Raw genomic sequence first — 114,976 nt, forward strand, 5'->3', positions numbered from 1 at the left:
ACCCGCACCTCGGCGCCGCTTCAGATGCCGTGCTGGCCGCGATTGCCGAGCGCCGCTTTGAGGTGCCGTCGCGCACGTACCCCGTTGATCTACATGCCGAACGCCGCATCAATGACCACATGGTCAGCGAATCCGGCACGCGCGTAGAGACCGAGCAGCTCGCCGGCACGATGCGGCCTTGCAGCAGTTGCGCGGATGAACTTGACGCCAAGCCCGAAGTGCATCGCGGGCCGGCGTGGCTGACGCGGGCCGGCCGCATGGGGTTTGATCGCGACGAAAACATTGATCGCCAGGTGCAGGCCGGCATTGGCACGTCCATCACACGTTCACGCAAGAACCGGCTGACGTTTGAACACGATACGGATAGTGATTCGGATGCTTAGGGGCTGGGGGCAAAACGCGCGCCCCTAGATCTGCTGCAACCAAGACTCAACGATGGCGCGCCCGCGCAGTGTTGCCAACCAGCGTGGCAGAGTTCTGTCTTCATCATTCAGAAGCCCGCCAGACCGCCGGCAGTGCAGGCCGTCGTACCCCTGTCGTTGCCGAGCCGGCCAGCGTTCAATCCTATGGATCGATGAAGAAACTTGAGCTTAGAGATGGTTGAACAGTCAGCGTTCTTGCGGCAAACGGTTGCCTGGTCGCACAGGGTTTCTGTACAGCAGCCGATAGTGAATTTCTGAGCAAGTCAGAGTTAAGCACAACGCTATTGCGCTTCCCGTGCCGTCTTCTACGCTGTGGGTACACATCACGGGGGGCAGTTTGAAACGATGTCAGGGCGGTGTCGAAATCGTGTCGCACCGGAACCTCTGCGCGGCGGAATGGCAGTCGAGATGACACCGCGCCAGGACCTGACGGCCCTCCTTGAAATGACAAGACTGCGACGCTGCGCAGGCGGAGCGTTGTTGGCGTCGCATCAATAAATGCTGGTCGCGCCGCGCGGCCAGCCAGCGCACCGGGTGTTGCACGCACTTGACCAATTAGGCGTCAGAGCAACGGACTGAAACCCGTTGCCGACGATCCTGCGTAGGTCGCTTTTGCTGGGCGGTGCAAGGGAGTGGAGCCATGGCTATCAGCTGTGATCGGATTAACGCCCACGCGAAGCGGTCTCTTCCTCAATTCCAGTTCGCCGATGCGGGAGTCCTCCTGCCCGTGCAAGTCGAGTCCTGGATCCATCACTGACGAATCCCACGAGGAGTCAAAACATGGCTACACCGATAGGACCGCTCTTTGCCGCGGGCAACCAGGTCATCACGAAGTCGGGGCATACGATCAGCTATTGGCCCGATGCTCACAACGAAATGCTCCAGCGTGCAGGACAAGCGCCGATCTACTACTGGCTTCCCGAGCAGGTCACGCTGGCGAAAAAGGACAACGGCGACTACAAGTTCGGGATGGTGCATTTCGTTGGTATCCGCTCGCACGGCACCACCGTCGGCGAATCGAGCGACGACAACGAAGTGGCCGGTGGTCTCCTGACGTTCTCGACCGTGGCCGCACCGCCAGCGGAGGTGCTCAACGAGGCGCATCAGCAATTGACCGAGTTCGTGCGCAACAACAGCAACCCGCTCTGGGCTTATACGAGCCGGCTCACGCCGCAGTTCATCTTCGTGCCCATCGTCGACAACAACTGCGTGCTCTCGAACACGCTGCCGGGCGCGGACGGCGGCGTGCCAGCCGCGACACCAGGCAAGAGTGGCGTCGCCGGCGCCGCGCCAGTGATCGCGCAGCTACGCTCGGCGCCGCCCTCGCGCGCGATGCCCCGCAGCGTGCCCGCAAGCTACCGTGGTTCCAACATCGACCCGATGTACGTGCGGCTCGATGGGCAAGGCAAAGGCACAATCGACCCCAACGCCGACAAGCCATTCAGCGCGCTGCTCGGCAGCATTCCGGCGGCCATCGCCTACAACGGCTTCCACATGGGCACGGCCCCGATGTTCGTGACCGAGAACATGCAGGTGCGTGTCGTCAGCCCGATGATGACGATCGACATCGTCGGCGACTGGGACCGCATCCAACAGCATTTTTCCGCCGCTGCGCATGCCGGCGGTCTCATCTGGAGCGCCGACGTCAAGGTGCAGTTCGACAGCTTGCGGGAAAGCGGCGACATTGAAGTGCATACGTTCATTGACCAATCGCTGCCTGGTGCACAGCAGTTGCAGGAGTACATGGACAAGCGCAGTGACTTGATCTTCAACAAGTTCATGGACGCCGCCAAGCAAGTGATCTTCGACCCCGCGCCGTTCAACGAACAGCCCGCGGAAGCGAGCAGTGGGCTGCTCGGTGGCGTCTTCGGCGGATTCGGCGGTGCGTTGAAGATCCGGCAGCAGAAAACGCATCTGCATCTCGAGTATCACGAGACGAAGGAAATGGCGTACCTGCAGCCGTATCAGGTCAACGGCACGCTCGATGGCATTGCCGACGCGATCAAGGCCGACCCGTCGAAGGAGAAGGTCTACTTCACGAACGTCGACCTGACCGACTGGGACCGCAAGGTGTCGCGGATCGTGAAGCCTGTCGTGAACTGGCCCGACCCGGCGCAGAAGTGGATCGGCGAGCCTGTCGCATTCATCTCCGTCCAGACGGGATACCCGAATGCGCGCGGCACGCTCGAGTGGGATGGGCACGTCTTCGGCCCGGCAGACGGCCCGAACGCGCAATGGAACACGGCCGTCGCGATGAAGCAGACGACCGACGTCGCGAATCCGCCCGCCGGCTGGACGCCCGACAAGCTCTTTCTCAAGCGGCAGATCCACTTCTCCGAGCCACCCAGCGAGCTCGAAAACCCGTTCGTGCGGGTGCAGGTCGAAAAAAGCATCGTCGATCTCGACCCGACCGATGTCGGCACGCCCGACAACAACATCACCGTCGAAGTGCGCGTCGAGGAAGCCGGAACGCTGGCGGTGGGGCCGATTTGCCTTGGCACGACGCTGACCGACAACACGCAGTATGTCGAGGTCACGCTGCGCGCGCTCGGCAAACGCGACGATGGCAAGGATCGCGATCCCGTGAAGTTCACGTTTAAGTACGACGACCAGGATCAGCCCCGGTATTGGCTCGTCTACACCGGGCAGAAGGGCTTTGTGCCGAAATTCGAGTATTCAGTGCGCGTGATCGTGAAAGGCTCCCTCTTCAGCCACGGCCAGCAGTGGTCGATGCAGACGCCGATCTCGACCGGTGGCAGCGGCGGCCTGATGATCACGGTGCCCACACCGGATGATCCGAACGTGGTGACCAAGGACGTACCGCTGACGGCCTTCGCACCGACGCAAGCGCAACCGGGCGGCATGCCAGGGAGTACGCCGGCCAAGCCGCCGTCGACGCCGCTGCACGCGGTACCGCCGCCCACCTCGGTTCGGGCGGGGGCGCAGGGGCAGGGTGGTCAGTCGCGTGGATATGGTGACGTCTCAGGGTGGAGCAGTGCGCCGCCACAGACGGGTACCGCATCGCGCGCGGCCAGCGAGAGCGTCGACGACCATGTGACGTTCGACTCGTTCCTGCCAGCAAAGAGCGCCTGAGAGCGGACCCATGTTGGTTCACCGCGCGCCGCCGGCGACACCGGGCTCGAGTCTGGGCTGGAGCCGCCTGATCGGCCCATCGGGCGAGCGGCTCCTCGTGCATCCTACCGACGGGGAGCCCTGCCGCTGCATCCGCGAGAGCCTTGGCCTGGCCCGCGACGGGGCAGGCCGGCCGCGTGTGGCGCTGACGCTGGTGCTGGCTCGCGCGCCAACGCCGGCGGACGAGTCGATTGCACCGCTTGTCGTGGGCGGGTCGTTGGCGCTGGTCTGTACGCTCTGCGCCGGTGCCGATGCGCTCGCATTCGCAGAACAACGGCTGCGCGAGCCGTGCGCTGCCTTGTTCATTCGCACGGGTGAAGCGTTCCTGCGCAACAGACAGCATGTCTACCGCGCCTTCGCGCTGCTGGGTCGCGCCGATCGCGTTTCGCTTGGCACATACCTGGGCGCGCACGAGGCGTTGGACGTGCTGCACGCATTGGACGGCGCACCGTCGTCGCTGCGTGTTGGCGCGAGAGTCGAAGTACCCCACCCGGTACCGATCACCGAGATCACGCTCGACCGGCTGCTCGGCGGCGTGCTCGACGGGCTCGACCGACGGGATTACGTGTCGCTTGTCATCACGCAAGCCGACGGGACGACGCGGCCGGCGCCGTGGCTTGCCGGCAATCTGAAGACCGGCGACGGCCCGGCGTCACGCGACGCAAGGGCGGGCATGGCGATGGTCGCGATGGCGCATCAGTTCGTGGCGATCCCGCAAGTCATGGCGCCGGCCGCTGTCCACACGCCGGCTGCTGCCCTGATCCCGGGCGGTGCGTTGGCGCACGGCACACGCATTGACGACCACACGCAGTTTTGGCTTCTGGCCGATGCCCGTTTCCCCGTCACCCCGACATCCGACGACGGTGACGCCCCTAGCCAGCACCTGCCTCTGGTTGACCAGCCCGCCGGCGTCTATTGGAAGGACGCGCTCGACGCCAACCTCTACTGGTATGCGCCGACGTTCGCGCTGGTCATGCCCACGCCGCGCGACGACCCGGCCACCGCACCGTTCGCGTTTGTGTACGCGGCGACGGGCGCGACGATTGGGCCAGGAGGATTGAAGCCGGGCATCTCGGCGACGCTGCGCGTCACCCTCGCTGCGCAAGTGCCGGCCGCCACGACGGCGTCGGTCGCGTCGCTGCCGAATCTATCGCAGCAGCCGGTGCCGCTGGGCGGCCTCAGCGCGGCACTCGAACTCACCTACCGGCAGAGCGGTGCAGAGGCGCAATCGGTGCAGCGCTTTCCGGGCACCGTGGCGCAGAACGGCAATACGCTCGTCGTTTCGATCGCGCTGCTTGATGATTGGGCGCGGCTTGCCTACAGCGCGCTCGCGTATCCCGCCGGCGGTGGCGGCACCGCTGCACGGCTCGTCATCGACTACACGTTTGCGGCCTATCAGAACGTGTCCGTCGGCTTGGACGTGGAGATCGTCGGCGGCGGCAAGCTCGTCGAAACAGCGGTCGTGCCCAGCCGCATGCAGCTGCCCCGCGTCATCGACAGGCCGTACGTCGTGGCACAGGAGCTGACCGTCGTCGGGCCCACCGCGTCCGTGCAGTACCACGTCGAGGCGCCGAACCGCGACGCGCAGGAGCGCAGCGTGGCTGCGGCGTCCATCGCGGCGGCCAGCTTGCATCCCGTTGCTGCGGTGTCGCCTGCGACGAGCCATGTGCATCTCGCACCGGGCATCGTCCATTTCTTGCCGCCGGCACCGATCATGGCGCCGCAGGTTCCCGTCCGAAGACGCTTGATGACACGTTCGATCGTGCGCGAGAACGTGGTCGATCTGGCCTTTCCCTGCGCGCAGTACGGTGCGCAATACGCGCAGCAGGGCGCGAACGGCCAGCTCACCTCTGTCGGCTGCCAGGACGCGTTTCGGCTCGGCGAGACGTCGACCAAGGCATTCGCGGAGATCGACGCATTGCGTGATCCCGCCTACCGTGTCTATCGCTCGCTGCAGCAGCCTGGGCGCTTTCTCGTGATGCCCACCACATATCGTGTCGGCAGGTACTCCGCGCTCGATGCAGACAAGGCGTACCGGCCCATGCTGATGGTGTATGGCGTGCTCGACCCCGACCCGACCAAGGACCGCTACTTCATTGCGGCGACCCTCGTTGCCGACGTGTCTGCCTACCAGATGGCGCTGCTGCGCCGCGCCCTGCGCGATCAGGTGCCGGCCACTGTCGTGCCGAGCATCGTGTTGCCAACCGATCCGTTCGTCGGCGCGTCGATCACCCACGCGTGGGCGGTGCCCGACGGCGTCGCGACGCCCGAGTGGCTGGCTGCCGTGGATGCCTTCACCGTCACGATGTCGATGTCGATGACGGACGCCGCCATCCTGACGACCGCGATCGAGCGCAATGGCGTGGATGGAAGCGTCACCTTCACGCTGCCGGATGGCACGGTGCTCACCGCTGCCGCGAGCCTGTCCGGCGATGTCGTTGGGCCGGCGGACACCGGGCCGGTCGTCGCGCAGGCAGTTCAAGGCCAATGGCAGCTGACCAACCGCACGCAGCAGCCCGTCAACGTGCTGGATGCGGCGGCGATCGACGCGAACGGCAACGTTGTTGTCTCGGCCGTCAACAGCGTGCTTGCGCCCGGTGCATCGATGCCCGTCCAGGCTTCCGCGGGCACGGCCACGGTGGTTGCCGAAGCCCGGCTCGCATCGGCGATGACCATCGACGAAGTCGACATCTTCATCGAGAACGTCACGGTGACGGCGACGTTCATCAATCAGGTGAACTTCGCCAACCACCAACTCAGGACGCTGACCGTGCGCTCGAAGCTAAAGGCGGGCGATCAAGTGGAGGAGACCGCGTTGGCGGAAGCCGCTGTAGCGACGGTCACGTTCACGCTGCCGATCACGAACTATCTCGCGCAGCAGGCGCTGCAGTTCATGCTCGTGAAGACAACGGCGAATGGGACGACAGAAACCGCCTGGTACGACTGGAATCTGAGCCAAGGCGCGGTAATCGGCATCACAGCTGACCGCTTGTGATGTGTTGACAACGAAAGGAGCAATCCGTCATGGGACAAGGACTCTCACTGCACATCGGCCTGAATAGCGTCGATGCGTCGAAGTACAACGGCTGGGCAGGCACCCTCGCTGGCTGCGTCAACGATGCCAACGCAATGCAGGCGATTGCCGTGGCGCAAGGTTTCACGCCAACGCAGCTGATCACGGAAGCGGCCACTGCCGATGCAATCCTGACCGCGATCGGCCAGGCTGCGCGGACATTGAAATCGGGCGACACGTTCCTGATCAGTTACTCCGGACACGGCGGCCGCGTGCCAGACCCGACCGGTGATTCGCCCGACGGCATGGACGACACCTGGGTGGCCTACGACCGCATGGTGCTTGGGCACGAGCTCTATAACCTGTGGAGTCAGTTCGCCAGCGGCGTGCGCGTCGAAGTCTATTCGGACAGTTGCCATAGCGGCACGGTGATCCGCGATCTGATCGTGACGAACAACCTGCCGTTCCTGAGCGCGCCAACGTCGATGCCGCTGCGCGGCGTGGCTCGGCACGCCAACGATCCGGCGGCCCAGGCGTTCAATATCGTGTATGGCGCGGCGATCACGGAGGGGCGTGCCACGCGCAATGCCCCCGAGAACTTCGCGCCGCTGCTCGGGCGCGCGATTCCATCCGAGCTTGCGCTGCACGTCTACAACAGCAACCTGGAGGCATACCAGGCGCGGCAATGGGCGACGGCGCGCGCAGAGCCGACAGCCTCTGTCATTCTGATCTCTGGGTGTCAGGATAATCAGGTGTCGCAGGATGGGCAGAAAAACGGCCTGTTCACCGAGAAACTCTTGAACGTCTGGAACAGCGGGTCGTTCGCGGGGAACCTGCCGCAGTTCCACAAGGCGATCGTTGCGCTGATGCCCGCAACGCAGACGCCGAACTACTTCACGGTCGGGCCCGATGATCCTGTGTTTACCGCCGCGCGGCCGCTGACGATCGTGAGCACGGCAGGTACCGCCACTGGCACCACCACGAGCAACAGCACAGGAACTAGCGGCGGCGCTGGCGATACGTCGCAACAGCAAGGCACGCAGCAGGTCGCGCCGACGATCGCCGGGCCGAGTTCAGTCCAGCGTGGCGGGCAGCCGCCAACGTTTCAGATAACGACAGGATCGAATCGCTACTACGCGGTGGAGCTGGCGGCCGACCCCGCGCTGTTCGGCAATAGCAGTGCGCGTCAATCGTCGAACTTCTATGCCTCGTGGAACGACTCGAACGCGCAAGCGCGCATGACCGATCCGACGTACACGCTGTCTGCCGATGCATGGGCTGCGTTGTCGTCGAACGACAAGCTCTACTATCGCGCGCTAACAACATCGAGTGGCGATGCGCAAGCGTGGGACAACTACATGGTGTCTGTGACCGACGGCGACGCGGCTGCGGCGGCGCCCTCGTTCTCGGTCCTCGCGAGCGATACCTCGACGGCACCTGCGGAACCTAGCACCCAGGACGAGGCTGTCGCGGTCTAGGTTGGGCGTACCGTGCGGGCACCGGTGCTTGCTAAGACTCGGTGCCCGCAACGCTCCTATCCTTGCTGTATCTGATGGGGAATTGGTGACCCGAAGACGTCGAATTCAGGACAGCGTCTAACGTTTTTTTCCCCGCGAAGGTGGGACCCAGTGGCATTGACTGCGTTGGGTTTCCGCCTTCACGGGAAAGACAGCGGGTTAGGTCCGCCTTGTCATGAAATAGGACAAGGCTCGGTATGTCTGCACATCGCGCTATTCGACCGTCACACCATGGATCACCGTCTCGATCTTGCCGTACTGGTTCTCTGCCGACAGGCCCATATCGAGGTGATAGTCCGTGAGCCATACATCATGGAGCTGCGTCACTACGCCTTCCGACGAAGTTTGCTTGCAATGCAGGTCGATGGCGGAACCGGTCAGCTTGTCGAAGACCGTTGATGCGGGTCGCTCACGCCCGACAGTGCACTCGCGCTCCTTCTCCCCTCTTGCATCTGGCTGGGGCATGGGGATGCGCAGCGTTGCGCCTTCCCTGAACGGCCCGTTGGCCTCGACCAGGGCGGCAGCGTCCTGAAGATTGGTTTGAGACGCGGTGATTGCCGGATCGACGAGATGTGAGCGCAGCCTCGCGGTGCCGTAGGCCAGGGAGAATATCGTCCAGTCGGCTTCCTTGTTTGGCGTTACAGGGGCGAAGATCGAAGCGACGACCCCGTTGTTGCGCCGATTGATGATCGTGCCAGTGAGGCGCTGCGAACTCGCTGGCTCCGCCTTGTTGACCCATTCCACATCGAAGACGGCACGTTTGAAAGGAAGTGGATGACTGCCGTCAGGCGGCAAGGCGCGGCGAATCGATTCAGGCAACACGCGCTCGTCAAATGCCTCGTTCAAATAGGTTTCCGGCTGGCGCAATACTTGGAGCGGGGCGGATGGTTGATATTCCAGAATGTGAAGCAGAGCAAGCGAGGCGCGACTTTGCATCGGTTCGGCCGCTGCGCTGACCTGATCGACCAGCAAACCAATGCGTTCGCACCGGTCCGGCTCCGGTTTGGCTTGGTCGCTCAGGCGCTCCTTCAGCCCGGAAAGCAGAAATTTGTGGGTTTCGAATCGCTCTGCAATCGAGCCGCCGTCGCTCGTGTCGTCGTCGGACGCTTCGTGCCGGATCGCGATTTCAGTCATGTCGATCGCACTCTGAAGCGCTTGTGGCGACAGCTGCGGCAGGTACTGAGCGGCGTCTACTTGCTCCTTCTGCGAGTCGAGGAACGCCTTGCAGTCACCGGGCGTGGCTGTCACCGACGCCTTCATCAGCTGCAGGAAGCGCAACCGCTCTTCGGGAGAGAGCTTGGCTCCCCATCGGGACGGCCCGTTTTCTCCTGAGTCAAGCACGCGTTTGCTTAGTTTCGGGTCGTCAGCCAGCTTCTGGGCGAACCGCAATATGACTTGTCCTTGTGCTGAATTCGGATCGAGTCCCTTCGACACAAGCGCTTTGCGGGCAGCCGCTTCATTTTGGGAGGCGCAATCGCACTTCTTGCGCTTCTTTGATGGCTTGGTTGGCGCCGCGTTTGGTGCGGATGGTGTGGCATCCGCGGCGTAAGACACTGCGGAGACTGCGCACAGCAGTGCGAGGAGGGATTTCTTATAGAGCCTCATGTGGGTTCAGAACGTTTTGTTATGAGGTGTAGCTCTTGATACGCGCGAATGCTTTGGTGTCAGGTTGATTCTTGTACGGTGGCGACCGCCCCACTATGACGGGCAACCAACGCACGCCGACGCAGCAAAAACACAATCGCCCCAACCGGGATGCTGGAACTGAGGATGATCGGTGCATACGGCCCGGCGCGATAGAAGCCGGATGCCAGGAAGGCGATGCTGAGCGGCCGGATGGTGAACGAGCCGTCCGTCCAGTTGAAGAAAAACTGCACGAAGCCAAGCGCCACAAACAGCAGCCACAGCCACTTGCGTTTGGCAATCGGTGTTCGGAAGCAGACCACCAGCGCATAAATGACGAACAATGCAATCGCAATCGCCAGTCCAAGCACGGCGTAATGCGTGAAGCTCTTGCCCGCAAACCGGAAGGCATTGGTTTCGCCCAGCGATTGCTTTTCGGGATACGCGTGCAGGCCAATGATGCGGAGCTGACCATCCTTACGCTGCAACATGACATTGGCAAGCAGCCATGCGTTGGGGTACGCGTATTCGTAGGTGAGGTTGTAGGTGGTAGCGCCGTTGAAGGTGCGCGTTTCCGCGCCGACGATGTTGACCGCTGCGGGCTGCGCGGCAGGGAACGCGTCGGCCATCTTCCCAAGCGCATCGCGCGTGGCGGGTGTCTGGAGGCTCGGATCCAACTGGCTGTCCACCGCGCTGAAATTCTTGGCGATCACATCAGACAGCACGCGCTGCGCGATGGCGGCTTCTTCTTTGGGGGTGAACTTATCCAGCATTGCTTTCTGGTCACAGCCAGCGAGCAGCGCCAGAAGCCCAAGCGCGACAAAGAGTTTTTGATAGAGACGCATATTGGGTTTGCACCAGTTAGTAGGTGTGCCAGGTTTCGGCACCATCGAATGTGTAGGAATGACCTTCTGACGAAGGCGCCGCCCCCTCCAGGCACGGCCAGCAAAAGCGAAAGTTGCTCATGTAGAAAGGCAGCACAAAATACCGCCTTTCCACCACGTCGAATACGGCTGTCTTGCGCTCAAACCGAGTGGCCATCCAGCTCATTGCCAGAAAGCGCGAGTCCGCCGTGCAAGCAAACTGGCAGCCCCAAGCGTGGCCGGGCGCGCGAACGCCGTCGATCCAGATGGCGTGATAGGAATCTCCATGGGGCGGCTCTCCTTCGTAAGGCAGCCGTATTTGGTGGAGGCCGTCGGGCGTGGTCAATTCGATATCGCCCATTCCGGCAAACGTGGATTCGCCGTGCGGTGGTAAAGCGCATGTCTGCATAGCGCGCTACGCCTCCATCCGCCCCGTACGCAACCAAACCGCCCAATCCGCACGCCCGTGCGCTTCAGCAACCGCCGCCGCCTCATCCCACGCGTACTCCACCGCACGAAACTCCACGGCCCACGTGTTCACCTGCTTGGTCACAATCGCATAGCGCGCATGCGGGCTGTGCATTTCAATCTGATGCGGAATCGGATGTTCATCGCGATACGCCTGCAGGCCGACGCTGCCTGGGTTGACGATCAGGCGACCGTCCGCCAGCGTCATCGCCCGCGGCACATGGGTATGGCCGCAGAGCACGAGCTTGGCGTCGGCGTGGGTGGCGCGTGACAGCACTTCGTCATGCGTGGCTGCGCGGCAGCCGTATTCGGTAATCGTCTCCAAAAAATACGTCAGGTCGCTCTCGGCAGAGCCATGGACGAGCAGCACATCGTCTTCGATGGTCTGCTGCTCCGGCAGGCTGGCAAACCACGCTAGCTGATCCGCCCGTAACTGCCCAAACGCGTATTGATCGGACGGCCCCATGCGCGCGGGCTCGCCCTCCAGGACTTGCCGGTCATGGTTGCCACGGATGGTCGGCAAGTTCAGCGCCGTCAATACGTCGACGGTTTCGCGCGGCTGCAGCGGCCCCGACGCAATATCGCCGAGGTTCACGATCAAATCGACGGCTTGGGTTTGTAGGTCTTCCAGTACCGCATTCAGCGCGGCCAGGTTGCCGTGAATATCGGAGAGGGCGGCGATTCGCATAGGTAATGGTTTTAAGGGGGCAATCACGGGCTGATCGTATATCGGCGGCGATTTTTCTTCATCGAAAACGTGTAGCGCCAAATTGAGCATCGCCCGATACAGCCATACGCGCGGCCTTTACCGCTCGCTCGGTTTTGCCGATGCCCACGCATACCACTACCGCGTAGCGTCCACATAATGGCTGGCCGGCACGGCATTTTCGCTGAACGTGCCCATTTTTCGGCGCTACCGACGATTGCCGCCGCCATTCCGAAGAGACTGCTTCGCCCATCGCTCGTCTTTTCCAAGAAAGCGCCACCTCGATCGAGCCGCGACCTGGGTCCAGCGGACTGGGGTCGAACGGACGACTTTCCACACCTCAGACGGAACGAAACGATCAATGACATCCATCTCTTCCCGTACTCCCCCGGCGGCGGCACACGTTGACACGACTGAAGACGCAAGAAGCCCAGCGTCGTCGCCCACCTCAACCTCGCACTCGCCAACGCATGAGAGGAAGCGGTCCGCATCGCCCGAACTCGATTTGCAACCGCGAAAAAAGCGTCCGGCGAGCCCATCGACCGCCGAAGCCAGCCATGCGGCCGCGGCGTCAGCCGACGAGGCCATGTTCGAAGACACCAGTGGCCCCGTCGGGCCCGGAATCCCCACCCTTCGACTGTCGATTCCCAAGCGAGAAACGTCGCCAGTGCTGGCATACGATCGCACCCCCAAGGCCGACGCGAGCGCGCTGTCGTTCTTCCGCTGCACGAACGACCTCGGGGGCCTGCCGGCTTCCATCAACACAACGGGAATGCACACCCTGCGCCTGTCAGGAAGCGAAGGCATCTCGTCAAAAGGCCAAGTCCAGCGGATTATGGCGGCGATGGGCACCCCAACCCTCTACTTCGTCGACCTGCGCGAGGAATCGCATGCCATTGCCAGCGGGCATCCCATCACGTTGCGCGGCCGTCGAGACTGGGCCAACGTCGGGCTATCCCATGAAGAAGTACTGCGCAGCGAGGCGGACCTGATTACGAAGCTGCAGCAGCAGGATGAGATCTCGGTGGTCAGGTCGCTTGATCTCAGAAAAGGGGTGGCGGAGCCGCATCGCATCGTGCTGAAGCGGCCGGAGGTGGTCAGTGAACGCGAGTTGGTGGAAGGCGCCGGAGCCAACTATCGTCGACTGACCGTTACCGACCATAGCCGCCCCCGCCGGGAAGAGGTCGATCGCTTCCTCAAGGTTGTCCGCGAGATGCCCGAAGGCGCGGGAATCCACGTTCACTGTCTTGGCGGCCGTGGACGCACGACAACGTTCATGACGCTGTACGACATGCTTCATAACGCAACGCGGTTGCCCGCCCAAGACATCATCAAGCGCCAGGCCGTGTTCAGTTATGACTATCAGATGTCAACGATCAACGCCGACAAGCCCTACAAAATGGCTCTGCAGGAAGACCGGCTTGAATTCCTGAATGCATTCCATGAATACGCTCGGGCAAATCCGGGCGGGAAAGGGCTGTTGTGGTCCGAATGGCGGCAGCGGAGCCAGGAGGCAAGCAGCACTGCGCCGGTTGGCGGTAGCCAGCACGGTACCGAGCACTAAGGAAACGTACCCGGCATCTGCAGGATGCCGAGTCGCCGGCCGTGCTCCAACGCGGCTGGCCGTGATGCTTCATATTAAATTCTGATTTTCATAATCAGAAGAACGCTTGACTGGCGTTTGTTTTCCACCCCATTCAAATCAAAAACCCTGTCGATACCCCACTAATTGGGGCGGGCGGAATGGGGCCCCATCACCTATGCTGTTTCCCACAAATGGCGGGCGAGCCGGTTAAATTTTGATTATCGAAAAAATCGCCTAAGCCAAAATATCTAAAAAGATAAAGGTGGGGCAGTAAATGGGGCGTAGGAGAAAGAAACAACCCTCCACGGGCGATCTGCTGTTGGCGCTGCCGTGGTGGATGCTGGCGATTGGCGCACTGGCCAGCTATGTGGTGTTGCACAACATCCTCCCGGCGGCACTCGGGGCCAATCCGTTGCTCACCGGCATCGCCATGCTGATGCGCGGGCTGGCGTGGATGCCCGCGCTGCTGCTCGCCTTCTTTGCCGTGCTGTCGTACTTGCGTGAGCGCAGCCAACAGGCCGATGCCCGGCTCGGCCCCACGCGTACCGAACCAGCCGCGCGGGCCCGCCTGCCCAAGGCGCCGCCCCGGCCCGCCCGCAACGCCGCAGGCAGCAACACGCCCAACCCCGCACGCGAACCCACCCCACCCGCGCCAGCCACCGCGCCGGCCCAAGCCGCCGCGCCCCAGCGCTGGACGCTGGAGGCCATCCAATCGCTGGAGTGGAAGCGGTTCGAGCTGCTGTGCGTGCAGTACTACGAGCAGATGGGGTTCACGGTGAAGACGGTGCCGCACGGCCCGGACGGCGGCATTGACGCCACGCTGTACAAGGCCGGCCTGGACGCGCCCGTGGCGGTGGTCCAGTGCAAGGCTTGGTCCAAGCCCGTGAAGGTGGAACAGGTGCGGGCGCTGGGCGGCTCCATGCTGGCGCACAAGGTCAGGCGGGGCGTGTTTTGGTCTTTGTCGGGTTATGTCGGCAACCCGGTGCAGGAGTTTTCCGAGCTTGCCGGTATCCAGCTATTGGACGGACCGGCGGTGCTTGAGCGCATCCGCGCGCTCGGCGAAGACAAGCAGGCCGCGCTGCTGGCGAGGGTGTTTGAGGGGGATTACCGAACGCCCTCGTGCCCGGCTTGTGGGGTGAAGTTGGTGGCGCGGAATGGGAGGAGTGGGGCGTTTTGGGGGTGTAGTAATTATTGGAAGGGGTGTCGGTATACGTTGCAGATGGGGCGTTCCGCTTAGTTAGTGTTGTCCTTGGGCTGGGCTAGAAGTTCTGCGCCGGCTTTTCTTTGCGAGCACCTTTTCGTTCTCTGCCAGAGGTGGTAGCGCGAGGTTCTCGTGTCAAGCACTTCTGTGAAACCAGTGAGAATCAATATATAGGGGGCGAGCGTATGAAGGATGAAGACTGCAAATCAGAGAATCTTGAAGAAGGCAGCGGAGCGATTGACCCGCCAACTCAAAGCCACCCACAGAATAATCTATCCGATTCCGGTGACGAATCCTCTAACTCTGATGTGGAAGTTAAGGATTTGCATCCTCTTGAGAAGCTTAGCGCTGATTTTATTACTCGTGTAGATGAGATGCGTAGAGCCGCCACAATTGCAATTGTGGCAGTCGGAAATCACATAAAGGACAAAGTTTCCGCCTGTAAAGATGTCTTCAAGAAATACGCAGATCCAAATAATTCGGCGGATAAGAAAAGTTACGATGTAATAATTCCGGAAGACGTGCGGGAGCGTGTGGCGGTAATAGATGCTATTAAGCAATTCGAGCGTATCCGTAGTGCCGGAATGCTGAGAATCGTGGAGAGGAGTCTTTTTATTGGGTTGTTCAGCGAGTTTGATGCATTTATGGGGCATCTTCTAACAATTCTCTATACAAAGCAGCCGGCGTTGCTAAAGAGCATTAAGCGGGAGGTTTCGCTGTCAGACTTAATTCAATTCAATTCTCTTGATGCGGTAAAGCAAGATATGTTGGACAAGGAGATAGACTCATTTAGAAGGGATAGTTACATCGAGCAATTCGCGGCCCTCGAAAGTAAGTTCTCTTTCAAGACGTTGCGAAAGTTCCCGGAATGGAGCGAGTTTGTCGAGATAAGTCAGCGTCGAAATTTGATGACCCACAATGGTGGGGTTGTCACGGAGCAGTATCTTACGGTTTGCAAGAGGGAGGGGTGCAAAATCGAAGAAAACGCCGCCCCGGGGGTTCAGTTAGATATTGGTGCGGAATACTATTTCCGTGCTTGTCACGTACTTTCGCTTGTGGCTGTGATGCTTGTCTTTACTTTGTGGCGAAAAGTTCTGCCAGGTGATGAAATGGAGGCAAACAATGCAATTCAGTCCCAAGTCTATGAAACTCTGAGGAGGAGGGATTGGAAGTTGGCTGTCAGAGTTGGGGAATTCTCTTTGGCGGACGAAATGCGTAAAGGCGCCGAAGATATCGATGTTCGTATTCGGCACATCAACTTGGCGATTGCATACAAAAAGGCTGGCAGGGAGGAAGACATGGTCCGTTGTCTCAACTCCTGCGATTGGACCGCCTCTGTGCGAGATTTTAAGCTTGCTGTTGAAGTCCTCAATGGAAACTATAAGCTGGCTTCCGATATTATGCGAAAAATAGGGAAATCAGGGGAGCTGGTGCAGCAAGGTTCATATCATAATTGGCCATTGTTTTTTGATTTTATTGGTTGTGATGAATTTGGTGAGGCTTATCGGGAGATTTACGGGCATGATTTCAATGCTAAGCGTGAGGATGAGCCGGTTGCTGTGACTATAGACGCAGGGGGAGAGAATGGATCTTCTCTGACTATTGTCGAGAAGCAGGATGATTTGGAGGTCGAGCCGAAGAATGTGTCAGTGAAGAGAATAAAAAAAACAACGCGGAAAAAAAAGACTCAAGCGTAGCTTCGAGAAAAGGGTGGAGTTTGAGGGAAAAATTTTAATATCGAGCTATTTAGAGGAACTACCAAGAGCATCGTCTAGAAGCTGCTGGGTTGGCTTACTGTGCTGATACCCGCTAAACTCCCCTCGCTGCGAAAACAACCGCAGCCGAGACTGCAATCTCGCACGTCACTACCCGGAAGAGACTCAAGTTTCTACCGCCGTCGTCGTTCGCCTATATGGGCGGGCCCGACAGGGAGGGCTTCGGCCCTGCCGTCTTGGTAGTACGTCGGTATTGCAGACCTTGTCGTGTGCCCGCCCACCCTCACCGGTGGGTGGCTCCCCACTCAATCAGCAGAGGGCAAGACAATGGATCAACCGACCCAAGCCGTACCCACGGCACGCCGGCATTACCCCGCAACGCCACCTCCCACTCGCATCGCTTGGCTGACACCGCGCCCACCGGGCGGAGGCGCGCGATGAACCTGCACACCAATCACTGTTATCTGCAAGGCGCGCTCGGCGGCCGCGATTTTCTGTGCCGCACGCAGGTGGCTCTGAAGCTGCATCGACAGTTCGAACCCAGGGCGCTGCGGGCTGAATACCAGCGCCACCTCCAAGACAAGCCCGCCGAATATCAGGCCGGGTTTCTGGATGCGATTGGCGCGTACATGCTCATCACGCTGGAGGGCGTGCTGGTGGATGTGGACCGGTGGGAAGTCCTGCGCGTGCTGGCGTGCGCAGACCAACAGAAATAAAAGAATCGCAGTAAATGCGACCCCGAGACGGGCGGGGTGGCAATCGGGCAGGCGCTGTCAATGCGCGATCGATGCCCTTCTATCCGGCCGATCTGGCCGATTCAACAGCACGCAACTCAGGCCTTAGAACGTTTGAATGGCTTCGCATGCGCGGTTCGCTCACAGTGGCGACCGCCGTTTCGGTGCGCCGATCGGCAAGCCCATTGAATGGAGGCGGAATTGGCGTTGCGTGCAGTAGCTGTATTGGGAGACCGAACCACAACCGGCGGTTCAATCATCACGGCGGGCGCCGGATCGTTCATGACCGTAGATGGAAAGCCTGCGGCGCTATGGGGCGACGTGGCAACGTGCCCGGCATGCAAGTCAACCGGGAAAATCGTTGGGGAAACGCATCCGATCCAGACGGTCAACGGCGTGCCGGTCGCCCGGCATAACGACATCGTGCTGTGTCAGTGCCCAAAGAAGCCGCGCGTCCTTGCGCTGGCCGCGCATCAGACGGTAGCGGACGATGTGACCGGAACCGGTTACGTGGGAAGTGCGGCCGGGCTTCATACACAGCACGCCGACATGTTCGATCAGCACGCCCAATTGCTGAATCAAGCGACGGGCAAGCCGCTGGCCGGAGTACGCTACCGCCTGAGTTGGTCAGGCGGCGAGACCGAAGGCATTACCAATGCTTCGGGGCACACCGTGCGTATTCGCGCCGACCAGGCGGAAACGGCCTCCATCCGTATCCTCAACGACCACGAAGAATGAGTTACGCGTTGCCACTAACCCCCGTCGACGATCGGGAACCCGTCAAAATCATGCTTCTGCGCCCGCGAGGGACGCTGTACTGGGGCGGTGCCGGGCTCGATGGCCCATATATCAAGCCCCAAATGCAGGCGTTCCGCGATGCCGGGATCAAGCAATGTTTTGTCGGCCTGACGAATTCGGCCACCAAGACTTACAGCGGCGACCGGGGCACCATCATGGATGCCATCCGTTCTGGGCTGCTCATTCGGTACCGGGATGACGACGAGTGGACGATTTCCAGTGGCATGGCGGACGAGGCGGAGCAATTTAACCTGATGGGCTACAGCTATGGTTCCCTGCTGGCGGCACAGACGGCCTGGTCGTATGCCAACCGCACGAATGTCGTGATCGACCATCTCGTCTTGATCGGCTCCCCTATCGACGGCGAGTTTTTGCGAGACCTCAAGAGCCACAGGAACATCCGGAGGGTCGTGGTCATTAATCTCACTCAACACGGCGACCCTCTTTATGCGGGGATGACCGAGGCCGATCTCGTGGCAGCCCTTCCTCGGCTCGGTATGCAGTTCAAGGGCGGTAAGGGCGAGGGACACTTCTACTACGCGCAAGTCGTACAAGACAGTCCCGTCCGCTGGAAGGCGCTGGCACAGCAGATTGTTGCGGAGGGCGTCCGATGAGTCGCTCGCGTGTGCTTTTGGCGGTGGAGGTGCTGTCGGGTGTGCTGGCCATTGTTGGCCTTGTGTACCTAGTGCACGCCCTGTTTGCCGACGTCGACCTCGCTGCCGTCAGGACTGGGCCGCTGGTGTTCTACGCGGGCCTGGCATTGTTCGCGGCGGCTACGCTGATAGTCATCCAGATACCGCTGGTGGTATTTGCGCTACTCCGCCGGCCGGGCATCCGCTTGCGGGCGGTCGTAGCCTTCCTCCTCGGCATCGCCATTTTTTGGGGGTGTTTCACCCTCGGCGAGAACCGGATAGATCGACAACTCCCTCCACGAGAGAGCTCCGCACAGATCAGCGGTCAACCTTTCGGGCGGTGTTAAGCGCGCCGTCGCTCCAAGGCGGCAGGGGACGGATCGCAATGACGAGAAGCCCACTGAATGAGGGCGGAGTTGGCATTGCGTGCAGTAGCTGTATTGGGAGACCGAACAACAACCGGCGGTTTAATCATCACGGCGGGCCCAGAACAGCGCGGCGGATGTCGAAACACCCACCACGCCGTGCGCCTCTAACAGAGCGGGCGAGCCTTACACGACTTGCGTCTGCCCTTCCTCCGCGCTCTTCTCCAGGCTGTCATCGTAGACAGGACGCCACTGCTGCGCGCTCGAGCCGTTGAACGCGTAGGTCCAGATGATGTTCCCGTCGGTCACCGCGCTTGCCTTGTCGTCGAGCACGAGGCTGGGTTGCGAAATACTGCGGATGTAGCTGTTGTCGTCATACATCCATTGCTGCGTTTTCGTGACGTTGTTGGGGTCATAAACGCTCAAGAAAAAGTTCTGCTGGGGCACCAGCTTCGCGGTGTCCAGCACCAGAACGCCGCCCCCCGCAGTCAGGAGGAAGGTATTGTCTTCCTGCTGAATCCACTCGTAGTAATCCTTGTGCGGCTCCTTGCTTGTATCAAGCAGAACCACTTGCGCACCGGATATTGGTCGCTTGACGCCAAAAGCAAAGTTCGTCTTACCCAGGTAGAACCTTGTCGGCTTCAGCTCCATGTCATCTTTAGTCGTCCACTGCTGAGCGATGGAGCCATTATCGGCGTGGACAATAATGGGGTTGCCATCCTTGGTCACGCGTTTCAGATTATCGATAACGAATTTCGGATTGCCTACGTTGCGGTAGCGTCCGGAACCATCGTCGCTCCACTGCTGCGTGGGTGAAATGCTTAAGGGGTTGTATAGGCTCAGATGGAACTGCTGAAGGTCGGCGAGCTTCGCAACATCGAGAATAAGCGTCGGGTCCGATCGCAGTGCAATCGTGCTGTCATCCCGGAGGATCCACTGGTAATACTCCTCCTTCGCGGCTGTGGTATCGCGCAAAACGACAGGGGCATTTACGATCCTGTCATTGACGCCGATCGCAAACTGCTGATTGGCGGTGTAATAAATCGTGCATGGCGTGGCTGGCATTGTCTCACCCCTCTCAAGGTCTAAGTTAATCTCGGCACTGCCTTCGTTTAGCGAGGCATCGAGAATGAATTGCAGGTCCAACGTTGGCTGCAGGGGGAGATTATGCTTACGCGGATGCCGCGGCAAATTCCGATTTTTGAAATCTGATTATGGTTAATTCTGATGTCAAATGAAATGCGCAAAACTTAATAGTTAAAAAACTATAAACGTTAAAATATTAAAAACAAATGTAAAATAAATCCCGCGTCAGGCCTTTTCATGGTTATGAATGATCACAAAAGGGGCGTGACCGGAGACGACAGACGCCACCGGCCCGGAGGCAGGAAGCCGGTTCCCCCACAAACCGCGTGGAGTATCTGAAACGCCGGCGTGTCCATCTGGCCGATTCAACCGCACGCAACTCAGCCCTTAGAACGTTTGAATGGCTTCGCATTCGCCGTTCGCTCACAGTGGCGACCGCCGTTTCGGTGCGCCGATCGGCTAACAGGAAAGGGCATTTCTACGATGCCCTCGTGGTGAAAGACAGTCCGCAGCGTGGGGCGGCGCTCGCCAGGCAGGCGGCAGGGGAAGGATTGCAATGACAAGAACGCGCGTTGTTCGCTGGGTCGATGTTCTGACCGGAATCTTGGTTGCGATGAGCGCAGCCTTTACCGTCTATGTATTGCAGTTCGCCCCCATCGATCTGGCGGCGGTACGTACCGGGCCGCCGGTGGCGATTGGTGGCTGGGTCATGATCCTCGGCGCGCTGATTGTGCTGGTGGAGTTGCCTCTGGTTGTGTTCGTGCTAGTGCTGCGCCCGGGCAAGCGAGTCCGCGTCGTCGCATCGATGGCGATTGGCGTGGTGGTGTTTGTGGCCAGCATCGTCGTGACCGGGATGTACACCGCGAGTAAGCTGCCACCCCCGGCACTCGCCTCCACCAAGATCGGTTTATGACGCCTGAACTGAAGCAAAAGATGTTGGCCACCTGCCACGAGAAGATACGTTCCAAGGGGGCGGGTGTCGGCCTATCCTTCTACGCGTTCTTCGCCAACCGTAACGACGACCCCGAGCTTCTCATGGAGGCCGCCACCTGGTGGATTCAGACCCATCGCTTGGACCACTTTGAGAAGGCGACGAAGATTCTGGGGTTGGTGGAAGCGATGCGTGAAGGCAGCCATGCCGAGGCAGCGCGGGACCGGCCACTGTAGTCAACGATGTTCACTTCGCCGGACGGGGCGGTGAACATCCGCTGAAATCTTCCGGCGAAGTTCCGTGTCCTGGAGTGTTGCGCCGTGCCCGCCGGCAACGGCTTGCATCGAGCCAGAGCTACCGTCGTAGGGGTATCGACACCCAGCTAACCTCCGCCCACGACCCCTGATCAAGAATGAATGCGACCGCCAGGGTCAACGGCCCAACCGCCGAGCCCAAAGCCCGAACTGCCGCAGTCAGAGATTCAATGCGCCGAGCGCAAAGCGTCGTGCTCTAGTCTCAAAGGGTGGAACGCCGAGCCCAAACTGCCGAGCACCGAGCTCCGAGGCCCAACCGCCGGGCTCCGAGGCCCAGCACACCGGAGCTCAGAAGCCCAAACGCGGAGTTCCGAACTCGAAGCGCCGAGCTCAGAACTCGGAGCGCCGAGCTCAGAACTCGGAACGCCGAGCTCGGAACTCGGAACGCCGAGCTCAGAACTCGGGACACCGAGCTCGGAACTCGAAACGCCGAGCTCAGAACTCGGAACGTCGAGCTCGGAACTCGGAACGCCGAGCTCAGAACTCGGAACGTCGAGCTCAGAACGCCGAGCGCCGAGTTCTGCACCCCAAATCACCGCCAGTGCAGTGGCGCGTCACCAGCGACACCGGACGCTAACCAGCCCCGACCATCCCGCGCCGGACCCAGACAGATGCTGCCGGCCGGCTTCCATCGTCACGGCCAGGCGTTTGGCGGGGCCGAAGCCCACCGAGCCGCCGAGCGCGACTTGGTAGCCGCTGCGGCGGGCCGGGCCGGCATCGGCGGTGATGCTGCCGCCGTCTTTGCTTGCCGTGATGGACAGATCGCTGCCGAAGGTTTCCAGGCGTGCGACGCGGCCATAGACCTCGTGCGAGACGACTGCGTTGCTGCCCGTGTGCTTGAGCGTGACACCGGCATTCACCATGCCGAAAGTTTTGCGGTTCAGGTCGGTCGTTACGCCGGCAGACGTGACGCGCTGGTCGCCGAACATGACCCCCGCCACGGCGGCGGTGGACGGTTCCAGGCTCACGCCACGGCCGAGGTCGAACGGCCAGCCGGCGGCGAGCGTGGTGCCGAGCGTTTTGACGTTGAATTTGCCGCTGGTGTTGGTGCCTTCCAGGTCGGTGGCGTTGTAGGTGTTGCGCAGCGTCGCGCCGTTGACGCCGGCGCTGACGTACGGGCCGCTGTTGGCCTGCAGCGTGGCGTTGACGCCGATCGACGTCATGTCGATCGTGCCCGAGCCGCGCGTGTAGCCGACGTTGGCATTGGCCTGCGTGATGCTGGCGCCCACGCGCACGGTGCTCTTGTCACCTTGATAGACGCGGCGGTTTGCCCCGAGGGTTGTCGACGTCACCGTCTCGCTGGTCTGGCGTCCATAGCTGGTGTCGAGCCTGTCGCGGCTGGCCATGGGGGTGATCCAGATGCTGCCATCGGCGTCGGCCCCCTGCGGGGGCGTGCTGACGCCGATGGCGCTGGTCCCGCCGCCGGTGCCGTTGATGCCCGCCGGGGCAGATGTGCGCAGCAGCAGATTACGCATGGCGGCTACCGATTCGGAGGCGGTCAACACCGCTTCGGCCGGGCGAATGCCGGAAGATGTTCCCAAGCCGGTAGAAAGCGTGGGCACCGTGGGGGCCGTCGCGCCCGGGCTACCGCCGGTGCCCGTTGATGCGCCATCGCTGCCGGCAATCTGGATGCCGGTCAGCAGTACCTTGTTGCCGTCGCTCGATACCGCCACCTGCGGCGTGTAGGTGAACGACACCAACGCGTTCTCATACGTACTCGTCCACGCGCCGGGCGTGCCGCTCACGGCGGCGAGCTTGGCGGCGCCGCCGGCGGCCGAGCTGGCATCCACAATGGTGATGGGCGTGACGGCGCTGAAGGTCTTGCCGGTTTTGACGGTGTTGGCGTTCACCCAGGAGGTGTCTTGCAGCACCGGGTCGTAGGCGACCTTGATGTTCTGCGTGCCCGCTGCGGAGAAGTTGCTGATGCCCGAGCCGAACACCACCTTGTCTGCGGCGCCGTTGCGCACATCGCTCAGCAGCGTGAAGGTGGCGCCGTCCTTGAGGTTGACGCTGGCGCCGCCGGCCGCGCTGCTGTCGATGGTGACGGTGCGCAGGTTGTAGGCGGGGATGCTGCTCGGCGCGAACGTGCCCCAACTGCGCGACAGGTCGATGCCGCCACCGGAGGCCAGCGTCAAGCCACCGGCTCCGAAGTCGTTGCTGGTGTTGCCGGTGCCGGTGGGGACCCACGTGGCGCCGTTGGCGAAGCTGAGCGTCGTGGCGCCGGCCACATAGTTGGTGGTGTCGGTGGTTAGGCCGGTATTGGCGTACGGGACGATGTTGCCCTTGAAGTACGAGTCTGCCGTGTTCAAGACAACGTTCGTGCTGCCCGTGTTGCCGCTGGCCGCATAGTTGGCGGTGGTGATATCGCCGTCCAACGTCACCTTGCCGGCACCTGCGGCGTTGATGTTGAGCGTGGCGTTCACGCCGTTGGCGGCGGCGTTGGCAATGGCAAAGGCGGCGCCCGTGCCGGTGGTGGACGCCTTGACCTGCGCGCCGCCCGCCATGGTGATGGCGCCCCCGCTCTGGTTGATGCCGAACACGTTGCACGTGGTGCAGGTGGATGCCACGTTCAGGGCCACCGTGTCACTGGTGGACGAGAAATTCATCACGCCGGTGTTGTCGATGCCAAAGGCCGTGGTGACGGCGTTCACCGTGGCATTGACGCCCTTGCGGAACGTCATGCTGGAGCCGGTGCCGTAGTGGGCCTGGATGGCGGTCGGCAGCCCGAAGGGGGTGTACCCCCCGGTGTTGACGACGTGGATGTCAACGTTGCCGCCCACCGTCAGCCGGGCCGTGCGGTGCGTGTTGGCCACGCCCATTGCCGAGCGCGGGCCCGTTGCCGTGACGGACATGTCCCCGCTGACGTTGAGCACGCCCTGGTTGCGGATGCCGAACACGGTCGATCCGTTCGAGGTGGCGGACAGGTCGAGGTTGCCGTTGATGGTGAGCCGCGTGTTGACGTTGTCGTTGTAGATGCCGTGGACGTTGTCGCTCGGGTGCTCGCCCAGGGAATCGATCTTGACGTTGCCGTTGAACGTGACGTTGCCGGCGCCACCGCCGGAGTTGTAGATGCCGTCGTTATCCGTGCCGTGGCCCCGCACGGTGATTGTGGTATCGCCGTTGAAGGTGACGTTGCCCCGGTTGATCCACAGTCCGCGCGAATAGCCCGGCGTGCTGGTCGAGATGGTGGTGTTGCCGTTGAACGTGGCGGTGCTGTTGGTGATGTAGACGCCTTCGATCTCGCTATTGCGGTTGTCCGTGGTGGCGTTGACGTTGGTGTTGCCGTTGATGGTCAGGTGGCTGCCACTCTCCACGTCGATGCCGTGGACGAGGCCCCAGTCCGTCACCCCGGTGCGGGTGGCGGAGACCCCAAGCGTGCCGGTACCGTTGCTGCCCACCTGCAACACCACAGGCGTGGTTACGCCAACCAGGTTCACCGCCTGGAGGTTGGCGAGCTGGTTGGTTGATGCCGAAACGGTGTCGCCACTCTGCAGCGCATACACCAAGCTGCCGGCGGCATTGGTGGACGTGGAATAGGCAGCATCGGCGGTGCTGCTTCCGGTGATGGGCGTTGTGTAGTCCGTCGCCAGGGCATAGCGCGCCGGGGCGGCCGTGGCGATGGCCGCGCACACCGACACGGAAATCGCCGAACGCCGCAACCCAGGGCGCTTGGCAGATAGCCGGCGCACATCTGCGGGGCGCATGACGAGCGGGCGGTTGCGCTGCTGTGTGCTGACCGGCCGGTACTGGAGCAACTGGCCGCCAAAGTGGGTGCGCAGTTTCTCGGGGTTCCGGTCAAAGAACATCATCTGGCCGTGGCGCTGTTCGTACGGGCCCGTCGGCACGCAGCCGGGGCGGACCATCAGCCGAAACCGGTCCGCCGGCATCGGCAGCGACGCGTAGACTTCGCGCCCCTGCTTTGACACACCCACCACCTTCAGAAGCCCCCGGCCGGCGCGACGCAACAGCCAGCGCACGGGTGCATCGGCTGCGGGAGCATTCACGCGATAGGGGCGAAGCCGGATGGCCGACGGCGCCTGATCGAGCGCCGCCATCAACGCCAGGCAATCACTCAGCGCGTACCGCAGCAAGATCCAACCGGCAGTCGCCTGCTTGGCATGCGCGTCGCGAGCGCGCAGTCCGATCACCAGATGCTGGATGGGCTCACCTGCCGCTTGCCGCGAGGGTTGGGGTGACCCGGTGGAATCGGCTCGGTCGACTCGCGCAGTGCGGGTGGCTTTCGTTGCCCCCATTGCCCTCATCGCGCTGGGCCGTTGGCTGTCGCCATGCAAAGCGGGTCCTTGGCTGCCGGTGCCTGCAGCGCCTTTCGATTTCATGCCGGGTGCGGTGAGAGAGGAAGAACCCCCCGAATGTACGGGGAGCGCCGCACGTAATCCTGAAAATTCCTCAACTACCGCTTATGGGGGGTATCGGTCGGGTGCGGGGATGTATCTATCGCCCCGGCAATGCACGACACAAGGGGGTGCCGCTCCACTGGGTCGCCTTCATTCCTCATCGTCCGAACACAACAGTCTCTCAATCGCCGCGCCTCGCAACGCCTTGACCGTATCGACATTTTTTTCTGGATCGCCGTCCGTCACTGCCCGCGGATCGCTGATATGGATGTCGCCCTGGGGCTCAACCAGAAACTGAAGGTCGTCGATCACCGTGGCGCTCTTACGCAACGTGGCGATGGTCGCATTGCACTGTTCAACGGTCCTTTGGGTGAGATATTGCCCTTCCGGTACGTTGCTGGGAGCCCGGACGATATCCATCGAACTCTTGGCCTGGGGCAGGTAGGCTTGTTCGATGCCGACGCGGTCTGCGATACGAACGAGTCGATACGTCTGGACCGTGCGAAAGCCTCGTGCGCGCAATTTCAATAACGCGTCCATCTCCCGTTGGGCGTGAGTACTGGGCGTATCGAACCGGCCAATGGCATCGGCATGAATCAGCGCTACGCAATGGCCGGGTTCGTCGGCCAGTCTGTACACGTCTTTTTGGCTCCCGCGTCCCACGAGCGGCCCGAGGGCTTGCGCGGGCAAATCCGGAATACCAGGCGCACGACGTGGAACGGACGCGGATATCGATAAGGCAAGCATGGGCGCGGCATCTGCCGCACGGTCTGGTTCGAGCCCGTCGTCGCCCGATGATCGTCGGCGGGCGTAGGGTTGGAGGCCCGCGATTGGTCCTGATCGCGGGGCCATGGGGCGCGCAATTGAAGCGCTAGAGCCATGGTTCCCGCCGTTTTCCCCTTCGGATGGGATAACGGTCGCATGCTCGCTGCGGAAGGTTCCGTCAATTCTTCGCATCGCTCTGAAACACTTGCACCAGACTGCCCGCGCTCGCGAATCCGCTCAAATAGAAGTTTCGCCCCATGTGTGATGGCGTGCGGCGACTCGCAGCTTTACCGGTCCGCCAACATGGCATGGGCCGCTTCGACGATGCGCTGCGCCTCTGCCGTACGCTGCTGTGCCGGCACGCCGAGTTGTTCGGCGATACGCGCCGCCAGCTGAAAGCCCTGCGCCGGGTTCTCAAGCGCGGCGAGTTTGCCTTTCACGCGTTGCGAGAAGTCGCGGTCGATCACATGCTGCTCGCTCCAGTGGCCCATGCCGCTGGGTAGTACAGAGTCGATGAACGCGGCAAAGCGGGCGGTTGGCGTGGCTTCGCTTTGCACGCGCCGGGCAACTTCGGCAGGGCCTGCGGACCGGGCCTCCAGCACCACGTCGTTGGCCGTAATGCGGGCGTCTCGGCCGGTGTCTGCGTTGTAGTGCAACAGGCTCTGCAGCCCGCCGCGTCGCTTGGCAAAGTGCGCATCGGCGGCGAACACCGCGGGGCCTTTCGCCCACGCGTCCATCACGACCGTCCGCTCTGGCTGCTCGGCTTCAGGGGCGCTGGGAATGCGGCCCTCTGCAAAGGCGTGTCCGGCGGCGGGTGCATTCACGTAGTGCACTTCTTCGTTAGGAGCCAGCCGACGGCTGTGATAGACGCTGGTCGTGCTCGTGTGTTCTCCGCAATTGCCCGCGCCAAATACCGACGCTGCCGCAGCGGAATACGGCGCCCGCTGCTCGAACGCGTTCCAGGGCACTTTCGCTTTTTGTTCACGCTCCTGCCGGAAGGTCCGCGCGGCCTTCATCCGCCACGTACTTTCGTTGTGGGTGGCGCGCACGTCGACGTCGACGTTGCCACGGCCGTGCCTGAGCAGTTGACGGGTTTCATTGACGCTGGCGTTCGCCAATCGCAGGCGAGCGATTTCCGGTGCAGCCACGGGGCGCCCGTCCACGGCGCGCATCAGCAGGTAGGCGGCCAACGGCAGTTCCGCCTCGGCAATCTTGGCCGGCGCGGCGGAAACCCGCGCAGGCCCGCTGGCGCCGCTGGTGCTGCTGCTGTGTGAGGCGGGCAGATGCTCGAGCGCGGCCGAACGCGTACGCGCCGTCGGTCGGGTTGCGGTTTCTTGCGCTGTCTGCGGTGTGGGGGATGACGACGATGGCAACGCAGGAATGTTGCGCGATACGCCGCTTGTCACGTTCTTGTGCATGCCGGACCTCCAATCGGAGGTTGGAAGGGTACCGAGCGATGGACGGTCGATTGTCCGGTTCGGGCGAAGGGAGGGGGCTGGGGGCGAAGCCGGGTGTCCAAGGCTCCGGCAGGACGGTCCAGACGGATTTCGTGTCCTGAACGACGTCAGGGTTGCGCTTGCGCGGTGCCGATCGGGTCACTTGTGCCCTCTTTTGGAGCAGGCGATTGACGGCTGCCCCTACGGCATCGCTAGTTATAGCGATGGATGAACACAGTGTGAACGTTATCCTTTGGCAAAAGAAAAAGCGGGGTGGACGCATGGATCGACCCTGCATCGTCGGGGGTTTGCCATGAAGTTCGCCGTACTCACCACCAATCCAGCCAGTTTTACCTACGTAGCGACTTGCCTGTCCGCCCAGGACATCACCTGCGTGCGATTCGACGAGGCATTGGCCCTGATGCGCACCGGGCAGACCGAGGTCTTTGATTTGCTGATGATCGATGCGCAGCAGTTCAGCACCGCCGGCCGACTGTTGCTCTCCGGGCGCGAGCGCAACGCCAATCTGTGCTGGCCCACCTTGGTGTTTGGCCACTTTGCCGACCGCCAGGAGATGCTCAGCGCCTTCGACGCTGGCATTGACGACATCATCTCGGGCCACTTCACCGCCGAGGAGCTGTGCGCGCGTGTTCGCCGCATCCTGCGCGGGGTCGGCCGGTCGGCGCAGGTTGCCTGCCAGACGCAGGTGGTGGTCGGGCCGTACCGCCTATGCCGGCTGACCCGCACGGTGACCTTGCATGACGCGCCGATCCGCTTGACCGCACGCGAATTTGCCACGGCCTGGCTGTTGTTCTCCTCGTCTGGGGCGTTTCTGTCGCGCCAGCAGATCGCTTCTGCGGTATGGGGAATGGAGGCCTGCATTGCAGAGCGCTCCATCGAGCAGCACGTCTACAAGCTGCGCAAGAAGCTGGGCTTCGGACCGGGGACCGGTGTGGAGCTCAAGACGGTCTACTCGCGCGGCTATCAGTTGGCCGTTCAGCCCACGGCACAACAGTCGCCCAGCGTTGACCCGAAGCTGATGATGGCGGCCTGACGCGTGCACGCCGTCTTGAGGGCGCCCGGTTGTGCCGGTTACTTCAGCAAATCAATGGCGTCGAAGGCGTAGCCCGGGCTGAGAAAACCGTCTCCGGCATTCCCGCTGGTGACGTTGATCGTGAGCACGTTCTCGCCAGCCACGAAGGCCGAGGCCGGAATGTCGAACGCAAAGGTGGCGTTGTTGCCGCGGTAGGAGCCCGCCGTCAGGCTGCGGGTGGTCGGCTCAACGGCAGGCTGCGGTGTGGGCGCACTCCACTGGTTGACCGTGATGCTCGGCCGAGCGTGGGCGAAGGCCGTGGTGATACCGATGCGCAGCCGGTGGTCTGCAACATCGCGCTGGCTCAGGTGGAAGCGCACCACCAGCGCGCCGTTGACGGCTTTCCACTGGTACGCGGGGAAATCGTGCGCGGGGTTCGAGCGCCCGACGAGGTAGTCCGGCACGGTCCACGGCTGCATACGCACATCCGATGGATGCATCACCGTGACCTTGTCGCCGTTGCGGAACTCGCGCGGGCTGCCGTCCCAGGTGCCGATGCGCCATAGCGCGGCATCGTGTTGTGGGTCGTGATCGATGCCGCCGCACGCGCAAGGGGTCGTGTGGGCGGCTTGAATGTCCACGTTAAAGCGTTTGACCTGCAACTCGTTACGGTAGAGCGTCGCCTGATACTGGCCGGGCAGTACGCCTTGCAGGTGGAAATGGTGGGAGTGGCCCTCCTTCGCAAAGACATCCCCCCAGTACTGCGCATGCGCGTTGCTGAGCGCCAAGGTGTACGGGGCATCTTCAGCGAGGCCAGTGAAATGGCCTTCGAAGGCGCCACGCTCGCTCTCCGGCACGTAGCCGGGCAGGTCCATGTGCTTGAACCAGTGGGTGTCGACTTCACGCGGCGGTTCGCCATCCGTAAAGGCGAGCACGTAGCTGTTGAGCACGCCCATGCGGTAGGGCTCGGTCTGGTTCTCGCCGTAGTTGACGATATAGGTGAGTTCCTGGTCTTCCGTGCCCTGGTCGAGCAGGCTGCGGTAGAACGGGCCGCCCGAGCCGCCCTCGTTGTTATCGCGGACCATCCACATGCCCACGTGCGGGCCGGTTGCGCCAAAGTACTGCCAGTCCTTCAGGCGCATGTTGGAGTAATGCTTGGAGCGGGTTTCGCCGTTGGCCAACCCAAACACATCATGCGCTTCCACACCGCGCACGGCGGTGGTGATGTCCGCGCATTGCGGCCCATCGGGCAGGCGTGCGTGCGGCACCCGCACGACAAAGCGCACGAGGTTGGGCTTGGGCTCCGCCGTGAAATACGTCGCCATGTAGATGTTGGGCTGCCCACGCCGCGCCATGTAGACGTGGGTCAACGCCCCGGCGGTAACGGTGATCTTGACGGCGTCGTTGCCCACGCGTGCCGCGTCCACATTGACGCGATCCTGCCCGTCATACAGGCCGGAGAAGCCGGAGTTCACCTGGCTGCCTTTGCGCGGGTCCTGATACTGCACGCCATGCCAGAGCAGGGAGACGATGTCGCCCTTGCCGCGGTCCCCGCCGTTAGCACCGCGCGTTCGGACCTGGAAGACCAATCCGGCACCGGTATCGACCGTGTAGGCATTGCCATCCGTGCGGATGCCGAATTGGCCCTCCTGCCCGGGTTGCCAGCCAGACCGGGCATCATGGTCCGCCTCGACGGGCGCGTCATTGCCGATGTGGCAGGGAATCGCGCGGTTGTGCAGCGGTTCAGCAGCAGCGAGCTGCACGCAGACCGGTTGCAGCGCAAGGATGAGCGTGCCGAGCACTCTCAGGCTCAGGCGCTTGGTCCAGTGGGTATCGAGCACGGATCGTGTTGGGGGCATGGGCAGTTCGACAGGACAACGGCGTCAGGTTGGAGCAGACCTTGGATTGCTGCGGCGCTCTAAACGAAGTGACAACCGTGCAGGCGAAGCTGCGGCGCCATCACCCAATATTCCACTGCGGCGCAATCGCCAGCAGTTGCCCACGAAGCTGTTCAACCTCGTTGGCGAAGCCCACGGCAAGTGCACTTTCCACCGTGGCCGCACCGGGCGTTTGGGCAGTGTCAGCGCCGTCAACCGCTCGCGCTTGCGACAGGCGTGCCAGCGTGCCGAACCGCAATGCGCGCGACATGCCGATCAGCGTGTCGCGGATGTGCCTGTCGGCCGCGTCAGGCGGCACATCGGCACGGGGCTCGCCCAGCGGCCCGCGCGCGGCGTTGAGCAGCTCCAGTGTGCTGATGCAGATGCGCAGGCTGCGCTGGATGTGCTCCAGCCGCTCCAGCGGCACGTCAATCTCTTTGGATACCGATGGCATGAGCGAGCGCAGTTGCACCAGCAGCGTATTGAGCTTGCCGAGGTGTTTGCTGCGCTCACCGGCCACCTTACTCCCCTGGTCGCCCTGGCCGAGGCTGGCATATGCCCGGGCGCATTCACGCAGCGCGTCGGCCAGCCGATACCGCCACGAATACGTGGCATACAGCGGCAGCGCAAACGAGAACAGCAGCGCAATCGCAATCCCCACCAGCACGTTGAGCGTGCGCCATGCGCCGTCGAGCAGATCGTTGTCACCATGGCCGACCACGATGACAAGCGTGATGGCGGCCAGCAGGGCGATATACCCGCCCTTGCCGATGGCGTGATATGCGCAGATGCCGCATGCCGCGGCGACCAGCGCATAGGTGAGCGGCAGGTGGCCGAGCCAGGTCTGCTGCACGATGATCAACAGGCCGGCGGAGGCGCCGATCAGCGTGCCCCAGGCCCGCTCGGCGGCGCGCTTGCGGATGTTGCCGTGGTGCTGCAGGCCGGCAATGACGATGAGCAGCGAGATGGTGGCCCATTCCCCATGTGGCCAGCCAAAGCCGGCGGTGATGGCGATGGACAGCAGCACACCCAGGCCGACGCGCGTGGCGTGGATGTACCGCGCATGGCGATAACGCCGATGCGGGTCGCGCATGAGCCGGAGTACGGAAAGCAGCGGGGCAGGTAGTTTCACAGTGCGGGGCGCACGAATGGAAATCGACATAAGCAAGATCGTTGCAGATTCTGGGGCGCGCCGCACACAGCGTGGGCGCCGCCTTGGTGCCGATGCTTCATCACAGTGCAGGGATGCGACAAAACTTCGGGTTTCCCCTAGGTATTGCACGAAGCTTGCCATAGGCTGTGAGGCCTTTTTGCGCGCAAGCGCTTCAGTCGTGCAATGGTGCTGCCGTATATCAGACGTAGCCCGATAGCGGCATCTTCCGTGGATGCCCAGGATGTTGCCGACCCTAGATCGACCTTTATGACGACGCACGCGCTATCGCCATGGCCCCGGCTGTTGACCGCTGCAGAGCGGTTCGACCGCGCGCCATACTTCATTGCTATCCGGCGCGGGCTGGCGCTGGCCCTGCCGCTCATCATGGTGGGGGCGCTGTCGCTGCTGCTGCGCTATCCGCCCACGGCCGGCATCCGGCACATGCTGGTGGAGACGTTTGGTGCCCGGCTGGATGTCTTTTGCGACAGCGTGCAGGCCGGCACGTTTGGCATTGGCGCGCTGGTCGCGCTGTACGGCTTTGCGGATGTGTTGGCGCAACTGCATAACCAGCGCGTGGGGCATCGCGTGGTCAACCCCACGGTGGCGGCGGTGGTGGTGGTGTCGTGCTTCTTTACGCTCGTCGCGCCGGACGCGGATGCGCCGCTGATGGCGTCGCTCTCGCTCGGGCAAGGGCTGTTTGGCGCGTTGCTGGTGGCGTCGCTAGGGGGCAGCCTGTTTCTGAAGCTGTGCGATATCCGCCGTCTGCGCATTCCTGCCAGCCACGTCGGCAATGACCTGCTGGTGGGCGATGTGCTGACGGTCATGCCGGCCGGCATGCTGACGATCCTGACGTTTGCCGTGCTCAAGGTCGCCATGATCTGGGCGGGCTGGCCGCAGCTCATGGCGGCATTCAACACGCTGCTGGCGGCGCCGGTTTCAGAAGTCTCCAACAGCCTGCTGTTTGGTCTCGTGTATGAAACCGCCGCGCAACTGTTTTGGCTATTGGGCATCCATGGGCCGAACGCGTTGTACACGGTCCATCAACACATCCTGGCCCCGGCCTCGCAGGCCAATGTGGCGGCGGTGGCCATTGGCGGACAGCCGCAGTTCATCTTCACCTACCACTTCTTCGCGATGTTCGCGCGCATGGGCGGGTCGGGCGGCACGCTCAGCCTGATCCTGGCGTTGCTGATGTCCAGGAGCACGCAGCGCGGGCGCAAGATGGCGCTGGTAGTGATGCTGCCGGCGGTGTTCAACGTCAACGAGCCGTTGCTGTTCGGGCTGCCGCTGGTGCTCAACCCGGTGTATGCCATTCCGTTCGTGCTCGCGCCGGTGGTGCAGATTCTCATCGCCTATGTCGCCATCGCGGCCGACCTGATGCCCAAGACCGGCTACAGCGTGGCGTGGACCACGCCCGTGCTGTTCAGCGGCTACGCGGTTACGGGTTCGGTGGCGGGTGCGGTGGTGCAACTCATCGGCCTGGCGGCAGGGGCGGCCATTTACCTGCCGTTCGTGCGCATGGCGGATGTGCTCTCTGCGCGGCGCAGCCAGGACGTGCTGGCCTCGTTGCAGCAGATTGCCGAATCGCCCGAGGTCAGCCTGCAAGGCCGGCGCTGTCTGGACTTGCCCGGCGACGAGGGCCGCATGGCCGTGGCCCTGGCCAGCGACCTGGAAGACGCCATCAAGAAAGATGGCCAGATCTTTCTGGAATTCCAGCCGCAGGTGGATTGCACAACGGGCCGGGTGTTTGGCGCGGAAGCGCTGCTGCGCTGGCAGCACCCGGTGCTGGGGCGCGTGGCGCCGCCGATTGTGATCGCGCTGGCCGACGACATTGGCCAGATCGACCAACTGGGTTTACGCATTCTGTCGCTGGCGTGCCATCAGCGCGCCGCCTGGCGCGATGTGTTGCCGGACGATTTCGTGGTCGCCGTGAATCTGTCGCCGCGGCAGCTGCTGAACCGCGCATTCCACCAGAACGTGATCGACATTCTGCAGCGTGAGGGGCTGTCGCCAACGTTGCTCGAACTGGAGATCACCGAATCCACCATGCTGCTGCCGGACGTCAACGCCATCGACAACCTGAAGCGGCTACGCGAAGCCGGCGTGAAAGTGGCGCTGGACGATTTCGGGATGGGCCACACCTCGCTGCACTACCTGCGCGAGCTGCCGTTGGATACCGTCAAGATCGATCGCTCCCTGGCGGATGTGAGCGCGGGCAGCGTCAACGAACACATCGTGCGCAGCATCGCCAGCCTGAGCCGGACGCTGAACCTGTCGACGGTGGTGGAGGGTGTGGAAACCGAACAGCAGCTCGCGCGCTTGTCAGCGCTGGGCTGTGATCGGTTTCAGGGTTATTTCTTCAGCCAGCCGCTGGCGGCGAACGTTTGCCAGCAGTTTGTGCTCGATGCCAACCTGCGGCCATTGGCGCATGCGGTTTGACGGCGCGGGTACTGGGTCCTGGCTTACCGATACTTGCCGACAAAGTGTTCGCATTGCCGCACGCGTCCAACCTTGCCCGCCCATCGATATAGCGCATCGACCAGGCCCTTGCTGGCCGTGACCGGCTGACCGTTGATCTGCCCGAGCACTTCCGGTTGATTTTGGTAGGGCTTGTCAAACAGCAGCTTCATCTCGCTGCCGCCACCCAACGCGAGGTAGACCGCCTCCCGAGGCTCGAACTGCAGCGTGAATGAGTTGGCGCGCACGGTGGTGGCTTCCACGGCTTCGACAAAGTTGGCGATGAGCGCGGCATCTTCCGTCGTGTACTCGCAGCCCGCGTCTTTCAGGCGCGCTTCGTCCACGGCCCTCAGCGGCTGCAGGGCAGGGTCCATCAGGTACAGCGAGATCGCACGCGCCTTGTGCATCTGCGCGCTGAGGCCCTCTGCGGCCCAATAGCTTTGTTCGACTTTTACGATGGGCGCTGCCTTTGTGACGGGCTCGGGGGTGGGTGTTTCCGCTTGCGGGGCGTCCGGCATGGGGGCGTCTGCCTGGGGTGTACCTTCCCCAGGTGCGCCTGCTTGCAGGACTTGAGCCTGGAGCGCTTCGGTTGGCGGCGCGTCTGTCAGCGGCGCTTCCATCGAGGTTTGTCCGAAGGCGGCTTGGCTCATGCTGCACGCGCAAGCCAAGACCAGAGAGATCATCTTGTTCGACAACGCCTACCCCTTTGGAACGTATGTTGTTGTGTTGTGAATGCTAAACCGCTGATATGGCGAAACGGGTTCGCCTATTGCGACGAACGCGGCGCGGGTGGTGCAGGCCATCGTCGCATTGCCCCCGGGGCTTCGCTCACCTGCTGCAACGGTGTCTTCGTCAACACGTAGTAGCGATAGCGCCCGCCGCGCTCTGCAATGTCGAAGCGATAGCTGCCTTCCGGAACCGCCATCGTTGCAAACGAAGCAGGTAGGGTGCCGGAGTTCACGGGGTCTGGGTTGGTCTGTCGCACCAGAGAGAAGAAGTTGACCTCGCCCGTCAACGCATCGCACTGCATGGCGGTGTAGCGGTGATTCTCGGCATACCAGCCTCGGCAGTCGGAACCGGCCAGCGTGATTGCGCCGGTGGCCGGGCCCATCAACTGCAGGCTGAGCTGGTCTGAGCCGTCTTGCCTGCTGACGATGGCTTGCGTATAGCCGCGGCCATCGTCGTTGCGGCTATCTGTGATGGTGTAGCTGCCGACCAACTCGTTGGCGGCCCGCTGCAGCGCCAGCTTTTGCTGTGCGGGCGTACGCGGGTCTTGATAGCTCACGCAACCTGTGAGAAGCGCGAGAACGCAGAGCGTTGCAATGGTGCGAGCGGGCATGAGTGGGCGGCTTCCGTGGCAAGCGGATTTTACGCCGAGCTTGGAACCGAAAACGCGGCGCTCTGGCGTCTACAACGCCAAGCGCAGACCCTGGACCGCCCGCAACTGCGCTGGCCGATGTCGACTATCGGGTTCACGTGCTTCTGGTTGTGGGTGCGTAAAAAAACCCGCCTCTGACGGCGGGTTCTGCTGGCTTGGCGGCCATCCATGCATCCTGGGTCACGGCGACTGGCTTTCGAAAGGGTTCGAAACGGTTCTATCGCCCCGCAGCACGTCTCTGATCCATTCCGGTTCCGTGGGGTGCACGAAGCCCATGGGCGGATAGCCGACCATCTTGCCCCCATCACACGTCATGCCACTGGTGGAAGGTCGCAGCTTGCCCGTGGTAGACGCCATCACCGTCGATCAGATTCCACACGGTGCCGCCCTCGATCCAGAACCGCCGTCCGGAGCGCGAGATGCGCACGCCGCGATAGCCGGTGGCGAACCCGCGCGTGCGTACGGCTTCAAGCAACTGCGCACGTTCTTCGCGGTTCGGTTGCTCCGCTGAAAAACGCGACCGCAGCGCCGTGATGCCGCTCCAGTCGTATTCAAAGCAGCGCTGCGCGGCCCGGTTCGCATAGATGAAGCGCGGGTCGGCATCGGTGTTGTGTGCCAGCACGCAGAAGGGGGCGTCTTCGTAGAGCCAGCGGGCTACATCGGCGGGCGCGACGGCGTTGTTGATCAGCGGCGTGCCAACAAGCCGCTGGTGGCTGTCGGCAAGGAGGTGGAAGAACTGCGGGTCCAGGCTCAGGGATACCGTCATTGTGTTGTGTCGGGTGTCGTCCAAAGGCGGGGGGATTCTATCAAGGGGCAATAAAAAACCCGCCTCGGGAGGCGGGTTCTGGCTGGCTTGCGGCCGTGCGTTGCGTGACTCAGCCAACCAAATTGCCATTGCTGCCGATCATCGTCACGTCCACGTAATCCAGCCCGGCATGGTTGTTGCGGTCATAGTGGACCCGCACGCCGCCAAAGTCGCGGGTACCGAAGCCTTCCAGCGCTTGGATGAAGGCGTCGCGCGTGAGGTTGCTGCCGCAGGCGCGCAGGCCATCCACGATGACGCGTGCGGTGAGAAAGCCTTCCACCGCTTCGTAGGTCTGGTTGCTGCGCTCGCCAAACTTGTCGTTGGCCTCGCGAAACGCGCGCACCAGCGGTTGGGTCCGCGCGTTGGGCCCGGGCATGACCTGCGTAACCGCCACGCCGTGGGCCAGTGCGCCGGCTTTCTCAAACACGGTCTTGGGTGTGGTGACGGACAGAATCCACGGTTGCGGCAGCGGCAGCGGGCCGTGCTTGGCCTGATAGCGCATCAGCGTGTCGGCCACGGAAGTGGGCGACGTGAACAGCAGCGTGGTCTGCGGGTTGGCGGCGGCAATCTTGTCGACCACCATGTCGATGTCGTCGCCCTTGGCGTTGTGCGGGATCAGCGCGACGATCTGCGCGCCGAACTTGCTGGCGGCGGCCTTGGCGGCGTCGGCATTGCCCGAGCCGAAGGGGTTGTCCTGATAGACCACGGCCACGCGCTTGAGCCCGATGGTGGTGGCGTGCTGCACCATCTTCGTGACTTCGTCGGCGTAGCTGGCGCGCGTGTGGAACAGCGGTGTGCCGGGTTTGCGCGCGGCGGTGGCGCCAGTCATGGCGCCCACCATCGGCAGGCGGTATTGCTCCAGCAGCGGCAGCGCGGCGATGGTGTTGCCGGTGCCGCCCATGCACACCAGCCCGAACACGCCTTCCTGCACCAGCGTCTTGACGTTGGCCACGGCCTTGTCGGGCAGGTAGTTGTCTTCCAGCCGTTTGACGACCAGTTTGCGGCCGCCCACGCCGCCCTGGGCGTTGACTTGCTCAAAGCAGGCCAGCAGGCCGTTGGTGTAGTTCTTGTACAGCCCGCCCCACACGCTATCGAACCCGACCGTCTGCCCAAAGACGATCTTGTCTGCAAACACGCCGGCTTCTGCCGCGCGCGCCATGGGTGCCAGCATCATCGCGCCACCCAGTGCCACTGAACTCCGTACGAATTGCCTCCGGTCCATACCTGTCTCCGCCCCTTGTTTTATTGGTGGTGTGGCAAGAGTGTCGAAAAGGTGGGCCCGGACCGAAATGGCGGATAACCCTGAGGCGAGAATTTTTGAGATACCGGGATGCGCCGGTTGCCGGCTGGGGCGTCGTGCCCCTTGTGCCCCTTGTGCGCTAGCGGACCGCGACGGGTGAGCACCCGCACGGCAACGAAAACGCTGCCCCGCCGTGCCCGGCCAGCTCAAAGTACACGCTCCCAGGCGGCAGCAGATCGATGATCCGGAACGCGCCGCCCGCGTTGAAGACGATGGCGTGAGACACCAGTGACACCACCACAGACCCATCGGCATGGCGCACGTTGTCTGGCTCGGACAATGCGGGCACCGTCCAGCCGCTCAACCCGGCGCGCGCCATGGCGGCGAGGATCTCGGCATGCGCATCGTCGGCACAGGCAGGCGGCGGATCGATCTTGCTCAGCTCTTTGCGCAAGCGGTGCAGGCGCTGTCGCGTTTCCAGTGTCCGCACGGCTTTGACGCGGGTGGGGGCGGCGGGTGGGCGTGCGGCGGCGGGTTTGGGCAACTGCGTCAGGCCGGGACTGGCCACCCGCGGCACGCAGGTGGGTGATGGTTCAGCCCTTGCCGGCAGCCCTGCGTTCCGCCCGGCAGGCGCGCTGTCATGCCGTGGCGGGATACTGGTTGCGCTGCTGATTGTCGACATTGGGAATGGACTGCCCCGCGTAGCGGCTAGAGATGGACGGTCATGCACGTGATGTTGCGCATGACCGCCGGACCCGGCGTGGCCGCTCGTAGCGACTTGCCGAGAGGGCGACATCTTAGGCAAGCGCCGCCGCCGGGTCATCCGTCAGCCGGGCGATACGGCCTGGCGTATTCGCAATCGCGGACAATTTTTCGGGGGCGAAACGCAGCTCGAACCGGGATCGGATTGAATCCTCACTTTTCCTCACTGATATGCCAATGGGTGTGCGCCGATAGCACTTGAAACGAGAGGGCGGTCTGGCGCCGAACGCGTCGCTAGACCAGATGCCGCACAAAGAACGCAGACACCCGCTCGTCCCGAAGCATGGTGGCCTCGGCGGACAGGTTGTGGCCCTCTCGGGGAAAGACGAGTTCTTCCGCGACCCGGCCCCCGGTGGCATACCGGTCGGCAAGCCGCCGGCTCATGGCTGACGACCACATCGTGTCGTTCAGCCCCCCGCTGATCAGAAGCGGGCCGGGATAGCGCTGGATTTCAATGGGTTGGGAGGGGAGTAGGGCTTCGGAGCTGCCCTTCCACGTCCAGGCGCGGCGTGCCGGGTCCCATGCTTGCCAGCCGGGGTCACCGGGGTCCCGCCACTCTCTGCCGTCGAACGCACCACAGATGACATCAGGCGCCGCGTGCACCGCAACCGCATCGGGCGCGTGCTCGGTGCTGTCGGTTGCCGTTAGCACGGCGACCAGCAATGCATGTTCGGCGCCACGCGAAGCCCCATAGATACCGACTTTGCCTGTTGAGCGTGCGCGCGCTCGCAGTGCATTCAGCGCAGCGACCGTACGTTCCAGCGCAACGTTCTCGATCTGGCCGGCGTTCCAGAAATTTCCGCCGACGCTATACCCAAGCGGCAGCGCGGCGATGCCTCGGCTCGCCAAGGTTGCTGCCTGCAGATGGGCGAATCCGGACCAGGCCCCCTCTGAGCCGTGCAGTACAAGCACGTGGGGTACCGGGGCGGATCCGGCTGGCGAGTAAAGGCGTCCGAACTCAGGGATGTCTTCGACCATGAACGGCGGTGTTGCCGCGGTTGCGTTAGTGCCTTCGCGCGATTCCAAGTCAGCCTCCATCGTTTGCAGAGCTAGGAATTGTGCGGGAGTTTGGTGGCGCTTTGCTGACGTCACGCAGGCCCCGTCGAGCGACGCAGTTCGAGACACACCTGGCGCGAAAAACGCTAGCGCTCTCGCCCGGCCACGTTGTTTGCCGCCAGGCGCTTGAGCTCGGCCCGCGCCGCCGCCAGCCGAGAGTGCAGGACGGTGTTCTCGATCAGCAGCAACAACAGCACGAAGCTCGCGCCCATCAGCCCGAACACGCGGCCCACGTAGAAGCCCAGGTCATACCGCCCACCGTTGAACACGGCGCTGAGGGCCACGTCGCAGATCCACACGCACAGCACAACCATCAGCCAGATATCGAGGGTGAGATGCGGTTTGCAGCGCCAGAGCACAGCCAGAGCGGCCACGCAGAGCAGCCACGTGCTGCCGGCGATCGCCTGTTGGGCTGGCGCGTAATGATTGCCCACCATGAAGGCGGGGAGCAGATGTTCTCCGGCGGTGGCCAGCGCCACGCAGGCTGCCGATGCGCCCAGCACGGCAGCAATCATGGCCGCCATGGCCTTGCGGGTCAGCATGCGGGGTCCAAAGCGGTCGGGCTCGCGTTCTTCGCGCACCTTGAGCAGCGCATACGCCATCACAAACAACGGAAAGCCTGCATGCCAGAACATGTAGATCCATGCCGTGCTTTGCGGGCCGGCACCCAGCAGGCCGCCGGGCGCAAACAGGCCCGGAAACGACAGCATATGCCCGACGGCCGTGGCGGCGGTGAACAGGTAGCCACTGGCCAGCGCCAGCATGGCGCGCGACCGCGTGATGGCGAACTGGCCAAACAGCAACACGGCGGTAATCAGGTCATTGAGGATCAGCATCGATTCGTACACGGGTACGAACGATGGAAGTTGCGCCAACGGCACTCTGGCGTATGGCAGCGCCGCAACGAAGACCGCCACGCAGAGCAGCACCACCGCCTGTGCCATCCGGTAGGTCCGGCGCCCCGGCGACAGGCTCAGCAGCAAGCCCCGTTGCAAGTCCAACGTTTCTGACATCACGATGGCCCCCGATGCGGTGACGGTGTCACGCGCGTTTTTTCTATTGCGCCGCAGCGCGTTGCCGCTGGGCTGATAAACGGGTGATAGTCATCCGGCAGTCCAATGTCAACGCGACAAGCGGGGGGAGCGGCGGCGCCCGGTATCTTCTAAGCGAATGGTTTCACCCTTTCCGGGCGGCAGCAGTGTCTTGTAGATTGGCGCCATGCTGATCTACCCCCTTAGATGACGGAGCCCTGCATGAAGACTGTCACCCTGCCCGATGGCGAGCGCGTCCCTGCACTTGGCATGGGCACCTGGAACATGGGCGACCAACCCGCCGCCCGTGCCGAAGAAATCGCCACGCTGCGCCTGGGGCTCGACCTGGGCCTGCGCCTGATCGATACCGCCGAGATGTATGGCGAGGGTCTGTCGGAATCGCTCATCGGCGAGGCCATTGCCGGGCGGCGCGACGAGGTGTTTCTCGTCAGCAAGGTCTACCCGCACCATGCCAGCCGCGAAGGCGTGGCCGCGGCGTGCGAGCGCAGCCTGCGCCGGCTGGGCACGGACCGTATCGACCTGTATCTCCTGCACTGGCGCGGCAGCGTGCCGCTGGAAGAGACCCTGCAAGGGCTGCAGGCCCTGCAACGCAGCGGCAAGATCCGCCACTACGGCGTGAGCAACCTGGACCTGTCGGACATGGAAGAGCTCTGGCGCACGCCCGGCGGCGACCAAGTCGCGACTAACCAGTTGCTCTACAACCTGAGCCGACGCGGCATTGAATGGGATCTGCTGCCCTGGTTGCGTGAGCGTCGGGTGCCGGTGATGGCCTATTCGCCCATCGAGCAGGCGCGGCTGGTGCGCCACCCCAAACTCGCGCGCTTTGCGCAAGATGCCGGCATGACGCCCGCCCAAGTGGCATTGGCCTGGCTGCTGGCACGTGACGACATCATCGCGATCCCCAAGACCAGCCACCGCGAGCGCCTACGCGAGAACGTGGGTGCGTTGGCGCACGCGCTGTCGGCGGAGCAACTTGCCGAACTGGATGGCCTCTTTGCGCCGCCCAAGGGGCCGCGGGCCTTGGAGATGCTTTAACGCTGGTGGCTCGGGGTTAAGCGCCGCTTAGCGCGATTTCGCTTGATAGCGCGTGTAGTCCACGTACCCCGTCAGGTAGACACGCGCTTTCTCACGCGTGTCCTTGGTGACGCGGTCTGCGGCTTGGCGGGCGCCGGACTTGCCATGCGATGACGTCATCTGTGCGCCAAGGTAATCGCGGAAGGCGTCGTGCATGGTGCTCAACTGGCCCTCGCACGCATCCAGCGCGGTGGTGACGACGGTCTTGGTCGGGTCGCTACCGGCCAATGCGGCATCGGCCCGGCGCTGCACGCAGTTCATGTACTGGGCACGCTGGGCCATCCAGGGGCTGTCGGTGGCGGTCGTGCTGGTGGTATCTGCAGGGGCGGCTTGCGAAGACGAAGCCGACGGTGACGGCGCGTGCGAAGCACAGGCACCAAGCAAAGTCAGCAGAACGAGCGACGGAGCGTAGCGGAGGGTGAGGGCGGCTTTCATGGCTGGGACTGTACTGCAGCATGCCGCCGCGCGCGCCAGGCCAAGTCGACCACACCTCACTCCATTAACAATTGGATACGACTTTGTGTCACACCCGCCTGGCGCCGCGTCCTGCCGCCGTCCTGCCGATCAGTGTGCCGCTTGCGAGTGGCCGCCACCCGGCGTGGAGATGTTGCCGATGGCTTGGCCAGTCTTGTCGATGTCTCCGCAGGCGGCAATGTCGCTAATGGAGACGATGCCGACCAGCCGCTTGTTGCGGTCCACCACCGGCAGGCGCCGCACCTGGATGTCGCCCATGTTGTAGGTGACGTTATCCAGTTCATCGTCTTCAAAGCAGTACATGATGTTTTGGGACATTACGTCGCCGATGCGGGTGTCGGGGCCGCGCCCCTCTGCTACGGCGCGCACGGCGATGTCGCGGTCGGTCACCATGCCGACCAGACGGTTGTGCTGGCCAACGGGCAGGGCGCCGATATCGCATTCGACCATCATGCGCGCGGCTTCCTGGATGGTCTGGTCCGGGCTCACCAGCTTCACGTCTTGCGTCATGGCTTCTCGTACTTTCATTGCAAACCTCCTCAGGTGCGCTCTGCGTGGGTCAACGTTGCCCAAGTGCCGGCGCGTCGGCACCTCGGAACACTGACGAGGCAGCATGGGCCGTACCCATCGGGTGCGGCTGGATGTGGCTCAGAATGCGGCGCGACAGCGCATGTTGGCAGGCCAGGTATCGGGCTGGCACCGCACAAGGCACGGCAATTGCGTCTACGCACGCGCTTTGACCCGCGTCCATGGCGACGGCCCCCTGCAATTTGGCTGCGATGTGTCATCTCGGGGCCGCTTTCGGCGGCTGCACCGCACGTGTGAACGGCGCGGCCACGAAAGACGCCGCCATGCGCAGCGATGCACCAAGCGGTACGGCTTACGCGTGGCGTTGTACAAATCGCCAGACCCGGGCAGGCCAAGGTAAAAAAAGACCATAACAACACAGGCAGGAGACAAGATGCTCAGCCCCCATGAAATTGCCACCTTGCTCTTGGTGCGTGGCGGGTCCCGCCCGCTCGATCTGGACGACGTGGACGTCCAGGCGTTGCTCTCTCATCAGTTGATTGCCCTGGAGCCCACGGACGCCGGCCCCGGTCAGCCACGCGTCACCCTGCACGGCCAGGCCTTGCTGCAGGCACTTGGCGTGGTGCGCCCAGCCGCCGTGTGACGCCGTTACCCGCAAAACACACCATTCCAAGCAGACGACTCGCCCGCCGACATTGCTGACGTCCCGACCATGGGCACATCGGCGCACGCCGTTCGACATGCCGCCAGGCGCGACATAGGCTGGCTGCGCGACGCCCTGCCATGTCGGGTGCGTGGCGAATCCGCAGAAGGATGCGAAGGCACACGTCAATGGAAATCATCATCGAAGTCCCGAACGGGACACTGGAAGTCCGCACCGCGCAGCGCGCCGATCGACGGTGGGACTGTGAATATCGGCTGGTGACCAACCACAGCGCTTCGGCGTGGGAAAGCGCGTCGATGTCGGAAGGGTTTGTGTCTTGCGATACGGCGCTCAGCGCGGGCCTGCTGCTCGGTCAGCAGTACGCGCAAAACCACAAGCGCGGATAACGCCGGCGGCGCGCGACGATTACTGATTCTCCTCGGGCGGGCGTTCACGGCCGGCGGGGCTGCCGCCAGTGGAGCGGTCTTTGATGACGTTGCCGTGCTGGTCTCGGTGTGAGCTGGAACCGGAGCGCGGGACGTAGTCGCCGCTTGTGCCGGTGCTGCTGCCGCTGCTGGTGCCGGTACGGCTGCGGTTGCGCGTGGCATCGCGGCCGGTGGGGCTGTCCGTGCGGCTGGTGGTGCCGGTGGCCGTGGTGCTGCCGCTGGTGCTGCTGGTGCCGGTGGCGCCAGCCGTGTTGTCGGTGCTGTTGGCTTGCGCGCCCGTCGCCTGTGCGAACGCGGCGTTGCCGCCAAGGCCAAACACGGCAGCCATGGATGCTGCAACGTAAGCGATGCGCGGGCGCGCGCGCCGGGTGGGGTGCGGGCGGGTTGGGGTCGACATGGTGGCTCCTCTGTTGGTATCGCGTGGGGAATCCTTGTCAACGCAACTCGCGCGCCTGCTTGAGTGTGGCGACGATGTCGGCGTAGGCGCGCGCTCGCGCTTCGGCGTCAGGTGCGCGCAGCGCGTATGACGGGTGCCACGTCGCTAGCAACGTGCGCCCGGCATGCTGTGTCGCACGTCCAAAATAGTCTTGCAGGCGGACGTGGGAATCTTCCAGCAGCGCTTTCAGCGCCGTGGCGCCCAGTGCCACGACCACGCGGGGCGCTACGTCGTGCAATTCGCGTTCAAGCCAGTACAGGCAGGCCTCCACTTCGCGCTGGCCGGGCGTTTTATGCAGACGCCGCTTGCCGCGCAATTCCCACTTGAAGTGCTTGACGGCGTTGGTGATGAAGACCGCATCACGCGGAATGCCGGCCTCTGCCAGCGCGCGATCGAGCAGTTGCCCCGCAGGCCCGACGAACGGCTTGCCCGCCAGGTCTTCGCCATCGCCGGGCTGTTCGCCCACGAGCATGATGTGCGCGCGCTTGCGCCCCTCGCCCGGCACAGCCTGGGTGGCGTGGCGCCAAAGGTCACACCTGCGGCAGGCGTCGAGCGAGGCGGGCTGCTGGTCCGGGTCGGTCTGTTCCGACCCCGATGCTGGCGACGGAGTGGGCGCGGAGCGAGGAGGGCGTTTGTTCAACGGTGTGCGGCGTACAGCGTGATATGGGTTGCCGACCCTGCAGCAACTAGAGTGCCGCACGTAGGCCACCTGCGTGCAGCCGGAATGTCCGTTGCGCCAGCGCAGGCGGGGCAGCACTTCGCAACCGGAATCGGGTGTGATGGCGCGCCGTTAGCGTTGCGCCAACCGCTCCAGCAGGCGGTGCGCATCAAACGGCGCCTGGACTTTCTTGTCGTTGTCGAAATAGCAGTAGACGTCTCGGGGAATGTGCTGGCGGGTGGGGGCCCCGGCACGCTGTGCATCGGCGGGTTCACTGCCGCTGGCCCACTGGCGGATGCGCGCGGCCCAATGGTCGAGTGCATCGTCCGAATACGCGCCGCTGTAGAGCGCATCCGCGCCATGCAAGCGCAGGTAGACGAAATCGCTCGTGACGTCTTCCAGATACGGCCAATCGGCCACGGCGTGCGAGACGACCAGCGCCACGCCGTGTTGCCTGAGCAAGGCCGGAAACTCCGCTGTGCGAAAGCTTTCGTGCCGCACCTCCACCGCATGCCGCAGCGGCTGCGTGCCGCGCGTGGCAAACCACGGGGCCTTGACGCGCGCATCGTGCTGCCGGGCCAGCGCACGCGCGGCGCTGGTATCGCGCGGCAACAGCGCGAGAAAGCGATCGAACTGCGCCGCGTTGAAGCGGTAGTTGGGCGGAAACTGCCACAGAAACGGCCCCAGCTTGTGCCGCAGCGCCAGCACCCCTGAAGCGATGAAGTTGGCCAGCGCCGGCACCACCGTCTCGTCGCGAAAGCGCAGCATGTGCGTCAGGTAACGCGGGCCTTTGACGGCGAATACGAAGTCGTCCGGTACGGTGTCGTGCCAAGCGCGCCAGTTGTCGATCGACTGCAGCGAATAGTGCGAGCCGTTGATCTCGATGGTGCAGAACTGGTGCGCGGCGTATTCCAGCTCCCGGCGCTGCGCCAAGCCTTTTGGATAGAACACGCCGCGCCATCCTGCATAGCGCCAGCCCGAGATTCCGATGCGCACCGTCATGCTCCGTTCACCCTTCCAACGCGATCCCGATGCAGCAACAGCAACCCATGTGCCGGTTCCACCCGGCGCGGGCATTGCGTTGTCGTGGGCACCACTCAATCGTGGCTGGGGGCAATATCCGCTGGATCTTCGTGGCGCTGCTGTGCGTACTCGGGCTGTTGTATGGCGTGCTCATGTAGCGCGCGGCGTGGCCGACATGTCCGCGCGTGCAGCGTCTACGGCCTGCGCCAATGTACGCAGAGCGTGTACCAGTGCGGCGTGCTCTGACGTGGGCGCGGCGTAGCGCACGATGTGCAGATTCAGCGCGTCTTGCAGCACGTCGGCGGCCAGGTCGGAAAACGTGTCCGCCGCTGTGACGAAGTAGTGCCGCTCGGCGCCGGGGTGCTCGGCGCCATAGGTTTCGAGCAGCGCGCGCATGTCGGAGTCGTCAATGCCGCAACCGACGAAGAGAAAGGTGTGCGTGCGCAGCAGCGCTTCCACCAGGTCATAGAACGTGCGATAGCGGGCGCGTGCTCGTACGTAATCACAGCGCGAGAAGATCAACGACGCCGGATCGCTCATCGACCCGTGCGTCTTGATGAGCAGATTGCGCTCTTCGCGCACGTGCGCGGCCACGGAGCGGTCGCTGTAGTGGCAGACCCTCAACGCGCCGCCATCGGTTTCCCGCGCACGGATTTCATACAGCGTGTCGAAATTGGGCGTGAGGGTGATGCGGAAATTCAACGCGAGCAGGGCGTCGTGAATCGGCGCCGGACTGGAAGTCGGGGTTGACCAACTCGCGACGCAAGAGCGCCGTCAGCTGGTGCTGCCCGAGCGCGCGGCGCACGATTTCCGCTGCGGTCAGCACGTCGCCCCGGGCGATGAACTGCCGCACCTCGCTCGCCAACTGCGGGGTATCGACATCGATGGCGTCGGCGGCGCTCTCCAGCAGTTCCGCCCACGTTGACGGGTGGCGCGTGCCGTCTGCGGAGCGCGCATTGGCGGAGATGCCCGAGCCGAAGAACAGCACCGCGCGGCGCCGGGCGATGTCTTCGGCCAGCCGCGTGGGCCAGTGAATCAGAGGCGGCGCCCCGCTGGCTGGCATCGTCAGGGTTGGTGCCTGTCGCGCGAGAGCAGCTGGCGCGCTTGCTCCATGCCGTCGCGCACGGCCTCGCCGCGCGTGCGCCAGCCGCGCCACGGTTGCGCAAGCTCACGGATCTCAAACTGCCGCGTGCCAGTGTCGACCGTTACGCGCGGCAACCACACGCCATGCTCGTCCTGAAAGGCCGTCACGGTGATCGTGCAGCCCCGCGTGCTCGAACTGCGGGTCGGCTTCGTCTTGCCCGCCAGTCAACGGCGTGGCACGTGATGCGGGAATCTGCATGATGTGCCTTACGGATGCGGCAACAGCAGACGCGGCAGCTTGGCGTGGGCAGGCGCCAGCGCAAGTTGCAGCGCGTTGGCGTTAGCCGAGTCGTCAGTCAGGTCGCGTGCGAATGAATAGGCGGTGATCACGGCCAGCGTGACCGCCACGATGGTCAGCCATTCGTGCGTGTCCATGCGTGTCTCCTGGTGTGGCCCCCCCTGGGGCATGCCACCCGCCTGTGACGCAAAGTCTGGGCCTGAAGCGGGGGCATGCCGGTGTGGAGCCGGCTACAGCAGCGAGTCGTCGTCCTTTGTTTCGCGCGCCGTCTTTTCGCCCAGTTCGGCGCCTGTACGCGGATCGCTTGCCGGGTCCGAGGCGAGGCGCTTTTTCAGCGCGTCGAGCGTGGCCAGTTCAACGTCGCTCAGCTTGACCGATGCGTTGCCGTCTCCGCCGTCGGCCGGCAGCGGCGGGTCTGCCACCAGGTGGAGGCCCGTGCCGCTGTTCCACGGCGCATGTACCACGGGGGCGCCACGCGACAGCTTGAAATACGCATCGCAGAACTCCGGCACCGGCGGCAGCTTGCCCGGTGGGAAGTTGCCCGAGATGGCGTACAGCGCCTTCTCGAACGACTTCTGGTGCGAGACCTCGCGCGTCATCAGAAAACCTAGCGCGTCGCGCACACCGGGGTCGTCCGTCACGTTCATCAGCCGCTCGTAGATGATCTTGGCGCGCGCTTCCGCCGCAATGTTGGAGCGCAGGTCCGCTGTCGGCTCGCCAATCGAATCGATGTAGGCGGCCGTCCACGGTACGCCGCCGGAATTGGTGAGCGCCGGCCCGCCGCCATAGAGCACTTGCGTGACGTGGCTGTCGTTGCCGGCGCCGTTGAGCTTGCGATACAGCTCGGCCTGTTCGCCCACCGCTTCGGCCAGTTCGCCCTTGGCGCCCCGGTTGAGCATGGCGACGATGGTGCCGATCACCTCCAGGTGGCTCAGCTCTTCGGTGGCGATGTCGTAGAGCATGTCCTTGCGACCTGCATCTTCCTCGGCCACTGCCTGCGTGAAGTAGCGCATGGCCGCCGCCAACTCGCCCTGTGGGCCACCGAACTGTTCGAGCAGCAGGTTGGCCAGGCCGGGGTCGGTCTGGTCGACGCGGACGGTGTACTGCAATCGCTTGTTGTGCATGAACATGGGGTTCTCCTGGGAGCGTAGTCAGGTGCCGGGTGGCGCAGCCTTGACCGCAATGGCCGTTCCATCGCGTGCCGCATGTGTGCCGCATGTATGGGATAGGGCGCGGACCCATCGCGGGAACGGCGGTTGCGTTGCCCGCTGCGCCACGCATGTTTCGGAGCGCCCATGGATGACAGCCTTGCCTTGCCGCCGGATGCGCCCACGCATACGCCTGCAGCCTCTGCCCGCGTGGCCGCACAGGTGCGCGACGTGCTGGAGGGCCGCCGGCGCGGCTGGCGTGCGCTCGCGCCGCTCATGGGGCCGGCCATCGTGGTGTCGGTGGCGTACACCGACCCCGGCAATATCGCCACCGGCATCCAGGCGGGTGCACGCCATGGGCTGCAATTGCTGTGGGTGGTGGTGGCCGCCAATGGGGTGGCGATGCTGTTTCAGGCGCTTTCTGCGCGCCTGGGCATCGTGACGGGGCGCAACCTGGCGCAGCTGTGTCGCGCCCATCTGCCCGCGCCGGCCGCGTTGACCATGTGGCTCATCAGCGAGTTGGCCGCCATGGCCACGGACCTGGCGGAGTTCGTGGGGGCGGCCGTCGGCATTGCGCTCTTGACTGGCATCCCGCTGCCGCACGCCATGGTGGCTGCAGGGGTGCTGACCTACCTGTTGCTGATGTTGCAGGCGCGCGGCTTCCGCTGCATTGAGCTGATGATCGGCGCGCTGGTCGGCGTGATCGGTATCTCTTACCTCCTTCAGATGTGGATCTTGCCGGTCGCATGGGGGCCGGTGCTGCGGCATGCGCTGGTGCCGTCTGCCCTACCGCCCGATGCGCTGGTGCTGGCGGCCGGCATCGTGGGCGCGACCGTGATGCCGCACGCGCTGTTTTTGCACTCTGGGTTGACCGACACCCGTGTCCGCCCGCGCGACGCGCGCGCGACAGCGCAACTGCTGCGCTTTTCCAACTGGGAGGTCGTGGCCGCGCTGGCCGTGGCGGGCGGCATCAACCTGGCAGTGGTGGTAGTGGCGGCCAGCGCCCTTTACCCCGCGCATGCTGGTGTGGCGGGCATCGAATCGGCCTACGTCACGCTGGTGCCCCTGTTTGGTGGCGCGGCGGCGGCGGTGTTTCTGGTGGGGTTGATTGCATCCGGCCTGTCCAGCTCGGTGGTCGGCACGATGGCCGGCCAGGTTGTGCTGCAGGGCTTCCTGCGTGCGCGTTTGCCGGTGTGGGCGCGGCGGCTGGTGACCATGGTGCCCGCGTTTGTCGTCATTGGCGCGGGTGTCGACGTGACCCGCGCCCTGGTGATCAGCCAGGTGGTGCTGAGCATGGTGGTGCCGTTTCCCATGGCCGCACTCATCTGGCTGACCTGCCGCGCCGATGTGATGGGGCCGCATGCGGTGGGGCGCGGCGTCGCGCTACTGGCCGCGCTCGGCACGGTGCTGGTGGCGGCACTGAACGCCGTGCTGCTGGTAGATCTGTTGTGATGGCCTGTGTGGACACCCTTCCACCGGGGCGGTTCTGACGGCGCCATCCGGAAGTTCCGGCTGCTAACATGCAGGCCCCAAGCCGGATACGGAACGCCCCCCAGGCTCATGACAAAAACAACGCACCACCGCCCCCATCTGCTGCTGGCCAGCCTCACGCTGGCCGGCGGGCTACGGCATCCGTCCGCCATGGGGCATCTCATTCGCACAGCGTGCATCAGTTGCCGGCTGGCGGAACGCATGGGCCTGGACGACGCCATGCAGCGGCAGGTCTATCTCACCGCGCCTGTGCACGATGTCGGCAAGCTTGGTGTGCCGGACGCCGTGCTGCTCAAGCCTGGCGCCTTGACTGACGAAGAGCACCAGATCATGCGGCGCCATTCCAGCATCGGCGCGGACATCCTCTCGGGCAGCACAGACGCGCTGCTGCAATGCGCCGCTGACGTGGCCCGCCACCACCATGAGCATTTCGACGGCACGGGCTATCCGGATGCCCTGGCGGGGGAACACATTCCCCTGGCAGCACGCATCGTGGCCGTGGCCGATGCGTTTGACGCGATGACGGAGCCGCGCGTGTACCGGCAAGGCATGACGGAAGAACACGCCTTGGCCGCGCTGGCTGAGCGCAGCGGCAGCTATTTCGACCCGCAGGTGGTGGACGCGTTTTTGCGCGATATGCCGGGCGTGCGGCGCATGCACGCGGTGGCGGGTGAGTTGCTCGCGCAGCACGGCGAGGTGGCGGCGGTCAGCCAGTTCTACGGTAACGAACAGCCGTCATGGACATTCTTTGACCACGTGCGTGGCGTCGCCTGACGCACGCTCCCTACATTTTTTGCGGCTAGGTCAGCGGCGGTGGCGGCGCACCGCGATAGAGCGCGAAGTCGTGCGCCTTGTCCTGTGCATCGACGTGGATCGGGTCCGCGTCATCGTAGAAAAACGCCCACGGTGCCGTGCACTGTAGATCGAACCCTGTATCCGCCAACTTACCCGCCGCCGGCTCGGCAATCTGCGCAACGACTTGGGTGCGTAACCACTGGCTGAGCCGCTGGCGGATGTCTTCGCGCTTCGGGTGGTTCAGGCGGCAGTAGGCGCGCGCCTCGCGTGCGGCCACGTGAAGCGTCAGCGTGCAGCGCATGGGGTTGCCATGCGCGCCGGCAGCAGTCCATTCCGCCAGCACGTTGTAGCCACCGCAAGCGCTGCGTGTGGCGCGCACCAGCGCGGACCGCGGCAAGGCGGCGCTGGCCGTCTGTTCCAGTTCCCACAGCGTGGCATCAACCACTTCGTCGGGCTGCCGTTCCAGCATGGTGCTCCCCCCCCATTCTTTCTCGCGCGCTGATGTGGGTGAGCCTACGCCTGCCGCCGGAGGCGAGGCTGATATCGATCAAGAGTCGGTTTCGCTGGCGCATCATGTCTGGAATATGAAACGTTCTAGAGGCGTTGCTCTCTCGCTGGCTTGAGGTGCATCAAGTTGGGCGGCGCGCGGGTGGCATCTAATCCTTCTGACGCCACGCAATCGCAATCGTTTAACACCGCCCCCCGACCATGCGCGCTGCCCCCGTGCTGTCTTCCTCCGCTGCCGAACAGATCGACCCGCCGTTTCATGCCGCGCTGGCGCGCGCCTCGGGTTCGCTGTCGTTTGTGTCGATGCAACTGGCGTGGCTGGATTGGGCACTGCATCTGGCGGTGTCGCCCGGCAAGCGGCTAGACCTGTTTCGCCTGGCGCTGACGCAAGCCGAGCAGCTCACCCGCTATGCACGCGGCTGCATGGCTGCCGGCCCGCAACAGCCATGCTTGTGCGTGTTGCCGCCCGCGCACGACCGGCGCTTTACCGCAGATGAATGGCGCCTATGGCCATTCAATGTGCTGCATCAATCCTTTCTGCTGACCGAGCAATGGTGGGACGCCGCCACGCATGGCGTGTGGGGCGTCGCCAAACACCACGAAGACGTGGTGGCCTTTGCCGCACGCCAGTGGCTCGACATGCTGTCACCAGGCAACCAGTTGGCGACCAACCCGGTGGTGCTGCGCCAGACCTTTGAGCAGCGCGGCGGCAACCTCGCGCGCGGCGCGCTCAACGCGCTGGACGATGTGGAGCGCGCGATGAGCGGCGCCGCGGCTGCCGGCACCGAAGGCTACGTGGTGGGCGAGAACGTGGCCGTCACGCCCGGCAAGGTGGTGCTGCGCAACCGGCTGATCGAGTTGATCCAGTACGCGCCCGCCACACCCAAGGTGCAGGCCGAGCCAATCCTGATCGTGCCGGCGTGGATCATGAAGTACTACATCCTCGACCTGTCTGCGCAGAACTCGCTGATCCGCTATCTGGTGGAGCAGGGCCACACCGTGTTCTGCATCTCGTGGAAGAACCCCGACGAGGCCGACCGCGACCTCGACATGGACGACTACCTCCAGCTTGGTGTGTTCGACGCGCTTGCCGCAGTGAATGCCATCGTGCCCGGCCGGTGCGTGCATGCCACTGGCTACTGCCTGGGCGGTACGCTGCTGGCGATCGCGGCGGCGGCCATGGCGCGCGATGGCGATAGCCGGCTCGCGTCGATGACGCTCTTCGCGGCGCAGACCGACTTTTGTGAGCCTGGTGAACTCGGCCTCTTCATCGACGAAGCACAGGTCAGCCTGCTGGAAGCGCAGATGGCGCAGACCGGCTACCTGCGCGCCAGCCAGATGGCGGGTGCGTTCCAGATGCTGCGGTCATATGACTTGCTGTGGTCGCGCATCGTGGGCGAATACCTGCTGGGCGATCGCGCACCCATGAATGACCTGATGGCCTGGAATGCCGATGCCACACGCATGCCTGCGCGCATGCACGGCCAGTATTTGCGGCACTTGTTCTTGAACGATGACCTGAGCGAAGGTCGGTACCCCGTGGGTGGCAAGCCGGTGCTGTTGAGCGATATCGACTTGCCGACATTCGTGGTTGGCACGCTGACGGACCACGTGGCGCCGTGGCGTTCCGTCTACAAGCTGCATCACCTGACCGATGCGGAGCTGACCTTTGTGCTGACCAGCGGCGGGCATAACGCGGGCATCGTCAGCCCGCCGGCAAATTCGCATCGGCGCTTTCAGATGCAGACGCGGGCGGCGGGCGGCACCTCGATGGGGCAGGACGACTGGTTGGCCTCGGCACCCATGCACGACGGCTCGTGGTGGCCGGCATGGCATGCGTGGTTGCTGGCGCATGCATCCACCACCGCGCCCGTGAAGCCGCCCAAGATGGGCGCGCCAGGTTTGCCGCCGTTGGGCGACGCGCCCGGCACCTACGTGCTGGAGAAGTAGATGCGTGCGCAGACCCACGTTTCAGCGCGCCGCACTACGGCAATGTCGATGGCGCTCGCTGCGATCTTTTCCGTGTCGGGCTGTATATCGATGGCGCCGACGTATACCCAACCCGCGTTGCCCGTGGCTGCACACTACGACGCCGATGATGGCCGCGCCGGTCTGTCGGCCGCCGCCACCGGCTGGCAGGCTTACTTCACCGACGCGCGCCTGCAAGCCTTGATTGCGCAGGCGCTGGACAACAACCGCGACCTACGCACCGCCGTGCTGCGCGTGGAAGAAGCGCGCGCTGCATTCGGCATTCAACGCGCCGATACGTTTCCGCATCTCAACGCCCAGGCCGGCATCAACCGCCTGGGCATTCCGGCAGACCTGAGCCCCTTTGGCATGCCGATGCGCGTGAGCCAGTACCAGGTGGGCGCGGGGGTCTCCAGTTGGGAGATCGACTTCTGGGGCCGCGTGCGCAACCTCAATGACGCCGCGCTGGAAAACTATGCGGCCTCCGACGCCGCGCGCCGTGCCACGGCGCTCAGTCTGATCGCCCAGGTGGCCGACAGCTACCTCGTGCTGCGTGAGCTGGATGAGCGCATCGCACTCGCCCAGCAAACCGTGGACAGCCGCACCGAAACGCTGCGCATCTTCTCGCGCCGGGTGGAAGTGGGCGCCACGTCGCGCCTGAACCGCACGCAGGTCGAAACCCTGTTGACGCAAGCGCAGGCCCTGCTCGCGCAACTGCAGCAGGCGCGTGATGCGCAAGCGCACGGGCTGGCGTTGCTGGTGGGCAAGCCCATCGACTTGCCGCCCGTGGCCGAGCCGCTGGATGAACACCGCATGCTGGCTGACTTGCGCGCGGGGCTGCCGTCCGATCTGCTGACGCAGCGCCCGGACATCGTGGCGGCCGAGCACCAGTTGCGCGCCGCGCACGCCAACATTGGTGCCGCACGTGCAGCGTTCTTCCCACGTGTCGCGCTCACCGGGGCATACGGCACGGTCAGCCCCGAGTTGGGCAACCTGTTTTCGCCGGGCACCCGCGTCTGGCTGTTCGCGCCCAGCATCACGCTGCCGTTGTTTGAAGGCGGCAAGCTGCGCAGCAACCTGGACCTTGCCGAGGCCCGCCGAGACCTGGCCGTCGCCAGCTACGAGAAAACCGTGCAGGGCGCCTTCCGCGATGTGTCGGACGCGCTGTCCGCGCGCAAGTGGCTGGCCGAGCAGCTCGACATCGCGCAAGCCGCATTGGCCACGCAGACCGAACGCGCCCGTCTGTCGCAATTGCGCTTTGATGCGGGCTCGTCGACGTATCTGGAGGTGCTCGATGCGCAGCGCGATTTGCTGGCTGCCCAGCAGCAGGTCGTGCAGGTGCGCCGCGCGCTGCTGTCGAGCCGCGTGGGCTTATATGCGGCGCTGGGTGGCGGCACGCAGGCCAGCGCCGAATCGTCTGCATCTGCATCGTCACCCCATCTAAGCCTGACGCAGCCCGCGCGCGCATCGGGCGGAGCCACACCATGAAGACACCTTCCCGACAACAATGGATTGCGCTGATCGTGGCCGCGCTGGTGGCCGGCGGCGGCGCGGTGGCCTGGCGGGTCTTGCGGCACGACGGCCCCGGCAAGGGCTTTGTCAGCGGCAATGGCCGGATTGAAGCCACCGACATCGACGTGGCCACCAAGCTGCCCGGCCGCGTGCAGGACATCCTGGTGGATGAGGGCGACTTTGTGACCGCCGGCCAGCCGCTTGCGCACATGCAGGTGCAGAGCGTGGAAGCGCAGCGTGACGAAGCACTGGCACGGCAGCAGCAATCGGTGTCTGGCGTGTCGACTGCACAAGCCCAGGTGGCGGTGCGCGAGGCGGACCGCCAAGCGGCACAGGCGCAGATTGCGCTGCGCGAGAGCGATCTGGATGCCGCACAGCGCCGCCTGGCGCGCTCCGAGACGCTGTCGCATGAAGGCGCGTCTTCCATGCAGGAGCTGGACGATGACCGCGCCCGCGTGCGCAGCGCCAAGGCCGCGCTGGTAGCAGCGCGCGCGCAGGCCGAAGCGGCACAGGCGGCGGTGTCGGCGGCCCGCATGCAGGTGGCCGGGGCCAACGCCACCGTCAAGGCTGCGGACGCCACCGTGCTGCGCATCAAGGCGGACCTGGACGACAGCGCACTCACCGCTCCGCGCGATGCACGCGTGCAATACCGCATCGCCCAGCCTGGCGAGGTATTGGCCGGCGGCGGGCGGCTGCTGAACTTGGTGGATCTGTCCGACGTGTACATGACCTTCTTCGTGCCCGAAACAGACGCCGGCCGCATTGCCATGGGCAGCGAGGTGCGCATCGTGCTCGACGCCGCCCCGCAGTACGTCATTCCGGCGCGCGTGTCGTTCGTGGCCAGCACCGCGCAGTTCACGCCCAAGACGGTGGAGACCGCCAGCGAGCGGCAGAAGCTGATGTTCCGCATCAAGGCGCAGATCGACCGCGACTTGCTGCGCAAGCACCTGAAACTGGTGAAGACCGGGCTGCCCGGCGTGGCGTGGCTCAAGCTGGACCCGCAGGCCGCCTGGCCCGCCAATCTGGCGGTCAAGGTTCCACAGTGAGCACGGTTGCCCAACAGCCGTCCGCGGCACGCCTGGCCGGCGTGCGCCTGCGTTACGGCAAAACGCTGGCGCTTGATGGCGTCACGCTGGACTTGCCGGCCGGCTGCATGGTCGGGATGATCGGGCCGGATGGCGTGGGCAAGTCGAGCCTGCTGTCGCTTGTGGCCGGGGCGCGCGCGTTGCAGGACGGTACCGTCCACGTGCTGGGCAGCGACATGGCCGACAGCCGGGCGCGCGCCGCCGTCGGCCCCCGCATCGCCTACATGCCGCAGGGGCTGGGCCGCAACCTGTATCCCACCTTATCGATTGAAGAGAACCTGCAGTTCTTCGGCCGCCTGTTCGGCCACGATGCCGCCGAACGCCGCCGCCGCATCGATGCGTTGACGGCCAGCACGGGTTTGCGCGCCTTCCTGTCACGGCCCGCGGGCAAACTCTCCGGCGGCATGAAGCAGAAGCTGGCGCTGTGCTGCGCGCTCATCCACGATCCTGATCTGCTGATCCTCGATGAGCCGACCACGGGCGTCGACCCACTCTCGCGCAGCCAGTTCTGGGAGCTGATTGGCGGTATCAGCGCCGAGCGCCCCGGCATGAGCGTGATCGTGGCCACCGCCTACATGGAAGAGGCCGAGCGCTTCGACTGGCTGGTCGCTATGGATGCGGGGCGTGTGCTGGCCACCGACACACCGGCCCGCCTGCGCAGCCGCACGGGCGCGGCATCGCTGGAGGCTGCGTTCATTGCGCTGCTGCCGCCGGCGCGTAGAGCCGGGCATCAAGCCGTGGTGGTGCCGCCGCTGGTGGCGGGTGCGGAAGACGACGTGGCCGTGCAGGCGCGCGGGCTGACCATGCGCTTTGGCGATTTCGTGGCGGTCGACCATGTGGACTTCCGTATCCGGCGTGGAGAGATCTTCGGGTTTCTCGGCTCCAACGGCTGCGGCAAATCGACCACCATGAAGATGCTGACCGGCTTGTTGCCCGCCAGCGAAGGACAGGCTTGGTTGTTCGGCCATCCGGTGGATCCCACGGACATCCGGAATGGCAACGACATGCGCCGGCGCGTGGGCTACATGTCGCAGGCGTTCTCGCTGTACGGCGAACTGACGGTGCGCCAGAACCTCGTGCTGCATGCACGCCTGTTCCAAGTGCCCGAGCCCGAAGTGCAACCGCGCGTGGCGGAGATGCTGGCTCGGTTTGGCCTGCACGATGCCGCCGACAGCCTGCCCGAGAGCCTGCCATTGGGCATGCGGCAGCGCCTGTCGCTGGCCGTGGCGATGGTGCACAAGCCCGAGTTGCTGATTCTGGACGAGCCGACCTCCGGCGTGGACCCAGTCGCGCGTGACTTGTTCTGGCGCCTGATGGTCGACCTCGCGCGGCAGGACCGCGTGACCATCTTCATCTCCACGCACTTCATGAACGAGGCCGAGCGGTGCGACCGCATCTCGCTCATGCATGCCGGGCGTGTGCTGGTGAGCGATACGCCCGACGCGCTGGTGCAGGCGCGCGGCACGCAAACGCTGGAGCAGGCCTTCATCGCCTACTTGCGGGAGGCCTCGGAAACTGGCGAAGCGGCATCGCCACCCACCACGCCGGTCGCACGCGCCGCTGTTGCCGAGCCACGTGCCGCTTCGGCGGATACCCATCGCCGTTTCAGCTTGGCGCGCGCGTTGAGCTATTCGCAGCGCGAGGCGCTGGAGCTACGCCGCGACCCCGTGCGTGCCACGCTGGCGCTGCTGGGCACCGCCATCCTGATGTTCATCATCGGCTACGGCATCAGCCTGGACGTGGAGAACCTGACCTACGCCGTGCTCGACCGCGACCAGACCACGCTGTCGCGCGACTACACATTGAATCTGGCCGGCTCGCGGTATTTCATCGAAAAACCTCCGATTCGCGACTACGCTGAACTGGACCGCCGCATGCGCAACGGCGAGTTGTCGCTGGCGATCGAGATTCCGCCCGGCTTTGCGCGCGATGTGGAGCGTGGTGCGGCGGTGCAGATCGGCGCATGGGTGGACGGCGCCATGCCGACCCGCGCGGAAACCGTGCGCGGCTATGTGCAGGCCATCCACCAGCTCTGGCTGGCCGATGCCGCCGTGCACCGGCTGGGGCTGCGGCTTGCCGTGCCCAGCACGATTGAAACGCGCTACCGCTACAACCCCGATGTGAGAAGCCTGCCCGCCATGGTGCCTGCCGTGATCCCGATGCTGCTGATGATGATTCCCGCCATGCTGGCGGCGCTGTCGGTGGTGCGCGAGAAGGAGCTGGGTTCCATCATCAACTTCTATGTGACGCCCGTGACGCGAGCGGAGTTCGTGTTGGGCAAGCAGGCGCCGTACATCGTGCTGGCCATGCTGAATTTCCTGCTGCTGGCGCTGTTGGCAGTGACAGTGTTTGGCGTGCCCATCAAGGGCAGCTTTGCGACGCTGGCGCTGGCAGCGCTGATCTTCGTGACGTGCTCGACGGGCTTCGGGTTGTTTGCGTCCACCTTTACGCAAAGCCAGATCGCGGCCATGTTCGTCACCATGATCGGCACGATCATTCCATGCGTGCAGTTTGCGGGGCTGCTCAACCCGGTGTCGTCCCTGGAGGGCATGGGCGCGATGATTGGCCGCGTGTATCCGGCCACGCATTTCCTGACCATCAGCCGGGGCGTGTTCAGCAAGGCGCTGGATGCGAGCGCCTTGGGCAGCGCGTTCTGGCCACTGCTGGCAGCGGTGCCCGTCATTCTGGCGGCGACGCTGTTGATGCTGCGCAAGCAGGATCGGTAGGGAGCGCGCGATGGCAAACCAACGGTCTGCGCGCCTAGCCAACATCTTCCGCCTCGGCGTCAAGGAGCTGTGGAGCCTCGCGCGCGATCCGATGATGCTGGTGCTGATCGCCTACACCTTCACGCTGTCGATCTATGTGGCAGCTACCGCCATGCCGGAGAGCCTGCACAACGCCTCCATCGCCATCGTGGATGAAGACAGCTCGCCGCTGTCGGCGCGCATCGTCTCGGCGTTTTATCCGCCGCATTTCCGCACACCGGCACTCATTCCGCTCACCGAGATGGACGCTGGCATGGACAGTGGCCGGTACACCTTTGTGCTGGACATTCCGCCCAACTTCCAGCGCGACGTGCTGGCCGGGCGCGCGCCCGCCATCCAGCTCAACATCGATGCCACGCGCATGAGCCAGGCCTTTACGGGAAACGGCTACATCCAGCAGATCGTCTCGGGCGAGGTGAGTGAATTCCTGCAGCGCCATCGCAGTGCGCCGAGCACGCCAGTCGATCTGGTGCTGCGCACGCGCTTCAACCCCAACCTGGAACAGACGTGGTTCGGCTCGTTGATGGAGATCATCAACAACGTGACCATGCTGTCGATCATCCTGACCGGCGCGGCGCTCATTCGCGAGCGCGAGCACGGCACGATCGAACACCTGCTGGTGATGCCCGTCACGCCGTTCGAGATCATGACCGCCAAGGTGTGGTCGATGGGGCTGGTGGTGGTGCTGGCGGCGCTGGTGGCGTTGTTGTTTGTGGTGCAGGGCGCCCTGCGCGTGCCGATCGAGGGCTCGATCGTGCTGTTCATGGTGGTGGCCACGTTGCATCTGTTTGCCACCACATCCATGGGAATCTTTCTTGCGACGGTGGCGCGGTCGATGCCGCAGTTCGGCATGCTGCTGGTGTTGGTGCTGCTGCCGCTGGAGCTGCTCTCGGGCGGCAGTACCCCACGCGAAAGCATGCCTGCGCTGGTGCGCGACATCATGCTGGCCGCACCGACGACGCATTTCGTGGCGGCATCGCAGGCGATTCTCTACCGGGGTGCGGGGTTGTCCGTGGTGTGGCCGCAGTGTCTGGCCATTAGCGGCATCGGTGCCGCGCTGTTTGTTGCGTCATTGACGCGTTTTCGCAAGACCATCAGCCAGATGGCTTAACCGTGGTGTCAGGAGCCGATATGGAATCCGCTACCAACCTTCCCCTCGCGCTCGCCAAGGCGCAATTCACACTCGGCTTGCAAACGCTGGGTCTATTCAAGGCTGCGCGCCAGCGCTGGTATGAACTCGGCGCGGGCCAGTTGGCCGACGATGTTGCCCGCACGGAGTCCGCATTGGCGGAGCTGCGAAGCGCTGACGACTGGCAGGCCCTTGCCGCGTTGCTGCCCAATGCGTTCTGGCAGGCCAGCCAGCGCAGCGTCAGCTTGATGCAGGGCGTGATGCAGACGGCACTGGCCAACCAGGCCAGCTTTGCCACCGACTATCAACGCGCCATGCTGGCGTGGCAGCAGGCATCAGTGCAGGCGCTGAGCGCGGCCGGCAACGCCATGCCGGTGCATACGACGCTGCAAGGTGTGCTGTCGGCGTTTGGTACACCGGCCGATGTGTTCGTCCGCGCGGCAGCGGCGGCGCCAGTGAAAGCGCCTGCGCGCAGCCAGGGCAACGGCCAGCTCCGCGCGGCTTCGTGAGGAACACCATGACACCCGATCCCTTGCCCGTATCTGCCGCACCGCCGCCAGCGTCTCTGCCCGGTGGGGACTTGAGCGTGGTCCGCAACCGCACCTTCGACGAGATCGCCGTGGGCGATACCGCCGCCATCCAACGCACACTCACGGCGGAAGACATCCAGCTCTTTGCCGTGTTGTCGGGTGATGTCAACCCGCAGCACCTAGATGCGGAATTCGCGGCGTCCACACGCTTTCATGGCGTGATTGCGCACGGCATGCTGGGCGGCGCGTTGATCTCTGCCGTGCTCGGCACACGTCTGCCGGGCCCCGGCACGATCTACCTGGGGCAGACGCTGCAGTTTCACGCGCCAGTGCGCATCGGCGACACGCTCACCATCCGCGTGACGGTGACCAGCAAGGACGACGAGCGCAAACGCCTCAAGCTGGCCTGCACCTGCACCAACGACATGGGCACTGCCGTGGCGGGCGAGGCCGAAGTCATCGCCCCCACGGAGCGCATTGAACGCCCGCGCACGACGCTGCCCGACGTACGCATCACCGTCAATGGCAATGGCATCCATCGGCTGCTCGACCACGTGCGGCCGCTCGGCGCGATCCGCACTGCGGTGGTTCACCCGTGCGATGCGCTGAGCCTGTCAGCAGCGCTGGATGCGCGTGCCGAGGGCTTGATCGTGCCATGCCTGGTGGCGCCGCTTGCCAAGCTGACGCACGTTGCCGCCGAGGCCGGGCTCGACCTGAGCGGTGTCGAGATCGAAGACGTGCCGCACAGCAGCGCCGCCGCCGCTCGCGCTGTGGAGCTGGCAACGCAAGGCAAGGTGGAGGCGCTCATGAAGGGCAGCCTGCATACCGATGAGCTGATGGCTGCCGTGGTGCGTGCCGAAGCCGGGCTGCGCACCAAGCGCCGCATCAGCCATTGTTTTGTGATGCAGTCTCCGGCGTATCCGCGCCCGTTCATTGTGACGGACGCCGCCATCAACATTGCACCCACGCTGGAGGAGAAGGCGGACATCATCCGCAACGCCATCGACCTGGCCCATGCGATTGGCGTGGAGCGGCCGCACGTGGCCATCCTGGCGGCCGTGGAGACGGTGAACCCGCGCATGCCCGCCACGCTGGATGCAGCGGCGCTGTGCAAGATGGCGGACCGCGGCCAGATTGAAGGCGGCGTGCTGGATGGGCCGCTGGCGTTTGACAACGCGGTGTCGGCGGCAGCGGCGCGCATCAAGGGCATCGTTTCGGAGGTGGCCGGGCAGGCGGATGTGCTGGTGGTGCCCGATCTGGAGAGCGGCAACATGCTGGCCAAGCAGTTGGAATACCTGGGTGGCGCGGCCAGCGCGGGCATCGTGCTGGGGGCACGCGTGCCCATTGTGCTGACCAGCCGTGCCGATTCGCGCGAATCGCGCATCGCTTCGTGCGCCATTGCCACGTTGCTGGCGCACCGCTACCGCGTGCTGCCACCATGAAGACCGCCATGAACGATGCTATCGTGGTGTTGAACTGCGGCTCGTCGAGCATCAAGTTCGCGCTGTTCGACGCGGGCCTGCACCCACTGCCACGCACGCCGCTGTGGAGTGGCAAGGTCGAGGGTATCGGCGCCGACCATGCCGCAGTCTCGACCAGCGACACGCCAGCACGGCCGCTATCACTGGATGCCGCGCAGCCGTATCACGACGCGCTCGTGCATATCCGCCAGCGCGTTGAGCGTGCCTTGGGGGATCGTCGCCTGGTGGCTGTGGCGCACCGGGTGGTGCATGGCGGCGCCAAGTACTTCGCGCCGGTGCGGGTGGATGCGCATGTGCTGGCCGATCTGCGCAGCTACATCCCGCTGGCGCCGCTGCATCAGCCGTTTGCGCTGGAGGCCATTGAGGCGTTGCTGCACGCCTTGCCCGACGTGCCGCAGGTGGCCTGCTTTGATACCGCGTTCCACCACACGCTGCCGAAGGTTGAGAGCATGTTGCCGCTGCCCTATGCCGCATGGGAGCGCGGGCTGCGGCGCTATGGTTTTCATGGACTGTCGTACGAGTACATGTCGATTGCGCTAGCCGAGCGACATGGCGATGTGGCGCGTGGGCGGACCATCGTCGCGCATCTCGGCAGTGGTGCCAGCCTGTGCGCGATGCAGGGCCTCGTCAGCGTGGCTACCACGATGGGTTTCTCCGCGCTCGACGGTCTGATGATGGGCACACGTTGTGGCGCGCTCGACCCTGGCGCCGTGCTGTATCTAATGGAAACGGAGCACCTTTCCCCTGCGCAGGTCGGGCACGTGCTGTATCACGAGTCGGGCCTGCTGGGCGTGTCGGGGTTGTCGTCCGACCCGCGTGACCTGTTGCCGCGCGAAGCGGAGGACGAACGCGCGCACGCAGCGTTGGCGCTGTATGTGCGCCGCATCGTGCGCGAGATCGGCGCGCTGGTGGCGGTGCTCGGCGGGCTGGATCTGCTGGTCTTCACGGCAGGCATTGGCGAGCACAACGCCGTGCTGCGTGAACGCGTTGTGCAGGCGCTCGGCTACTTGGGGGCGGAATTGGACCGAGCGGCGAATGGGGCCAACGAGGCCAATGCCTCGGTCATCTCGACCACCGCAAGCCGCGTTTGCGTGGCGGTGGAACCGACCAACGAGGAATGGGTGGCCGCGCGTCTTGCAGCCGAGTGTGTCTCAGCGCGCGCGTAGTGCCGTGGGCGGCATGCCCAGCAGCCGCTGAAAGGCGCGGCGCATGCGCTCGGTATCGCCAAAGCCGCATTCATCGGCGACGCGCTGCATCGATGTCGCGCCGCTTTCCAGCGCGGCGCGCGCCGCTTCCACGCGCAGCTTTTCCACCGCCTTGGCGGGCGTGAGCCCGGTTTCCGCTTGAAACGCGCGCGCGAAATGGCGCGGGCTCATGCAAGCGTGCTCGGCCAGGTCATCCACGCGATGCGCATCCGCCAGGTTACGGCGCACGTGGTCCAGCAATGGCTTGAAGCGACCCCGGGCGGAGTCCATTTCGTTGAGCGCCGAGAACTGCGACTGACCACCCGGTCGGCGGTAGTAGACGACGAGTTGCCGGGCGACTGCACGTGCCAGGCGCTCGCCCAAATCTTCTGCAATCAAGGCCAGCGCCAGATCGATGCCCGCGCTGATGCCGGCGCTGGTCCAGACGCGGCCATCGCCATCCCGAATGTAGATGCGGTCGGCTTCCAATTGCACCTGCGGAAACTGGCGCGCGAATTGATCGCTGCGGCTCCAGTGCGTGGTGGCGCGTCGGCCATCGAGCAGGCCGGTGGCCGCCAGCAGCAGGCTGCCCGAGCACACGCTGGCCACGCGCGCCCCGCGGGCTGCACAGCGCTGCACGAAGCGGCGCGTGCGGGCATCGGTCATGGCCGCGTCCACGCCGTCGCCTCCAGCCACGAGCAGCGTATCGACCTGGCTCGCCGGCGGAAACGCGTCGGCCGCCCAGCATGCCCCAGAAGAACTGCGCACCAGCCCCGCTTGCGCGGCTACCGTGCGTAACGCGTAGTGTTCATCCCGATAGCGACTTGCCACCTCAAAGGCAGCCACCGGCCCCGCCGCATCGAGCAGTTGAAAGTCGGGAAAGATCAGCACGGCAATCCGGTGGGTCATGGCAGAAAAAGGGGGGTACACGACATTGCTGCCAAGACGATAGAGCGCGATGCTAGCCAGCGTCAACCACCCACCCGGAGATAGGCACCATGTCAGCTTCCCCATTTACCGTTGTTTTTGCGCTGTATGACCGTGTCACCCATCTCGATTTCACCGGCCCCCACGAAGTGTTCTGGCGCCTGCCCGGCGCGCAATGTGTGATGGCCTCCGTGCGAGGCGACACCGTCCACGCCGATGGCGGCCTCACGTTCAGCAACATCAAGCGGCTGGCCGATATTCCGCGCGCCGATCTGATCTGCGTGCCCGGCGGCTTTGGCGTGATCGAGGCAATGGGCGATGCCGATTTCGTGCGAGAAGTGCGTCGCCTGGCGGACGGCGCGCAGTACATCACCTCGGTGTGTACCGGCTCGCTCGTGCTCGGTGCGGCGGGGTTGCTGCGCGGCAAGCGTGCGGCGTGCCACTGGGCGTGGCGCGATCTGCTGCCCGCATTCGGCGCCACGGTGGATGAAGGCCGCGTGGTGCGCGACGGCAACCTGATCACGGGAGGCGGCGTGACGGCCGGCATCGACATGGCGCTGTCCGTCATGGCGGACATTGCCGGTGCAGAGCATGCGCAAGCCGTGCAACTCGGCATCGAATACGCCCCCGCGCCGCCGTTTGATTGCGGCCGCCCAGAACGTGCGGCGCCGCACGTCCTCGAAGCGGTTACGGAACGGTTGAACCGGCTACGCGCCGATCGCTACGCCGCCGTGCAAGCGGCCGCCCAGCGCATCTGAAGTCCCACTTCGAAGGGGCAGGGCGGATTGCGGCGACAATGGCGTTTTTCTCGAATACGCCCCCGCTCGCATGCACATCCCGCCCGCCCCATCACATGGCCCGATCGGCATCGTGGCCGCCCTGCATCAGGAGATCAGCGAACTGCTCACGCTGCTGTCCGACGCGCAATGCGTGCGCATCGGCAGCCGCGATTTCTGGACCGGCCATCTCGACGGCCGCGCCGTGGTGGTCGTGCTCTCCCGCGTGGGCAAGGTGGCGGCCGCATCGACCACGGTGGCGCTGATCACGCATTTCAACGTGCAGGCTGTGGTGTTTGCCGGTGTGGCTGGCGGGCTCGCACCCGAGGTGGCGGTGGGGGATGTGGTGGTGTCGGCGCAACTGCTGCAGCACGACGTGGATGCCTCGCCGCTGTTCCCGCGCTGGGAAATTCCCCTGACCGGCGTGGCGCGTTTTCCTGCCGATACCGCACTCGTCCAGGCGCTGCTGGACAGCACACACGCCGTGCTGGCGGACCCGCAAGCCTTGCTGGGCGCAGAGGTCATGGCCGCGTTTGGCATCAGCGCGCCGCGCGTGCATACCGGCCTGATCATCAGCGGAGACCGCTTCGTCTGCACCTCGGCAGAAAGCGCCATCCTGCGCCAGGCGCTGCCCGATGCGCTGGCGGTGGAAATGGAAGGCGCCGCGGTCGCGCAGGTGTGCCACGAGTGGGGCGTGCAGTTTGCCGCCATCCGAACGATTTCCGACCGCGCGGATGACGCGGCCAGCGTGGACTTCATGCAGTTCATCGCGCAGGTGGACTCGCGCTACAGCGTGGCGATTTTGCGCAAGTGGTTGTCGATGGCGAACGTGGTTTGAGGCGCGGGGTCACTGCGCTTTCGCCGCAGCGGCATATTTCTCGAGCGCATTGGCCCGCTCGCTCAGGCGGAAGGTGGTGTTCTCCAGGCGCTGCAGGTCATTCAGCGCGCCGTTGCTGTAGATGCGCGATTCAAGGGCGGTCGTCTTGGTATCGAAGTCCTGCCACGCCTGTTGCGCGTTCATCAGCGCGTCTTTCGCATTGCCATTGAGCGTGCCCAGCAGCGTCTTGTACGCGGTGTTCAGTCGCGCATCCTGCGCGGCTTTCTCGGCAGACAGGCATGCGCCGATGGCGTCTGGGCTGTCGCCCGCCTTGTCGACGCAGGCATAAAGGCGCGTTGTGATGCCCTGCGGTGCACGGCGCTTGATGCCGTTGGCGAGGCTCTCCGCCGCAAAGGCCCCGGCACTGTGGGTCAGCAACGCCACGGCAATGGGCAGGGCAAGTGTCTTCAGTGTCGTCAGCGTGTTCAAGAGGTCACTCCTGATCGCGTGTCCGCGCGGTTTGAAGGACTTGCCAGTCTATCGGCTAGCCAGTGCCTCCGCGATCAGCCGGGCAGGTGAGGCCGCAGGTTGCGCAGGGCGTTTTCGACATAGGCTTTTTTCTCGCCGACGGGCGCGACGTAGTGCAGTGCTTCCGCCGCCGCGTCGATCCCTTCCGTGCGCGCAATCACCCAGGCCGCCAGGTACGGCGCGGCAAAACACCCACCCGCTGTCGCCACATTGCCGCTGGCGTAGAAAGGCTGGTTCAACACTTCCACACCGGCTTCCTGCACCCAGGGTTTGGTGGTCAGGTCGGTGCAGGCTGGTACGTTGCCGAGTAACCCCAGCTTGGCCAGTACCAACGTGCCCGAGCACTGTGCCCCAATCAATTGACGCGACGAATCGAGCGCCAGGCGCGCCATCAACGCCGCATCGGCCACCACCTCGCGCGTGCGGATGCCGCTGCCGACGAGGACGGCATCTGCCGTGCGGGTGTCCTCCAGCATCGATTGCGCATGCACCGTCACCCCGTTCATCGACGTGACTTCCCGTTGCGGGCAGCACAGGCTCACGCGCCAGTCCGGCCTCTTAATGCGGTTGAGCACGCCCAGGGCAATGAGCGAATCGAGTTCGTTGAAGCCGTCGAAGGTGAGGATGGCGATGTGCATGGCATTCCTGGCAGGGCGCTTTGAGAACGCCAGCATGCCACGGCGCTGGGCGAGTGCGATCCACTTCCTTCCGCTGGTTTGAATACACTCACACCCCAACAACACCAATCAATGGCTTTGCCACCGGGAGAACCTATGAAGCACTGGCTGAAGGCAATCACAGCATGGGCGATCTGCGTCTGCGCAGCGCTGAACACCACCACCCACGCAGCTGAAATTGCCACGATCACCGTCGCCGTTGGCAGACAGGCGCGCGTGTGGACGCGGGAGGCGCTGCTGCACAACTCACGCCTGGTCGACGTGACCGTGGAAGACGAAAACCTCAAGCGCCGCCTGACCTTCAAGGCGGTGCCCGTCACCGAGTTCTTCAAGGACCAGCCGGCCAGCCCGGATGCCAGCGCCACCACGGCAGCCAGCGATGGTTATGTCTCGCACCTGCCGATGCGCATGCTGCTGGCCGATCGCGCCGACGGCCCGCGCGCCTGGTTGGCGGTGGAAGACCGGGACGCCCCGTGGCCCACGCTCAAGGGGCAGGACATTGGCCCGTTCCGGTTGATCTGGACGGTGCCGGCGGGCAAGGCGGCCTTGGTCAACGAGAGCCTGTGGACGTACAACATCGTGCGCATTGACGTGGCCGCGTTGCCGAGCGAACGCTTTGCCGCCATCCGCCCCGCCGCGGGCCTGCCCGCCGACGGACCAGTCATGCGCGGCTTTGCCACCTTCCAGCGGGTTTGTTTCTCGTGCCACACGCTCAACCGCGCGGGCGATGCCAACCTGGGCCCCGACTTGAACGTGCCGTATAGCCCCGTTGAGTATCTGGGCGACGAGAAGCTGCGCCACCTCATCCGCGATCCGCAGTCACTGCGCTGGTGGCCCAACGCGCGCATGTCCGCCATTGATGAGAAGACGCTGTCCAACGCGCAACTCAACGATCTGCTGGCGTACTTCCACCACATGGCGCAGCACAAGGCGGCGGCCGGGCATTGACAGCCAGTTCGGCACGGCACGTACGCGGTTGCCGGCGTCCCCCCGACCGAGGGGCAGCGATACCCCCGCCGACCGACTAGAACGAAACAAATCCACCTTGGGGGGGCGTGATGCAACGACGTGCGATGAACGTGATGCTCGGCTGCGCTCTGTTGATGGGTCAATCTGCATGGGCAGCTGAGATTCAATGGTCGGTTCTCGATCGATTCCCGCTGTTTCGGGACGCTGACGCATTTCAAAGGATTGTCGAGCATTGGCCTAGCGGTGCTTCTGCATCCTCGTTCGTTGACACTCCAGGGTTTGCGTCGACCGTAGCGCCGCTGTTGCCCGTCGGCCCCAAAGAGACCGCTTGGCGACCGGAAACTGGCACCTACGACAAAGCCATGCTTTTTCGGTCAACGCATCAGATTCAGGCTTGGTTGGTCGGCGTCCCGGGCGACATGGAATGCGCTTGGACCGTCAATGGCACACCGATTCGGAGCTCTCGTTGTGCTGCGAGCCCAAAGCTGGAGATTCAGGCCGGGGCCGCCTTCACGGTGACGGCGACCGCAGCCAATGGAGTCAGAGCCACTCTGAAGGAGCCAAAGATTGCGGAACGATTCATCGTCGCGCTGGGCGATTCGTTCGCATCCGGTGAAGGCAATCCTGATCATCCCGCCAAGTTGGCTGACCTTGTCGCGAGTCAGGGCTGGTTCACGCAGAACAATGCGAAGAAATTCGTTGTCAGCGGTGCGCAATGGTGGGACGAGGCTTGTCATCGATCCTTGCTTTCGTGGCCGGCGCTGGCTGCGTTGAAGCAAGCGATTGAGAATCCGCACGAAGTCGTTCAGTTCGCCTCATTTGCTTGCTCGGGGGCGGAAGTCTATGACGGCGTCCTGAGGGCGCAGGCGGACCCGCCAGGAGTTCACGCGCCGTATCTTGTACAACGTAGCGAAGGCACTCGCGATGGCGGAGCCGGTTATCAACTGCCTCCCGGGCTATGGAATACCGATCCAGCATCGGGGCGCCCCCAGCCACAGGACTACAAGAAGCGGCTCAAGCTGTCGCAGCAGCATGCTCTCGCGCTGCTCATGTGCGACGAGCGCGCAGTACATCAGCACAACAAGACAACGCTCCCCCCAATGCCAGGACTGTCCAAGGACCAGACCTATTTTGGTGACGTTGAGCTGTACACCTGCGATGCACCTGAGCGGCGGCCCGACCAAGTGCTGTTGTCGATTGGCGGAAACGATGTTGGTTTCGGACCGGTCGTCAAGTGGCTCCTCTTTCCGCCAAATGCTGGTGGCAATCTGGTCACGCACATCTTTCGCCAGTTTGGTCTCGATGTGGAGAAACAGGTCGGTCACGTTGTTGCGCCTCAAGACGCGCGACTCAAGATCCGCGTTGCGCTCCCATCGTTATATGGCGACCTAGCTAGTGTGTTGAGCGGACTACACATCACACCCGAATCCGTCACGCTCTTGCAGTATCCAGACCCAACGTTGGGTTCGCCAACCAATCTCGACCAATGCAACGCCCGCACCCGGGATGGCAATTCGCCGTTCCAATTATTCGTCCAACAGAAGACACATAACCCCAATCACCTTTTCGGCATCAATAAGCCGTACTACAACTCTATTCGAGCGGATTTCATCCAACCGCTACAAGAGGTCCAGGCAGAAGCCGCTCGCAGTCTGCAGTGGCAGCGCCTGGACAGCCAACTAGCGTTCGAGCGCGGCGCGACGCCTGCTGACTACTGTGCCGTGTCTACAGCCTGCACAAGGGACGGGTGCGCTTCCGGAGACCGTGTTAGGTGGTGGGCACGCCCGGCGTATTCCGACGCGCAACAGTTTGCCCGCTTGTCCGAATTCGACGCGTATGACGCCACACGTTCCCGTGGCATGCGATACGGCGTCGATGCACTCCTCACGGGGATCGGCGTTCAAGAGGGCTCGAATTTGCTCAAGGTCGACTGGATTAGCGGTTCCGCACATCCGACCGCCAATGTGCATGCGCGCATTGCAGATCGTGTCTCGCCGTTGCGTGGTGGTCCGATTCAGGCATTCACTGCACGCGAGACGCAGTAGCGCACGTCTTCCCTGATTTACCCCATCGCCCACGCAACCAGCGTGGCGATGGTGTTCATGTTGCGTGCCGTCCCGGTTTTTGCCGCGGGAATCTTCAGCTTGGAGTCCGCCATGCCGTCGCCGTAGTGCACGAAGATCTCGCGGGTGCCCAGCGCCATCTCTTCGGTCTTGCGGCCCGTGGCGGCGGCCAATGCGTTAGCGGGCGGTGGGGCATCCAGAAAAATGGCGACGGTGCGGTTGGGTGCTGCCGTTTTGAAGGGATTCGCCTCCAGCACCGCCGCCAGTTCCGCCCCCGTGCGCACCGCTACGCCGACGGGCTTGCCGGCGTAGTCCTCCAGGCAGCGCTCCAGCTTCGCCTTGACCGCGGCTTCTGACAGCCGACTCTGAAACACCACGTTGCCGCTCGCAATGTAGGTGCGCACACCCGTCAAGCCGATGGATTCACACATGGCGCGCAGGTCGGCCATCGGCAGCTTGCCGGTACCGCCAACATTCACGGCGCGCAGAAAGGCGACATAGGTCGGCATAGGGCGAAAAATCTCCTTGTTTTGTCTGTCAACTGAGCAATCGCCCATATTTGAATACATTTTGTTACTGGTTTGACGGGAATGTATAACCCGAGACGCCATGCGCCCGGTATTCTCCGCCGCACATCCATTGAGCCAGGGTGAGCCCACCAAACGGGGCGTGCATCCGGCATTTGCGTATCAGGAGAACTCACCATGTTGAAGAAAATTGCCCCGACGTTGGTCATTGCAACGCTCGCCGGCCTGACGGCGCTGCCGGCAGCCGCCGATGATTTGCGCAATGCGCTGGGAGGCGCACTGGGCGGTGCGGGTGGTGCGGCCGTGGGTGGTGCGATCGGCGGCCAGACCGGTTCCATCGTGGGTGGTGCGATTGGCGGCGGTGCCGGCGGCGCGTTGACGGCGAACGGCCGCGAGCGCAAGGGCGCGATTGTGGGCGGTGCATTGGGCGGCGGCGTGGGCGCGGCTGCGGGCAACGCCATGGGCGGTCATGCGGGCGGCATCGTTGGCGCGGGCCTGGGCGGCGGCGCGGGTGCGGCACTGGGCGGCAACGTGCAGCGCAATTCGTACTCGGACCATGGCGATCATGGTCGCCGTCGTCACGGCAAACATCATCGCCATTGATGTGGCCTGCGCCGGGAGCCCGTGTGCTCCCGGTTGCGTAGATTTGCCCTCCTTGCATCAGCCGCTCGGCTGATTGCGTGCAACGCGCACGGCTTCCTCCAGCACATCGTTGAAGCGTGGTTGTGGTTCCGCCTGCCGTTCCCGCGCAGGCGGTCTACCATGGATCGATGCTGCTACCCAGGAGGCCACCATGACGCAACGCTTCGACGCCATCATCATCGGCACCGGCCAGGCTGGGCCACCGCTGGCCGCGCGCCTGTCCGCCGCAGGCATGAAGGTTGCGATCGTCGAGCGCGGCCGCTTTGGCGGCACCTGCGTCAACACCGGCTGCATTCCAACCAAGACCCTCGTGGCGAGCGCTTATGCAGCGCACATGGCCCGGCGCGCTGCCGACTATGGCGTGGTCATCAATGGCACCGTCACGGTGGATATGCAACGCGTGAAGGCGCGCAAGGACGAGGTTTCCGGCCGCTCCAACCATGGCGTCGAGCAGTGGGTGCGCGGCCTCGAGCACGGTACGGTCTTCCAGGGGCATGCGCGCTTTGAGAGCGCACGCACCGTGCGCGTGGGTGACGACGTGCTGGAGGCCGAGCGCATTTTCATCAACGTCGGTGGGCGCGCGTTGGTTCCCTCCATGCCGGGGCTCGATGCGGTGCCTTATCTCACCAACTCGACCATGATGGACGTGGACTTCCTACCCGAGCACCTGATCGTGATCGGCGGCAGCTACGTGGGATTGGAGTTCGGGCAGATGTACCGGCGTTTTGGCTCGCGGGTGACCATCATCGAGAAGGGCCCACGCCTGATTGCGCGCGAGGACGAAGACGTATCCCAGGCCGTGCGCGAGATTCTGGAGGCCGAAGGCATCGATGTGCAGGTCGGTGCCGATTGCTTGCACGTGCGGCGCGAGGCGGACAACGTGGTCGTCGGGCTGGACTGCGGCGGCGGTGCGCGCGAAGTCTCAGGCTCGCATCTGCTCATGGCCGTGGGGCGCGTGCCCAATACCGATGATCTTGGCCTGGACAAGGCCGGCGTTGAAACGGATGCGCGTGGCTATATCCGGGTGGACGAGCAATTGCGCACCAACGTGCCCGGCATCTGGGCCATGGGCGATTGCAATGGGCGCGGCGCCTTCACGCACACGTCATATAACGATTACGAGATCGTTGCGGCCAACCTGCTCGACAACGATCCGCGCAAGGTGTCGGACCGCATTGCCGCGTATGCGATGTACATCGATCCGCCGCTGGCGCGCATTGGACTGTCCCTGGCGGAGGCCAAACAATCCGGCCGTAAGCTGCTCGTCGGCCACCGCCCGATGACGCGCGTCGGGCGCGCCGTGGAGAAGGGCGAGAGCGCAGGCTTCATGCGCGTGGTGGTCGATGCGCAGAGCCACGAGATTCTGGGTGCGTCCATCTTCGGGGTGGGTGGGGATGAGGTCGTGCATGCGCTGCTGGACGTGATGTACGCCAAGGCGCCCTACACCACGATCAGCCGCGCCATGCACATCCACCCGACCGTGTCTGAACTCGTGCCGACGCTGTTGCAGGAGATGCAGCCTGTGTCGTAGCGCCAATAAAAAGGGCGCCAGTCCGGCGCCCGATGTCGCTGTTGCAGCCGACGTTCCGCTCAGGGCACGATCGACAGAAACAGGTACGACGCAAAGATCGCGAGGTGCACCACGCCTTGCAGAATGGTCGTGCGGCCCTTGCCCAGCGTGAGCGCAGACACGATCAACGTGAGCACAAGCAGGACCATCTCCTTCGGCCCGAGGCCCAGCTCCAGCGGCCGACCGATCCAGATGAACACGGCCGCCACGGTGGGAATCGTCAGCCCGATGCTGGCCAGCGCAGAACCGAGCGCCAGGTTCAGGCTGGTCTGAATGCGATCGGCATTGGCCGCACGCAGGGCCGCCAGACCTTCAGGCAACAGTACCAGCGCCGCGATGACGATACCGACCGCCGCTGCCGGTGCGCCCGCGCTCAGCAGCGCCGCTTCTACCGACGGCGACAGGATCTTGGCCAGCCCCACCACGGCCACCAGGCTCACCATCAGCAGCACCGTGCTCGACAGGGCGATGCGTGTGGGCGGCGGCGGGGCGTGTACGTCTTCGTTCGAGCCTTCCGCGAGGAAGTAATCGCGGTGGCGGATGGTCTGCACGATCACGAAGCAGCCGTATAGCACCAGCGACGTCACCCCCGCAAAGCCGAGCTGCGAAGGTGTCAACACCGGCCCCGGCGTGGAGCTGGTGTAGTTGGGCAGCACCATGGTCAACGTCACCAGTGCAGCCAGCACGGCCAGCGCGGCATTGGCGCCCGGCGCCTGGAACGCTTGCTCACGGTGGCGCAGGCCACCCACGAACAGGCACAGCCCGACGATGCCGTTGCAGATGATCATGACCGCCGCAAACACCGTGTCGCGCGCCAATCCGGCCTTCTCGGGCCCGGACGACAGCATGACGGAGACGATCAGCGCCACCTCGATCACCGTCACGGCAATGGCCAGCACGAGCGTGCCGAACGGTTCGCCCACCTTGTGCGCGACCACCTCGGCGTGGTGCACGGCGGCGAAAACGGCGCCGGCCAGCGCCAGCCCCATCAGCGCGATCAACCAGCCAGGCGGTGTCATGAGTGTGCCGGCCACCAGGACCGCCCACGCAAACACGGGGCCGGCGATGGTCCAGGCAGGCAGCTTGTTGGAAGTCAGGGCCACGGAGTTCTCCTTGTTGTTGTCCTCAAGGCCCGCGAGCAGCAGCGGGCGGAGGGGAATGCGGAAGTGGCCCCGACTATAAAGCATGCGCCGGGACTTCCTTGCCCCGGCGGCAAAACCTCACATCATTTTGCGGCGATTATTTTGCGGCAGAGACGGCCGACACTTCCTGGCTCCAGTAGCCCGGCAATGCGCCATATGGGTTCGGCAGACCCTTGGAGGTGACATACACAGCGCCGGCGCCCAGCGCGGACGCGTTTTTCACAAACGTCGGCATCTGCGTGGAAGACGCGCTGTAGACGATATGCGCGAAGCGGCTGACCGGGTAATTGGCCTGCCACGCCAGCGGCGCGTACGACTTGTAGTACTTGGCGGCGTCTTCAAACACCACGAGCTGGTCGGCTACCGGCAGGCTGGCGTAGATCTCCGGCACGTTGGTCCCAGGGTTGCCCGTGACGGTGTAGGCGGTCGACAGTCCCTTGATGTAGTTGTAGACCGATTGGTAGAACTGAACGTTCGAGGTCACGCTATCGTCGGTCATCTCGTCGATGAAGAAGCCGTCGACCTGGTACAGCGCCTGATAGGTGTTGATGTCTTGCACCACGGCCGACAGCGGGCGCTGCGCGTACGAGGTCGACACATAACCGATCACCTTGCCGCCCGCGGCACGTACCTTGGCCACCGCCGCGACGTAGTTGGCGTCTTGCGTGGTGCCCGGGCCGCTGTTGGGGTTGAGGATGACGGTGGTTGGCACCGTTTTGGCGTTGGCGGCCAGCGTGCTCCACTGTGTAGCGCCGGTGCCGGATGGATAGATATACGCCGGCACCAGTAGCCCTTCGGCCTGCGCCAGCGGTGCGCCGGCAATCGCCCCGGCCACCAGGGCCATGGCGGAACATGCGATGCGCGCCAGCTTGGCCTTTGCGCTGCCCCCCAGCGATGCTACGAGTGTTGCGGCAAATGTGGGCGTGCGCCCACCTGTTTTCGTTGTTTTCATGGTGTGCCTCCTGATCACGCTGAATCTGCGTGTCAATTGGCCCGCCGCCATTGCAGGTCAACGGGCAACTGGCTGACTTCCCCCGATGGAAGTCCCTATAGCTTTGCGTCGCCGGATCACTCCGGTTTTGCCAAACTTCTCCTGAGCCAAAACCCCAAGCCCATTAGGCGGAGACTCTACCGGGGCCATGTCTGTGCAGCAAACACAGATTGCGCAAACGCACAGTCAATGATTGTGAACGTTGTCGGAAACCGACGCCGCATGCCTATCCGCCGTGCCGACCATTGACGTGCGGAAAAAGACGCATGGACTTTTTCGTATCCGTGCCCGCGCTGCGCCACACCACCCAAAACCCGCTGACGCCGGCAGAGGCAACACCTATATTGTTGGATAGTCAGAAAAGCGTGCCGCAGCAACGTCCTGCCTGCGAGGGCGCTCACGGAGGCACCATCCAACATGCAGACCGACGAGATCCAGCTACGCCAGGCATCCCCAGACGACTGGAGCGAGGTGGCCGCGCTCCTCCGGCGCTGCGGGCTGCCAGCGGACGATACCCAGGACAGCATCGAGGCGTTTCATGTGGCGCTGGACAAGGGCCGCATCATCGGCTGCGCGGCGTCGGAACAGGGCGGTCGGTCCATCGTGGTGCGCTCGGCAGCGGTCGACCCGGTCTACCGGGATCGCGGCGTCGCCAGCCGACTGATCGAAACGCTGCTGCTGCGGGCGCGTGGCCTGGGCGCACGTGAAGCCTATCTGCTCACGACGACCGCGCCAACGTACTTTGCGCGCTGGGGCTTCTCGTTGTTTCCGGTAGAGAAGGCGCCGCCCGAGGTGCGGGCTTCGGCGGTCTTCCGCAATGCAGAGCGCACGTCGGCGTTGTGCATGCGGTGTGATTTGCGGTAAGTCCTGGCAATCGGTCCAACGGCATCTCGCCTTGGGCCGCGCGGCGCTGGCGTGCGGCAAGCAGTTGCGGAGACCGCGTGCGAGAATCCTCTACCGCGCATATCGCGCCACTCCCAAGGAGACCCCGATGACCGCATCTGCTGCTGTATTCGCCATTCTTGTTGCGTTGCTGCTCGGAGCGATGATCCCCGGGCCGAGCTTTGTGCTGGTCGCGCGCAATGCCATTGGCCTGTCGCGCCGCGATGGCTTGGCCACGGCGCTCGGGATGGGCGCGGGCGCGCTGTTCTTCGGTGGCCTTGCGCTGGCGGGGCTTTACACGCTGCTGCAGGCCGTCGAGTGGCTCTACATCGGCCTGAAGATGGCCGGTGGCGCTTATCTGGTCTATGTCGCCTGGAAGATCTGGCGTGGCGCGCCCCACCCGATTGCGATGGACGAGCGGGCGGCAGCGCCGGCTGGCAACGCACACAAGTCGTTCTGGACGGGCATCACCACGCAACTGAGCAATCCGAAGACGGCGATCTGGTACGGCAGTATCTTTGCTGCCCTGCTGCCGCAGCACCCGCCGGTGTGGTGCTATTTTGCGCTGCCGCCGCTGGTGTTTCTGGTGGAGTTCGGGTGGTACACCATCGTCGCGCTGTGTTTTTCGAGTCGCGTGCCGCGCGAGATGTACCTGCGTGCCAAGGCCTGGGTAGACCGCGTGGCCGCTGTTGCGATTGCAGCGCTCGGGCTGCGCCTGATCCTGACGGCACCCAAAGTGGGGTTGTGAGCGCGGGGCGGTCTCTATACCGCTGCCGCAATCCTGTCCCGCAACCACTGATGGGCCGGGTCCCGATGCACGCGCTCATGCCACAGCATCGACATCTCATACCCCGGCACTTCCACGGGCGGTTCGACGGCCTGTAACGCAGTCGCCCCCCGCATGAGCCGCTCGGGCAGCATCGCCACCAGGTCGGTGCTGGCCACCGCCGTCATCACAAACAGGAAGTGCGGCACCGACAGCGCCACGCGCCGGGTGGCGCCGGTGGCCTTGAGCGCGTCGTCCGTCACGCCGAAGAAGCCGCCGCCATCGGGCGACACGATCACGTGGTCGAGCGCGCAGAACTGTGCGAGCGTGGGTTTGCGCTTGAGGCGCGGGTGCCCGGCGCGGCCGACCAGTACGTAGCGCTCCGTAAAAAGCGTGCGGCGGCGCAGGCCGAGCGGCGCGCCATCGGTGGTGTGAAAAGCCAGGTCGATCTCGCCTTGCTCGGCCTGCTTCTCGATGCGCGGCGGCACCAACTCGAGCACAGCGAGCCGCGTGCCGGGGGCGGTGGCACGCAGGCTGTTGAGCGCGGGCAGCACGATGGTGGATTCACCGTAGTCGGTGGCGGCGACGCGCCAGGTGTTGGTGGCCTGGGCGGGCTCGAACGGGCTGGTGGGCGCGACGGCCTGCTCCAGCGCTTCGAGTGCCTGCCGCAGCGGCTCGCGCAGCGCTTCGGCGCGTGCCGTGGGGCGCATGCCGCGCGGGCCGGGCAGCAGGAGCGGGTCGCCAAAGATGGCGCGCAACTTAGCCAGATGCACACTCACCGAGGGCTGCGAGAAGTTCAGCCGCTCTGCCGCACGCGTGACGTTGTGCTCGGTCAGCAGCACATCGAGCGTGACGAGCAGGTTGAGGTCCAGTCGTCTGAGATTATTCATGGCTATGGCTGGAATATTGAACATTCATTTCCAATATACCTGCGCCGCCTGCATTCTGGGGTCATCTCATCTGGGAGTTGCCACCATGAATGTTCTGATCGTCTATGCCCATCCCGAGCCCAAATCGCTGAATGGCGCGCTCAAGGATTTTGCCGTGCAGCGCCTGGAGGCCGCGGGCCACACCGTACAGGTGTCTGACCTGTATGCCATGCAGTGGAAGGCCGTACTGGATGCAGCCGACAGCACCGTTGCGCCGATTGGCCCGCACTTTGATCCATCGCTCGATTCCAAGTACGCCTTCGAGCATGGCCTGCAAGCCGCCGACATTGCCGCCGAGCAAGCCAAGCTGCAATGGGCCGATGCGGTGATCCTGCAGTTTCCGCTGTGGTGGTTTTCCATGCCGGCCATCCTCAAGGGTTGGGTCGAGCGCGTGTATGCCTACGGTTTTGCCTATGGCGTGGGCGAGCACTCCGACACCCATTGGGGCGACCGTTACGGCGAAGGCACGCTGGCGGGCAAGCGCGCCATGCTGATCGTCACCACGGGCGGTTGGGAATCGCACTACAGCGCGCGGGGCATCAACGGCCCGATCGACGACATCCTGTTTCCGATCCAGCACGGCATCCTGTACTACCCCGGCTTTGATGTGCTGCCGCCGTTCGTGACCTACCGCACCGGCCGCACCGACCCAGCGCGCTTTCAGCAGATGACGGAGGCACTCGGCCAGCGGCTCGATACGCTGTTCACCACCGCGCCGATTCCGTTCCGCCGGCAGAACGCTGGCGACTACGAGATTCCCGCGCTGACGCTGCGGGCAGACGTTGCCGCCAACCAATCCGGCTTCGCCGCGCACATCGCTTAATCGCCGCTAGCAAAACCCTCCTGGCGTCGTTGCGCCTCCCGCAGTGACGAACATTCGGTACGACTTGTACTGTCTGCGTCGGCGCGCCTAGCCAGGACCGCTTCGCTGGGTTTTGTTAGCGGCTCTAAGCCCTGACGCTACAATTTCCCGCTCGACCTTCCGGCGGCGCGCTGTGTTCAACATGGCGCGCCGCCGTGTTTGTTTCTCCGTCTGGGTTCCTTCCTCGCATTGCACACTGGCATGACGTCTCACGCGGTCCTCACCGGTCTGATCAACTTGCTGCTCGGCATGGGCCTGGGCGTGGCGGGCGGGCTGCTGGGCATTGGCGGCGGGCTCATTGCCATCCCGATCCTCGGCTATCTGTACGGCATGGATCAGCACTTGGCGCAGGGCACCGCGCTGGTGATGATTGCGCCCAACGTGCTGATCGGCTTCCTGCGGTATCACCAGCGGCATCCGGTGCATTTGCGCTCGGTGGCGCTGATCTGCGTGTTCTCGATGGCGGCGACGTATGTGGCCGCGCGCTTTGCGGCAGGCTTGGACGCGCATCATCTGCATACGGCGTTTGCGGTGTTTTTGATCGTGCTGGCGGTGTACTTTGCCTCGCAACTCAAGGACAAGGCCGGTGCCGCACACGAAGCCGACCACGCTGCTCCCCACGCCATGCCAACCGCCGCGCTGCCGCTGATGGGCATTGCCAGCGGCGCCATGTCGGGCATCTTCACCGTGGGTGGCGGGCTGGTGGTGGTGCCGGCACTGGTGTCGTTCTTCGGCATGGCGCAGACGCGTGCCCAGGGCATGGCGCTCGCGCTGGTGGTGCCGGGCACGTTGATCGCGCTGGCTACGTATGCCCACGCGGGGCACGTGGACTGGGGTACGGGCGTGCCAATGGCTATTGGCGGTATCGCGAGCGTGTCTTGGGGCGTGGCGCTGGCGCACCGGTTTTCTGCGCTGCGCTTGCGGTTGGCGTTTTGTGCGGTGCTGCTGGGCACGGCGCTGGTGATGTTGCTGGTCAAACCAGCGTGACCGCGCTTTCCTGAAGAGGGGTGCGAGTGTTAACGCGCTTAACACAAGTTGCGCCGGTGCGGCGGCTTGCCTATTCTCGCGGGCATACCGGCGGCCTGATCCCACACCGCCGGTCCAGCTATCTCTCGGAATTCCCATGTCTCAAGATCTCAAGACCCGTCTGGGCGGCGTGCTGACGCTCATCCTTGGCGCCGCAATCGGCTGGTTCTTCATTCTCGGCCCGCTGCATGAGGCCCAGGCCGGCGCGCCATCAGTGCGCTACTCGCTCAAGGCGATGGTGCTGGTGCCGGCGTGCCTGGTTTTCGGGCTGGCGTTTCTGGTGGGCGGCGACAAGCTGGCCTATCGCGACGCGCAGAACAAGCGCCTGACGCCCATCGGTTGGGGGCTCGTGGCGGTTTTCGGGGTGGTGGCGGCGCTGTGCTACTGGTGGTTCAAGCAGCAGTTTGCGGCGCTGGGTTACGCGGGCTAACAGGAGGCTGGCGTGGGCATGCTCGACGATGATCTGCTTCACTTCGAAGCCCACGGCGCAGCATCTTTGCCTGCCGCTGTGCAGCACGGCCATGTCGCGCACGATGGCGCGCGCCTCTGGTACGCAACCTTCGGTGCCGGCGCGCCGGTGATCCTGCTGCACGGCGGCCTGGGCCATAGCGGCAACTGGGGATACCAAGTGCCGGCGCTGGTCGCCGCTGGCTACCGCCCCACAGTCATCGACAGCCGCGGCCATGGCCGCAGCACGCGCGATGCGCAGCCCTACTCTTACGAACGCATGGCCGCCGATGTGCGCGCTGTCATGGGCGCCATCGGCATCGAGCGCGCCGCATGCATTGGCTGGAGCGATGGTGCCTGCACTGCGCTCACGCTCGCCATGCAGACACCCGAGCGGGTGAGCGGCGTGTTCTTCTTTGGCTGCAACATGGACCCAAGCGGGGCCAAGCCCTTCCAGCCCACGCCCGTCATTGACCGCTGCTTTCGCCGCCACCGGCAGGACTACACAGCCTTGTCGGCCACGCCCGATGATTTCGATGCCTTTGTCGCCGCCGTCACCGCAATGATGCAGACGCAGCCGAATGCCACCGCACAGGCGTTGGCAGCGATTCGCGTGCCCGTGACCATTGCAAACAGCGAGCACGACGAGTTCATCCGGTCCGAGCACGCGCAGTATCTTGCCGCGACTATTCCTGGCGCACGGCTGGTGCAGCTGCCGGGTGTGAGCCACTTTGCGCCGTTACAGCGCCCGGCGTTGTTCAATGAGGCGGTGCTCGCCTTTCTGCACGATTTGGGTGCCGATTGTGGCGCGGCCGGTTGAGGCCATTGTCTCGGCCGGGTTTGCGCAAGCGCCGGGCGTTATCCACAGAAACGGTGGGTAAGCCTGTGGATAACGATGCCCGATCGCGGCGCCACGCGGTTTGGCGTTCGTTGCTGACTGCGTAGGCAAGCAGCGTTGGTGCCCGTGTCTTTTAGCTGACGGTATCGGATGTACCCGGCGTGCCATAGGCGGCCTTGATGGCCTTGTGCCGCGCTTCCATTTCCTGGCGCAGGGCGCGGCGCTGCTGGGCAGCCTCAAAGCGCTCCTTTTCTTCCGCGTTGGCGGGCGTGAGCGGTGGCACATCGGCCGGTTTGCCGTTGTCGTCCACCGCCACCATGGTGAAGTAGCAGCTGTTGGTGTGGCGCACGACCTGGTTGCGGATGTTTTCCGTCACCACCTTGATCCCGATTTCCATCGACGTGCGGCCGGTGTAGTTGACCGACGCCAGGAACGTCACCAGCTCGCCCACATGAATCGGCTGGCGGAACACCACTTGGTCCACCGACAGCGTCACCACATAACGGCCCGCATAGCGGCTCGCGCACGCATAGGCGACCTGATCAAGCAGCTTGAGAATGTGGCCGCCGTGCACATTGCCGGAAAAATTGGCCATGTCGGGCGTCATCAGCACGGTCATGCTGAGCTGGTGGGATTGCGTATTCATGGGGGCGTTGAAACAGAAAGGATGGGGAAAAGCGGTGCGCAGAAATGGGTACGCAGTAGCGTGCCATTGTGCCGTGCCCGGCGCATCTTGTGCGATATCGCGCGAAATTTGATGGCACCGCGCTACACCAGTGGGTTCGGCCATGCTGACCAAGGTGCGGGTCGGCAGCAAGGTGCGTTTCATTGCCGAGCAGATCAACGGTGCGCTGACCGTGACTGCGCCGCAGCCGGCGTGAGCATCGTTTGATCCTGCGCAGGCCCGGCGGCTTTGATGCAGCGCTGGGTCTGCACGTGGAGGGGCGGCGCGCTACACTCTTTGTCTTTCGCCGTCTCTGACCGATCTTTCCGCCATGACCGCGCCCGCTTCCAAGCCCCCCCACGCGCATCCGCTTTCCGCTGAACAGCTAACCTTCTTTAACGAGCACGGTTACCTCGTGCTGCGTGGGCTGGCCAGCCAGCAGGCGTGCGCCGCATTGCTGTCCGCCGCGCAGGATGCGCTGGCCCACGCGGCGGCGCCGGTGGAACTGGAAACGGATGTCGGTTATGCCGGTGCGCCAACTTCGCGCGAGGCCGAAGGCGGCCATACCGTGCGCCGCCTGCTCGATGCCGATTCGCGCGGCACGCCGTATACGGAATGGGCACGCGATACACGCGTGGCCGGCGCGATCGCGCAACTGATCGGTAGCCCCGTGCGTCTTTCGCTGGCACACCACAATTGCGTGATGACCAAGCACCCGGCGTTCGGCACGGCCACGCATTGGCATCGGGACAGCCGCTACTGGTCGTTTGCGCGCAATGCGCTGGTGTCATCGTGGCTGGCGCTGGTCGAAGAGACCGTCGACAACGGCTGCCTGTGGGTGATTCCCGGTAGCCACACGCTCGAGCTGCCCGCTGAGCGTTTCGACGAGAAGCTCTTCCTGCGCCCCGACGTGCCCGAAAACCGCGAGTTGATCGACACGGCGCGCCCGGTACCGCTGCTGCCGGGTGATGTGCTCCTGTTCCACTGCAACACCTTCCACGCCGCGCGCGCCAACCAGACGGGTGCGGTCAAGTTCTCCGCCGTGTTCACTTACTACGGGCCGGACAATTACCCGCTGCCGAATACGCGATCTTCGGCGCGCCCCGATCCACTGGTCGGCTGAGGTGACTGGGTAGGGCTCCAACGTTTGCCTTCACCCGTTTGTAGGTGCGCGGCGGACAGATTTGTGTCACGTGCCTTTGCTAAGGTGGACGTCCAACAACGACACACGGGGAAAACCATGCCGATTCAGGAAGTGACCCACGGGCCGCATGTGATCCTGATTGATCCGCTGCAACGTGACGACCGCCGCTGGACGGCGCGTTTCCAGGTCTGCCGGGCAGGCCATGTCGTCTGCGACTGGGAAGACATTGAAATGCCCGAGGGCTTTGTCTCCGCCCAGCTTGCCCTCAGCGCCAGCGTGCTGCTGGCCGAGCACCGGTTATCCAGCTTGCCGCACTAGCGCACCGGTCACGCCGGTCAAGAAAACGCCCGCCATGCAGCGGGCGTTTTGCTGTGCGCGATCCGCTCACATTCTCAAAGCGGATGCGTCAGCAGGCTGTGGATCGTGCGCACGCCACTCACGTAATTGCCCATGCGCAGATTTTCATTGGCGGCGTGCTGATTGTTGTCGGCATTCACCAGCGGAATGATCGCAAACGGCACTCGCAGTACGCGCACGATTTCTGCCGTGGGCACCGTGCCGCCCATCATGCGGATGCGCACCGGCGCGGGTGTGGCGCCAAAGCTGTCCGTCAGCGATTGATACGCCCATTTGCCGACGGCAGCGTCGATGGGCGAGCCGGCGGCGTCTGCGCCTTCGCTCTGGTACGAGAAGGTGGCGAGCTTGTCGTAGCGGCTGCGTTCTTCGTCGGTGGGCGTGTCTTTCACCAAGTGGTAGCCCTGGCGCACGATGTGCTGTTCGATCTGCTTGCCGAGGTAGGCGGCGGTGGAATCGGGCGTGGTGCGCAGGTCCAGCTCGGCGACGGCCTTGTCGGGCACGATGTTCGCCACCTTGTCGCCCACGGCGGCAGAGGCCATGCCGCGCACGTTCAACGACGGATACTGCATCGCCTCCTGGTAGTTCGCGCCGACCTTGTCGGCATGCGCAATGCCGAGGCGCTTGTTGAGCGTGGCCTCGTCATCGGGCACGGCCGCCATGATCTTGCGGTCGGCCTCGCTGATCTTCACGTGATCGTAATAGCCCGGCACCGTCACGCGGCCCTGGTCATCCTTCATGCTGGCCAGCAGGGTCGCCAGCCGCTGTGCGGGGTTGGGCGCGTAGTTGCCGTAGTGGCCGCTGTGCAGTGGCACCTTGCCGCCGTACACGGTGAGCTTGGCCTCGGCGGCGCCGCGGTTGCCAAACACCAGCGTCGGCAGGTTGGTGGCGTGCATGGGGCCGTCGTGGATGACGATGGCGTCGCAGCGCAGCAGATCACGGTTGGCCTGCATGACCTGGCTGATGGACGGCGAGCCCTTCTCTTCCTCGCTGTCCAGAATCACCTTGACGTTGACGGCCGGTTGGGTGCCGCTGGCCTTCAGCGCGTCGATGGCCGCAAGCATCATCATGATTGGGCCCTTGTCATCGGCGGAAGCCCGGCCGAACACGCGCCATTCCGGGTCCAGCGGGCCGTTGAAGAGCTGGGCCGAGTCGATTTCTTCCCAGCTACCTTGCCCATTCTTGCGCTTGAGCACCGGCGTCCACGGGCTCTTCTGCGCCCACTGCGCGGGAATCACCGGCTGTCCATCGAAGTGCATGTAGAACAGCACCGTCTTGCGCGCGGCGTCGGCTTTGGCATCGGCATTGGGCAGCTCGGCATAGAGCATGGGCTTGCCGTTGTTGGCCAGTTGCCGCGTGGTGAAGCCGCGTTTGCGGAAGGCCTGTTCCAGCCAGTCGGCATTCTTGCGGATGTCTTCCGGCGCGATGGCGTCGTTGGGCAACGACAGCAACTCGAAGTAATCGCGGTAGGTGGCCTGCGCGTAGCGTTCGGCATCCGCTGGCGAGAGATCAGCAGCGGCGGTCAGGCTCGTGGCCCCGAGCGCCAGCAGCGCGGCGAGGTAGGGCAGTTTTCGGACAGGGGCGAACGGAAGGGGCATGGGAACACTCGCGAGTGGCTGGGAACGATCGCAGTCTGCAGACATGCCATCGTTTTGCCAACCCGCATGTCCTCGGGATCAGTAGCGTTTCAATACGCGCCTGCCCGAGGCATGCCGTTCGATGTGCTGGGTTACCGAAACGCCGGCTCGTCAAAACTGCGCAGCTTGCGCGAGTGCAGCGTTTCCACGCCGTTCTCGCGCAGCAGGCGTACGGCTTCCATGCCGATATCCAAGTGCTGGCTCACGCGCTGGCGATAGAACAGGTTGGCCATGCCGCGCAGCTTCAACTCGCCGTGCAGCGGCTTGTCCGACACGCACAGCAGGGTGCCGTACGGCACGCGCAGGCGGAAGCCGTTGGCAGCGATCGTGGCGCTTTCCATGTCGATGGCAATCGCGCGCGACTGGTTGAAGCGCGTGTACAGCGCCTGGTACTTCAACTCCCAGTTGCGGTCGTCGGTGGACACCACGGTGCCCGTGCGCATGCGCGATTTCATGTCCGCGCCCGAGAGCCCCGTGATGCGCGCCACGGCTTCCTGCAGCGCCACTTGAATCTCGGCGATAGGCGGTACGGGCACCCAGGGCGGCAGGTCCTGGTCGAGCACGTGGTCGTCGCGCACATAGGCGTGGGCGAGCACGTAGTCGCCAAGTTGCTGTGAGCGGCGCAGCCCGCCGCAGTGGCCGATCATCATCCAGCAGTGCGGGCGCAGCACGGCCAGATGGTCGGTGATGGTCTTGGCGTTGGAGGGGCCCACGCCAATGTTCACCAGCGTCACGCCCAGCTTGTCTTCGCGCACGAGGTGGTAGGCAGGCATTTGCGGCAGGCCCTTGATGCGGTGTGCATCATCGGGGGCGGGCATGCCGAGTTCGTGCTCGGTGTCGCCGGGTTCGACAAAGCGCACGTAGCCCTCGTCGTTGCCTTCTTCCATGAGCTTGCGGCCGAGGGCGGCAAACTCATCCACGTAGCGCTGGTAGTTGGTGAACAGCACGAAGCGCTGGAAGTGCTTCGGGTGCGTGGCGGTGTAGTGGTACAGGCGCTGCAGGGCCAAGTCGACGCGCTCGGCGGTGAACATCGACAGCGGTTGCGGCTCGTCGCCCACCGGCCGGTAGGTGCCATTGGCGATGGAGTCGTCAATCATCGACAAGTCGGGCAGCGTGAACGCGCCACCCAGCGCGCGTGCCTGCTCGGGCGTGATGTCCACAGTGGACGCTTCCACCACGAAGGGCAGCGGAATCGGCCGGTTACTCACGCCCACCACCACGGGGCTGTTGTGATAGTGCAGTAGGCGCTCGATCTGGCCACGGTAGTACTCGCGGAAGAGATCCGGCCGCGTGAGCGTCGTGCCATACACCCCCGGATACGCCACCGTCCCCCACGCCGGCCGCGCATCGCTCACCAGCGTTTTCGGGTCGACGGTGATGCCGAGGTAGGGGTAGCAGGCGGAGAGGTCTTCGCTGCAATCCTCGCCTCGCGCAAACGCGTGGAAGCGCTCTCGGATCGCCTGTGCGGAGCGCTCGTAGATGGCGGTGATGCGCTCGACGGCGGTGTTGGCGTCGGTGCAGATCGCCAGGTCGTGCGCGGGATAGAGATGGGTGGTGGCGCGGGTATCAGTCATGTTTTCGATGATACCGGCGTTTTGTGCCCGATAGATACCGCTATGGAGATGCCGCCCCGGCTTCACACGGCCTTCTCGATTTCGCTCTGAGGGCGTCCGCTTCGCGGTGGCATGGAACGGTGCAGCGCGTGGCGTGATTAGCTTGGACCCTCTTCGGGCGGGCTGGACTAACCAGCCTGCCACCGCACATTGATGAAGGAAAGACCGCCATGGACGCAGGACGCATCCATTCGGGCCCGCTCTCACGCGCAGCGTCGCCAGACCCTGTACCCGCTCAGACCGGTGCGGGCGCAGCCACGCCCCAAAGTCAGCCCGCGAGCACGCGGCGAAGCGGCAGGGGCCGCGCTGCCAATGCGCCGGGGCGTGCACCTGGGGCGTCAGGGCGTGCACCCGGGGCGTCCGGTTCCGGCCTGTCAAGGCGTGTCGACCTGCCCGTGCAGGCAGCCGAGTCACGTTTGCCGGTGGATGACCTGAAGCAGCAATTGGACAGGGCGCTCAAGATGGGCGCTGCCACTGAAAAGGCGCTTGCCGGGGTGCTGCTCGGCGCAATGCAGCACCCGGGGCAGCAGAGTGTGGAAAGCCATCTGCGGCAAGTGGACATCGCGGCAGGGGGCGTGAAGGCGGCCGATCAAGGTTTGGATGCGCTTGCACAACTGAAACAGCAAGGACATGCCGCGAATCCTTACAAGACGCAAGCCGAACTGCTGTCCAATCGCGCCACCGCGGCGCTGTCTGGCATCCAGGCGCTGGATCGCATTCTGGTTAGCTTCAATGGCCCGCATTTGAGCAATGCGCTGGACAGCAAGCTCGGCGCGCTCAAGGAGTTTCACGCCGTAGCCGCCGATACCATCCAGCGCTGCAAGAGCACGGATACGCCGCGTGCCGTGCGCGACGAGCTCCAACCGATGCTCGGCGAGCTCAACGAAGGCCTATGCCTGCACCGCCGCCTGATGCGCTCGGTCCTCGGTATGGCTGTGGACAAGCGTGCAGACCGGTTCTTTGATTTGGTCAACACGACGGGGGCGTTCAATGCCGTCGCGCTGGCGCAGGAATTTGGCGCGGCGACGCGCTATCGACGCGAAGCAGGCCACGAGGCACTGGCGGATCTCCACGACCACGGCATCGCCATGGCGCGTAGCGGGCCGGCCCGCGCCGCTGGCCGCTTGTCCGCCGAAAGGCTGCAAGCCTGCGTCCAGGAGGTCGAGGCGTTTCGCCACAACCTGGACCAAGTTGGGACGGCACTCTGCCTGGAGGCGGCGGACCGGATCGAGATGGACGACAACGCCGGCCTATGGAAGAGCGTGCTCGACCTTGCCCGCGCGATTGCCGATTACCAGGCGGTCCTGAAAGACATGTGCGACAGCGTTGCCGGCCCTAAGCCCGCGACATCTGGACCGATGGACGACTGGGTGCCTGTGGTCGCCGCGCTCAAGGACGCCGAGCCCCAGCCTTCTGCAAGTACAAGCCGCAAGGCGCGCAAACAGGGCAAGCGCCCGGTTGCGCAGCCCACGCCGAAGCCCGCGCTTGCATCGGCATCCGCACAGGCTGCCCCCGCCAACGCGCGTATCGATGCCCAGAAGCATGCCGATACGCTGCTGAAGAAGTATCCCGCAGGTCGTCTAATCGGCGCGCGCAGCGTGGATGACGTCGTTGCTGCGGCACGCGCAAGCGGTAAGGACACCAGCAGTATCGAGACGGCCATGCGCGACCCGCGTCGTGACGCCGTGAAAACTGTCGACTTCGTGCGCGCATCGGTGCGCAACTGGTTTGGCGAGGCGGCTGCGTTGCAGCGTGCGCAGGCATCGCTACCAGCTGGTGATGCGCGCATCGCGCAATTGACGGAACGCCTTCAGGCCTTTGGTTTGATGGAGCAACACCTGAATGCCTGGGAAGCCGACGAACTCAAGCGTGATGCCCTGCCGAGATCAAACCATCTGGACCGGCTGTTGAAGAGCGGGCAGATCGAGCATGTCGGTGCGCCGGTTCGCCTGCCGGCTGCGGGCGATGTGGGCGATCGGGGCACTGTCTTCGAGATCGGCATCCAGCCCAAGGCCCTCTCCAACCGCCGACCTGCGCAGCCCCTGTTTGTGCACGTGCATACCTCAGAACCGGTGGAGGCCGCGGCGTTGCAGACGATGCAGTTCAGCGACTTTGCAAAAGTGCACCTCAAAACGGCCAGGCAAGTGAATCTGGGCCCGCGCTGGGAGGCCGTCATGCACGCCCTGGGCCATACCGATGCGAAGGTGCACCGTGCCGCCGTGGGGCCGACGCTATTGAATGCCTTGTTTGAACGGATGCAGACGCCTAGCTGATTGCCCCGACCGAGGGACGCGCGCGCCAGCGCAAGAAGCGTTGCCAGCGCGACGTGTGAATGGGCTGCACGTACGGTGTTCCGGCATGCAGCCACCTCGGCAGGACTTCGATGGCACTGCACAGCAGGAAGTACAGTACCGCCACCGCGCCAAACACTTCGGCCGGGTAGGCCACCGTGCGGCTGTTGACCTGGCTGGCGGCGGTGGAGAGTTCCACCACACCCACGATGTAAGCGAGCGATGTGTCCTTGACTGTCGACACCCACTGGTTGGCCAGCGACGGCAGCATGATGCGCCACGCCTGCGGCAACACGATGGTCAGCAGCGCTTGTGTGGGCCGCATGCCCAGAGCAAGCGCAGCGTTGCGCTGGCCGGTGCCGACCGCGCGCAGCCCGGCTTCCATGCTCTGCGCGATGTAGGCAGAACCCACAGCGGCGAGCGCGGTGACCACCGTGGCGGTTTCCGGCACAGACACGCCCAGTGCCATCGGGATCAGGAAGTACGCCCAGAACATCAGCATCAACACGGGAATGGCGCGCAACGTGGCGAGCAGCCCGCGCAATAGACGTGACAGGCCACGCAGGCGCGGTGCGTCATCAAGTCGATCCAGCAGCAACGCAGCCCCCACGCCGACTGCCGTGGCCGTCACGCAAGCCAACAGCGCCATCCACAACGTGAGCACGGCTCCAGCCAGCGGCCCATTTGGATACGGCCCAATCAGCAGGTAACGCAGGTGCAGGAATACGGTGTCTGCCGTCATGCCGCCACCCATCGCCACCGTCGCAGGGCCATCGGTGCGGCCCACTGCAGCAGTAGGATCACCACGGCATACAGCACCGTGGCCACGGCAAAGGCCTGGAACGCGAGCAACGTATCGGTTTCCACCTGCCGCGCGCTGTAAGAGAGTTCTGCCAGCCCGATGCCCATGGCCAGCGAGGTGTTCTTGATGGTGTTGGCGCACTGCCCCAGCAGCGGCAGCGCCGACACGCGCAGCGCCTGCGGCAGCACCACACGCATAAATGCGGCGCGCGGCGTGAAGCCCAGCGACAGTGCCGCTTCACGCTGGCCATGCGGCACGGCGCGGATGCCGGCGCGCAACTCCTCCGAGAAGAACGCACTCGCATACAACGCAATGCCAAACGCCGCCGCCAGGAATTCAAACGACGGTGCGGGCAGCCGCCAGCCGCCAAGGGCAATCCCAGTCCAGCCCGTGATGGCGCCGACCACGTCTTCACCCAGCAATTGCGCCGCGCCGAAGTACCAGAAGAACAGCTGCACCAGCAGCGGCGTTTTGCGCAGGAAGGCCACCAACGCACGTGCCGGCCACTGCAGCCAGGGCAGGGGGCTGGCACGCAAGGCGGTCAGCAGCAGGCCCATCACCAGCCCACCGGCGATGGCGGCTGCCGATACCAGCAGCGTCATCCCAAAGCCCTCCAGCATCCAGCCGAGATAACGCGGCGGCAGGAGCTGGAGAAGCGTGGCCAAGCTCAAGCTCACTTGGTGCTGCCGATGATGAAGTCGCGCGGCAGCGGCGCAGCGCTCTTCGGGCCGAACCAGCGGTCATAGATGCGGGCAGCGGTGCCGTCTTTCTCCAGGCCTTGCAGGATCTGGTCGACAGTGGCCGTGAGTTGCGTCTCACCCTTGGGGATGCCGATGCCCATGTACTCACGCGTGAGCACGAACGGCGAGATCTCCAGCTCGCTGCGATTGGGCAGCGTGGCCAGCAACGCGCCGAGCTTGGCGCCGTCCTGCGCGAACGCCTGGATGGCGCCGCTGCGCAGGGCGGTCAGCGCCAGTGGGGAATCGTCATATGCAATCACGCGCGCGTTGGGGTAGCCCTCGCGCAGCGTGGTTTCCTGCGTGGTGCCCTTGTCCACGCCCAGGCGGATGCCGTCTTTCTTCAGATCCTCCGGTTGCTTGAGGAAGCCCTTCTTGGCAATGAACTGCAGACCGCTGGCGAAGTACGGCGTGCTGAATTCAATCTGCTTCTTGCGTTCGTCCGTAATGGTGAAGTTGGCCGCCACGATGTCGACCTTGCCCGACGTGAGCAGCGGCACGCGGTTGGCCGGGTTGGTGGCGCGCAGTTCCAGCTTCACGCCCAGCTTCTTGGCGATGGCCTGTGCGTAATCGACATCCAGGCCGACCGGCTGGCCGGTCTTGGCGTCCGCATAGCCAAAGGGCGGGTTGGCATCGAACACGCCCACGCGCAGTACCCCGGCCTTCTTGATGTCGTCCAGGCGATCCGCCTTGGCCGCCGGCGCATGCAGCACCGCTGCGGCCAGCGCTGCCCCAATGACCACGCCCACCGATTGCCGCGCACCGCGCGCCAGCGCCTGCAACGAGAAACCCGTCGAAAAAGCTGCTTGCATACCCACCCCCAGAAGATTTTGAGGGGGCCAAGCGTAGGGCGATTGCTGCGCCGCGCAAACGAATTCGTTGGCAGATCGATATGCGCCGGACGCCATGGCGGCGGCCTGCGGCCTCTGATGTTGCCGTGACAGGCTTCAGTTTTCATAGTTCGCGCCGATAGCGCTTGACGACTGGTCGAGCGCGCGCCCTACGGTTTGTCATGACCTGCGGCGCCCGACACGGCAAGAACAACAACGAACGGGGAGTCAACGTGGATACACCGGCTGGCCACAGCCTGCGCCGGCAACGTCCTGCGCGAGGGGTGTGCGGACCATGCTGATCGTCGCACTGGCCTGCGCCGCGCTCGTTTCCATCGCGCTGATCGGCCTGTCATGGCCGCGCCGCGATGACCCGGAGGTCTCTGCGTTCATGCTGCTCGCCCTGGGCTGCGCGCTGTGGAGCGGGGCGCGGCTCATGGAGGTGGTCAGCTTTGACATGCCGGTGCGCGTGGGCTGGGCCAAGGTGGCCTATATCGGCATCATGATCGTGCCGGCTGCGTGGCTGCGCATGGTGGTGGGCCTGACACGGCCGGAGTGCAACGCGTTGCCGGCGGTACGCCTGGGCTGGGTGGCGGCCTTGTTGCTGGCCGCTGGGTTTCTCGGCTTGGTCGCCACCAATGAGCTGCATCACCTGGTCTGGCTGGATGCCCGCTTTGTTGCGATCGACGGCGTGCAGCGTGCTGTGTTTGACCACGGGCGGATCTTCTGGGTGGGCACAGCCTACAACTACCTGCTCCTGGCCCTGAGCCTCGTGCTGCTGACCTTGCCCGCCAGCGAGGCCGTCACAGCGCTGTACGGCATGTCGCGCACGCGTGTGCGGCTGGCGCTGTTGGCGGGCCAGTTGCTGCCGCTGGTGGCGCATCTGGCGTATCTGCAGCGCTGGACCACTGCGTTGGGCGGCGACCTCACCCCCGCCACGTTTGCGCTCAGCACGGCGCTGCTGGGCTGGCTGGTGCTGCTGCCACGCCTGCGTGATACCGCCGTCTATGCGCGCGGCAAGATCATCGAAGCGATGAGGGATGGCTGCATCGTGCTGGCGGCCGACGGCAGTATCGCCACCATCAACGCCGCTGCGCGTTACCTGATGCCCACGGCCCGCCTGTATGCGGCCCCACCGGCCGAACTGGAAGTGGCGACCATCCTGCGCGAGTTCGAGCGCACGCGCCTGCAGAATCGGCACCAGCAGCGCCACCAGGTGTGGGTGCCGCAGACCGGGCGCACGCTGGAGATCACCCTGGAAGGCCTGACCGATGCGCGCGACCGCCATGTCGGCGTGTTCCTGCTCTTGCGCGACGTGACGGTCGAACAGCTGCAGCGTGCCGGCATGGCCAGCGCCCAGCATGCGTTGCGCGGCGAGTTGCAACGCACGCAAGCCAAGCTCAGCCTGCTCGAAAATGACGTCAACCGCGACGCACTTACGCATCTCTTCAACCGCCGCTTTTTCGAGACGCAGGCGCCGCGCTTGCTCGACCATGCACGCCGCGATGGCCGCGCCGTCACGCTGGCGCTGTTCGACATCGACTGCTTCAAGCAATACAACGATACCTACGGGCACCTGCAGGGCGACGAGTGCCTGCGCATGGTGGCCGAGACGCTGGGCGCCGCGTGCCACCACCCGGATGACTTCATCGCGCGCGTGGGTGGCGAGGAATTTGCGGCCATGCTGTTCGACTTGGGAATGGATGAGGCACACCGAGCAGTAGCGCGCATGGTGGGCGCGGTGGCGGCGCGGGCGCATCCGCATGTGGCGTCCGCCGTGGTGCCGTACGTCACGTTATCGGCCGGCGCCGTTACATTCACGCCCGGCGATGAGCGCCTCGATGCGCTGTTCGAGCGCGCAGACACGGCGCTGTACGAGGCCAAGCGCGGCGGGCGGAACACGTTCCGTTTTCACCACGGAGGGCCGGGCTTGCGGAGTGTTTCGGGTGGGGCGTGAACGAGCCGTTGGCGTGCCCGCCAGTCCGGTCGGGCACGGTTCGGCACGCGTCATTTAGCTTCCGGCAGCGATTCGGCGAAGGCGCTCGGCGGCCGATTCACCGGATGCCGGAAGTGCACCATTGGCAATGCGGCGTGCTTCTTCGACAGCGGTGGCGCGGTCAAGTGGTTTTTGGCCGATATCAGCAACGGTCTGCGCAGCATCAGCTTCCACGCGCGCTTTGTCTGCGGCGCGATTCAACGCGGCTAGGCCGCTCGATGTACCGCCGGCACCGGCGCGCAACTGGTTGAGTTCGGCCTGATGTTGCTGGCGCAGTTCTGCGCGTTCCTGATCTGCGCGGGCTTGTTCCAAGTCGCGAATGGCGGCCCGGGCCTTTGCATCGAATTCGTTCAGGTTCTTTTCGACCGTGTCGAGAATTTCTTGCAGTGTGTCGACCAACTGCTGCGCATCAGCTGCGTCTTGCTTGACGCCCGGCAGACGGCCTTGATCGGCTTCGAGGTTGCTTGCAAATTCGGTCAGGGTCGCTTCGTCGATCTGCTTCGCCTCGAACTTGCCGATGAGTATCTCGGCGGCCTTCTTGTCATTCGCGATGCTGGTCTCGAGCTCCGATGCCGCTTTCTGCGCCGCATCGTTTTTATGTTTGGCATCCGACAGCTTCAATGCGACTTCACGCAACTTGTCTTGCAGGTTGTCGCGGTCGACCTGCGTGGCGGTCTCCGGGTCGAACGATGCGATGGCCGTGGCAATACGGTCGCCGATGACGCCGACGTGTTTGCTAATCAGGGCGGCAGTGAGTTTCCAGCCAGACATGGTCAAGCTCCTTGAAGAAGGAAAGGGTGGGGTGTGTTCAGGCTCAAAAGACTTTCACCTTGTGGCGATCGAGTGCGATGCCCGCCATGAAGTCCACATACGCGGCGGGCGCTGCCTGTCCGTCCATGGTTTCAACGTACTCGAAAGAGATCAGCAGGCGTTCTTGCCTGCCATCGTTGAGCGGACGAAGGTAGGGCATGAAAGAGAGCTGCTTGCTGGTCCCTTTTTCGCCGACAGGGTCGTCAAGTCGGTTTTCGCGCGCGATGAAGGGTTTGACGTAGTTGCCGCCGGGGGTGTCCCGCGTGAAATGCAGCGCATCAGCATCGCCGAGCAGGGCGGCAATCTGGGTGGCAGCCTGCGGGATGGTTCCGAGTTGGTCGGCCGCCATGTAGTAGTCGCTCTCGCCCAGGCCGAAGCCTTGGCCGCGATAGGGCGCCTGTTCATCGGCCGTGGTGGGGTATTGGCGGCAGAGGAACTGGTAATAGGCAAGATCGTGGATAGTGTCGACGCTGTCTTTGCCGCAGAGGATCTGCAGGAAACTCGCCCCGATACCATCGCGCTCCGGGCCTGTGTTCGTATAGAGGCGATAGATCTGGAGGTCTTCGTCGCCTTCCATGCGCAGTCGGCTGACAGCCACGATTGGCAGTTGCGATGAAGTCGGCACCGTCAGTAGTGACCCGTTCAGCAGCGCAAACTCCGCGCGCTGCAGTTCGAGAAGCGCGCCGATCTGTGCGTTGAACGGCAGGCCGACGTCAACGCGTTCAGGCGTCGGCACGTGCTCGTTTGTAGCGTTATCGAGGGCCTTTCCGAAAACTCGGCGTGAAAGATTGAACAATCCCATGGGGTTACAGCCTGTAATTGGTCTTCGGGGCCAAAGTGGCTTTGCGCGCTGCCCGCAATTTTCGCTCTCTACGGGCGGCCCACACAAAAACAATCACTCCGACAATGATTCCAAAAATGTTCCCGGATCCGCTTGAGGATTCTTCCGACGCGCTGTCCGCAACGGCTGTGGCTTGGGTCGGGCCTGCTGGTGCACTTGCCGATTGAGGAGCGGCGGTTTCCTGTGCCGTGACGTTGTTGGGTGTCGGTGTGTCAACGGTCGCCGTGCCGTCGGGGTCCGGCGAGATTGATTGCTGTGCGTCAGTCGCGGCATGCGATTCGGTTGGTCGGGTCATCGCATATCCTGCTGCTGCGCCGCCGGCAAGCGCGGCGGTTCCGAGGGCTACGCCACTAGTGTTACGCGCCGTACGCGATGGCTGAGGCGCTTGTCGCTGATACGACGGCGTAGGTGCATAAGACGCGGGTGTGTCGTCGGCGGCGGGGGCATTCTTTGCCGCTGTGCTGCTGGTATTTGCTTTCGGGCCGTTGTTGGCGTACGTCGATGCAGCCGATTTGCTGGCTTGCGACGAATAAAGCTTGTTGCCGAAACCCGTGGATGCGGGCCGGCTCGGTGTATCCGAGTCACCTGAACTAAAACCCGATGCACGACCGCGGTTGGAAGAACTGGCGGGTGCATCGGAGGAATCGGACGACCGGGATGAACGCGACGAGCTGTATGAGCTGGACGAGCCGAAGCCGCTGGATCGGCTGGAGCTTGAAGCGCTGCTGGAGGACGAGGATGACTTACTGGAGGAACTGGAGCTCGAACTGGAGCCGAACCCCGAACTTTTCGCCCAACTGAGCGGCGGAGCCAGCAGGGCAAGCGAGGCTGCAAGTGCAACAAGACGTGCGCGTGTCATATATCTCGACGATCCAGTGTCCAAACAATCCGTGGGTTGCATCAACGTGGGCTTCAGACATGCCCCCAGTGTTGAGCGCCGCAATTATCCAAGATAAGTCCCACAACGGGTGTGCCAATCCTCAATGATCTCAAATGGTTTTTCAGAGGGAATCCCCTCTTCAGCATGGAGATAATATTTTTCCTCGGGTTGGTGGGGGATGAGCACCTGTCGTTGTGTCAGCGAAACCGAAATGCCGCATATCGGCTGCGACGGCGCATTTGCGCGTTACGAAGCGAGACCTGCATCGGAAGAATGGGACATGGGCGGGATTGACCGCACATGCGCGGCTGCCGCCAGCAGCCAGTTCCATTCATGGGGTACACAATGCCAGCAGGCAATACGATTGAGTCGGTGATTTCCCAGTACATGCGCGCGGGCACGCAACCTGCCGCATTCTCGGCCGACCAGACGTTTCACCACACGTTCGATGTGTATTTGAAGGATTCCAACGCCTTCGCGAACACGTATTTTTCCAGATATTTCGAATGGCAGGGCGTGGCGCGTGAGCGATGGTTTTACGAGTGTGTCGATGCAAACCTTGTGGGGGGGAGCGTGATTTTCATTACCAAGCGAGCACACCAGGAGTTTGTTGAAGAGACATTTCCGTTTCAGCGCATTGATTGCTACCTGAATACGTTCCACGTCCGGCAGTGCTCGGCCTACCTGCTTTTCCGGTTCGAGTCGGCAGGGCGACTGGTATCGCTTGGCTATCAGCAGATCGTGATTGCAGGTGCGGATCGCACAATTCAGCGGCTGCCAACACACATCATGGAGTGCGCCAAGGACTATGAACTGAGGCCGCGCACACCAGTTGTTGCGTAAGTCGTACTAATGCGCCGAAGGTTGGGGAAACCGCATGGAAAAAAGCGTGTATTCCCCAACCACGGACTCACATTGAATATGGCCGTCAAACGCATGCATGACGCGACGGCAGAAGGTCAGCCCCACACCCGCGCCCTTGCTGTGATGCTTGGTGGAGAAGAACGGATCGAAGATGCGGCGCAACACCGTTGGTGGAATCCCAGTTGCGTCGTCCCGGACTTCCAGCACGTAGGCGTCCCCGTCGTCCCGGGCAGAGATGAAGATATGACCCTTGCGCGCGAACTGGATGGCGTGCAGCGCGTTCTTGATGAGGTTGAACAGTACGTACATCAGCAGCGTTTCCGAACCGACAAAGCACCAACTCGTATCAAACTCGCTGATTTTGATGCGCTCCCGCTCACCGGGGCGAAACGGGTACTGGTCCAGTGCCATGGTGACGCACTCTCGCAACGAGTGAGCACTGAAGGTGCGCCGGTCAAGCCGCTCCAGGGTGACGGAAGCCAATGCCATCTCGATGACGCTGTGCGCGCTCGACACCTCCGCGCTGATGGCCTGCGCCAGCTTGGAAACACGTTCCAGTACCGCCGGAGACAGTGACTCTCGGTCGCTGCACAGGCCATGGTGGACGGCAAGCTGATAACCGTGGAACAACTCCGGCCAAGCCCGGGCGATCTCGCTGGCTTGCAAGCGGATTGTGGTCAAAGGCGTGCGGACCTCATGCGCTACTGTGGCCGCCAAAGCGTACGGATGCATCAGATCGAACTTCACCACACCAACTGCAATGATGCCCAGGCTTGCGGCAATGAACAACACACCCGGCGGGTAGAAATTAAAGCCGTAGTTCACCGCGTAGTCGGTGGCAGAAAGCGTGTAAAGGCCAAGGCCAAGCAAACAGACCCATAGTCGCTTGCGTTTTTCCGCTGTGGCGTGTTGTTGTGCTGCATACAGCAACCACGCACTGCGCAGCGCGAGCACTACGGTCTGGCTGATGTGCACTGCCTCTAGCGGACCGGCTTTTGGGTAGAAGCCGAACGGGAAGTGCCATACGCCGGCAATCACCCAATCGGTGGCGAGCAGTAAAACGATCAACACGCCATCGAGCACATAGGAGGCGACGAGCCACCGGCGCTCTTCGACGCGTTCGGAGATCTCAGAGATGAAGTGATAGAACGCCGTCGGCACGACCAAGATAGCGACCCATCCCAGTTTTGCGAGCAGAGTGGCGCCGCTGCTATCTGTGGTCTGAAACAGGAACGCCCACAAGCCTTGCCACAGACCGGTCAGCACCGCCATGCTGAAAAACGCCAGACTCGCGCGTGTGCGGCCGCGCGTGCTGAGCACATAGATGCCGTAGAACAGAAACAGCGACGAGACGAATGCCGGAAGGAGTGCGTACATGGAATCGGAAGTCGGCAGCAGCCTGTGGTGACGCTGCCGACGATGCGCGGACGACTTTTAAGAGTAAGGGCAATCTCGTCCGGCCCACACATGCTCCGATGTCACTTCTTTTTCATTCAGGATTAAGCGAAACCAGAAAAAGCGCGTCACAGCGGGCTTAGCGCTGTCCTTCCCCCCCAAAGGGTGTGACAAAAAGGATGAGACGGTTCAGGTTGCCTCAATCATCATCGCGTCGATCGCGAAGGAGTGGTCCGGAGCGACCGCAAAGTACGCACGCGCCTCATCCGCTGCGTGCTCGAACAGGTGGCGGATGGCATCGGCCCGTACCTGCGGTGTACGGATGCGTGCGATCCAGCTGTCGAACGCCATCCTCAATTTCCACGTGCGCGGCGTGCCGGGTTGAAAGCCCGCTTCGGCCAGCATGGCTTGCCATTCCGAGACACGATAGTCACGCACGTGCGATGCATCGCGCAGCACCTCGGCGGTTTGCAGCAGCGTGTCGAGCAGCGGCGCTTCGGGCGCGACGATATCCACGATAGCCAGCTTGCCGCCGGGTTTGAGCACGCGGCGTGCTTCGGCCAGGCCGGCGCGCACGTCGTACCAGTGGTGGGCCGAGAAGCGTGTGGCGACAATGTCGAACGCGCCATCGTCAAACGGCAGGTCTTCTGCGCGGGCGGCTTGCGTATGCAGTTGCGTCAGGCCGCGTCGGGCGGCCTCCGCGGACACCACGGCCAGCATGTCTTCGGACAGATCCACCGCCACCATGGTCGTCACGTGCGGCGCCATGGCAAAGCTCACATGCCCGCCGCCGCAGCCCAGGTCGAGCACCTTGGCATGCGGCACCGATTGCGCCAGCGCGGCCAGCGCATCAAGATCGGCGCCCTGGGCGTGGACGGCGCTGGTCAGATAGGCCTGGGCGACCTGGCCGAATTGCTGGTCGACGAGTCGATGCTGCTGCATGGCGGGGGCTCCTTTCTTCTTGTGGGGACGAGGAGCGGCCAGTGTAGGAGCGCGGCCCGCGCGGCGAAATTCGTGATTGGCGAAGGCCGGTATCGCGGTTTTAGACGAAGCGGAACAGTTGGGCCGGCGTGTCGACCAGCACCTGCTTGCGGTCTGCTGCATTGGGCAGCAGCACGCTGGCAAAGGCCCACGCCTTGTCATAGTTGATCTGCGACTCGAATTGCGTGTGCGGCCAGTCGCTGCCCCAAACGAGGCGGTCCAACCCGAGCGCATCTTTCAGGCGCGGCATGGCGGCCCGGGCGATGGCTTCGCCGCGGCCGCTATCCCCGTTGGTGCCGTTCCCGCCGTTGCGGTATGCCCCGGAAATCTTCACCCACACACGGCGCGTGCGGCCGGCGGCGAGCAGCGCGGCAAAGCCGGGGTCGTCCACGCCGAGCGCGGGGTCGGGCCGGCCGAAGTGGTCGACCACCACGTTGACTTGTGCTTCCAGCAGCGGCTGCAGTAGCGCGGGCAAGCGGCGTGCCTCCACGTGCAGTTCCACATGCCAGCCGAGCGCATGCAGACGTGCCAGCGCGGCTTGCCACACGGGCGATGTCAATTGCGGGTCTGGCGCGCCGATCAGGTTCAGGCGGATGCCGACGATGCCCTCGGTGTTCATCTGCGCGAGCAGGGTCTCGGGCGCGGCCGGGTCGATGACGGCCACGCCGCGCAGGCGTTGCGGCGCTTGTTTGAGCGCAGCCAGCAGGTAGCTGTTGTCTACGCCGAGGAAGCTCGGCTGGACCAGCACGCCGTGTGACACGCCATGCGCATCGAGCTGCGCAAGATACGCCGACAGCGGCGCGTCATAGCTCGGTGCATAACGGCGCGCATTGGCCAGCGGCAGGCCGCGTTCGAACACGTGCGCATGCGTGTCGATGGCGGTGATGCGGGATGCGGGCTCGCGCAGGCTGGTGGTGCCGCATCCGGCAAGGGCAGTGGAACCTAGCATGGCAAGCAACCCGGTATTGAAGGCACGGCGAGTGGGCATGGGGTCTCCTGGTGGCGACGGATGAAGAGCGTCGTCATGATGTTGTTGTGGGTGTTCAGCGCTTATTTGGTGCTTAGACGGTGACCGCAGCCAGATCGCGGCCCTTCGTCTCGGGCAGCATCAGCACGGCCACCGCCACGATTGAATACGCGATGGCCGCATCGATACCGATGGCCGTGCCGAGCGACATCGACGCGCTCATCTTGCCCACCAGTACCGGGAAGGCGGCCGACACCACGCGCCCGAAGTTGTAGCAAAAGCCCACGCCCGTACCGCGCACGCCCTGCGGATACAGCTCGTTGAACAGCGCGCCCATGCTGGCCGGAATGCCCGCCGCAAAGAAGCCGAGCGGAAAACCCAGCACCAGCATCGCGCCATCGGACAGCGGCACCAGCAGGTACACCAGCACCGTCACCACGCAGCAGCACGAAAACAGCAGGATGTTGCCGCGACGGCCGAGCACATCCAGCAACCACGCGCTGGCCACGCAACCGCACCAGAACGCCAAGATGATCACCGCCAGATAGCCGCCCGTGCCGAGCACTGACAGGTGGCGCTCCGTCTTCAGATAGGTCGGCAGCCACGTCATCAGCGCGTAGTAGCCGCCGTGCGCGCCCACGCCCAGCAAGCCGCCGATCAGCGTCATGCGCAGGACCTGCGGGCGGAAGATGTCGAGCAGCGGGAAGCGCGACATCGGCATGGCGTTGGCACTCGCTGCCGGCTTGGCCGCAGGCACGGGCTCCTGCACACCGCGGCGGATGTAGATGATGAGCAGCGCCGGCAGCAGGCCTGCCGCAAACATCACGCGCCAGGCGAGGTCCGGCTCGATGAACGAATACGTGAACGCATACAGCAGCACCGCGCCGCCCCAGCCCACGGCCCACGCGCTCTGCACGGTGCCCATGGCCTTGCCGCGATGGCTGGCGCGAATGCTCTCAGCCATCAGCACGGCGCCCGCTGCCCATTCGCCCCCAAAGCCGAAGCCCTGGATAGCCTTGAGCACCAGGAACTGCTCAAAATTCTGTGCAAAGGCAGAGGCGAACGTCGCCAGCGAGAACCACAGCACCGTCACCTGCAAGGTGCGCACACGGCCGAAGCGGTCGGTCAGCGCGCCGGCAATCCAGCCGCCCAGCGCCGATGCAACCAGCGTGACACCCGACACCAGCCCCGCCTCCGCCTTGCCGATATGCCACGCCGCGATGATGGTGGGGATGACCAGGCTGAACATCTGCACGTCCAGCGCGTCGAGCGCCCAGCCGCCAAAGCAGGCCCAGAACGTGCGCTTTTCCCCTTTCGAAATCTCTTTGAACCAGCCGAACATGCCGTCTCCTCCGGGTGACGTGAGCGCCATGTCGCCTTGGTGTTGGTCGATCTATTGCTCTAGTCATCTATATGAATAGAGGAATTCTAGGGCGGTACCTCCGGCGATGCAGTCGGTGTTAACCCGTGCGGCGTTTTCAGATGTGCAGGAGGGCGACCGGCAGATGCGCCAACACTTGGCCGAGCGCCAGGCGTGGCGACTGCAGCGTCTGACCGTCGAACGTGCTGTGCAGAGTGGCGTGCGCCAAGGCGGGCGGCAGGCAGACCGTGGTGTCGCGCCAGGCGCCTGCAGGGAAGATGGGCGTGGTCGCGTGGCCCAGCAGCGTGGAAACATGCAAGGGCACGATCACGACGACGGCCTGTTCGTCGAGTACGCGCGCGAACGCCAGCACGTGTTCCGCACCGCTGCCGGTGATGGCCAGCGGTTGGTAATCGCCGGATGCGAACACCGCCGGCAGCGCGGCGCGCACGGCCAGTGCGCGCGCCAGAACGGCCTGCTTGATGCGGCCATCGCTCCAATGCGCGAGCAACGAGGCGAGGCTATGGTCGGCGTGCGCGTGCAGCGCTCGCAGGGCGCGGTGCCGCGCGGCGTAGTCGACCGGCCGACGGTTGTCGGGGTCGACGAGGCTCGTGTCCCAGAAATCGGTGCCTTGGTAGAGATCGGGCACGCCGGGCGCTGTCACGCGCAGCAGCGTTTGCGCAAGGCCATTGACGGCGGCAGCCGGCGCCACGCTGTGCACGAATGCCGATAGTGATGGCAAGAACGTCGGCGCGGCATCCCCGGTGAGCAGCGTGAAGACGAAATCGCGGCAAGCGGCTTCGTAGTCGACGTCGGGCGCAAACCAGTCGGTGCGCAGCTTGGCTTCGCGCTGGCCTTTTTCCTGCCATTGCGCCACACGCTCCGCCAGCACACGCACGGCATCGGTGTCTTGCCAATCGAGCGCGGCAGGCCAGATGCCGACGAGCGTTTGGTACAGCATCCACTGTGCAGCAGGCGATGGGGTGGGGCCGCTCGGCAGATCGCGTACCCACGCCGCGTGTTCCGAGCGCCATTGATTGGCCGCCGCCAGCCATTGCGCGGGGCGCTCCGAGAGCACCGCCAAGCGCGCGCGCACGTCTTCGCCGCGCTTGTGGTCGTGCGTGGCGGTAGTGAGCATCGCGTGGGGCCAGGTGTGGGCGCGCGCCTGCATGGCGTGGTGGAAAGCGCGCGGGCTGATGGAAAACACCCCGGGGTCCGCACCGACCTCGTTGCGCGACAGCAGCCGCCCGTAGCGGTAGCAGGCCGTGTCTTCCACCGCCTTGGCCGCCACCGGCGACGACAACTGCTGGCACCGCCGCAACGCCAGCTGGTGCAGCCTGTCGTTGCCGCCGCGATTGCTGTCGTCAGGGTCGCCGCCCAGCCATGCATCGAGCCACAGCAATACCGGTTGATCGACACGGCGCAGGTAGGGCGTTGCGCCTCGCAAGGCGGCTCGCAAGATCGCCGTGTCTTGGGCATCCCGGCCATTGGCATTGGCATAGGTGCGATACACGGGCAAGTGCACCACCATCTCCGCCAGGGCGCGGCGGATGGCGTGCCATGTCACGTCATGACTGTCTTGCGCCTGTTGCGCGACGGCATGCAGCGCCGTGGTGGCTGCATCGAGTTCGGCTGCAAAGTGCTCATGCAGAATCTGGCGGCGTGCCGATAGCGCCGTGGCGGAGAAGGCCGCCTGTGCCGCAGGCGCGCCAATCCACGCCAGCCAGCCTTGCGTGAGCGCGTCCTCGCCATGGGCGTCATGCAGCAGCGCGTCGACCTGGTTCATGAAGTCGTAGCCGCTGGTGCCGTCGATCGCCCAGTCGGTGCGCATGGCTTCATCGTGGGCCAGGATCTTTTCGACGACGATCCACGGGCGGCCACTGCGGCGGTCGGCGGGGCGTTCGGCATGTTCGGCTTGCAAGCGCCGGCGCAGTTGGCGGCAATACGCGGGCGGGTCGGCCAGGCCATCCACATGGTCGATGCGTACGCCGTCGATCCAGCCCTGGCGGTATAGCCGGAACAGCAGCGCATGGGTGGCTTCAAACACTTCCGCGCGTTCCATGCGCAAGCCGGCCAGCGAACTGATGTCGAAGAAGCGGCGCCAGTTGATCTCGTCGTTGGCGGTGTGCCAGTGCGCCAGGCGCCAGTGCTGGCGCGCCATCAGGGCATCGAGGCGATCGGGCTGTGCGTTGAGCGTGCGCACCACGTTGGCGATATGCGCAGCGCCAGCGTCTGTCGCGGCAACGTGGCGGAGCGCGGCGCGTGCGGCTTCGGCGCGCTCCCGGCGCGTACGCAGCGAGCGCGTGGTGCCGGTTGCGGCAAAACCATCGGCCACGGCTTGCATGGCGGTGTCTGCATCGGCGGTGCGCAGCAGTGCCGCATAGTCCGCGAGGGCGATGGGGAAGCGGTGGTCGTAATACGCAACGGCCATCCGCGCGGCGGTGGTGTCGTATTCCAGCGTGAGCCGCCCACCGGCGAGCGCTTCGGCATAGGGCTCGCCCAGAAACGGCGCGAGCACCTTGTTGCGCAACGCAGGGTTGGCGGGTTGCCAGTCGATATCGAAGAAGCCCGCATAGGCACTGTCGGGGCCGGCTTCCAACACGTCGAGCCACCACGCGTTGTGCGCGCCGCCCACGCCCATGTGGTTCGGCACGATATCGACGATCAGGCCCATGCCGCGTGTGTGCAGCGCCTCGACCAGCAGTTCGAGTGCGGCTTCGCCACCCAGTTCGGGGTTCACCCGCGTGGGGTCGACCACGTCGTAGCCGTGCATCGATCCGGGCTGCGCCGTGGTGATGGGCGATGTGTAGAGGTGCGAAATGCCGAGCGCCGCAAAGTCGTCGAGCAACGCATGCGCATGGTCGAATGTGAAGCCGGCGTGCAGTTGCAACCGCACCGTAGCGCGTGGCATGAGCGAGGCAGGCGTTGGCGTGTTCATGGCGCGCTGTTGCGTGTTCTGCTGCGTGTGCTGGCCAGGGCAGCGAGGCGCGCCTGTACCGCGGGCGCCTCGAGCAACGCATCGATGGCGCCGGGCAGGCGGCGGCGCCAGTTCGGGTGCGTGTCGATCGTGCTGGGCAGGTTGGGCTGCTCCACGAGGCCCAGCAGGTCTTCCAGCGGGATGAGCGCCAACGGTGTGGGCGCCGCACCGGTGAAGATGGCGGCAGCGGTGGCGAAGTCCTCTGCGCTGGCCTGCAGCAGAGCGGTGACCAGCTCCGGCGTCGTGGCCGCGTGTGCCTGCTCCAACGTGGCTTGCAAGGGCGCCACGCCGATCAACGGCACACCCCCTTCGGCGAGTACGCGGCGGTTGTGCTCGGCAAAGGCTTCCACCAGGGCGATGCGATCGGCCATGCGTCGCGCGTGCGCTTCGCTTTCGCTCATGCCGGCGGGCAGCAGGCCGAGCTGTGCTTGCCAACGCAAGTCGTTGCCGAGCCACCAGCCGATGAGTGTGGGCAGATCGTGCGTGCTGGTCATCGCCACGGAAGCGGGCGCCCACGTGTGCGGTGCCTTGAACGGAGCATCGTCGTGCGTGTAATCGCGCTCAAACCAGAGGATGCGCATGCCGAGCAGGCCGTCGTCGGCAAGCTTGTCGCGCAGGCCCGCCGGCACGGTGCCCAAGTCTTCGCCGATGACGATGCAGCGGTTGCGCCACGACTCCAGCGCCACGAGCCGCAGCAGGTCTTGCATCGGATAGCGCAGATACACGCCATCGAGCGGCCGTGCGCCATCGGGAATCACCCACAGCCGCATCAGCCCGAGCACGTGGTCGATGCGCACGCCGCCCGGCACAGCCATCACCGCGCGCAGCATTTCGATGAAGGCGGCAAAGCCGTGCGTGCGCATGGCGCGCGGGCTGAAGGTGGTCAGGCCCCAGCCTTGGCCCTGTGCGTTGAACATGTCGGGCGGGGCACCCACGGTTACGCCGATCAGCACGTCTTGCTGATGGGTCCAGGCATGGCTGCCAGCGCTGTCGGTGCCCACTGCCAGATCAGCGATGAGGCCGATGGCCATGCCGGCGTCTTGTGCGCTGCGCTGTGCGGCGGCCAGTTGGCGGGCGGCGGCCCATTGCAGGAAAAGGTGGAAATCCACCTCGCTTTCCTGCTCGCGCGCGAAAGACTGCACGGCCAGGTAGCTGGGGTCTTGGTACTGCGCGGGCCACTGCCTCCAATACGCCGAGCCCAGCTGTGCGCTGAGCGCTTCGAACCGTGCATGGTGGAGCAGGCTCGCACCGGCAGCGGTGCAATGCGCGCGGTAGTCGCTGAGCAAGGCTTGTGCGGTGCTGTCGTTCAGAGGCGCTTGCTGTAGCCGACGGTGCAGGGCGCGCAACACCGTCATGCGCGCATGGCCGCTGGCCGGCCAGTCGATCAGCGGAGCCGCTTCCAGACGGGCGTAGTCATCGACGAGGTTGCAGTCGACCACCGCCCGGCGCACCGCCTCGTCGCCAAACAGCGCGGCCGGGTCGATCATCCACGCGTTCAAGAACAAGCGGCTCGACGGCGAGTACGGTGAATAGCGCTGCGCATCGGCGGAGAACATCGCATGCACCGGGCTCAGTGCCAGCGCATCCGCACCATGCTGTGCCAGTTGGCGTGCCAGTACGCCAGCGGCCGTGTAATCGCCCAGGCCTGCACAGACGGCGGCGTGGTCGGGTCTGCATCGCAGGCCGTAGAGTTGCGCAACGCTGCCCCACGGGCGCATTTCGGGGCAATTGTCTGCGGGGCGATCATGGGCACGCAGCGCGTCGGCCACGCCATAGCAGCGCGCCGGCGCGATGGCGAGCGTGCTTTCAATCGCAGCGCCTGCACCGGCGTCAATGCGCAGGCGGTGGTAGCCCGGCACCTGTACGGGCGCGAGGCGCAGCGTAGCGTGATGTGCGCTCGCACGGACGCCGACCTCGCCGCTGGCATGGCCTTCCTGTTCGAACTCGATCCGATACGGTTGGCCGCCGAGCAACGCAGCCTGCGGCGCCGCCGTCGTCAGTTCGATCGGCTCGCCGACCACGCCCGTAACCAGCGGCGGGATGGCGATGTGTTCGGCTTCCGCCCGCAGACGTGCCTGGCTGTCCGACACGTCAGCCGCGGTGCCGGCCGGCAGGCCGAGCGTGCCGAGCACCGCGCGCAGGACATCGTCTGACACGCGCATGGGCCGGCTGGCGGCGTCTTCCCAATCGACCAGCAAACCGGCTTCCGTTGCCAGTTGCTGGAGTGCTGTGTGTGGTGTGACGGGAGCGTTCATGGCGTGGGCAGATCAAGCCAGCATTGGTACGTGCAGCAGGGCGACGCACGCGCGCTCCGGCAGCTGGTGTGTGACAAGTGCCGCTGCCGCGCCCTCGCGCGATTCCTGCAGCAGGTCCGTTGGGCTACCGGCCAACGCGGTCGGCACGGCCACGGGTTGCGCACCCAGGTTGAGCGCGATGGTGAGCACGCTGCCATCGCCCAGGCGCCAGCGGGCCAGCACGCCGGTGGTGCCGAGCGGCACGGCATCGAGCGCGCGTGCGCCGGGCAGGCGCGGGATGATCTCCGCATGACGCAGCGCCAGCAGCCGATGCGTGCGGTTGAGCCACGCGATGTGCTCAGGGTTGGACGACCCTGCTTCGCCAGGGCACGAGGCGAGGTAGGTGCGCTCGTCGTTCGGGTCGGGAATGTGCTCGCGCTGCTGCGGGTCGGTAAACGCTGCGAACTTCGCAAACTCGCGCCGCCGCCCTTCGCGCACGGCATCAGCCAGGGCACCGTGGTGGCTGGTGAAGTACAAGAACGGGCACACGCTGCCCCATTCCTCGCCCATGAACAGCATCGGAATCTGCGGACACAGCAGCAACAGGGTTTGCGCGGCGTGCAGTGCATCGGGGTGGGCCAGGCGTGTCAGGCGATCGCCAAAGGCGCGGTTGCCGATCTGATCGTGGTTCTGCAGAAAGAGCACGAAGGCGGTGGGTGGCAGGTGCGTGCTCGGTTCGCCGCGCGGTGCGTTGTCATGGATGGGCGAAGGCTCGCCCTGGTAGCAAAAGCCTTCCTGCAGCACGCGCGCCAGGCGCTGCGCGGGTGCGTCGGCATAGGCGGCGTAATAGGCCTCGCGTTCGCCGGTCAACAGCACGTGCAGTGCGTTGTGGCCGTCGTCGCTCCATTGCGCGTTGAAGTCGCCGTGAGTGTTGGCTGCTGTGACACCCCCATGCAGCAGCGATGCCGCGTTGTGTTCGTTCTCCAGCACGAGGTGCACATGCCGGTCGGGCTCTACGGAGAGCCGCACGCGCCCCTCCAATTCGCCCAGCCAGTCGCGCTCGGTGATGGCATGCACGGCGTCGAGCCGCAGGCCATCCACGCGATATTCCATCAGCCACATCAGCGCGTTCTGGATGAAGAACTCGCGCACCTCGGGCACGCGAAAGTCGATGGCCGCGCCCCAGGGCGTGTGTACGTCATCGCGGAAGAAGCCGCGCGCATAGTGGTGCAGGTAGTTGCCGTCGGGACCGAAGTGGTTGTAGACCACGTCGAGGAACACCATGATGCCCAGGCCGTGCGCCGCGTCGATCAATGCCTTGAGCTCATCCGGCGTGCCGTAGCTGGCATCGGGCGCGAACGGCAATACACCGTCATAGCCCCAGTTGCGGGCGCCGGGAAACTCTCCCACCGGCATGAGTTCGATGGCCGTGATGCCAAGCCGTGCCAGTTCGTGCAAGCGCGCACGTACCCCACGGAAGCCGCCAAGGGTGCCGACGTGCAGTTCGTACAGCACCGTTTCGTGCCACGGGCGGCCGCGCCAGTCCGCATGCTGCCAGCGGTACTGCTGCGGATCGACAACGAGGCTCGGGCCTGCCACGTCTTGCCACTGCGCGCGCGCGGCAGGGTCGGGCACGGTCAACGTGATGCCATCCCGATGAGTGACGCGGTATCGGTAGCTCGCGCCGGCACCGACGGGCGCAACGACGGCATACCAACCGCCGGGCTCGGCTTCCATGCGGATGGCGCTGCTGCCGTTACTGCCGCCATTACCGGTACCGCTATCGATATCCACCCATGCATCGGTCGCGTCCGGTGCCCACAGGCGAAAGCGCGTGGAGCCATCGGGCAGGACGGTGGCGCCAAACGGCATGTCGTGCGCAAACCGGGCAGCGGATTCGGTCATGGTGTGCGGTCTCCCTCTTCGTTGCCGGCGGTGGGCTCGGATTGACTGGGGGCGGTGGGCTGCATGCGGGTGTCTTGCTGCGCATCGCGTTGCGTGTCCTGTGCGGGGTCGACCGTCTCGCCGGTGACGTCCGCATCGGGGTGGCCGGCAATGCGCGCAATGCTGGCGAGCTGCGTGGCCAACATCAGCACCACGCTGCGGCCCGCCACGCGTAGCGTGCTGCCGGTGTGCGGGCGGGCATCCTGCTCAGGCGCAGCGCTGTCGATGGCGAGCAGCCAATCCATGGCGGGCTCCGGCAGCGTGAAGGTCAGGTCGGCTGCCGCGCCATTGATGAGCAGCAGTGCCACGTGCGGCCGGGCCTCTCCGTCGATGGTCTCGATGCACGCACGGCGCAGCGCGAGAGCTCGGGCCTCGCTGTCGTTCCACGCCTCGGGCGACAGCACCTGGCCACGCTCGTCAAACCATGCGATGTCGGGCACGCCGGGCAGGATGTCGACATTGCCGTGCACGTAGTTCGGCCAGCGCAGCGCGGGGCTGGCGCGGCGCAGGGCGATGAGCCGCGCGGTGAAGTGCATGAGGGCCTGCCCCGGGCCCGTTTGCAGCAACGACCAGTCGAGCCAGGACATGGCGTTGTCCTGGCAGTACGCGTTGTTGTTGCCGTCTTGCGAGCGGCCGAACTCGTCACCCGCCAGCAGCATTGGCGTGCCGTTGGAGAAAAACACCGTCGCCAGCAACGCGCGCATCACGCGCTCGCGCGTGGCCTGGATGGTGCGGTCGTCGGTCGGGCCTTCGATGCCCCAGTTGGCGCTGCAGTTGTCGTTGTGGCCATCGCGGTTGTCTTCGCCATTGGCCTCGTTGTGCTTCTCGGCGTAGGTGGCGAGATCACGCAGCGTGAAGCCATCGTGCGAGGCCACGTAGTTGATGGAGGCCCACGGCCGCCGGCGCCTGCGGTCGAAGAGGTCCCCGCTACCAGTCAGGCGCGCCGCCAGGTCGGGCCGCTGGCCGGAATCTCCCCGCCAGAAGCGGCGGATGCCATCGCGAAAGCGGTCGTTCCATTCCGCAAAACCCGGTGGGTGGTTGCCCACCTGATAGCCGTCGGGGCCCACGTCCCACGGCTCTGCAATGAGCTTGACGGTGGAGAGCACCGGGTCCTGCCGCACGGCATCGAAGAAGCCCGAGCCTGGGTCGAAGCCGCCGCCCTCGCGCCCGAGCGTCACACCCAGGTCAAAGCGGAAGCCATCCACATGGAATGCGTTGACCCAGTAGCGCAGCGAATCCATCACCATCTGCAGCACGCGCGGGTGCGACAGGTTGAGCGTGTTGCCACAGCCCGTGTCGTTGATGTAATAGCGCTCCTGGCCGGGCACCAGGCGGTAGTAGCTGGCGTTGTCCAGGCCCCGGAACGACAGCGTTGGCCCCAGTTCGCTGCCCTCGCAGGTGTGGTTGTAGACCACGTCGAGCAGCACCTCGATGCCTGCCGCGTGCAACCGCCGGATCGCCACCTTCAGCTCGTGTACCGACGGGCCGGACAGATACGTCGGCTCCGGCGCAAAGAAACACAGCGTGTTGTAGCCCCAGTAGTTGCGCAGGCCGCGCTCGACCAGAAACTGGTCCTGCAAAAAAGCCTGCACGGGCAGCAGCTCAATCGCCGTCACGCCCAGCTTGTGCAGATGGTCGATGAACACCGGATCGCCTAGCGCGCTGAAGGTGCCGCGTTCGGGCGGCAGCAGATCCTCGCGCAGCATCGACACGCCGCGCACGTGTGCCTCGTAGATGACCGTGCGGGACCACGGGGTGTTGGGGCGCACGTCGTTGCCCCAGTTGAAGGACTCGTCGGTGACGATGCCCTTTGGCATGGCGGGGGCGCTGTCGCGGCGGTCGAGCGAAAGATCGCCGCGGTTGGAGTTCAGTCGATAACCGAAGAGCGCATCGGACCAGCGTAATGCGCTGACCAGCCGGCGGGCGTAGGGGTCGAGTAGCAGTTTGTGCGGGTTGAAGCGGTGGCCATGCTGTGGTTCCCACGGGCCGTAGGCGCGGTAGCCGTAGACGAGGCCGGCTTCCACGCCGGGGAGGTAGCCGTGCCAGATCTCGTCGGTGCATTCGGGCAGGGGGAAGCGGGTCAGCTCTTTGCGGCCGGTGGGGTCGAAGATGCAGAGTTCGATCTTGCTGGCGTTGGCGGAGAAGACAGCGAAGTTGATGCCTAGGCCGTCCCATTGGGCGCCTAACGGGAAGGGTTTGCCGGGGGAGAGGGAGCTTGGGAGACGGAGCATTCGTGGTTGGTGCTTGCGATGTTTTCTTGGCCTTGGTGGTCCATCTCCGTTTCACCCCCTGCCGGGGGCGACTCACTTTCTTTGTCTTGCCAAAGAAAGTAAGCAAAGAAAGGCGCGCCCGAGATGGCGAAAGACTCCTTGAATTTGTGTAACCGGGCGGAGGCCGGGAAAACTCGCTTCGCTCAAACAGTTCCCGGCCTTTTTTCCGCCCGCTTACACAAATTCATGGCGCCATCTAGGGCAGGGTACGGCCACACCATCTGTGAACCGCCCGTGGCGCTGCGTTTCTTGCCCCTTTCCACGGTTCAAAGCCCGATGCCGGTGTTCTGAACTCCGCTGTCGAAGCCCAAAGCTCCGATGCCGAAGCAAAAAGTGCCGAGCTCGGGGCTCCAACACTCAAGCGTGGGGCACAGGGGCTCGACTTCTGAGCCAATTGCTCCGACGCCCGAGCAAAAAGGTCCGATGGGTCGGAGCTCTGAGCCCCGAGCTTGGAGAAAAAAGCTCCGGCTTCGGAGCCCCAAGCACGGCGCGCGGAGCGATTTGCTCCACAGGCGACTCTCAAAGCTCGCCGATGCCGAGCTCAACGTGCCGACTGCGAAGATCAGCCCACCGAACACGAGGCAAATACGACGGAGCCCGGCAAACAGCGCGCCAAACACGAGGCTCCAAGCCCGACCCGCGCCCCCAAAACCGAGACCTCCGACGTCCTAACCTCCGCACCACGGCGCCAACATTGATCCCACGACGGTGGGGCCGTTCCTTGCCCTAGATGGCGCCTTGAATTTCTGTTGCAGGGAGGAAAAAGGAAGGGAAACTGTCTGAGCGAAGCGAGTTTTTCCCTTCCCCTCCCTGCGACATAAATTCAAGGAGTCTTTCGCCATCTCGGGCGCGCCTTTCTTTGCTTACTTTCTTTGGCAAGACAAAGAAAGTGAGTCGCCCCCGGCAGGGGGTGAAACAAGGGATGCACCACCAACAAAAAACCAAAACCAAAAAACTCAAACCTTAAAAACCACAACCCCAAGCGGTGGCAACCGCAACACCAACGACTGCCCCTGCCCATGCGCAGCCACATGATCCACATCCACCGCTCCACCATTCCCCAGATCACTACCGCCATACACGGCGGCATCCGTATTCAACACCTCACGCCACTGCACCGCCCCATCCGCCGGCGGCACACCAATGCGATACCCTTCCCGCGGCACCGGCGTCATGTTCGCCACCACCAGCATTGGCCGCCCCTCACCATCCAACCGCAGGAACGCGAACACGCTATTCGCCCGGTCATCCCCAATCACCCAGTTGAACCCTTCGGGCGCGCAATCCCGCGCATGCAATGAAGGCTCGCTCCGGTACAGCGCATTGAGGTCATGCACCAGCCGCTGCACGCCCCGGTGCCGCGGGTCATCCAGCAGATGCCACTCGGGTGAGGCATCGTGGTTCCATTCCCCCACCTGCCCAAACTCGCATCCCATGAAGAGCAGCTTCTTGCCGGGGTGCGTCCACATGAACGCCAGATAGGCGCGCAGATTGGCCAGCCGCTGCCATTCGTCGCCGGGCATCTTGCCGAGTAGCGAGCCCTTGCCGTGTACCACCTCGTCATGCGAGATCGGCAGGATGAAGTGCTCGGAGAACGCATACACCAGCCCGAACGTCATGCCGTCGTGATGGTGCTGGCGGTACACCGGGTCGCGCTGCATGTAGTGCAGCGTGTCGTGCATCCAGCCCATGTTCCACTTGTAGTCGAACCCCAGGCCGTTGAACTCCACGGGGGCGGTCACGCCCGGCCACGCGGTGGATTCCTCGGCGATGGTGATGGCGCCTGGGCACCGCTCGTGCACCACCGTGTTCATCTGCTGCAGAAAGGCGACGGCTTCGAGGTTTTCGCGGCCGCCGTATTGGTTGGGCACCCATTCGCCCGCGCGGCGGGAGTAGTCGCGGTAGAGCATCGAGGCCACGGCGTCCACGCGCAGGCCGTCAATGTGAAAGCGCTCCAGCCATTCCAGCGCGCTGGCGATCAGGAAGCCGCGCACTTCGTTGCGGCCGAAGTTGTAGATGAGCGTGTTCCAGTCCTGATGGAAGCCTTCGCGCGGGTCCTGATGTTCGTACAGCGATGTGCCATCGAATTGCGCAAGGCCGTGCGCGTCGGTCGGGAAATGCGCGGGGACCCAGTCGACGATGACGCCCAGGTTGGCCTGATGGCAGCGATCGACAAAACGTGCGAACGCTTCCGGTGAGCCGAATCGCGCGGAGGGTGCAAACAGCCCAAGCGGCTGATACCCCCAGCTGCCGCCAAACGGGTGCTCGGCCACGGGCAGCAGCTCGATATGCGTAAAGCCCAGCGCGGTGACGTAGGGGATCAGCCGATCGGCCAGCTCATCCCATTGCAGGTTGCGGCCGCCGTCTTCCAGGTCGCGCAGCCACGAGCCGGCGTGGACCTCGTAGATGCTGATGGGGGCGTCGGGCTTCTGGCGTGCGACGCGGCTCTGCATCCAGGCGTCGTCGCCCCAACGCAAGGGCGCCGGGTCGGCGATGACGGACGCGGTGGCCGGCGGTGGCTCGGTCTGGCGCGCGGTAGGGTCGGCCTTGACCACCAGGCGACCATCCGCGCCGATCAGCTCGAACTTGTAGCGTGTGCCGGGGCCCACGCCCAGGCCGCTGGGCAGGAACAGTTCCCACACGCCGGCCTGATGGCGCAGGCGCATCGGGTGGCGGCGGCCGTCCCATTGGTTGAAGTCGCCCACCACGGACACGCGCTGCGCATTCGGGGCCCACACCGCAAAGCGCACGCCGCTCATGCCATCCATCTTCATGGCTTGTGCGCCCAGGCAGCCGGCCAGCGTCCAGTGCGTGCCTTCGTTAAGCAGGTGCAAGTCCAGATCGCCCAGCAGCAGGCCGAAGGCATACGGGTCTTCGGTTTCCTGCACGGCTTCGTGCCCGGTGCCGGCGGGCCAGATGATGCGCAGGCGGTAGCTCTCCGGGTGTCCGTAGATTTCTTGCGCATCGGCGCGCAGGGGGCCGTGGAACAGTCCGGTCCGGCCCACGGGCGTCATCTCGGTGATGATCTGGCCGCGTGCATCGATGGCCTGTACGCGACGCGCGCCGGGATAAAAGGCGCGCACCATCCAGCGCGGTCCGTCGTTGGTGTCCACGCGATGCGGCCCCAGTACGGCAAACGGGTCACCCAGCCGGCCGTGCGTGAGCGCATCGACCTGCATCTGATCGACGCTGGGCGGCAGCACCATCGGCGGTTCTGGGGCGGTGGTCGTTTTGGGGCGGGTGGCAAAGTCGAGCGCGGTCACGGTGGGCCTCCGGTCGAGTCTTCCGCGGCGGGCAGTGGTGCTTCCGCATGCAGCAGACGGCGTGCCACGCGCGTGAAGCCCGCCAGCGGAATCGGCAGCCATGCGGGCCGGTTGGCACATTCGTAGTTGACCTCGTACGCGGCTTTTTCCAGCAGGAAGAGATCGAGTAGGTGCAGGTCGACCACCGGTTGGTCGAGCGCATTCAGATCGGGCCCACCGGGTTTGCCCACAGCGGCGGCATACGCTTCCAGGAAGCGTTCGGTCGAGGCTGAGCGGAACAGTTCAAGCAGTTGGTTGCGGCGTTCCTGCGCGGGGCCGGCCACGTGTTCGGGGCCCTGCCGCATGGCACCCACCACGTAGTCGAGCGAGCGCATCAGCCCGGCCACGTCGCGCAGCGGGCTCGTTTTGCGCCGGCGTTCCTCCACCGGGCGCGAGGGCTCGCCTTCAAAGTCGATGAGGAAGGCATCGCCCTGCGCCACCAGCACCTGGCCGAGGTGGAAGTCGCCATGGATGCGCGAGAGCGTGGCGCCCAGGCCGTCTTCGGCATGCGTGCGCGCGGCGTCGAGCAGCGCTTGGCGCTGCGACACCAGCCACTGCACATCGGGGTGAGGGTCGTTCTGCCGCTGCCATGCCGTCAGGTTGTCGAGCGCGCGTGTGAGCTGTTCGCTTACGCGGGCCGTCCAGTACGCAACGTCCTCCGCGTCGGCAATGCGCGCGCCAAAGCTTGGGTCTTCAGTGGGCGCAGCCAGGGCGGCGTGCAGTTCGCCCAGGCGCGTGCCGATCGTGCCGATAAAGCCGACGTAACCGGCCAGCGCCTCGTCGGTGTCCACGCGCGCTTCCGTCACCGCCGCCGGGGAAGACTCCCCATCACCTGCGGTCACGCCTTCCATCAGCACGGCCAGTTCGTCGATGGTGCGGCGCAGGTAGTCCAGTGCCCACGTCCACGCATCGCCCTGGTTGGGTACGAAGCTCTGCATGACGGCCAGCGTGGCGCGTTCGCCGTCCGCGCTGTGGTGCGAGACCTCGCCAACCAGCGCGGCGGTGTTGGCATAGCCCACGCGCGTGAGGTGGCGCGTCATCTCCACCTCGGGGTGGATACCGGTGGCGATGCGGCGGATCAGCTTGACGATGACGGATTCGCCAATCACCAGCGAGCTGTTCGATTGCTCGGCCGCCAGCCATTGGATGGGCGTGTCGGGCGCGAGCGGCAACGGGGCAGGGCGTACGCTGCCGGCCTCCGCACTCTCCACCGGTTCGGACAGCTCGGCGATATTCGGCTCGGGTTCGAAACGCACAGTGCCGTCGTTCGCTTCCAACGTCGTGCCGCGCACGAGGTTGGTGAGCAGCGCGCGGGCGAAGGTCTCGGTGGTGAAGGCGTCGGTCAGGTAGCCGACATGGCGGCCGCGCCGCACACGCGCCAGTGCGAGCTGAATCGGCAGTGCTGGCAGCGTGGCCGATTCCCACGCGATGGACAGCGGCAGCAGATAGCGCTCGACGCGCTCGGTGCCATCGGTGTTACCCAGCGTGACGGCCACTTCGTTGAGGAACACTTCGGGCCGTGTGGCGCCGGCCAGCGGCCGATTGGTGGACGCGGCATCCACCGGCACGGTCGCCCCCCAGGCGAACTTCGCGCTGCGCAACACGCTGTCCTTGGCGGCAAACCAGCGGCGCTTGGGCAGATACGTCGGCAGGATCTCGCGTTCGATCAGCTGGCGGTGCGCTTCGCGCTGGCGCGTGTCGGACACGGCATCGAGCCCCGCGCGCAACACCAGCGTGGTGAACTCGGGCAACTGTTCGGCCGCCGGTTGCGCCCAGCTCGGGCCGGGCTCGTTCTCGCGCAGCTCCAGCCAGTAAAACGCATACGGCGGCAGCGTGAGCAGATACGAGAGTTGCCCGATGGGCGGAAACGCCGTCCCCCCAATCAGCTCCACCGGCACGCGCTGCGCATATGCCGATAGGTCCAACTCCACCGCCTGCGACGCACGCGACAGATTCGCCACGCACAGGATGG

At 64.4% G+C, this 114,976-nt stretch carries 99 protein-coding genes and 1 riboswitch (2 of these 100 cut by a window edge); of the genes, 46 read left to right on the forward strand and 53 right to left on the reverse strand.

Annotated features, from left to right (window positions below):
• The 4 genes from ACN9M1_RS25140 to ACN9M1_RS25155 form a co-directional block, all read left to right on the forward strand.
• On the forward strand, positions 1-383 hold the 3' portion of the coding sequence (locus ACN9M1_RS25140; protein ID WP_426399575.1) for a hypothetical protein. 2,167 nt of this gene lie to the left of the window's left edge; only the last 383 of its 2,550 coding nucleotides appear in the window; the start codon falls outside the window, past its left edge; the stop codon is at positions 381-383.
• An 819-nt stretch (positions 384-1,202) separates the two neighbouring features.
• Complete coding sequence (locus ACN9M1_RS25145; RefSeq protein WP_426399576.1) at positions 1,203-3,515, forward strand: hypothetical protein; 2,313 nt, start codon at positions 1,203-1,205, stop codon at positions 3,513-3,515.
• A 10-nt stretch (positions 3,516-3,525) separates the two neighbouring features.
• A complete protein-coding gene (locus tag ACN9M1_RS25150) occupies positions 3,526-6,549 on the forward strand; it encodes a hypothetical protein (RefSeq protein WP_426399577.1) in 3,024 nt (1,007 codons plus the stop codon).
• A 29-nt stretch (positions 6,550-6,578) separates the two neighbouring features.
• Positions 6,579-8,045 (forward strand): caspase family protein, encoded by a 1,467-nt coding sequence (locus ACN9M1_RS25155; RefSeq protein ID WP_426399578.1) that lies wholly within the window; start codon positions 6,579-6,581, stop codon positions 8,043-8,045.
• A gap of 252 nt (positions 8,046-8,297) precedes the next feature.
• Here ACN9M1_RS25155 and ACN9M1_RS25160 read toward each other — a convergent pair whose 3' ends face one another.
• The 4 genes from ACN9M1_RS25160 to ACN9M1_RS25175 are packed head-to-tail and all read right to left on the reverse strand — an operon-like array spanning position 8,298 to position 11,726.
• The gene (locus ACN9M1_RS25160) at positions 8,298-9,689 is read right to left on the reverse strand and encodes a hypothetical protein (protein WP_426399579.1); all 1,392 of its coding nucleotides are present in this window, start codon (positions 9,687-9,689) and stop codon (positions 8,298-8,300) included.
• 59 nt (positions 9,690-9,748) lie between these two features.
• Complete coding sequence (locus tag ACN9M1_RS25165; protein WP_426399580.1) at positions 9,749-10,597, reverse strand: hypothetical protein; 849 nt, start codon at positions 10,595-10,597, stop codon at positions 9,749-9,751.
• Positions 10,569-10,931: a hypothetical protein gene (locus ACN9M1_RS25170; protein ID WP_426399581.1), complete on the reverse strand. Its 363-nt coding sequence runs from the start codon at positions 10,929-10,931 to the stop codon at positions 10,569-10,571. Before ACN9M1_RS25170 ends, ACN9M1_RS25165 begins: the two co-directional genes overlap by 29 nt.
• Positions 10,932-10,985: 54 nt before the next feature.
• Entirely contained in the window at positions 10,986-11,726 is a 741-nt protein-coding gene (locus ACN9M1_RS25175; protein WP_426399582.1) for a metallophosphoesterase family protein, read from the reverse strand.
• Between the two features lie 604 nt (positions 11,727-12,330).
• On the opposite strand from ACN9M1_RS25175, the gene ACN9M1_RS25180 reads away from it, so the two are divergent.
• From ACN9M1_RS25180 to ACN9M1_RS25210, 7 genes are all read left to right on the forward strand, one after another.
• A complete protein-coding gene (locus tag ACN9M1_RS25180; protein WP_426399583.1) occupies positions 12,331-13,308 on the forward strand; it encodes a phosphatase in 978 nt (325 codons plus the stop codon).
• A gap of 295 nt (positions 13,309-13,603) precedes the next feature.
• Positions 13,604-14,566, forward strand: a complete 963-nt coding sequence (locus ACN9M1_RS25185) for a restriction endonuclease (protein ID WP_426399584.1) — start codon at positions 13,604-13,606, stop codon at positions 14,564-14,566.
• Between the two features lie 149 nt (positions 14,567-14,715).
• Positions 14,716-16,227, forward strand: coding sequence for a hypothetical protein (locus tag ACN9M1_RS25190; RefSeq protein WP_426399585.1), 1,512 nt, complete (start codon positions 14,716-14,718; stop codon positions 16,225-16,227).
• A gap of 455 nt (positions 16,228-16,682) precedes the next feature.
• On the forward strand, positions 16,683-16,961 hold the full coding sequence (locus ACN9M1_RS25195; RefSeq protein ID WP_426399586.1) for a hypothetical protein: 279 nt from the start codon (positions 16,683-16,685) through the stop codon (positions 16,959-16,961).
• Positions 16,962-17,168: 207 nt separating this feature from the next.
• Positions 17,169-17,717, forward strand: coding sequence for a PAAR domain-containing protein (locus tag ACN9M1_RS25200; protein WP_426399587.1), 549 nt, complete (start codon positions 17,169-17,171; stop codon positions 17,715-17,717).
• Positions 17,714-18,391, forward strand: coding sequence for a hypothetical protein (locus ACN9M1_RS25205; RefSeq protein ID WP_426399588.1), 678 nt, complete (start codon positions 17,714-17,716; stop codon positions 18,389-18,391). The genes ACN9M1_RS25200 and ACN9M1_RS25205 overlap by 4 nt, the downstream gene beginning before the upstream one ends.
• Positions 18,388-18,756, forward strand: coding sequence for a hypothetical protein (locus tag ACN9M1_RS25210; protein WP_426399589.1), 369 nt, complete (start codon positions 18,388-18,390; stop codon positions 18,754-18,756). Before ACN9M1_RS25205 ends, ACN9M1_RS25210 begins: the two co-directional genes overlap by 4 nt.
• 204 nt (positions 18,757-18,960) lie before the next feature.
• On the opposite strand, the gene ACN9M1_RS25215 is transcribed toward ACN9M1_RS25210, so the two are convergent.
• Positions 18,961-19,920, reverse strand: a complete 960-nt coding sequence (locus tag ACN9M1_RS25215; RefSeq protein ID WP_426399590.1) for a hypothetical protein — start codon at positions 19,918-19,920, stop codon at positions 18,961-18,963.
• Between the two features lie 496 nt (positions 19,921-20,416).
• Between ACN9M1_RS25215 and ACN9M1_RS25220 the strand changes: the two genes are divergently transcribed.
• Both ACN9M1_RS25220 and ACN9M1_RS25225 read left to right on the forward strand, forming a co-directional pair.
• Positions 20,417-20,773 carry a hypothetical protein gene (locus ACN9M1_RS25220; RefSeq protein WP_426399591.1) on the forward strand — a complete coding sequence of 119 codons (357 nt, stop codon included), beginning with the start codon at positions 20,417-20,419 and terminating at the stop codon, positions 20,771-20,773.
• Positions 20,770-21,027 carry a DUF6500 family protein gene (locus ACN9M1_RS25225; RefSeq protein ID WP_426399592.1) on the forward strand — a complete coding sequence of 86 codons (258 nt, stop codon included), beginning with the start codon at positions 20,770-20,772 and terminating at the stop codon, positions 21,025-21,027. Before ACN9M1_RS25220 ends, ACN9M1_RS25225 begins: the two co-directional genes overlap by 4 nt.
• A 632-nt stretch (positions 21,028-21,659) precedes the next feature.
• On the opposite strand, the gene ACN9M1_RS25230 is transcribed toward ACN9M1_RS25225, so the two are convergent.
• The 3 genes from ACN9M1_RS25230 to ACN9M1_RS25240 all read right to left on the reverse strand — a co-directional run bounded on the left by ACN9M1_RS25230 (position 21,660) and on the right by ACN9M1_RS25240 (position 27,643).
• A complete protein-coding gene (locus tag ACN9M1_RS25230) occupies positions 21,660-25,253 on the reverse strand; it encodes a beta strand repeat-containing protein (protein WP_426399593.1) in 3,594 nt (1,197 codons plus the stop codon).
• Between the two features lie 357 nt (positions 25,254-25,610).
• Entirely contained in the window at positions 25,611-26,099 is a 489-nt protein-coding gene (locus ACN9M1_RS25235) for a hypothetical protein (protein ID WP_426399594.1), read from the reverse strand.
• A 413-nt stretch (positions 26,100-26,512) separates the two neighbouring features.
• The gene (locus ACN9M1_RS25240; protein ID WP_426399595.1) at positions 26,513-27,643 is read right to left on the reverse strand and encodes a hypothetical protein; all 1,131 of its coding nucleotides are present in this window, start codon (positions 27,641-27,643) and stop codon (positions 26,513-26,515) included.
• 331 nt (positions 27,644-27,974) lie between these two features.
• Here ACN9M1_RS25240 and ACN9M1_RS25245 point away from each other — a divergent pair, with 331 nt between their 5' ends.
• On the forward strand, positions 27,975-28,715 hold the full coding sequence (locus tag ACN9M1_RS25245) for a response regulator transcription factor (protein WP_426399596.1): 741 nt from the start codon (positions 27,975-27,977) through the stop codon (positions 28,713-28,715).
• A 38-nt stretch (positions 28,716-28,753) separates the two neighbouring features.
• On the opposite strand, the gene ACN9M1_RS25250 is transcribed toward ACN9M1_RS25245, so the two are convergent.
• Together ACN9M1_RS25250 and ACN9M1_RS25255 are read right to left on the reverse strand one after the other, a co-directional pair.
• Positions 28,754-30,553, reverse strand: coding sequence for a rhamnogalacturonan lyase B N-terminal domain-containing protein (locus ACN9M1_RS25250; RefSeq protein ID WP_426399597.1), 1,800 nt, complete (start codon positions 30,551-30,553; stop codon positions 28,754-28,756).
• Positions 30,554-30,653: 100 nt separating this feature from the next.
• Entirely contained in the window at positions 30,654-31,733 is a 1,080-nt protein-coding gene (locus ACN9M1_RS25255; RefSeq protein WP_426399598.1) for an FUSC family protein, read from the reverse strand.
• Positions 31,734-31,991: 258 nt separating this feature from the next.
• Here ACN9M1_RS25255 and ACN9M1_RS25260 point away from each other — a divergent pair, with 258 nt between their 5' ends.
• On the forward strand, positions 31,992-34,163 hold the full coding sequence (locus tag ACN9M1_RS25260) for a PTS sugar transporter subunit IIC/EAL domain-containing protein (RefSeq protein ID WP_426399599.1): 2,172 nt from the start codon (positions 31,992-31,994) through the stop codon (positions 34,161-34,163).
• A 23-nt stretch (positions 34,164-34,186) separates the two neighbouring features.
• Here ACN9M1_RS25260 and ACN9M1_RS25265 read toward each other — a convergent pair whose 3' ends face one another.
• The 7 genes from ACN9M1_RS25265 to ACN9M1_RS25295 form a co-directional block, all read right to left on the reverse strand.
• Positions 34,187-34,831: a hypothetical protein gene (locus tag ACN9M1_RS25265; RefSeq protein WP_426399600.1), complete on the reverse strand. Its 645-nt coding sequence runs from the start codon at positions 34,829-34,831 to the stop codon at positions 34,187-34,189.
• A gap of 116 nt (positions 34,832-34,947) precedes the next feature.
• Positions 34,948-35,466, reverse strand: a complete 519-nt coding sequence (locus ACN9M1_RS25270; protein ID WP_426399601.1) for a hypothetical protein — start codon at positions 35,464-35,466, stop codon at positions 34,948-34,950.
• A gap of 397 nt (positions 35,467-35,863) precedes the next feature.
• Positions 35,864-36,325, reverse strand: coding sequence for an MEKHLA domain-containing protein (locus ACN9M1_RS25275; RefSeq protein ID WP_426399602.1), 462 nt, complete (start codon positions 36,323-36,325; stop codon positions 35,864-35,866).
• A gap of 109 nt (positions 36,326-36,434) precedes the next feature.
• A complete protein-coding gene (locus ACN9M1_RS25280) occupies positions 36,435-37,586 on the reverse strand; it encodes an ABC transporter substrate-binding protein (protein ID WP_426399603.1) in 1,152 nt (383 codons plus the stop codon).
• Positions 37,587-37,743: 157 nt separating this feature from the next.
• On the reverse strand, positions 37,744-38,172 hold the full coding sequence (locus tag ACN9M1_RS25285; RefSeq protein WP_426399604.1) for a hypothetical protein: 429 nt from the start codon (positions 38,170-38,172) through the stop codon (positions 37,744-37,746).
• 428 nt (positions 38,173-38,600) lie between these two features.
• Positions 38,601-39,392 (reverse strand): alpha/beta hydrolase family protein, encoded by a 792-nt coding sequence (locus ACN9M1_RS25290; RefSeq protein ID WP_426399605.1) that lies wholly within the window; start codon positions 39,390-39,392, stop codon positions 38,601-38,603.
• A 116-nt stretch (positions 39,393-39,508) separates the two neighbouring features.
• Positions 39,509-40,435, reverse strand: a complete 927-nt coding sequence (locus ACN9M1_RS25295) for an MASE4 domain-containing protein (protein WP_426399606.1) — start codon at positions 40,433-40,435, stop codon at positions 39,509-39,511.
• A 240-nt stretch (positions 40,436-40,675) separates the two neighbouring features.
• On the opposite strand from ACN9M1_RS25295, the gene ACN9M1_RS25300 reads away from it, so the two are divergent.
• On the forward strand, positions 40,676-41,509 hold the full coding sequence (locus ACN9M1_RS25300; RefSeq protein WP_426399607.1) for an aldo/keto reductase: 834 nt from the start codon (positions 40,676-40,678) through the stop codon (positions 41,507-41,509).
• A gap of 27 nt (positions 41,510-41,536) precedes the next feature.
• Here the strand turns inward: ACN9M1_RS25300 and ACN9M1_RS25305 are convergent, their stop codons facing one another.
• Together ACN9M1_RS25305 and ACN9M1_RS25310 are read right to left on the reverse strand one after the other, a co-directional pair.
• Entirely contained in the window at positions 41,537-41,983 is a 447-nt protein-coding gene (locus ACN9M1_RS25305; RefSeq protein WP_426399608.1) for a hypothetical protein, read from the reverse strand.
• A gap of 129 nt (positions 41,984-42,112) precedes the next feature.
• Entirely contained in the window at positions 42,113-42,550 is a 438-nt protein-coding gene (locus ACN9M1_RS25310; protein WP_426399609.1) for a CBS domain-containing protein, read from the reverse strand.
• 433 nt (positions 42,551-42,983) lie between these two features.
• Between ACN9M1_RS25310 and ACN9M1_RS25315 the strand changes: the two genes are divergently transcribed.
• Entirely contained in the window at positions 42,984-43,193 is a 210-nt protein-coding gene (locus ACN9M1_RS25315) for a hypothetical protein (protein ID WP_426399610.1), read from the forward strand.
• Positions 43,194-43,381: 188 nt separating this feature from the next.
• Positions 43,382-43,600, forward strand: a complete 219-nt coding sequence (locus ACN9M1_RS25320; protein WP_426399611.1) for a hypothetical protein — start codon at positions 43,382-43,384, stop codon at positions 43,598-43,600.
• A gap of 19 nt (positions 43,601-43,619) precedes the next feature.
• Here the strand turns inward: ACN9M1_RS25320 and ACN9M1_RS25325 are convergent, their stop codons facing one another.
• The 8 genes from ACN9M1_RS25325 to ACN9M1_RS25360 form a co-directional block, all read right to left on the reverse strand.
• The gene (locus ACN9M1_RS25325; RefSeq protein WP_426399612.1) at positions 43,620-44,036 is read right to left on the reverse strand and encodes a hypothetical protein; all 417 of its coding nucleotides are present in this window, start codon (positions 44,034-44,036) and stop codon (positions 43,620-43,622) included.
• 37 nt (positions 44,037-44,073) lie between these two features.
• The gene (locus ACN9M1_RS25330; protein WP_426399613.1) at positions 44,074-44,715 is read right to left on the reverse strand and encodes a UdgX family uracil-DNA binding protein; all 642 of its coding nucleotides are present in this window, start codon (positions 44,713-44,715) and stop codon (positions 44,074-44,076) included.
• Positions 44,716-44,865: 150 nt separating this feature from the next.
• The gene (locus tag ACN9M1_RS25335; protein ID WP_426399614.1) at positions 44,866-45,735 is read right to left on the reverse strand and encodes a DUF72 domain-containing protein; all 870 of its coding nucleotides are present in this window, start codon (positions 45,733-45,735) and stop codon (positions 44,866-44,868) included.
• Between the two features lie 171 nt (positions 45,736-45,906).
• A complete protein-coding gene (locus ACN9M1_RS25340; protein ID WP_426399615.1) occupies positions 45,907-46,458 on the reverse strand; it encodes an SIR2 family NAD-dependent protein deacylase in 552 nt (183 codons plus the stop codon).
• Entirely contained in the window at positions 46,412-46,819 is a 408-nt protein-coding gene (locus ACN9M1_RS25345; protein WP_426399616.1) for a hypothetical protein, read from the reverse strand. Before ACN9M1_RS25345 ends, ACN9M1_RS25340 begins: the two co-directional genes overlap by 47 nt.
• Positions 46,820-46,821: 2 nt before the next feature.
• Positions 46,822-47,007 carry a DUF6566 family protein gene (locus tag ACN9M1_RS25350; RefSeq protein ID WP_426399617.1) on the reverse strand — a complete coding sequence of 62 codons (186 nt, stop codon included), beginning with the start codon at positions 47,005-47,007 and terminating at the stop codon, positions 46,822-46,824.
• 99 nt (positions 47,008-47,106) lie between these two features.
• Complete coding sequence (locus ACN9M1_RS25355; RefSeq protein WP_426399618.1) at positions 47,107-47,274, reverse strand: hypothetical protein; 168 nt, start codon at positions 47,272-47,274, stop codon at positions 47,107-47,109.
• A gap of 93 nt (positions 47,275-47,367) precedes the next feature.
• Positions 47,368-48,267 carry a manganese catalase family protein gene (locus tag ACN9M1_RS25360; RefSeq protein ID WP_426399619.1) on the reverse strand — a complete coding sequence of 300 codons (900 nt, stop codon included), beginning with the start codon at positions 48,265-48,267 and terminating at the stop codon, positions 47,368-47,370.
• Positions 48,268-48,432: 165 nt separating this feature from the next.
• Here ACN9M1_RS25360 and ACN9M1_RS25365 point away from each other — a divergent pair, with 165 nt between their 5' ends.
• Together ACN9M1_RS25365 and ACN9M1_RS25370 are read left to right on the forward strand one after the other, a co-directional pair.
• On the forward strand, positions 48,433-49,737 hold the full coding sequence (locus ACN9M1_RS25365) for an Nramp family divalent metal transporter (RefSeq protein ID WP_426399620.1): 1,305 nt from the start codon (positions 48,433-48,435) through the stop codon (positions 49,735-49,737).
• A 108-nt stretch (positions 49,738-49,845) separates the two neighbouring features.
• Positions 49,846-50,550, forward strand: a complete 705-nt coding sequence (locus ACN9M1_RS25370) for an HD-GYP domain-containing protein (protein WP_426399621.1) — start codon at positions 49,846-49,848, stop codon at positions 50,548-50,550.
• Between the two features lie 25 nt (positions 50,551-50,575).
• On the opposite strand, the gene ACN9M1_RS25375 is transcribed toward ACN9M1_RS25370, so the two are convergent.
• On the reverse strand, positions 50,576-51,040 hold the full coding sequence (locus ACN9M1_RS25375; protein WP_426399622.1) for a hypothetical protein: 465 nt from the start codon (positions 51,038-51,040) through the stop codon (positions 50,576-50,578).
• A gap of 239 nt (positions 51,041-51,279) precedes the next feature.
• Between ACN9M1_RS25375 and ACN9M1_RS25380 the strand changes: the two genes are divergently transcribed.
• The 8 genes from ACN9M1_RS25380 to ACN9M1_RS25415 are packed head-to-tail and all read left to right on the forward strand — an operon-like array spanning position 51,280 to position 62,714.
• Complete coding sequence (locus ACN9M1_RS25380) at positions 51,280-53,028, forward strand: PHA/PHB synthase family protein (RefSeq protein WP_426399623.1); 1,749 nt, start codon at positions 51,280-51,282, stop codon at positions 53,026-53,028.
• Positions 53,029-54,534, forward strand: a complete 1,506-nt coding sequence (locus tag ACN9M1_RS25385) for an efflux transporter outer membrane subunit (RefSeq protein ID WP_426399624.1) — start codon at positions 53,029-53,031, stop codon at positions 54,532-54,534.
• Positions 54,531-55,604, forward strand: coding sequence for an HlyD family secretion protein (locus ACN9M1_RS25390; protein ID WP_426399625.1), 1,074 nt, complete (start codon positions 54,531-54,533; stop codon positions 55,602-55,604). The genes ACN9M1_RS25385 and ACN9M1_RS25390 overlap by 4 nt, the downstream gene beginning before the upstream one ends.
• Positions 55,601-58,369 (forward strand): ribosome-associated ATPase/putative transporter RbbA, encoded by a 2,769-nt coding sequence (gene rbbA, locus ACN9M1_RS25395; protein ID WP_426399626.1) that lies wholly within the window; start codon positions 55,601-55,603, stop codon positions 58,367-58,369. Before ACN9M1_RS25390 ends, rbbA begins: the two co-directional genes overlap by 4 nt.
• 10 nt (positions 58,370-58,379) lie before the next feature.
• The gene (locus ACN9M1_RS25400) at positions 58,380-59,519 is read left to right on the forward strand and encodes an ABC transporter permease (protein ID WP_426399627.1); all 1,140 of its coding nucleotides are present in this window, start codon (positions 58,380-58,382) and stop codon (positions 59,517-59,519) included.
• A 20-nt stretch (positions 59,520-59,539) separates the two neighbouring features.
• Positions 59,540-60,046: a hypothetical protein gene (locus ACN9M1_RS25405; protein WP_426399628.1), complete on the forward strand. Its 507-nt coding sequence runs from the start codon at positions 59,540-59,542 to the stop codon at positions 60,044-60,046.
• 8 nt (positions 60,047-60,054) lie between these two features.
• Entirely contained in the window at positions 60,055-61,509 is a 1,455-nt protein-coding gene (locus tag ACN9M1_RS25410) for a bifunctional enoyl-CoA hydratase/phosphate acetyltransferase (protein WP_426399629.1), read from the forward strand.
• A gap of 8 nt (positions 61,510-61,517) precedes the next feature.
• Positions 61,518-62,714, forward strand: coding sequence for an acetate/propionate family kinase (locus ACN9M1_RS25415; RefSeq protein WP_426399630.1), 1,197 nt, complete (start codon positions 61,518-61,520; stop codon positions 62,712-62,714).
• Here the strand turns inward: ACN9M1_RS25415 and ACN9M1_RS25420 are convergent.
• Positions 62,700-63,641 (reverse strand): GlxA family transcriptional regulator, encoded by a 942-nt coding sequence (locus ACN9M1_RS25420; protein WP_426399631.1) that lies wholly within the window; start codon positions 63,639-63,641, stop codon positions 62,700-62,702. The genes ACN9M1_RS25415 and ACN9M1_RS25420 overlap by 15 nt on opposite strands.
• Positions 63,642-63,730: 89 nt before the next feature.
• On the opposite strand from ACN9M1_RS25420, the gene ACN9M1_RS25425 reads away from it, so the two are divergent.
• Positions 63,731-64,417 (forward strand): DJ-1/PfpI family protein, encoded by a 687-nt coding sequence (locus ACN9M1_RS25425; protein WP_426399632.1) that lies wholly within the window; start codon positions 63,731-63,733, stop codon positions 64,415-64,417.
• A gap of 70 nt (positions 64,418-64,487) precedes the next feature.
• On the forward strand, positions 64,488-65,273 hold the full coding sequence (locus ACN9M1_RS25430) for a 5'-methylthioadenosine/adenosylhomocysteine nucleosidase (protein WP_426399633.1): 786 nt from the start codon (positions 64,488-64,490) through the stop codon (positions 65,271-65,273).
• A 9-nt stretch (positions 65,274-65,282) separates the two neighbouring features.
• Here the strand turns inward: ACN9M1_RS25430 and ACN9M1_RS25435 are convergent, their stop codons facing one another.
• Both ACN9M1_RS25435 and ACN9M1_RS25440 read right to left on the reverse strand, forming a co-directional pair.
• On the reverse strand, positions 65,283-65,741 hold the full coding sequence (locus tag ACN9M1_RS25435) for a lysozyme inhibitor LprI family protein (protein ID WP_426399634.1): 459 nt from the start codon (positions 65,739-65,741) through the stop codon (positions 65,283-65,285).
• 74 nt (positions 65,742-65,815) lie between these two features.
• Complete coding sequence (locus tag ACN9M1_RS25440) at positions 65,816-66,418, reverse strand: DJ-1/PfpI family protein (RefSeq protein ID WP_426399635.1); 603 nt, start codon at positions 66,416-66,418, stop codon at positions 65,816-65,818.
• A 135-nt stretch (positions 66,419-66,553) separates the two neighbouring features.
• Here ACN9M1_RS25440 and ACN9M1_RS25445 point away from each other — a divergent pair, with 135 nt between their 5' ends.
• Positions 66,554-67,405 (forward strand): c-type cytochrome, encoded by an 852-nt coding sequence (locus ACN9M1_RS25445; RefSeq protein ID WP_426399636.1) that lies wholly within the window; start codon positions 66,554-66,556, stop codon positions 67,403-67,405.
• A gap of 125 nt (positions 67,406-67,530) precedes the next feature.
• Positions 67,531-69,471, forward strand: a complete 1,941-nt coding sequence (locus ACN9M1_RS25450) for a hypothetical protein (RefSeq protein ID WP_426399637.1) — start codon at positions 67,531-67,533, stop codon at positions 69,469-69,471.
• Between the two features lie 17 nt (positions 69,472-69,488).
• Here the strand turns inward: ACN9M1_RS25450 and ACN9M1_RS25455 are convergent, their stop codons facing one another.
• A complete protein-coding gene (locus ACN9M1_RS25455; protein ID WP_426399638.1) occupies positions 69,489-69,998 on the reverse strand; it encodes a DUF1697 domain-containing protein in 510 nt (169 codons plus the stop codon).
• 195 nt (positions 69,999-70,193) lie between these two features.
• Here ACN9M1_RS25455 and ACN9M1_RS25460 point away from each other — a divergent pair, with 195 nt between their 5' ends.
• Positions 70,194-70,619, forward strand: coding sequence for a hypothetical protein (locus ACN9M1_RS25460; protein WP_426399639.1), 426 nt, complete (start codon positions 70,194-70,196; stop codon positions 70,617-70,619).
• Positions 70,620-70,809: 190 nt separating this feature from the next.
• Complete coding sequence (locus ACN9M1_RS25465; protein ID WP_426399640.1) at positions 70,810-72,189, forward strand: FAD-containing oxidoreductase; 1,380 nt, start codon at positions 70,810-70,812, stop codon at positions 72,187-72,189.
• A gap of 59 nt (positions 72,190-72,248) precedes the next feature.
• Here ACN9M1_RS25465 and ACN9M1_RS25470 read toward each other — a convergent pair whose 3' ends face one another.
• The gene (locus tag ACN9M1_RS25470; protein WP_426400733.1) at positions 72,249-73,331 is read right to left on the reverse strand and encodes a calcium:proton antiporter; all 1,083 of its coding nucleotides are present in this window, start codon (positions 73,329-73,331) and stop codon (positions 72,249-72,251) included.
• Between the two features lie 136 nt (positions 73,332-73,467).
• Positions 73,468-74,322 carry a spherulation-specific family 4 protein gene (locus tag ACN9M1_RS25475; protein WP_426399641.1) on the reverse strand — a complete coding sequence of 285 codons (855 nt, stop codon included), beginning with the start codon at positions 74,320-74,322 and terminating at the stop codon, positions 73,468-73,470.
• Between the two features lie 60 nt (positions 74,323-74,382).
• A riboswitch (cyclic di-GMP riboswitch) is annotated at positions 74,383-74,464 on the reverse strand.
• A 314-nt stretch (positions 74,465-74,778) separates the two neighbouring features.
• Between ACN9M1_RS25475 and ACN9M1_RS25480 the strand changes: the two genes are divergently transcribed.
• Together ACN9M1_RS25480 and ACN9M1_RS25485 are read left to right on the forward strand one after the other, a co-directional pair.
• Complete coding sequence (locus ACN9M1_RS25480; RefSeq protein WP_426399642.1) at positions 74,779-75,225, forward strand: GNAT family N-acetyltransferase; 447 nt, start codon at positions 74,779-74,781, stop codon at positions 75,223-75,225.
• Between the two features lie 127 nt (positions 75,226-75,352).
• Positions 75,353-75,991 (forward strand): LysE family translocator, encoded by a 639-nt coding sequence (locus tag ACN9M1_RS25485; RefSeq protein WP_426399643.1) that lies wholly within the window; start codon positions 75,353-75,355, stop codon positions 75,989-75,991.
• A 14-nt stretch (positions 75,992-76,005) separates the two neighbouring features.
• Here the strand turns inward: ACN9M1_RS25485 and ACN9M1_RS25490 are convergent, their stop codons facing one another.
• A complete protein-coding gene (locus ACN9M1_RS25490) occupies positions 76,006-76,899 on the reverse strand; it encodes a LysR family transcriptional regulator (RefSeq protein ID WP_426399644.1) in 894 nt (297 codons plus the stop codon).
• An 85-nt stretch (positions 76,900-76,984) separates the two neighbouring features.
• Here ACN9M1_RS25490 and ACN9M1_RS25495 point away from each other — a divergent pair, with 85 nt between their 5' ends.
• The 4 genes from ACN9M1_RS25495 to ACN9M1_RS25510 all read left to right on the forward strand — a co-directional run bounded on the left by ACN9M1_RS25495 (position 76,985) and on the right by ACN9M1_RS25510 (position 80,093).
• Complete coding sequence (locus ACN9M1_RS25495) at positions 76,985-77,761, forward strand: NAD(P)H-dependent oxidoreductase (protein ID WP_426399645.1); 777 nt, start codon at positions 76,985-76,987, stop codon at positions 77,759-77,761.
• 240 nt (positions 77,762-78,001) lie between these two features.
• Positions 78,002-78,787 carry a sulfite exporter TauE/SafE family protein gene (locus tag ACN9M1_RS25500; RefSeq protein ID WP_426399646.1) on the forward strand — a complete coding sequence of 262 codons (786 nt, stop codon included), beginning with the start codon at positions 78,002-78,004 and terminating at the stop codon, positions 78,785-78,787.
• Positions 78,788-78,923: 136 nt separating this feature from the next.
• A complete protein-coding gene (locus ACN9M1_RS25505) occupies positions 78,924-79,256 on the forward strand; it encodes a hypothetical protein (RefSeq protein ID WP_426399647.1) in 333 nt (110 codons plus the stop codon).
• 12 nt (positions 79,257-79,268) lie between these two features.
• Positions 79,269-80,093, forward strand: coding sequence for an alpha/beta fold hydrolase (locus tag ACN9M1_RS25510; protein WP_426399648.1), 825 nt, complete (start codon positions 79,269-79,271; stop codon positions 80,091-80,093).
• A gap of 151 nt (positions 80,094-80,244) precedes the next feature.
• On the opposite strand, the gene ACN9M1_RS25515 is transcribed toward ACN9M1_RS25510, so the two are convergent.
• Positions 80,245-80,757, reverse strand: a complete 513-nt coding sequence (locus tag ACN9M1_RS25515) for an acyl-CoA thioesterase (RefSeq protein WP_426399649.1) — start codon at positions 80,755-80,757, stop codon at positions 80,245-80,247.
• A 349-nt stretch (positions 80,758-81,106) separates the two neighbouring features.
• Between ACN9M1_RS25515 and ACN9M1_RS25520 the strand changes: the two genes are divergently transcribed.
• Both ACN9M1_RS25520 and ACN9M1_RS25525 read left to right on the forward strand, forming a co-directional pair.
• The gene (locus tag ACN9M1_RS25520) at positions 81,107-81,898 is read left to right on the forward strand and encodes a phytanoyl-CoA dioxygenase family protein (protein WP_426399650.1); all 792 of its coding nucleotides are present in this window, start codon (positions 81,107-81,109) and stop codon (positions 81,896-81,898) included.
• Positions 81,899-82,015: 117 nt separating this feature from the next.
• Positions 82,016-82,237, forward strand: a complete 222-nt coding sequence (locus ACN9M1_RS25525) for a hypothetical protein (RefSeq protein WP_426399651.1) — start codon at positions 82,016-82,018, stop codon at positions 82,235-82,237.
• Positions 82,238-82,311: 74 nt separating this feature from the next.
• Here the strand turns inward: ACN9M1_RS25525 and ACN9M1_RS25530 are convergent, their stop codons facing one another.
• Positions 82,312-83,871, reverse strand: a complete 1,560-nt coding sequence (locus ACN9M1_RS25530; protein ID WP_426399652.1) for a M20/M25/M40 family metallo-hydrolase — start codon at positions 83,869-83,871, stop codon at positions 82,312-82,314.
• A 131-nt stretch (positions 83,872-84,002) separates the two neighbouring features.
• Entirely contained in the window at positions 84,003-85,484 is a 1,482-nt protein-coding gene (locus tag ACN9M1_RS25535; RefSeq protein WP_426399653.1) for an AMP nucleosidase, read from the reverse strand.
• 434 nt (positions 85,485-85,918) lie between these two features.
• Here ACN9M1_RS25535 and ACN9M1_RS25540 point away from each other — a divergent pair, with 434 nt between their 5' ends.
• Positions 85,919-87,796: a hypothetical protein gene (locus ACN9M1_RS25540; RefSeq protein WP_426399654.1), complete on the forward strand. Its 1,878-nt coding sequence runs from the start codon at positions 85,919-85,921 to the stop codon at positions 87,794-87,796.
• Here the strand turns inward: ACN9M1_RS25540 and ACN9M1_RS25545 are convergent.
• Genes ACN9M1_RS25545 through ACN9M1_RS25555 form a run of 3 tightly spaced genes read right to left on the reverse strand, consistent with a single transcriptional unit; the run spans position 87,789 to position 90,165 of the window.
• The gene (locus ACN9M1_RS25545; RefSeq protein ID WP_426399655.1) at positions 87,789-88,556 is read right to left on the reverse strand and encodes an amino acid ABC transporter permease; all 768 of its coding nucleotides are present in this window, start codon (positions 88,554-88,556) and stop codon (positions 87,789-87,791) included. The two genes, ACN9M1_RS25540 and ACN9M1_RS25545, sit on opposite strands and share 8 nt — an antisense overlap.
• Positions 88,553-89,236, reverse strand: coding sequence for an amino acid ABC transporter permease (locus tag ACN9M1_RS25550; RefSeq protein WP_426400734.1), 684 nt, complete (start codon positions 89,234-89,236; stop codon positions 88,553-88,555). The genes ACN9M1_RS25545 and ACN9M1_RS25550 overlap by 4 nt, the downstream gene beginning before the upstream one ends.
• A 53-nt stretch (positions 89,237-89,289) precedes the next feature.
• Positions 89,290-90,165: an ABC transporter substrate-binding protein gene (locus tag ACN9M1_RS25555; protein ID WP_426399656.1), complete on the reverse strand. Its 876-nt coding sequence runs from the start codon at positions 90,163-90,165 to the stop codon at positions 89,290-89,292.
• Between the two features lie 313 nt (positions 90,166-90,478).
• On the opposite strand from ACN9M1_RS25555, the gene ACN9M1_RS25560 reads away from it, so the two are divergent.
• Entirely contained in the window at positions 90,479-92,140 is a 1,662-nt protein-coding gene (locus ACN9M1_RS25560; RefSeq protein ID WP_426399657.1) for a diguanylate cyclase domain-containing protein, read from the forward strand.
• A gap of 54 nt (positions 92,141-92,194) precedes the next feature.
• Here the strand turns inward: ACN9M1_RS25560 and ACN9M1_RS25565 are convergent, their stop codons facing one another.
• Entirely contained in the window at positions 92,195-92,950 is a 756-nt protein-coding gene (locus ACN9M1_RS25565) for a hypothetical protein (protein WP_426399658.1), read from the reverse strand.
• Between the two features lie 43 nt (positions 92,951-92,993).
• On the reverse strand, positions 92,994-93,791 hold the full coding sequence (locus tag ACN9M1_RS25570) for a DUF2491 family protein (RefSeq protein WP_426399659.1): 798 nt from the start codon (positions 93,789-93,791) through the stop codon (positions 92,994-92,996).
• A gap of 575 nt (positions 93,792-94,366) precedes the next feature.
• On the opposite strand from ACN9M1_RS25570, the gene ACN9M1_RS25575 reads away from it, so the two are divergent.
• A complete protein-coding gene (locus tag ACN9M1_RS25575; RefSeq protein WP_426399660.1) occupies positions 94,367-94,786 on the forward strand; it encodes a hypothetical protein in 420 nt (139 codons plus the stop codon).
• A 269-nt stretch (positions 94,787-95,055) separates the two neighbouring features.
• Positions 95,056-95,553, forward strand: coding sequence for an acyl-CoA thioesterase (locus ACN9M1_RS25580; RefSeq protein ID WP_426399661.1), 498 nt, complete (start codon positions 95,056-95,058; stop codon positions 95,551-95,553).
• A 6-nt stretch (positions 95,554-95,559) separates the two neighbouring features.
• Here the strand turns inward: ACN9M1_RS25580 and ACN9M1_RS25585 are convergent, their stop codons facing one another.
• From ACN9M1_RS25585 to treS, 10 genes are all read right to left on the reverse strand, one after another.
• Positions 95,560-96,951: an ATP-binding protein gene (locus ACN9M1_RS25585; protein ID WP_426399662.1), complete on the reverse strand. Its 1,392-nt coding sequence runs from the start codon at positions 96,949-96,951 to the stop codon at positions 95,560-95,562.
• Between the two features lie 207 nt (positions 96,952-97,158).
• Positions 97,159-97,911: a class I SAM-dependent methyltransferase gene (locus ACN9M1_RS25590; protein ID WP_426399663.1), complete on the reverse strand. Its 753-nt coding sequence runs from the start codon at positions 97,909-97,911 to the stop codon at positions 97,159-97,161.
• Positions 97,912-98,011: 100 nt separating this feature from the next.
• Entirely contained in the window at positions 98,012-98,938 is a 927-nt protein-coding gene (locus tag ACN9M1_RS25595; RefSeq protein ID WP_426399664.1) for an amidohydrolase family protein, read from the reverse strand.
• Positions 98,939-99,011: 73 nt separating this feature from the next.
• Positions 99,012-100,259, reverse strand: a complete 1,248-nt coding sequence (locus tag ACN9M1_RS25600) for an MFS transporter (RefSeq protein ID WP_426399665.1) — start codon at positions 100,257-100,259, stop codon at positions 99,012-99,014.
• 136 nt (positions 100,260-100,395) lie between these two features.
• Entirely contained in the window at positions 100,396-103,215 is a 2,820-nt protein-coding gene (gene treY / locus ACN9M1_RS25605; RefSeq protein WP_426399666.1) for a malto-oligosyltrehalose synthase, read from the reverse strand.
• Positions 103,212-105,509 carry a 4-alpha-glucanotransferase gene (malQ, locus tag ACN9M1_RS25610; RefSeq protein WP_426399667.1) on the reverse strand — a complete coding sequence of 766 codons (2,298 nt, stop codon included), beginning with the start codon at positions 105,507-105,509 and terminating at the stop codon, positions 103,212-103,214. Before malQ ends, treY begins: the two co-directional genes overlap by 4 nt.
• 12 nt (positions 105,510-105,521) lie before the next feature.
• On the reverse strand, positions 105,522-107,393 hold the full coding sequence (gene treZ, locus ACN9M1_RS25615; protein WP_426399668.1) for a malto-oligosyltrehalose trehalohydrolase: 1,872 nt from the start codon (positions 107,391-107,393) through the stop codon (positions 105,522-105,524).
• Positions 107,390-109,663 (reverse strand): glycogen debranching protein GlgX, encoded by a 2,274-nt coding sequence (gene glgX, locus ACN9M1_RS25620; protein WP_426399669.1) that lies wholly within the window; start codon positions 109,661-109,663, stop codon positions 107,390-107,392. The genes treZ and glgX overlap by 4 nt, the downstream gene beginning before the upstream one ends.
• A gap of 995 nt (positions 109,664-110,658) precedes the next feature.
• Entirely contained in the window at positions 110,659-112,965 is a 2,307-nt protein-coding gene (gene glgB / locus ACN9M1_RS25625) for a 1,4-alpha-glucan branching protein GlgB (RefSeq protein WP_426399670.1), read from the reverse strand.
• Positions 112,962-114,976: the 3' portion of a maltose alpha-D-glucosyltransferase gene (treS, locus tag ACN9M1_RS25630; protein WP_426399671.1), read on the reverse strand. 1,480 nt of this gene lie beyond the right edge of the window; 2,015 of the gene's 3,495 nt are visible here — the last part of the coding sequence; its start codon lies off the right edge, out of view; the stop codon is at positions 112,962-112,964. Before treS ends, glgB begins: the two co-directional genes overlap by 4 nt.

Source organism: Ralstonia sp. R-29 (assembly GCF_049913345.1).
Taxonomy (GTDB): Bacteria; Pseudomonadota; Gammaproteobacteria; order Burkholderiales; family Burkholderiaceae; genus Ralstonia.

What these genes read in the sequence shown, in the direction of transcription:
- ACN9M1_RS25480 (WP_426399642.1), top strand. Translation starts at nt 74,779, where the DNA reads ATGCAGACCGACGAGATCCAGCTACGCCAGGCATCCCCAGACGACTGG.
- ACN9M1_RS25205 (WP_426399588.1), top strand. Translation starts at nt 17,714, where the DNA reads ATGAGTTACGCGTTGCCACTAACCCCCGTCGACGATCGGGAACCCGTC.
- ACN9M1_RS25180 (WP_426399583.1), top strand. Translation starts at nt 12,331, where the DNA reads ATGTTCGAAGACACCAGTGGCCCCGTCGGGCCCGGAATCCCCACCCTT.
- ACN9M1_RS25280 (WP_426399603.1), bottom strand. Translation starts at nt 37,586, where the DNA reads ATGGACCGGAGGCAATTCGTACGGAGTTCAGTGGCACTGGGTGGCGCG.
- ACN9M1_RS25195 (WP_426399586.1), top strand. Translation starts at nt 16,683, where the DNA reads ATGAACCTGCACACCAATCACTGTTATCTGCAAGGCGCGCTCGGCGGC.
- ACN9M1_RS25420 (WP_426399631.1), bottom strand. Translation starts at nt 63,641, where the DNA reads ATGACCCACCGGATTGCCGTGCTGATCTTTCCCGACTTTCAACTGCTC.
- ACN9M1_RS25335 (WP_426399614.1), bottom strand. Translation starts at nt 45,735, where the DNA reads ATGACGGTGCGCATCGGAATCTCGGGCTGGCGCTATGCAGGATGGCGC.
- ACN9M1_RS25345 (WP_426399616.1), bottom strand. Translation starts at nt 46,819, where the DNA reads ATGCCAGCCAGCGGGGCGCCGCCTCTGATTCACTGGCCCACGCGGCTG.
- ACN9M1_RS25550 (WP_426400734.1), bottom strand. Translation starts at nt 89,236, where the DNA reads ATGCTGGAGGGCTTTGGGATGACGCTGCTGGTATCGGCAGCCGCCATC.
- ACN9M1_RS25260 (WP_426399599.1), top strand. Translation starts at nt 31,992, where the DNA reads ATGACGACGCACGCGCTATCGCCATGGCCCCGGCTGTTGACCGCTGCA.
- ACN9M1_RS25275 (WP_426399602.1), bottom strand. Translation starts at nt 36,325, where the DNA reads ATGACGGTATCCCTGAGCCTGGACCCGCAGTTCTTCCACCTCCTTGCC.
- ACN9M1_RS25300 (WP_426399607.1), top strand. Translation starts at nt 40,676, where the DNA reads ATGAAGACTGTCACCCTGCCCGATGGCGAGCGCGTCCCTGCACTTGGC.
- ACN9M1_RS25445 (WP_426399636.1), top strand. Translation starts at nt 66,554, where the DNA reads ATGAAGCACTGGCTGAAGGCAATCACAGCATGGGCGATCTGCGTCTGC.
- ACN9M1_RS25410 (WP_426399629.1), top strand. Translation starts at nt 60,055, where the DNA reads ATGACACCCGATCCCTTGCCCGTATCTGCCGCACCGCCGCCAGCGTCT.
- treZ (WP_426399668.1), bottom strand. Translation starts at nt 107,393, where the DNA reads ATGACCGAATCCGCTGCCCGGTTTGCGCACGACATGCCGTTTGGCGCC.
- ACN9M1_RS25385 (WP_426399624.1), top strand. Translation starts at nt 53,029, where the DNA reads ATGCGTGCGCAGACCCACGTTTCAGCGCGCCGCACTACGGCAATGTCG.
- ACN9M1_RS25430 (WP_426399633.1), top strand. Translation starts at nt 64,488, where the DNA reads ATGCACATCCCGCCCGCCCCATCACATGGCCCGATCGGCATCGTGGCC.
- ACN9M1_RS25175 (WP_426399582.1), bottom strand. Translation starts at nt 11,726, where the DNA reads ATGCGAATCGCCGCCCTCTCCGATATTCACGGCAACCTGGCCGCGCTG.
- ACN9M1_RS25370 (WP_426399621.1), top strand. Translation starts at nt 49,846, where the DNA reads ATGACAAAAACAACGCACCACCGCCCCCATCTGCTGCTGGCCAGCCTC.
- ACN9M1_RS25355 (WP_426399618.1), bottom strand. Translation starts at nt 47,274, where the DNA reads ATGGACACGCACGAATGGCTGACCATCGTGGCGGTCACGCTGGCCGTG.
- ACN9M1_RS25440 (WP_426399635.1), bottom strand. Translation starts at nt 66,418, where the DNA reads ATGCACATCGCCATCCTCACCTTCGACGGCTTCAACGAACTCGATTCG.
- ACN9M1_RS25390 (WP_426399625.1), top strand. Translation starts at nt 54,531, where the DNA reads ATGAAGACACCTTCCCGACAACAATGGATTGCGCTGATCGTGGCCGCG.
- ACN9M1_RS25305 (WP_426399608.1), bottom strand. Translation starts at nt 41,983, where the DNA reads ATGAAAGCCGCCCTCACCCTCCGCTACGCTCCGTCGCTCGTTCTGCTG.
- ACN9M1_RS25600 (WP_426399665.1), bottom strand. Translation starts at nt 100,259, where the DNA reads ATGTTCGGCTGGTTCAAAGAGATTTCGAAAGGGGAAAAGCGCACGTTC.
- ACN9M1_RS25320 (WP_426399611.1), top strand. Translation starts at nt 43,382, where the DNA reads ATGGAAATCATCATCGAAGTCCCGAACGGGACACTGGAAGTCCGCACC.
- ACN9M1_RS25465 (WP_426399640.1), top strand. Translation starts at nt 70,810, where the DNA reads ATGACGCAACGCTTCGACGCCATCATCATCGGCACCGGCCAGGCTGGG.
- ACN9M1_RS25535 (WP_426399653.1), bottom strand. Translation starts at nt 85,484, where the DNA reads ATGACTGATACCCGCGCCACCACCCATCTCTATCCCGCGCACGACCTG.
- ACN9M1_RS25245 (WP_426399596.1), top strand. Translation starts at nt 27,975, where the DNA reads ATGAAGTTCGCCGTACTCACCACCAATCCAGCCAGTTTTACCTACGTA.
- ACN9M1_RS25520 (WP_426399650.1), top strand. Translation starts at nt 81,107, where the DNA reads ATGACCGCGCCCGCTTCCAAGCCCCCCCACGCGCATCCGCTTTCCGCT.
- ACN9M1_RS25460 (WP_426399639.1), top strand. Translation starts at nt 70,194, where the DNA reads ATGTTGAAGAAAATTGCCCCGACGTTGGTCATTGCAACGCTCGCCGGC.
- ACN9M1_RS25165 (WP_426399580.1), bottom strand. Translation starts at nt 10,597, where the DNA reads ATGGTGCCGAAACCTGGCACACCTACTAACTGGTGCAAACCCAATATG.
- ACN9M1_RS25570 (WP_426399659.1), bottom strand. Translation starts at nt 93,791, where the DNA reads ATGGGATTGTTCAATCTTTCACGCCGAGTTTTCGGAAAGGCCCTCGAT.
- ACN9M1_RS25530 (WP_426399652.1), bottom strand. Translation starts at nt 83,871, where the DNA reads ATGCCCCTTCCGTTCGCCCCTGTCCGAAAACTGCCCTACCTCGCCGCG.
- ACN9M1_RS25325 (WP_426399612.1), bottom strand. Translation starts at nt 44,036, where the DNA reads ATGTCGACCCCAACCCGCCCGCACCCCACCCGGCGCGCGCGCCCGCGC.
- ACN9M1_RS25225 (WP_426399592.1), top strand. Translation starts at nt 20,770, where the DNA reads ATGACGCCTGAACTGAAGCAAAAGATGTTGGCCACCTGCCACGAGAAG.
- ACN9M1_RS25425 (WP_426399632.1), top strand. Translation starts at nt 63,731, where the DNA reads ATGTCAGCTTCCCCATTTACCGTTGTTTTTGCGCTGTATGACCGTGTC.
- ACN9M1_RS25220 (WP_426399591.1), top strand. Translation starts at nt 20,417, where the DNA reads ATGACAAGAACGCGCGTTGTTCGCTGGGTCGATGTTCTGACCGGAATC.
- glgX (WP_426399669.1), bottom strand. Translation starts at nt 109,663, where the DNA reads ATGCTCCGTCTCCCAAGCTCCCTCTCCCCCGGCAAACCCTTCCCGTTA.
- ACN9M1_RS25490 (WP_426399644.1), bottom strand. Translation starts at nt 76,899, where the DNA reads ATGAATAATCTCAGACGACTGGACCTCAACCTGCTCGTCACGCTCGAT.
- ACN9M1_RS25190 (WP_426399585.1), top strand. Translation starts at nt 14,716, where the DNA reads ATGAAGGATGAAGACTGCAAATCAGAGAATCTTGAAGAAGGCAGCGGA.
- ACN9M1_RS25505 (WP_426399647.1), top strand. Translation starts at nt 78,924, where the DNA reads ATGTCTCAAGATCTCAAGACCCGTCTGGGCGGCGTGCTGACGCTCATC.
- ACN9M1_RS25525 (WP_426399651.1), top strand. Translation starts at nt 82,016, where the DNA reads ATGCCGATTCAGGAAGTGACCCACGGGCCGCATGTGATCCTGATTGAT.
- ACN9M1_RS25580 (WP_426399661.1), top strand. Translation starts at nt 95,056, where the DNA reads ATGCCAGCAGGCAATACGATTGAGTCGGTGATTTCCCAGTACATGCGC.
- ACN9M1_RS25495 (WP_426399645.1), top strand. Translation starts at nt 76,985, where the DNA reads ATGAATGTTCTGATCGTCTATGCCCATCCCGAGCCCAAATCGCTGAAT.
- ACN9M1_RS25315 (WP_426399610.1), top strand. Translation starts at nt 42,984, where the DNA reads ATGCTCAGCCCCCATGAAATTGCCACCTTGCTCTTGGTGCGTGGCGGG.
- ACN9M1_RS25405 (WP_426399628.1), top strand. Translation starts at nt 59,540, where the DNA reads ATGGAATCCGCTACCAACCTTCCCCTCGCGCTCGCCAAGGCGCAATTC.
- ACN9M1_RS25585 (WP_426399662.1), bottom strand. Translation starts at nt 96,951, where the DNA reads ATGTACGCACTCCTTCCGGCATTCGTCTCGTCGCTGTTTCTGTTCTAC.
- ACN9M1_RS25155 (WP_426399578.1), top strand. Translation starts at nt 6,579, where the DNA reads ATGGGACAAGGACTCTCACTGCACATCGGCCTGAATAGCGTCGATGCG.
- ACN9M1_RS25560 (WP_426399657.1), top strand. Translation starts at nt 90,479, where the DNA reads ATGCTGATCGTCGCACTGGCCTGCGCCGCGCTCGTTTCCATCGCGCTG.
- ACN9M1_RS25310 (WP_426399609.1), bottom strand. Translation starts at nt 42,550, where the DNA reads ATGAAAGTACGAGAAGCCATGACGCAAGACGTGAAGCTGGTGAGCCCG.
- ACN9M1_RS25400 (WP_426399627.1), top strand. Translation starts at nt 58,380, where the DNA reads ATGGCAAACCAACGGTCTGCGCGCCTAGCCAACATCTTCCGCCTCGGC.
- ACN9M1_RS25145 (WP_426399576.1), top strand. Translation starts at nt 1,203, where the DNA reads ATGGCTACACCGATAGGACCGCTCTTTGCCGCGGGCAACCAGGTCATC.
- ACN9M1_RS25160 (WP_426399579.1), bottom strand. Translation starts at nt 9,689, where the DNA reads ATGAGGCTCTATAAGAAATCCCTCCTCGCACTGCTGTGCGCAGTCTCC.
- ACN9M1_RS25500 (WP_426399646.1), top strand. Translation starts at nt 78,002, where the DNA reads ATGACGTCTCACGCGGTCCTCACCGGTCTGATCAACTTGCTGCTCGGC.
- ACN9M1_RS25595 (WP_426399664.1), bottom strand. Translation starts at nt 98,938, where the DNA reads ATGCCCACTCGCCGTGCCTTCAATACCGGGTTGCTTGCCATGCTAGGT.
- ACN9M1_RS25380 (WP_426399623.1), top strand. Translation starts at nt 51,280, where the DNA reads ATGCGCGCTGCCCCCGTGCTGTCTTCCTCCGCTGCCGAACAGATCGAC.
- ACN9M1_RS25185 (WP_426399584.1), top strand. Translation starts at nt 13,604, where the DNA reads ATGGGGCGTAGGAGAAAGAAACAACCCTCCACGGGCGATCTGCTGTTG.
- ACN9M1_RS25565 (WP_426399658.1), bottom strand. Translation starts at nt 92,950, where the DNA reads ATGTCTGGCTGGAAACTCACTGCCGCCCTGATTAGCAAACACGTCGGC.
- ACN9M1_RS25590 (WP_426399663.1), bottom strand. Translation starts at nt 97,911, where the DNA reads ATGCAGCAGCATCGACTCGTCGACCAGCAATTCGGCCAGGTCGCCCAG.
- malQ (WP_426399667.1), bottom strand. Translation starts at nt 105,509, where the DNA reads ATGAACGCTCCCGTCACACCACACACAGCACTCCAGCAACTGGCAACG.
- treY (WP_426399666.1), bottom strand. Translation starts at nt 103,215, where the DNA reads ATGAACACGCCAACGCCTGCCTCGCTCATGCCACGCGCTACGGTGCGG.
- ACN9M1_RS25365 (WP_426399620.1), top strand. Translation starts at nt 48,433, where the DNA reads ATGGATGACAGCCTTGCCTTGCCGCCGGATGCGCCCACGCATACGCCT.
- ACN9M1_RS25360 (WP_426399619.1), bottom strand. Translation starts at nt 48,267, where the DNA reads ATGTTCATGCACAACAAGCGATTGCAGTACACCGTCCGCGTCGACCAG.
- ACN9M1_RS25415 (WP_426399630.1), top strand. Translation starts at nt 61,518, where the DNA reads ATGAACGATGCTATCGTGGTGTTGAACTGCGGCTCGTCGAGCATCAAG.
- ACN9M1_RS25295 (WP_426399606.1), bottom strand. Translation starts at nt 40,435, where the DNA reads ATGTCAGAAACGTTGGACTTGCAACGGGGCTTGCTGCTGAGCCTGTCG.
- ACN9M1_RS25240 (WP_426399595.1), bottom strand. Translation starts at nt 27,643, where the DNA reads ATGCACAAGAACGTGACAAGCGGCGTATCGCGCAACATTCCTGCGTTG.
- ACN9M1_RS25150 (WP_426399577.1), top strand. Translation starts at nt 3,526, where the DNA reads ATGTTGGTTCACCGCGCGCCGCCGGCGACACCGGGCTCGAGTCTGGGC.
- ACN9M1_RS25515 (WP_426399649.1), bottom strand. Translation starts at nt 80,757, where the DNA reads ATGAATACGCAATCCCACCAGCTCAGCATGACCGTGCTGATGACGCCC.
- ACN9M1_RS25200 (WP_426399587.1), top strand. Translation starts at nt 17,169, where the DNA reads ATGGAGGCGGAATTGGCGTTGCGTGCAGTAGCTGTATTGGGAGACCGA.
- ACN9M1_RS25210 (WP_426399589.1), top strand. Translation starts at nt 18,388, where the DNA reads ATGAGTCGCTCGCGTGTGCTTTTGGCGGTGGAGGTGCTGTCGGGTGTG.
- ACN9M1_RS25450 (WP_426399637.1), top strand. Translation starts at nt 67,531, where the DNA reads ATGAACGTGATGCTCGGCTGCGCTCTGTTGATGGGTCAATCTGCATGG.
- ACN9M1_RS25255 (WP_426399598.1), bottom strand. Translation starts at nt 31,733, where the DNA reads ATGTCGATTTCCATTCGTGCGCCCCGCACTGTGAAACTACCTGCCCCG.
- ACN9M1_RS25455 (WP_426399638.1), bottom strand. Translation starts at nt 69,998, where the DNA reads ATGCCGACCTATGTCGCCTTTCTGCGCGCCGTGAATGTTGGCGGTACC.
- ACN9M1_RS25250 (WP_426399597.1), bottom strand. Translation starts at nt 30,553, where the DNA reads ATGCCCCCAACACGATCCGTGCTCGATACCCACTGGACCAAGCGCCTG.
- ACN9M1_RS25475 (WP_426399641.1), bottom strand. Translation starts at nt 74,322, where the DNA reads ATGAAAACAACGAAAACAGGTGGGCGCACGCCCACATTTGCCGCAACA.
- ACN9M1_RS25545 (WP_426399655.1), bottom strand. Translation starts at nt 88,556, where the DNA reads ATGACGGCAGACACCGTATTCCTGCACCTGCGTTACCTGCTGATTGGG.
- ACN9M1_RS25555 (WP_426399656.1), bottom strand. Translation starts at nt 90,165, where the DNA reads ATGCAAGCAGCTTTTTCGACGGGTTTCTCGTTGCAGGCGCTGGCGCGC.
- ACN9M1_RS25265 (WP_426399600.1), bottom strand. Translation starts at nt 34,831, where the DNA reads ATGAGCCAAGCCGCCTTCGGACAAACCTCGATGGAAGCGCCGCTGACA.
- ACN9M1_RS25485 (WP_426399643.1), top strand. Translation starts at nt 75,353, where the DNA reads ATGACCGCATCTGCTGCTGTATTCGCCATTCTTGTTGCGTTGCTGCTC.
- ACN9M1_RS25375 (WP_426399622.1), bottom strand. Translation starts at nt 51,040, where the DNA reads ATGCTGGAACGGCAGCCCGACGAAGTGGTTGATGCCACGCTGTGGGAA.
- ACN9M1_RS25170 (WP_426399581.1), bottom strand. Translation starts at nt 10,931, where the DNA reads ATGGGCGATATCGAATTGACCACGCCCGACGGCCTCCACCAAATACGG.